General features: G+C 58.2%; 69 protein-coding genes (1 of these 69 running past the window's edge). 48 read left to right on the top strand and 21 right to left on the bottom strand.

What is annotated here, in order from left to right; translation table 11 throughout:
• The coding region (locus JKL48_RS01320; protein WP_201977569.1) for a carboxypeptidase-like regulatory domain-containing protein at positions 1-566 on the bottom strand (566 nt) is incomplete at its 3' end.
• A 250-nt stretch (positions 567-816) separates the two neighbouring features.
• Here JKL48_RS01320 and JKL48_RS01315 point away from each other — a divergent pair.
• Together JKL48_RS01315 and feoB are read left to right on the top strand one after the other, a co-directional pair.
• The gene (locus JKL48_RS01315) at positions 817-1,062 is read left to right on the top strand and encodes a FeoA family protein (RefSeq protein WP_201977568.1); all 246 of its coding nucleotides are present in this window, start codon (positions 817-819) and stop codon (positions 1,060-1,062) included.
• A 45-nt stretch (positions 1,063-1,107) separates the two neighbouring features.
• A complete protein-coding gene (gene feoB / locus JKL48_RS01310) occupies positions 1,108-3,240 on the top strand; it encodes a ferrous iron transport protein B (protein ID WP_201977613.1) in 2,133 nt (710 codons plus the stop codon).
• Between the two features lie 61 nt (positions 3,241-3,301).
• On the opposite strand, the gene JKL48_RS01305 is transcribed toward feoB, so the two are convergent.
• On the bottom strand, positions 3,302-3,700 hold the full coding sequence (locus tag JKL48_RS01305; protein ID WP_201977567.1) for a YybH family protein: 399 nt from the start codon (positions 3,698-3,700) through the stop codon (positions 3,302-3,304).
• Between the two features lie 432 nt (positions 3,701-4,132).
• Between JKL48_RS01305 and JKL48_RS01300 the strand changes: the two genes are divergently transcribed.
• From JKL48_RS01300 to JKL48_RS01260, 9 genes are all read left to right on the top strand, one after another.
• Positions 4,133-5,380, top strand: a complete 1,248-nt coding sequence (locus JKL48_RS01300) for an efflux RND transporter periplasmic adaptor subunit (protein WP_201977564.1) — start codon at positions 4,133-4,135, stop codon at positions 5,378-5,380.
• 84 nt (positions 5,381-5,464) lie between these two features.
• A complete protein-coding gene (locus JKL48_RS01295; RefSeq protein WP_201977561.1) occupies positions 5,465-7,015 on the top strand; it encodes a TolC family protein in 1,551 nt (516 codons plus the stop codon).
• Between the two features lie 153 nt (positions 7,016-7,168).
• Entirely contained in the window at positions 7,169-7,906 is a 738-nt protein-coding gene (locus JKL48_RS01290; protein ID WP_201977559.1) for an ABC transporter ATP-binding protein, read from the top strand.
• Positions 7,907-7,975: 69 nt separating this feature from the next.
• Positions 7,976-9,238, top strand: a complete 1,263-nt coding sequence (locus JKL48_RS01285; RefSeq protein ID WP_201977557.1) for an ABC transporter permease — start codon at positions 7,976-7,978, stop codon at positions 9,236-9,238.
• Positions 9,239-9,392: 154 nt separating this feature from the next.
• Positions 9,393-10,592: an ABC transporter permease gene (locus JKL48_RS01280; RefSeq protein ID WP_201977555.1), complete on the top strand. Its 1,200-nt coding sequence runs from the start codon at positions 9,393-9,395 to the stop codon at positions 10,590-10,592.
• Positions 10,593-10,739: 147 nt separating this feature from the next.
• Positions 10,740-11,447: a head GIN domain-containing protein gene (locus JKL48_RS01275; RefSeq protein WP_201977553.1), complete on the top strand. Its 708-nt coding sequence runs from the start codon at positions 10,740-10,742 to the stop codon at positions 11,445-11,447.
• Positions 11,448-11,602: 155 nt separating this feature from the next.
• Positions 11,603-12,991, top strand: a complete 1,389-nt coding sequence (locus tag JKL48_RS01270; protein ID WP_201977551.1) for a sigma-54-dependent transcriptional regulator — start codon at positions 11,603-11,605, stop codon at positions 12,989-12,991.
• Positions 12,992-13,146: 155 nt separating this feature from the next.
• Positions 13,147-14,466: a sensor histidine kinase gene (locus JKL48_RS01265; RefSeq protein WP_201977549.1), complete on the top strand. Its 1,320-nt coding sequence runs from the start codon at positions 13,147-13,149 to the stop codon at positions 14,464-14,466.
• A 112-nt stretch (positions 14,467-14,578) separates the two neighbouring features.
• Positions 14,579-15,946: an ammonium transporter gene (locus JKL48_RS01260; protein ID WP_201977545.1), complete on the top strand. Its 1,368-nt coding sequence runs from the start codon at positions 14,579-14,581 to the stop codon at positions 15,944-15,946.
• Positions 15,947-16,045: 99 nt separating this feature from the next.
• On the opposite strand, the gene JKL48_RS01255 is transcribed toward JKL48_RS01260, so the two are convergent.
• Positions 16,046-16,753: an SAM-dependent methyltransferase gene (locus tag JKL48_RS01255; RefSeq protein WP_201977544.1), complete on the bottom strand. Its 708-nt coding sequence runs from the start codon at positions 16,751-16,753 to the stop codon at positions 16,046-16,048.
• A 136-nt stretch (positions 16,754-16,889) separates the two neighbouring features.
• On the bottom strand, positions 16,890-17,669 hold the full coding sequence (locus tag JKL48_RS01250) for an alpha/beta fold hydrolase (protein WP_201977543.1): 780 nt from the start codon (positions 17,667-17,669) through the stop codon (positions 16,890-16,892).
• A gap of 59 nt (positions 17,670-17,728) precedes the next feature.
• Between JKL48_RS01250 and JKL48_RS01245 the strand changes: the two genes are divergently transcribed.
• From JKL48_RS01245 to arfB, 3 genes are all read left to right on the top strand, one after another.
• Positions 17,729-19,210: a carbohydrate porin gene (locus JKL48_RS01245; protein WP_201977541.1), complete on the top strand. Its 1,482-nt coding sequence runs from the start codon at positions 17,729-17,731 to the stop codon at positions 19,208-19,210.
• A gap of 171 nt (positions 19,211-19,381) precedes the next feature.
• A complete protein-coding gene (locus JKL48_RS01240) occupies positions 19,382-20,329 on the top strand; it encodes a 3-oxoacyl-ACP synthase III family protein (RefSeq protein ID WP_201977537.1) in 948 nt (315 codons plus the stop codon).
• Between the two features lie 227 nt (positions 20,330-20,556).
• Positions 20,557-20,961 (top strand): alternative ribosome rescue aminoacyl-tRNA hydrolase ArfB, encoded by a 405-nt coding sequence (arfB, locus tag JKL48_RS01235; protein ID WP_317191871.1) that lies wholly within the window; start codon positions 20,557-20,559, stop codon positions 20,959-20,961.
• Positions 20,962-21,062: 101 nt separating this feature from the next.
• Here the strand turns inward: arfB and mgtE are convergent, their stop codons facing one another.
• Complete coding sequence (mgtE, locus tag JKL48_RS01230) at positions 21,063-22,442, bottom strand: magnesium transporter (RefSeq protein WP_201977535.1); 1,380 nt, start codon at positions 22,440-22,442, stop codon at positions 21,063-21,065.
• Between the two features lie 151 nt (positions 22,443-22,593).
• On the opposite strand from mgtE, the gene JKL48_RS01225 reads away from it, so the two are divergent.
• On the top strand, positions 22,594-23,415 hold the full coding sequence (locus tag JKL48_RS01225) for a cyanophycinase (RefSeq protein ID WP_201977528.1): 822 nt from the start codon (positions 22,594-22,596) through the stop codon (positions 23,413-23,415).
• Between the two features lie 63 nt (positions 23,416-23,478).
• Positions 23,479-24,528 carry a toxin-antitoxin system YwqK family antitoxin gene (locus JKL48_RS01220; RefSeq protein ID WP_201977527.1) on the top strand — a complete coding sequence of 350 codons (1,050 nt, stop codon included), beginning with the start codon at positions 23,479-23,481 and terminating at the stop codon, positions 24,526-24,528.
• Positions 24,529-24,630: 102 nt separating this feature from the next.
• On the opposite strand, the gene JKL48_RS01215 is transcribed toward JKL48_RS01220, so the two are convergent.
• Positions 24,631-24,990 carry a YraN family protein gene (locus JKL48_RS01215; RefSeq protein ID WP_201977526.1) on the bottom strand — a complete coding sequence of 120 codons (360 nt, stop codon included), beginning with the start codon at positions 24,988-24,990 and terminating at the stop codon, positions 24,631-24,633.
• 122 nt (positions 24,991-25,112) lie between these two features.
• On the opposite strand from JKL48_RS01215, the gene lipB reads away from it, so the two are divergent.
• From lipB to porN, 10 genes are all read left to right on the top strand, one after another.
• Positions 25,113-25,937 (top strand): lipoyl(octanoyl) transferase LipB, encoded by an 825-nt coding sequence (gene lipB, locus JKL48_RS01210; RefSeq protein WP_201977525.1) that lies wholly within the window; start codon positions 25,113-25,115, stop codon positions 25,935-25,937.
• A gap of 7 nt (positions 25,938-25,944) precedes the next feature.
• Positions 25,945-26,358 carry a hypothetical protein gene (locus JKL48_RS01205; protein ID WP_201977523.1) on the top strand — a complete coding sequence of 138 codons (414 nt, stop codon included), beginning with the start codon at positions 25,945-25,947 and terminating at the stop codon, positions 26,356-26,358.
• Between the two features lie 60 nt (positions 26,359-26,418).
• The gene (locus JKL48_RS01200) at positions 26,419-27,501 is read left to right on the top strand and encodes an MraY family glycosyltransferase (protein ID WP_236668538.1); all 1,083 of its coding nucleotides are present in this window, start codon (positions 26,419-26,421) and stop codon (positions 27,499-27,501) included.
• Between the two features lie 5 nt (positions 27,502-27,506).
• Positions 27,507-28,688 carry a DUF4271 domain-containing protein gene (locus tag JKL48_RS01195; protein WP_201977522.1) on the top strand — a complete coding sequence of 394 codons (1,182 nt, stop codon included), beginning with the start codon at positions 27,507-27,509 and terminating at the stop codon, positions 28,686-28,688.
• A 75-nt stretch (positions 28,689-28,763) separates the two neighbouring features.
• The gene (locus JKL48_RS01190) at positions 28,764-29,582 is read left to right on the top strand and encodes a uroporphyrinogen-III synthase (RefSeq protein WP_201977610.1); all 819 of its coding nucleotides are present in this window, start codon (positions 28,764-28,766) and stop codon (positions 29,580-29,582) included.
• A 170-nt stretch (positions 29,583-29,752) separates the two neighbouring features.
• The gene (locus JKL48_RS01185; RefSeq protein WP_201977521.1) at positions 29,753-30,769 is read left to right on the top strand and encodes a PorP/SprF family type IX secretion system membrane protein; all 1,017 of its coding nucleotides are present in this window, start codon (positions 29,753-29,755) and stop codon (positions 30,767-30,769) included.
• A gap of 249 nt (positions 30,770-31,018) precedes the next feature.
• A complete protein-coding gene (gene porK, locus JKL48_RS01180; protein WP_201977518.1) occupies positions 31,019-32,038 on the top strand; it encodes a T9SS ring complex lipoprotein PorK/GldK in 1,020 nt (339 codons plus the stop codon).
• 61 nt (positions 32,039-32,099) lie between these two features.
• Positions 32,100-32,909, top strand: coding sequence for a type IX secretion system motor protein PorL/GldL (gene porL / locus JKL48_RS01175; protein ID WP_236668536.1), 810 nt, complete (start codon positions 32,100-32,102; stop codon positions 32,907-32,909).
• A 56-nt stretch (positions 32,910-32,965) separates the two neighbouring features.
• Positions 32,966-34,576 (top strand): type IX secretion system motor protein PorM/GldM, encoded by a 1,611-nt coding sequence (porM, locus tag JKL48_RS01170; protein WP_201977513.1) that lies wholly within the window; start codon positions 32,966-32,968, stop codon positions 34,574-34,576.
• 66 nt (positions 34,577-34,642) lie between these two features.
• On the top strand, positions 34,643-35,614 hold the full coding sequence (porN, locus tag JKL48_RS01165) for a type IX secretion system ring subunit PorN/GldN (protein ID WP_236668535.1): 972 nt from the start codon (positions 34,643-34,645) through the stop codon (positions 35,612-35,614).
• A gap of 68 nt (positions 35,615-35,682) precedes the next feature.
• On the opposite strand, the gene uvrC is transcribed toward porN, so the two are convergent.
• A complete protein-coding gene (uvrC, locus tag JKL48_RS01160; RefSeq protein ID WP_201977511.1) occupies positions 35,683-37,518 on the bottom strand; it encodes an excinuclease ABC subunit UvrC in 1,836 nt (611 codons plus the stop codon).
• Between the two features lie 282 nt (positions 37,519-37,800).
• Positions 37,801-40,143 carry a penicillin-binding protein 1A gene (locus tag JKL48_RS01155; protein ID WP_236668534.1) on the bottom strand — a complete coding sequence of 781 codons (2,343 nt, stop codon included), beginning with the start codon at positions 40,141-40,143 and terminating at the stop codon, positions 37,801-37,803.
• Positions 40,144-40,433: 290 nt separating this feature from the next.
• On the opposite strand from JKL48_RS01155, the gene JKL48_RS01150 reads away from it, so the two are divergent.
• Genes JKL48_RS01150 through JKL48_RS01130 form a run of 5 tightly spaced genes read left to right on the top strand, consistent with a single transcriptional unit; the run spans position 40,434 to position 45,801 of the window.
• A complete protein-coding gene (locus JKL48_RS01150) occupies positions 40,434-40,970 on the top strand; it encodes a DUF6252 family protein (protein WP_201977509.1) in 537 nt (178 codons plus the stop codon).
• Positions 40,971-40,977: 7 nt separating this feature from the next.
• Positions 40,978-41,529: a DUF6252 family protein gene (locus JKL48_RS01145; RefSeq protein WP_201977508.1), complete on the top strand. Its 552-nt coding sequence runs from the start codon at positions 40,978-40,980 to the stop codon at positions 41,527-41,529.
• 11 nt (positions 41,530-41,540) lie between these two features.
• On the top strand, positions 41,541-42,083 hold the full coding sequence (locus JKL48_RS01140; RefSeq protein ID WP_201977507.1) for a hypothetical protein: 543 nt from the start codon (positions 41,541-41,543) through the stop codon (positions 42,081-42,083).
• Positions 42,084-42,094: 11 nt separating this feature from the next.
• Positions 42,095-42,622: a DUF6252 family protein gene (locus JKL48_RS01135; RefSeq protein WP_201977506.1), complete on the top strand. Its 528-nt coding sequence runs from the start codon at positions 42,095-42,097 to the stop codon at positions 42,620-42,622.
• Between the two features lie 20 nt (positions 42,623-42,642).
• The gene (locus JKL48_RS01130; RefSeq protein ID WP_201977505.1) at positions 42,643-45,801 is read left to right on the top strand and encodes a T9SS type A sorting domain-containing protein; all 3,159 of its coding nucleotides are present in this window, start codon (positions 42,643-42,645) and stop codon (positions 45,799-45,801) included.
• Between the two features lie 201 nt (positions 45,802-46,002).
• Here JKL48_RS01130 and porW read toward each other — a convergent pair whose 3' ends face one another.
• Positions 46,003-49,074, bottom strand: a complete 3,072-nt coding sequence (gene porW, locus JKL48_RS01125; protein ID WP_201977503.1) for a type IX secretion system periplasmic lipoprotein PorW/SprE — start codon at positions 49,072-49,074, stop codon at positions 46,003-46,005.
• Positions 49,075-49,248: 174 nt separating this feature from the next.
• Here porW and JKL48_RS01120 point away from each other — a divergent pair, with 174 nt between their 5' ends.
• The 10 genes from JKL48_RS01120 (at position 49,249) to JKL48_RS01075 (ending at position 60,358) form a co-directional block, all read left to right on the top strand.
• Positions 49,249-49,482 (top strand): AtpZ/AtpI family protein, encoded by a 234-nt coding sequence (locus tag JKL48_RS01120; RefSeq protein WP_201977502.1) that lies wholly within the window; start codon positions 49,249-49,251, stop codon positions 49,480-49,482.
• A 189-nt stretch (positions 49,483-49,671) separates the two neighbouring features.
• Complete coding sequence (locus tag JKL48_RS01115; RefSeq protein WP_201977501.1) at positions 49,672-50,076, top strand: hypothetical protein; 405 nt, start codon at positions 49,672-49,674, stop codon at positions 50,074-50,076.
• Positions 50,077-50,115: 39 nt separating this feature from the next.
• Positions 50,116-51,180: a F0F1 ATP synthase subunit A gene (gene atpB / locus JKL48_RS01110; protein ID WP_201977500.1), complete on the top strand. Its 1,065-nt coding sequence runs from the start codon at positions 50,116-50,118 to the stop codon at positions 51,178-51,180.
• Positions 51,181-51,305: 125 nt separating this feature from the next.
• Entirely contained in the window at positions 51,306-51,581 is a 276-nt protein-coding gene (atpE, locus tag JKL48_RS01105) for an ATP synthase F0 subunit C (RefSeq protein WP_201977499.1), read from the top strand.
• 135 nt (positions 51,582-51,716) lie between these two features.
• Positions 51,717-52,217, top strand: a complete 501-nt coding sequence (gene atpF / locus JKL48_RS01100) for a F0F1 ATP synthase subunit B (protein ID WP_201977498.1) — start codon at positions 51,717-51,719, stop codon at positions 52,215-52,217.
• Between the two features lie 90 nt (positions 52,218-52,307).
• Positions 52,308-52,868, top strand: coding sequence for an ATP synthase F1 subunit delta (atpH, locus tag JKL48_RS01095; RefSeq protein ID WP_201977497.1), 561 nt, complete (start codon positions 52,308-52,310; stop codon positions 52,866-52,868).
• 84 nt (positions 52,869-52,952) lie between these two features.
• Complete coding sequence (gene atpA / locus JKL48_RS01090; RefSeq protein ID WP_201977494.1) at positions 52,953-54,536, top strand: F0F1 ATP synthase subunit alpha; 1,584 nt, start codon at positions 52,953-52,955, stop codon at positions 54,534-54,536.
• Between the two features lie 135 nt (positions 54,537-54,671).
• A complete protein-coding gene (gene atpG / locus JKL48_RS01085; RefSeq protein WP_201977493.1) occupies positions 54,672-55,556 on the top strand; it encodes an ATP synthase F1 subunit gamma in 885 nt (294 codons plus the stop codon).
• A 566-nt stretch (positions 55,557-56,122) separates the two neighbouring features.
• Positions 56,123-58,798, top strand: a complete 2,676-nt coding sequence (locus JKL48_RS01080; RefSeq protein WP_201977492.1) for a beta strand repeat-containing protein — start codon at positions 56,123-56,125, stop codon at positions 58,796-58,798.
• A gap of 366 nt (positions 58,799-59,164) precedes the next feature.
• Positions 59,165-60,358 carry a metal-dependent hydrolase family protein gene (locus JKL48_RS01075; RefSeq protein WP_201977605.1) on the top strand — a complete coding sequence of 398 codons (1,194 nt, stop codon included), beginning with the start codon at positions 59,165-59,167 and terminating at the stop codon, positions 60,356-60,358.
• A 108-nt stretch (positions 60,359-60,466) separates the two neighbouring features.
• Here the strand turns inward: JKL48_RS01075 and JKL48_RS01070 are convergent, their stop codons facing one another.
• The 6 genes from JKL48_RS01070 to JKL48_RS01040 form a co-directional block, all read right to left on the bottom strand.
• A complete protein-coding gene (locus JKL48_RS01070; protein WP_201977491.1) occupies positions 60,467-60,853 on the bottom strand; it encodes a hypothetical protein in 387 nt (128 codons plus the stop codon).
• Positions 60,854-60,971: 118 nt separating this feature from the next.
• Positions 60,972-63,014, bottom strand: a complete 2,043-nt coding sequence (gene uvrB / locus JKL48_RS01065; RefSeq protein WP_201977489.1) for an excinuclease ABC subunit UvrB — start codon at positions 63,012-63,014, stop codon at positions 60,972-60,974.
• A gap of 151 nt (positions 63,015-63,165) precedes the next feature.
• Entirely contained in the window at positions 63,166-64,860 is a 1,695-nt protein-coding gene (locus tag JKL48_RS22950) for a hypothetical protein (RefSeq protein WP_236668533.1), read from the bottom strand.
• The gene (locus tag JKL48_RS01050; protein ID WP_201977479.1) at positions 64,850-65,500 is read right to left on the bottom strand and encodes an RNA polymerase sigma factor; all 651 of its coding nucleotides are present in this window, start codon (positions 65,498-65,500) and stop codon (positions 64,850-64,852) included. Before JKL48_RS01050 ends, JKL48_RS22950 begins: the two co-directional genes overlap by 11 nt.
• Positions 65,501-65,686: 186 nt before the next feature.
• Positions 65,687-66,430, bottom strand: a complete 744-nt coding sequence (locus JKL48_RS01045) for a shikimate dehydrogenase family protein (RefSeq protein WP_201977478.1) — start codon at positions 66,428-66,430, stop codon at positions 65,687-65,689.
• A gap of 94 nt (positions 66,431-66,524) precedes the next feature.
• Complete coding sequence (locus JKL48_RS01040; RefSeq protein ID WP_201977476.1) at positions 66,525-67,196, bottom strand: DedA family protein; 672 nt, start codon at positions 67,194-67,196, stop codon at positions 66,525-66,527.
• 758 nt (positions 67,197-67,954) lie between these two features.
• Here JKL48_RS01040 and JKL48_RS01035 point away from each other — a divergent pair.
• On the top strand, positions 67,955-70,312 hold the full coding sequence (locus JKL48_RS01035; RefSeq protein WP_201977474.1) for a T9SS type A sorting domain-containing protein: 2,358 nt from the start codon (positions 67,955-67,957) through the stop codon (positions 70,310-70,312).
• Positions 70,313-70,422: 110 nt separating this feature from the next.
• On the opposite strand, the gene JKL48_RS01030 is transcribed toward JKL48_RS01035, so the two are convergent.
• The 6 genes from JKL48_RS01030 to JKL48_RS01005 all read right to left on the bottom strand — a co-directional run bounded on the left by JKL48_RS01030 (position 70,423) and on the right by JKL48_RS01005 (position 78,303).
• Entirely contained in the window at positions 70,423-71,253 is an 831-nt protein-coding gene (locus tag JKL48_RS01030; RefSeq protein ID WP_201977472.1) for a phosphosulfolactate synthase, read from the bottom strand.
• A 122-nt stretch (positions 71,254-71,375) separates the two neighbouring features.
• A complete protein-coding gene (locus JKL48_RS01025) occupies positions 71,376-72,773 on the bottom strand; it encodes a tetratricopeptide repeat protein (protein WP_201977470.1) in 1,398 nt (465 codons plus the stop codon).
• 162 nt (positions 72,774-72,935) lie between these two features.
• Positions 72,936-73,958, bottom strand: a complete 1,023-nt coding sequence (locus JKL48_RS01020; RefSeq protein ID WP_201977462.1) for an NAD-dependent epimerase/dehydratase family protein — start codon at positions 73,956-73,958, stop codon at positions 72,936-72,938.
• Positions 73,959-74,075: 117 nt separating this feature from the next.
• On the bottom strand, positions 74,076-74,852 hold the full coding sequence (locus tag JKL48_RS01015) for a tyrosine-protein phosphatase (protein ID WP_236668532.1): 777 nt from the start codon (positions 74,850-74,852) through the stop codon (positions 74,076-74,078).
• A gap of 9 nt (positions 74,853-74,861) precedes the next feature.
• Positions 74,862-77,363, bottom strand: coding sequence for a polysaccharide biosynthesis tyrosine autokinase (locus JKL48_RS23485; protein WP_201977461.1), 2,502 nt, complete (start codon positions 77,361-77,363; stop codon positions 74,862-74,864).
• Between the two features lie 64 nt (positions 77,364-77,427).
• The gene (locus JKL48_RS01005; RefSeq protein ID WP_201977459.1) at positions 77,428-78,303 is read right to left on the bottom strand and encodes a polysaccharide biosynthesis/export family protein; all 876 of its coding nucleotides are present in this window, start codon (positions 78,301-78,303) and stop codon (positions 77,428-77,430) included.
• A gap of 252 nt (positions 78,304-78,555) precedes the next feature.
• On the opposite strand from JKL48_RS01005, the gene JKL48_RS01000 reads away from it, so the two are divergent.
• The 6 genes from JKL48_RS01000 to JKL48_RS00975 all read left to right on the top strand — a co-directional run.
• Positions 78,556-79,701, top strand: a complete 1,146-nt coding sequence (locus JKL48_RS01000; protein WP_201977457.1) for an acyl-CoA dehydrogenase family protein — start codon at positions 78,556-78,558, stop codon at positions 79,699-79,701.
• A gap of 190 nt (positions 79,702-79,891) precedes the next feature.
• The gene (gene rpsU / locus JKL48_RS00995) at positions 79,892-80,086 is read left to right on the top strand and encodes a 30S ribosomal protein S21 (protein WP_035564799.1); all 195 of its coding nucleotides are present in this window, start codon (positions 79,892-79,894) and stop codon (positions 80,084-80,086) included.
• A gap of 168 nt (positions 80,087-80,254) precedes the next feature.
• Positions 80,255-81,133 (top strand): tyrosine-type recombinase/integrase, encoded by an 879-nt coding sequence (locus JKL48_RS00990; RefSeq protein ID WP_201977451.1) that lies wholly within the window; start codon positions 80,255-80,257, stop codon positions 81,131-81,133.
• Between the two features lie 37 nt (positions 81,134-81,170).
• Positions 81,171-81,470: a ribosome hibernation-promoting factor, HPF/YfiA family gene (gene hpf / locus JKL48_RS00985; protein WP_201977449.1), complete on the top strand. Its 300-nt coding sequence runs from the start codon at positions 81,171-81,173 to the stop codon at positions 81,468-81,470.
• Between the two features lie 615 nt (positions 81,471-82,085).
• Positions 82,086-85,307, top strand: a complete 3,222-nt coding sequence (locus JKL48_RS00980) for a SusC/RagA family TonB-linked outer membrane protein (RefSeq protein WP_201977447.1) — start codon at positions 82,086-82,088, stop codon at positions 85,305-85,307.
• Positions 85,308-85,328: 21 nt separating this feature from the next.
• On the top strand, positions 85,329-85,971 hold the 5' portion of the coding sequence (locus tag JKL48_RS00975) for a RagB/SusD family nutrient uptake outer membrane protein (protein ID WP_201977446.1). Its footprint extends 1,163 nt past the window's final position; only the first 643 of its 1,806 coding nucleotides appear in the window; the start codon lies at positions 85,329-85,331; the stop codon falls past the right edge of the window.

The raw sequence follows: 85,971 nt of genomic DNA, 5'->3' as shown, positions 1-85,971 counted from the left end.
GGGGCGTTGTAGTTGCCGTCGGCTTTGTAGAGGCGCACGCGGAAGGGCTCGCGCGGAAAGCCGTTCTCGCCGATGTAAAACGAGACCGTGCGCACGTTGCCCAAGCGCTTTTGCTTGTCGTTTTTCACGAAAAAAGCATATTGCGAGCCCGGCAGCCCCTGAATCATGCCCTCGCCGGGGTCGTTGGTACGGGCACCCAAGCCCAGGTTCTTGATTTTGCCGCCTTTTACAACGATGTTGCTCAGTTGCACGGCCCGCTTGGGCACTTCAATGGTCAGTTCGGGCACTCCAGCTCCGCGTTTCACCAAAATGGCGCGCCGGGCATAGCCCAAGGCTACTACAATGAGGGAGTCGGTTTCTTCTTTGGTTGGAGCCGGCACGATGAACTGGCCGTGTTCGTTGCTAAGGGCCCCTATCTGCTCATTTTTCAGGCCGATAGAGGTGAAAGGCAGCGGCTCCTTCGTGTCTTTATCCACAATGACTCCTTTTATCTGCACCTGCTGCGCCCAACTGGCCGTTGCGGTGACAAATAAAAATAGTGTAATAAAAAGTAGGCTTGTGCGCATGTTGCCGGAGGTAGAACGAACAAAATTACAAATTGCGGCTCGGAAAGTTATTGGAAATTATTAGGAGATGCAATCTTGATAAATAACAATGTTCATCGAACGGCACTCATCGGGAGTCTCAGTAGGCGCTTCCCCGGTTTTTGGCAGAAAGGCGTCGGTCTAAAAGAATTTAGTGTCGTACCTTTGTTTGTATTCTTTCTAAATAAGACTTTCGCTTTTTCCTGTGTCAATTTTTCGCCGCTCGCCCCAAGTGTCTCCCGTTGCTGCCCGGCGCACAGCCAAGGACTTGCGCTTGGGCGAAAGCGGCACCATTTGCTGCCTGGAAGACCCCGAAATGGCGCTCAAGCTGCTGGAAATGGGCTGCGTACCCGGCGTGAAAGTGCGGTTGAGCGGCCGGGCTCCGCTCGGCGACCCGCTGATGCTGGTGCTCGGCGACCAGGAGTATACGCTGTCGGTGCGGGCCAGTGAGGCCGCCACTATTTTGCTGAAGGAGTAGGAAGAGCGGATGGCGGCAACGGCAAGCAAGTTGGCTCCGAAGGAGATGGGCGACGGCCAGCAGGTCGCCACAGCCGCGCTACGCCCCCTGCGCATTGCCCTGATTGGCAACCCCAATAGTGGCAAAACGTCGCTGTTTAACCAGCTCACCGGCCTCAACCAGAAGGTGGGCAACTTCCCCGGCGTGACGGTGGACCGCAAGACCGGTGTGGCCCAGCTCACGGCCACGCAGCGGGCCGAAATTATTGACCTGCCGGGCACGTACTCGCTCTACCCAAAGAGCCTGGACGAGAAGGTTATCACGGATTTGCTTTACGATAAAGCCGCCGATAACTACCCCGATTTTGTGGTGGTGACGGTGGACGCCAACAACCTGCGCCGCAGCCTGCTGCTGTTTACGCAGCTCGGCGACCTGGGCTTGCCGGCCGTGCTGGCACTCAACATGATGGACGTGGCCGAACGCCACGGCATCAACATTGATTTGCCGGCGCTGGAGCTGGAGTTGGGCGTGCCCATTATCCCAATGAATGCCCGGAAGGGCATTGGCGTGGCGGCCCTCAAAATTGTGATGGCGCAGCGGCTGGATGCGCCGCCCGTGCGCTTCTGGGAGCCCGATGACAAGATGCTGCCGCTGGTGCGCCAGATTCGCTACTACTTCAACCTGCACAACGACTACCTGGCGCTGCACTACGCCCAGCAGTACCGGCAGATTGGGTTTCTGAGCGCCGACGAGAAGGACCACATCCAAGAGCTGACGCAGAAAGCGGGCTTCGATGCCACGGCCGCGCAGGCGGCCGAAACCATTGCCCGCTACAGCCGCATCAACGAGATTCTGCTGGAAACCGTGACGGTGGTGCGCACCGAGAAGCGGGAACCGGTGAGCAACCGGATTGATAAGGTGTTGACGCACCGGGTGGGCGGCTACCTGATTTTCCTGGGGATTCTGTTTTTGTTGTTTCAGGCCATTTTTGCCTGGGCGCAGTACCCCATGGACTGGATTGACCAAGGGATTTCGGCGTTGAGCGCGACCATTCAGACCAACTTCCACGGGCCGCTGGTACGGCTGCTGACGGAGGGCGTGCTGGCCGGGTTGGGTGGCGTGCTGATATTTATTCCGCAGATTGCCTTGCTGTTCGGCTTCCTGGCGGTGCTGGAGGAAACGGGCTACATGGCCCGCGTTACCTTTCTGATGGACAAGCTGATGCGGCCCTTTGGGCTGAGCGGCAAGAGCGTGGTGCCACTTATTTCGGGACTGGCTTGCGCGGTGCCGGCCATTATGGGCGCCCGCACGATTGAGAGCTGGAAAGACCGGATGATTACGATTTTCGTGACGCCGCTCATGTCGTGTTCGGCCCGCATCCCGGTGTACACGGTGCTGGTGGCGCTGGTGGTGCCGGACCAAGCTGCGTGGGGCGTGTTCAACCTCCGCGGCGTGGCATTGATGTCGCTGTATTTGCTGGGGCTGTTCTCGGCGCTGGGCTCGGCCTGGGTGCTGAAAACAGTGCTGAAGGCCCGGGAGCGGAGCTACTTCATCATGGAATTTCCGGTGTACCAGTGGCCGCGCTGGAAGAACGTGGGCCTGACCATTTACCAGAAAGTCAGGGCTTTTGTGCTGCAGGCGGGCCAGGTGATTGTGGCTATTTCGGTGCTGCTGTGGGTGCTGGCCAGCTACGGCCCAGGCCAGCAGCAGGCAACGGCCGAAGCGCAGGTGCGGCAGCAGGCGACTGCACAGCAGTGGGACGCACCCGAGGTGAACCGCCGCGTGGCTTCGGTCCGCCTAGAAACGTCGTATGCCGGCAAGTTTGGCCACCTCATCGAGCCGGCCATCCGGCCGCTGGGCTACGACTGGAAAATCGGCATTGCGCTGCTCACTTCTTTTGCCGCGCGGGAGGTTTTTGTGGGCACTATCAGCACCATCTACAGCGTGGGGCAGGACGCCGATATGGGCACGCTGCAACAGAAGCTAAGTGCTGAGCGAGACGCGGCCGGGCAGCCGTTTTTCACGCCAGCGCGGGCCTTTTCGCTGCTGGTATTCTATGTGTTTGCCATGCAGTGCATGAGCACGCTGGCCGTGACTTACCGCGAAACCAAAAGCTGGCGCTGGCCGCTGGCGCAGTTGCTTTACATGACGGGGCTGGCGTATGCGGCGGCCTTTGTGGTGTACCAGGTGCTGGCATAGCACGAGCCGCCCGGCGACGAATACAAGTTTTTATCGCCGGGCGGCTCGGCTGTTGCGCTGCCTAGGCGGCGGGGGCGGCTACGCTGCTGTTCCAAATGTCCTGATGCAGGCGCCATTGGCCGTGCTGCTCCTTCCACACGACCAAGTATTTGCCGTGGTCAACGGTCTGCGAATCGGGGCCGTAAAGGGTGTAATGGCCCAGCTCAATGGCCGTGTCGGCCAGTTGTTCCACGTCCTGGGTTTGCAGCTTTACCTGCTTGATGCCCATTTCCATGGCCCCTTGCCAAAACGCCTGAATGCCGGCTGCCCCTTGGATGGCCGCCATGTCCGTGGGAAGCAGCACTCCGCCCGGCGTGTACAGGCTGGCCAGGGCGGCGGCATCTCCGCGCGCAAAACTGGCTTCAAATTGGTCGTTGACTCGCCGGATTTCGGCAGTGGCTTCGGTGGCAGTGGCTTGCATAACGAATGGGTTTTGTGGATTTATTCGGGAATATAAGGATATTTTATTGTGTTAAGCAATGTTTATTCGCTAGTGGCCAAAAATTGGCTCTCCTCGATTTGCAATGAAGCGGTTTAGGAAATCGGTTCCGCTCGGTCCGCCGGCGTAGGCGTCCGACCGGTGGCCGCCTGAACAAGGCGCCAACGGCCGTTGACCGACGACCGGTCGGACGCCTACGCCGGCGGACCAGCAAGCGAGACACTTCCTGAACAGCTTCAATGAGTGGGCCAGAACTAAGAGTTGTCCGGTTTGAAGCACAGTGTCCAAAAATGGACGCATAATTCCCTTTCTATAAATCCTTTATGCTTTATAATTAACTGACATAAAGGTATTTGTCGGAATGGCACGGGGCTTGGGCTAAGGTATGGAAACCTTCCTGATTTCTGCACGAAAATGGACAGAGCCATTGCCGATTCTATTCAAACCCAACGCAAGCGCCGCCGCTGGCTGCTGGTAGCCGGCGCGGTAGTGCTGGGACTGGGCGTAGTACTGGCCTTCCGCACGGTGCTGAAACCCAGCCTGCGACGTGGCGATTTGCTGACGGCTACAGTGGAAATCGGCGATGTGGAAGCGTCGATAACTGCCGCCGGTACCATCATTCCGGGGCGTGAAGCGGTGATTACCAGCCCGATTCAGAGCACCATCCGGCGGGTGCCAGTGGTGGTGGGCGCGCGGGTAGCGGCTGGCGAAACCATTCTGGAGCTGGATAAGGACCTGACCAACTCGGCCTTGGCCAAGCTCGGCGACGAGCAGCTGCGCAACCGGAATAAGAACTCCCAGCTCCAGCTCAACCTGGAGCGCAGCCTGAATGACCTGCGCGCCCAAGCCCAGGTGCAGGCCGTGAAAGTGCGCAGCCTGCAATCGACCCTGCGCGACGAGCAGCAGCTTCTGAAAATAGGCGGTGGCACCGCCGAAAACGTGCGCCAGGCCGAGCTGAACCTGACTGTGGCCCAGCTGGAAGCCAGCCGCTTGGCCCGCCAGATTCAGACCCAGCAAAGCGCAAACGCCGCCGATGTGCGCGAGCTAGGCTACACCGTTTCGATGCAGCAGCGCAGCATTTCGGAGTTGGCCACCAAGCTGCGGCAGGCCAATATCAGCAGCCAGCAGCCGGGCGTGCTAACCTGGGTGAATGACAACCTCGGCACCACCGTGCAGGCCGGCGACGCCTTGGCGCGGGTGGCTGACCTGAGCAGCTTCCGGGTGCGGGCTACCATTTCGGACTCCTACGCCGACCAGTTGCACCCCGGCGATTCGGTGGTGGTACGCATCAACGATACCGACCTGCGCGGCACTGTGGCCAGCATCAGCCCGGCTGTGGAAAAGGGCGTGGTGACATTTTACGCCCAGCTTAACAACCCCCATCATCCAGTGCTGCGCCCCAATCTACGGGCCGATGTGTTCGTGATTACCCGCGCCCACCACGGCGTGCTGCGCGTAAAAAACGGCCCGTACTACGCGGGCGGCAGGGAGCAGCCGGTGTTTGTGTTGGCCGATGGCCGGGCCGTGCGCCGCACGGTTCGCTTCGGCGACAGCAACTTCGATTACGTGCAGATAGTGAGCGGCCTGCGGGCAGGGGAGGAGATTGTAGTGTCGGACATGAAGGACCATCTGGACACGCCGGAGCTGACGCTGCGAGACTGACCTTGCGGCTCACCTCACCCCCCGGCCTTCTCTCCTGCGAAGAGGGGGAGCCTAACTAAAAGGATACTATTTATTTTCAATAACATGCTTTTCTCACCTTTCTACTGCAAAAAAGCTGAAGACGTGCAGACGTCAGGCTCCCCCTCTCCGCAGGAGAGGGGGGCGGGGGGGGAGGTGAGCCGGGCGCGCCGTTGGCTGCTATCCGCACTGCTGCTGTTGCTATGGCAATCCGCCGCCGCCCAAACGCCTGCCCTCACGCTGGATGAGGTCATTGCGCAGGCCGTCAATCATTCAGCTACCGGCCAGCAGGCCGTGACCACCCGCGAAACCAGCTACTGGGCCTGGCGCGGCTACCAGGCCAACTACCGGCCGCAGCTGGGTCTGGCGGGCACGGTGCCCAATTTCAACCGCGTGATTACGCCCGTGGTGCAGCCCGACGGCACTACCAGCTTCGAGTCGGTACGCATCAATAACTCCGATTTAGGGTTGACTTTGAGCCAGAACCTGGGCCTGACCGGCGGGCAAGTGTACATCGGCTCGGTGGTGCAGCGCTTCGATGATTTCAATGGCGGGCAGCGACGGTATAACAATCAGCCCTTTACGATTGGGATAACCCAGCCGTTGGGCCAGTTCAATGGCCTGCTGTGGGCCCGCCGCATCGAGCCACTGCGCTACCAGGAAAGCCAGCGGCAATTTGTGGAGGAGCGCGAAACCATTGCCCAGCGCGTCACGGAGCTGTATTTCGATGTGCTGCTGCAGCAGGTGAATGCCGACGTGGCCCGCCAGAATGCCCAGGCCACGGCCGAGCTGCTGCGCATCGGGCAGGAACGTTTCAAGTTGGGCCGCCTCTCACAGAGCGACTTACTGCAGCTGGAACTGAACGTGCTGGATGCCCGCCAGGCTCAGGCCCAGGCCCAACTCGACGCCCAGAACGCCGGTGTAGACCTACAGGCCTACACCGGCTTGCCCGGCACCGAAGCGCCGGCGCTGGCCGTGCCCGCGCCGGCCCCGCAGCCGGCCGTGCTGCCCGCGCAGGCCCTAGAGCAGGCCCGCCAAAACCGTAGCGCCACGCTGGCTTTCCGTCGCCGGCTGCTGGAGGCGGAGCGGACTGTGGCGCAAGCACATGGTACCACCGGCTTTCAGGCGGCCCTCACGGCGAATTTAGGTTACGTGAATCAGGCTGAAAATCTGGGTAATACTTATCTGAACCTGCAAAACCAGCAGCAAGTGCGGCTGGCCTTCAGCCTGCCGCTGGTGGACTGGGGCCGCCGCCAGTCCATCATCAAAACCGCCGAGCTGAACCGCGACCAGACCCAGCACAACGTGGCGCAGGAAGAGCGCAGCTTCGAGCAAATTGTGCTGGCGCAGGCCGGCCAGGTGGCGGCGCTGCGCACCAAGCTGGCCCTCGCCGGTCGTGCCGACTCATTGGCCCAGCTGCGCTATGATATTGCCCGCGCTACCTACCTGCTGGGCCGCATCAGCCTCACCGATTTGACCCTGGCTTCGGTGGCTAAGGACGGGGCCAAACGCGGTTACGTTTTCGCGTTGCGGGCCTGTTGGGTGGCTTTTTACCGCCTGCGGGCGCTGACGCTGTATGACTTTGAAAAACAGACGCCAATCGTTGCCTCTCGCTAAATAACAGACCGGTCTGAGCGCAGCCGAAGCATCTCTACCGCTTCATTGCAGCGATTGGATTAGTGTTGGGGTAGGGATGCTTCTACTGCGCTCAGCAGACCGGTCTTTTTTCCTGACAAACCAACCTCACGCGCTTTTCTCCCCTTTTTTCTCATGGAAAATCTGCTCGCCAACTCCCCCGAAACCCGTACGCAGCCGGCGGCACTGAACGGCGCCACGCCCGTCCTCCGGCTCACCAACATCGAAAAGGTGTACCAGACCAAAACCATTGAAACGGTGGCGCTGAACCAAGTGAACTTGGCCATCAACCGGGGCGAGTTCGTGTCCATTATGGGGCCGAGCGGCTGCGGCAAATCGACCTTGCTCAGTTTGATGGGCCTACTCGACGAGCCTACCAGCGGCGTGATTGAATTGGATGGCCGCGCCGTGACGTCCTTCTCCGACAAGGAGCTGGCTAACCTGCGCAACCTGAAAATCGGTTTCGTTTTCCAGAGCTACCACTTGATAAACGACCTCTCGGTGGTGGACAACGTGGAGGTGCCGTTGCTCTATCGCAAAGGGATGAGCAGCAAGGAGCGCCGCCAGCGCGCCCTCACCGCCCTCGATAAAGTAGGCTTGAGCGCCCGCACGGCGCACTTCCCGGGCCAGCTCTCGGGCGGGCAGCGGCAGCGGGTGGCCATTGCGCGGGCGCTGGCCGGCGGGCCGGAAATTATTCTGGCCGACGAACCAACGGGCAACCTCGACTCGGTGATGGGGGAAGAGATTATGGAGCTGCTGATGACCCTGAACCGCCGCGACGGCGTGACCGTGGTGATGGTGACGCACGACGAGCAGCAGGCCCTGAAAACGCAGCGCGTCATCCGCTTTTTTGATGGCAGCCAGGTTAGCTGATAGAACTTTGAATCGCTGAACGTCATGCAGCGCGCAGCGAAGCATGACGTTCTAATAATTGCCAAAACCATGCTCCGTTCTTATCTCAAAATTGCCTGGAAGGTGCTCATGCGCCGCAAGTTTTTCACCTTCATCAGCCTGTTTGGCGTGAGCTTTACGCTGATGATTTTGCTGGTGGTAGCAGCGATGTTCGACCACATGGTGGGGCCGGGCACGCCGGTCAAGCGCGTAGACCGGATGCTGTTCGTGAACGCCATCCGGCAACAGCGGGTGGACGACCACGGCTGGATGACCATGCCGGCCAGCATTCACTTCGTGGACGACTACGTGCGGAAGCTGAAAACCCCGGAGCTGGTGGGCATCAGCACGGGCGCTTCCAACGCCACGGCCTTCACCAAGAGCAAGCTGCTGCCGCTGGACGTAGCGTATACCGACGGCAACTTCTGGCAAATCATGGACTATGATTTCCTGGGCGGGCGGCCGTTCACCAAAGCCGAGGTGCAGCAGGCCCAGCAGGTGTGCGTCATTAACGAGGCCACCGCCCGCGACTACTTCGGCAGCACCGCCGTGGTGGGCCGCACCATTGAAATTGACCTGAAACGCTACCGCGTGGCGGGCGTGGTGCGCAACGTGTCGGCCGCGAACTTTTATGCTTATGCCGACGTGTGGCTGCCCTACACCCTGAGCAGCGAGTATTTCAAGGACAACCGCCTCAACGGCGTGTTTCTGCCGGTGCTGCTGGCGCCCTCGGCGGCGGCGATGCCGGCCATGCGCGAGGAGTACCGCCAGATGATGAAGCGGGTGGAAATTCCGAATCCGAAGGAAGTGAAGGCTGTGTTCTCCTACGCCGACCCCATTCTGGCGGGCATTACGCGGGGCATACTCAACCACCAGGACCAGACCATGGACGACGACAACCTCGACTCTTTCTACCTGATAATGGGCGGGCTGGCGCTGCTGTTTATGCTGCTGCCGGCCCTGAACCTGGTGAACCTGAACGTGACACGCATTCTGGAGCGCTCGGGCGAGATTGGGGTGCGCAAGGCCTTTGGGGCGACGGGCCGCAATCTGGTGAGCCAGTTTCTGGTCGAGAACGTGGTGCTGGCCCTGGTGGGCGGGCTGCTGGGGCTGGCGCTGGCCGCCGGGGCGCTGGCCCTGGTGAATGAGGCCCACCCCGTGGCCTACGCGCACTTCGCTCTGAGCTGGTCAGTGTTTGGCTGGGGGATGCTGCTCACCCTGATTTTCGGGCTGATGAGCGGCGTGTACCCGGCCTGGAAAATGTCGCGCCTGAACCCCGTGGCCGCCCTGCGCGGCAGCGGCGAGCAGAAGTAGGCGTGCCAGTGCTACGGCTGTCATCCTGAGCGCAGCGAAGGACCTTATCACGCCTGCGCTTCTTGATGCTAGTACCAAATGTTCCAGCGTGATAAGGTCCTTCGCTGCGCTCAGGATGACAGACGAATTTCCTTCCAAATCTCCTTCAAAACCCATGTTCCGCCATCTCTTCACCCTCATCTGGAACCGCAAGCGGGCCAACCTGCTGCTGATTTCCGAAATCTTTTTCTCCTTCGTGGTGCTGTTTGGGGTGGCCGCGGTGCTCATCACCTCGGCCAAGAACTACCTGGCCCCGCACGGCTTCAACTACGAGCAGGTATGGCGGCTGGAAGTGCGCGCCGGCCAGAACCTGAAAATGCCCCGCGCCGAGCTCGACGACGTGCTGCGCCAAGTGAAGGCCCTGCCCGGCGTGCGCACGGTGGCCCTCACCAGCGGCAACCTCCCCTTCATCTTCAACGTCAACAACTCGGTGTATGAATACCAGGGCAAGAAGTCGCCGGTAACCAACTATTACGACGCCGACGACCATTACAACGAAGCCCTGCAGCTGCACCTGCGCGAGGGCCGGTGGTTTGCGCCCGCCGACGATGGCAGCAACCACCGCCCCGTGGTCATCAGCCAGGACCTGCGCGAAAGTCTGTTTGGCAACGGCCCAGCCCTGGGCAAAATCTTCACCTGGGAAAACCCCGGCAAAGACGTCAAGCCCGAGGACCAATTCCAGGTGGTGGGCGTGGCCGAGCCCGTGCGCATGGAAAGCGACTTTTCGGCGGCCATTCCCACGGCGTGGCTGCGCCTGCTGCCCTACGACACCACCCACTGGGAAACGGCCAACGTGCTGGTGCGCGTGGCTCCCGGCTCGGGCGGCGAGCTGCAGGAGAAAATAGCCCGCACCGTGGCCGGCGTGACGCGCCAGTGGACCAGCCAAGTGCGCGTGATGGACGATGAGCGCCTGCACCGCCGCCGCTACACGCTGGTGCCCGTGGTGGGCCTGTGCATCATGGGCCTGTTTCTGATTATTAATGTGGCGCTGGGCCTGTTTGGGGTGCTGTGGTACAACATCAGCCAGCGCCGGGCCGAGATTGGGCTGCGCCGGGCCATGGGCGCCACGGGCGCGGGCATCGGCTGGCAATTCCTGGGCGAAATGATGGTGGTCACCACCTTTGGCGTGGTGCTGGGCGGGCTGCTGGCGGCGCAATTCCCACTGCTCAATGCCTTCGACCTGCCAGTGCAGCCGTATTTGCTGGCCATTGCGGCGGCCACTGGGGCGGTGTACTTCATTACGGCGTTGTGCGCGTGGCAGCCTAGCCGGCTGGCGGCGGCCATTCAGCCCGCCGTGGCGCTGCGGGAGGAGTAGTGGGCCAAAGCAGGTGCTGCGCGGTATTTTGCCCAAGGGCTGTAACGAATGAACCCGGCGGCTGGTAGCCGGGCAACCCGGCTTCGCCAGCGTGCATCTGCCAGGTCAGAAACCATCTCATCACTCACCTTTTCGCTCTTTTTTCGCATGAAAAACCTCACCGTTCTCGCCCTGCTTTGGTTGCTGGCCCTGGTGCCCGCGCTCGCCCAAACCGCCCCGGAAGTGCGCTCCGTAGCCACCTTCCGTACCCTGAAAGCCTCCGATGGCATCCTCGTAACCCTCACCTCAGGCACCGCCCAGCGCGTGGAGGCCAGCGCCGAAACGGCTGAGTTCCTGTCCCGCATCAAAACCGAAGTGAGCGAGGGTGTGCTCAAAGTGAGCTTCGACCACAAGCTGAACGAGGCCTGGAGCAAAGACAACCGCCCGCGCAACCTGCGCGTGACCATTGTGGCCGCCCCGCTCACGGGCATAGAAGCCAGCAGCGGAGCCCGGGTCGACGTGAAAAATGCCTACTCAGTGGGCGACTGCAAGCTGGAAGCCTCGTCGGGCGGCGTCATTTCCGCTCCTGACTTCACAGGTAAAAGCGTGGATGCCAGCGTGAGCAGCGGCGGCGTGGCCACCCTCGGCGGTAAGGTGCAAAGCCTGAGCGTGCACGCCTCCAGCGGCGGCGTCTTTAAGGGCCAGGACGTGCAGGCTGCTACCTGCGACGCTAATGCGTCGAGCGGCGGCACTATTGCCGTGGCCGTGGAGGACAAGCTCAATGCCAACGCCTCCAGCGGCGGTGATGTGCGCTACGCTGGCTCGCCGCAACTCACGAAGCATACCAGCAGCGGCGGCACAGTGAAGGGCCGGTAATAGACGCTCACTATTCCAAGCCGTCATGCCGAGCGCAGCCGAGGCATCTCGCTCGAATCGTTGCAACGGCTAGGCACTACCCCACGCGAGATGCCTCGGCTGCGCTCGGCATGACGGCCTTACTTCTGCAAAACACCTCCTTCCTTTCTGCAATCATGGTACTCATCATCGACGACGACCTCGCCATCCGCACGTCGCTCAGGCTGCTGCTGAAGCAGGCCGGCTACCCCGCGCAAGCCGTGGCCGGCCCGGCCGAGGCGCTGGCCGTGGTGCGCGACACGCTGCCCCGGCTCATGCTGATGGACATGAACTACTCGCTCGATACCACCGGGGCCGATGGCCTGGCCCTGCTCCGCCAGATGAAGGCACTGGCCCCGCAGGTGCCCGTCATCCTCATCACCGGCTGGGGCAGCATTAGCCTGGCGGTGGAAGGCATGAAGGCGGGAGCGGCCGAGTTTATCACCAAGCCCTGGCACAACGACGCCCTGCTCCAAACCATCCGCACGGTGCTGGCCGTGCAGGAAAACACCACCGATACCGACCTGACGGAAGCGCCCGCCCGCCAGCGCCGCCAGCTCGACCAGCAGTTTGCCTTCCGCGACATCATCGGGCAAGATGCCCAGTTGCTGCACGTATTGCGCCAGGTGGGCCAAGTGGCCGCTACTGATGCGGCCGTACTCATCGAAGGTGAAAGCGGTACCGGCAAGGAACTCATTGCCGAAGCCATTCACCGCAACAGCCAGCGCAAAAATCAGGCGTTTGTGAAGGTGAACCTGGGCGGCATTTCCAGCAGCTTATTTGAAAGCGAAATGTTCGGCCACCGGCGCGGCGCCTTCACCGATGCCAAAACCGACCGCGTGGGCCGCTTCGAACTGGCCAACGGCGGTACCATTTTTCTGGATGAAATCGGTGAGTTGGAACTGGCTTCACAAGTGAAGCTTCTGCGCGTGCTGCAAGACCGCACCTACGAGGTACTGGGCGACAGCAAGCCGCGCCGCTTGGATATCCGCGTCATCGCCGCCACCAACCGCAACCTGGCCGAGATGGTGCAGCAAGGCCGTTTCCGCGAAGACCTGTTCTACCGCATCAACCTGATTTCGGTGCGCCTGCCCGCCCTCCGCGAGCGCGCAGCCGACATTCCGCTCCTAACCCAGCACTTCGTCGATAAGCTCCGCGCCACCTACCAGCGCCCGGCCCTCAAAGTGAGCACCCGCGCCCTGCACTGGCTCCGCGAGCAAGCCCTGCCCGGCAACATCCGCGAGCTGAAAAACCTGGTGGAGCGCGCCGTCCTCGTCAGCGGCAAGGAGGAATTGGGGCCCGAAGATTTCCAAGCCAACGCCCAGCGCTTGCCCGCCCACCAGCCCCAGCCCGGCGAGCTGCCCACCCCCGGCACCATGACGCTGGACGAGCTGGAAGCTCAAATGATTCGGCAGTCGCTGGTGCATTATGAGGGCAACGTTAGCCGCGTGGCCAAGGCCCTGGGCCTGAGCCGGGGCGCGTTGTATAGAAGGTTTGAGAAGCACGGGATTCCCTACGACGAGTAGGGGCTATAATGAGTGAAACAGAACGTCATGCTGAGCGAAGTCGAAGGATCTCTACCGCGCAACTAATCCAATCAATAGGGATTCACTGCCACGGTAGAGATGCTTCGACTTCGCTCAGCATGACGTTCTTTTATCATTGTCGACTTCTCCACCCTATGTCCCTTCGCCTGCAATACCTCCTGTTCGTTGCCCTCATTCACGCCGTGCTCATTGGGCTGGCGTGGCAGTTGCGCACTACCAACCTGCCGCTGTTCTTCGGCAGCGAGGTACTGCTGATAGCCAGCGTTACGCTCGCTGTGCGGCTGTATCGGGGCTTTGTACGGCCGTTTGAGCTCATTGCAGCGGGCACGGCGGCCATTCAGGCCAAGGATTTCAGCATGAAATTCGTGCCCGTCGGTCAGCGCGAAATGGACCAGCTCATCACCGTCTATAACGACATGATTGATGCCCTGCGCCAAGAGCGCGTGAGCCAGCACGAGAAAAGCTTCCTGCTCGAACGCCTCATCCAGGCCTCGCCCGCCGGCATCCTCATCCTCGATTTCGACGGCCGCATCGAAAGCGCCAACGCCGCCGCCGAACGCATCCTGGCCCAGCCGGCCGACAGTTTCCTGGGCCAGCTGCCGGCCGAGCTGCCCGGCGCCTGGGGGCCGGCCCTGGCCAGCCTGGTCGAAGGCCAGCCGCAGGCGCTGCGCCTCTCCGGCCTGGCCACCTACCGCGCCCACGCCACACACTTTCTGGACCGGGGCTTTAGCCGCCGCTTCATCCTGCTCGAAGAATTGACCCAGGAACTGATGCAGCAGGAGAAGCAGGCCTACGGCCAGTTGATTCGGATGATGTCGCACGAAATCAACAATTCCATCGGCGCCATCAACTCTATTCTGCACAGCTTCGGGCATTACGCTCCCCAGCTGGCACCCGACGACCAGCCCGACTTTACCCAGGCGCTGGAAGTGAGTATTGCTCGCAACACTCAGTTGGCCAACTTCATTGCCAACTTCGCCCACCTCGTACGCCTGCCGCCCCCCGCGCCCCAGCCCACCGACCTCCACGCCCTGCTACGCGGCATCTGCCGCTTGCTGCAGCCCCAGAGCGAAGAGCGTGGTATAAAATGGCACTTGGAATTTTCTCAATCATCCCTTCTGCTTCCCCTAGATGCGCAACAGCTGGAGCAAACTTTACTAAACGTGGCTAAAAATGCCCTCGAAGCCATTGGGCGCGACGGTAACATCTGGGTGCGCACCACCGCGCAGCCGCCCACTCTCATTATCGAAAATGACGGGGCCGCCCTCACGCCCGAAGTCAGCCAACGCTTATTCACGCCTTTTTTCAGCACCAAGCGCGACGGGCAGGGCATCGGTCTCACGCTGGTGCGCGATGTGCTGCTGGCCCACGGCTTCCGGTTCCAATTAGCTACCAACCCAGCAGGCCTGACAGCTTTTGAAGTTACTTTTGATGATGGGGTATTTGTAAAATGAGGTGGTTTTTGAAGGTTTGGGTTATTATTTCGGGAAACACCCTTTGTTTTTAATAGGTGCTTGAGAAAATTGTTGACTAACTTAGCATAGTAGCCTTAATTTTACTACCGCTATGACTCGTAAACAATATTTAGCCACGGCCTGCCTAGGCCTCATCCTATTATTAGCCGGCCTCGCCGCCTTCCTGTCCCAAAACCACCCCGAGGCCAAGCCCGACGCCTTCAACCCCGCCGACCTGGCCTGGATGCTCTCCGCCTCCGGCCTCGTGCTGCTGATGACGCCGGGCTTGGCGTTTTTCTACGGCGGCATGGTAAGCAAGCGGAATGTGATATCGACTATGCTACAGAGTTTTATCGCGCTGGGCGTGATTTCGATACTGTGGTACGTGGTAGGCTTTTCGCTGGCGTTTGGCGATAGCATCGGCGGCGTCATCGGTAATCCGATGACGTTTTTCATGTTCAACAACGTGGGCACCGCGCCCCATGCCCGCTTGGCTACCAACCTGCCGCTGGTGCTTTTCGCGGCCTTCCAGCTGAAGTTTGCCATCATCACGCCGGCCCTCATCAGCGGCGCTTTCGCTGAGCGGATTCGGTTCTGGGGCTACCTGCTGTTTATGTGCCTGTTTAGCCTGCTCATCTACTGCCCGCTGGCCCACTGGACCTGGCACCCCGACGGCTTCCTATTCAAATGGGGTGTGCTCGATTTTGCGGGCGGCACGGTGGTGCACATCTCGGCCGGCTTTGCGGCGCTGGCCGGCGCGCTAGCCCTGGGCCGTCGCCACACTCACCTCGAAGGCCACACCCACGTGCCGCCCAATGTGCCGTTCATCCTCATCGGCACGGGCCTGCTGTGGTTTGGCTGGTTTGGCTTCAACGCCGGCTCGGCCCTGGCCGCCAATGCCACGGCGGTGCAGGCCTTCTTCACTACGCACATGGCTTCGGCTGCCGCCATGCTCACCTGGATGATGATTGAAGCCGTGCGTGGGCAGCGCCCCACGGCAGCCGGCGCAGCCATTGGCGCGGTGGTGGGCCTAGTGGCCATCACCCCGGCGGCAGGCTACGTGAGCTACGGCCCGGCCCTTTTCATCGGCGTGGTTTCGGCCGCCATCAGCGCCGGCGCGGTCGATTTGAAGAACAAAACCACCCTCGACGATACCCTCGACGTTTTCCCCTGCCACGGTGTGGGTGGCATTGTGGGCATGATTCTCACGGCGGTTTTTGCCAAGGAGGGCGGCCTGGCTACCACCGGTTCCTGGACGCTGCTGCTGCATCACCTCGGGGCGCTGGCCTTCATTTCGGTGTTCACCTTCGGCGGCTCGTACCTCATCTATAAGTTCACCAACCTGCTCATTCCTATTCGGGTAAATGCCATGCACGAAGCCGACGGCCTCGACCTGAGCCAGCACGGCGAAACCGTGCTGCCCTCGCCCCACGAGCACCTGCCGGTGGCTGAACCAAAGTTCGTGGTGCGGGCTTCGTAATTCCGTCTGTCATCCTGAGCGCAGCGAAGGACCTGGGCACGTCAGAAAATTCTAGCGTGATAAGGTCCTTCGCTGCGCTCAGGATGACAGATGACTTCGTTACATCCCGATTATAAATACCGTCGGAATCTTGTGCAGCTCCGGGGCCGGCAGCCGCTTCCAATCCGAAACGGTCAGCGTCTTGATAAACTCGCCTGCGCCCGTCACATCGGCGGCCACGCACAGCCGTGTGCCGGGCTGCAGGTGCGCCAGCAAATCAGCAAACAGCGCCCCATTCCGGTACGGCGTCTCAATGAACAGCTGCGACTGCTGCCGCTGCTGCGCCTCCTTCTCCAGGGCCTTGATAGCCGCCACGCGCGGCACCTTCTCGATGGGCAAATACCCGTGGAAAGCGAATTGCTGCCCATTCAGCCCCGAGGCCATGAGCGCCAGCAGCAGCGACGACGGCCCCACCAGTGGCACTACGCGCAGCCCCTGCCGGTGCGCCTCCCGCGCCAGCGCCGCGCCGGGGTCGGCAATGCCGGGGCAGCCGGCTTCGCTGAGAATGCCGCCATCAATTCCCTCTTTAAGCAGCGGCCCGAGAGCTGCTTTCACTTCCGCATCGGTGCTGTCTTTGTCGATGACGACGAAGCGGATATCCTCAATCACGCGGTGTGGGGCCACGCTTTTTACGAAGCGGCGGGCCGTGCGGGCATTTTCTACCAAAAAGTAGGGGAGGGACGCCACGGCCTCAACTACTTGCGGCGGCAGCACCTGCGGAGCCGTATCATCGGCCAGCGGCGTGGGAATGAGGAAGAGGGTTTTCAAGTAGCTTGGACTCTGCGAGTCCGAGCAGCGAGCGGAGCGAGCATCACGCGTCAGGACCCATGTTTAGTATCAACCAAGTGCCAGCGGCTCGCTCCGCTCGCTGCTCGGACTCGCAGAGTCCAAGCTACACGGCAAATCAGCTCAGCGTAAAGGCCTTCACCATCTCAAAAATCTCTTCTGGCTTCTCGGCATGCACCCAGTGGCCGGCATCGACCACGGTAGCTACCTGCGAGTGCGGAAACAGCATCGGGATTCCGGTCAGCTTGTCTTCGGGAGTGATGTAGTCAGACTTGCCGCCCCGGATGAACAGGGCTGGCTTCATAAAGGGTGTGGCGCTGGCCGTTTCCTCACCAATGGCGGCCAACTGCGCGGCAAGCACTTCCAGGTTGATGCGCCAGGCGAAAGTATTGTCTTCTTTGCGGTAGAGGTTTTTCAGCAGGAACTGCCGGGTGCCCACGTTGGGCACGTACCTGGCCAGGGCGGCATCGGCTTCCTGGCGGTTGGTGCAGGTGGTGAAATCGACGGCTTGCAGGCCGGCCACAATGTCGTCTTGATGCTCCATATCGGAGAAGCGCGGGGCGATATCGACCACGATGAGCTTGGCCAGCCGTACGGGGTGGTCGAGGGCGAGGCGCATGGCCACTTTGCCGCCCATGCTGTGGCCCATGAGGGTGGTGTCGGGGCCCAGCTGCAGGTGGTCGAATAGCTCCAGCACGTCCTGCGCCATGAGGGCGTAGGTGTGTTGCGGGCTATGAAAGGAGCGGCCGTGGTTGCGCAAATCGACGCTGATGACGCGCAGGCCGGCTTCGGTGGCCCAGCGGCGGGCCAGGCTCTGCCAGTTGTCGAGGGTGCCAAACAGGCCGTGGAGGATAACCAGGGGCCGGCCCTGGCCCTGGTCGAGGTAATGAAGAAGCATGACGCAAAAGTACGGTTGCGGCCCGGTGCATTGCCGTATTGCAAATAACCGGGTATTTCATGCAAGCGACACTCGGCAAGCCGGAGGTTTGCATCTTTGCCCTGATGTTCAACTGCTGTAATAGCTTTATTTCCCTTCTTCTGAAACAACGTCTTACCCTTGCCGGCCTCACGGTTGGAATGCTGCTGGCCGGCCAGGCCAGTGCCCAGGTCACGCCACCCGGCGCTACCACGCCTGCTGTACCACCCAATGCAGCTTCGGCCCAGGAGCCTGTGCACCTGCCCGCCGAGAAGGCCCGCAACTGGAGCCTGCACTTTCAGCAAACCCTCATCGACCAGTGGCACAATGATTTGACCACGCCGTATTCGGGTGACTACAGTCTGGCCGACCGCGAATCGGCGAAGCTGTCCTTCACGAGCACGCTCTTCATTGGACGGCGGCTATGGAAGAATGCATCCGTTTATTTCAACCCCGAAGTGGCCGGCGGCAGCGGCCTGAGCGGCGCACGCGGCGTGGCAGGCTTTACCAACGGCGAGACGTTCCGCATCGGCGACCCTTCGCCTAATTTGTACCTTGCCCGCCTCTACCTGCGGCAGGTTTTTGCCCTGGGCACGGCAACCGATGTCGACCTTGATGACCTCAACCAACTGGCCGGCACCAGCCCACAGCGCTATTTCGCCGTCACGCTGGGCAAGTTCAGCACCGCCGATTTCTTCGACCAGAACAGCTACTCGCACGACCCGCGCACCCAGTTCCTGAACTGGAGCCTGATGAGCGCCGGGGCCTGGGACTACGCTGCCAACACCCGCGGATACACCGTGGGCGGGGTTTTTGAGTACGTCACACCCGGCTTCACGGCCCGCTTCGCTTCCACGCTGATGCCCACGCTGGCCAACGGCCCGGTCCTGGATTTCCACTACGGGACGGCCCACGCCGAAACCGTGGAGCTGACCAAAGTGTACCACCTCAGTGGCCGCCAGGGTACTATTCGGGCGCTGGGCTTCCGCAACGTGGCCGCCATGGCCACCTACCGCACCGCCATTGCCCTGGCCCAGGCCACCGGCGACCAGCCCGATGTGACAGCCGTGCGCCACGACGGCCACACCAAAGTCGGCTTCAGTCTGAATGCCGAGCAGGAAATCACGAAGGAAATCGGCGCATTTGCCCGCGTGAGCTACAACGATGGCAAGAACGAAACCTGGGCCTTCACCGAAATCGACCACAGCGCCAGCCTGGGCATTGCCAGCACCGGCGCCCGGTGGCACCGGCCCGACGACCGCCTCGGTGCGGCCGTGGTTGTGAATGGCCTCAGCCCCGAGCACCGCGCCTATTTGGCAGCCGGTGGCTACGGCTTCATCGTGGGCGATGGCGCCCTGAACTACGGCCTGGAGCAAATTGGCGAACTGTACTACAGCTTCGCGCTGCCCACCTACCACGCCTCCATCAGCCCCGATTACCAGTTGGTTATCAACCCTGCGTATAACCGCGACCGGAGCGGCCCCGTGCATGTGGTGGCCGTGCGGTTGCACATCGAATTTTAAAAATTTGCTTGACCAGGAAAGCGCAGCAAAAAGCCAGGCGGTTGTGGTCGCAAAAAGGCTCAGTGTATAAAATTCGGGCATATCGGTAGCCCAGCCCGACCGCCGCGGGCTGGCTGCCGTACCTTTGCCGGGCCGCAAGGCGAGCCCAAGTTTTCCACGCATCACCTGTCTGTGTACCTTCATCATGTGGCGGCCTACCTCCCGGAGGCCGTCGTCACCAATGCTCACTTCACCCGCCTCAATGGCCTGGCTAGTGAGTGGATAATCGAGCGAACCGGCATTGAGGAGCGGCGCAAAGCTGCTCCCGGCGAAAATGCCAACACCATGGCCATTGCCGCGACTCGGGCTGTGCTGGCCGCTGCGCCAGCCTTTGCTCCCGATAGTGTCGACCTTATTGTGGCCGGCACCTACACGCCCCACGACACCATTTTTACCGCTGCCCACGCCGTGCAGCGCGACTTGGATATCAACGAAATCCCTACGGTGAGCATCTCTTCGGCCTGTTCATCGCTGCTGAATGCTGTTGAGATTGTAGAAGGCTACTTCGCCATGGGCAAGGCCACGCGCGCCGTGGTGGTGGTAAGTGAGCACAACACGGCTTATAACAACGAAGAAGACACCATGGCCGGCCACCTGTGGGGCGATGGCGCAGCGGCCCTGCTCATCAGCAAGGAGCGCCTCAGCCCTGATGACCTGTACATTGCCGAAGTCATTACGGGCGGCGCGGCCCCGGTGAGCAAAGCCGACGAAGCGGTGACGCTCAAGCCCGTCGAAAGAGGCATTGTGATGCCTTTTGGCCGCGACGTGTTTCAGCAGGCGTGCACCTACATGGCCCGCGTTACCCAAACGCTGCTTGACCGGCACCACATTGCCACCCCCGACCTCACCTACCTCATTCCGCACCAGGCCAACCTACGCATCTCGAAAAACGTGACCAAGGCACTGGGCATCGACCCGGCCCGCGCCGTGAGCAACATCGAGCGTCTCGGCAATACGGGCTGCGCCGGGGCTGCCATCGGCCTGGCCGAAGTGTGGGATACCCTGAAAGGGGGCGATAAGGTGATAATCACCGTTTTCGGCGGCGGTTATTCCTACGGCGCCATGCTGCTGACGAAATAAAAGGGGGCCCAGCACGTCCTGCTGAGCTGGTCGAAGCATCTCTACCGCGCAAGTAATTAGAGCGGTTTCGGAGTCGGTGTACCGTAGCGCGAACTGTGTAGTTCGCGCTACTTCCAGCGCCTATATACCGACTCCGAAACCGCTGTAGGTTTACTGTTGCGGTAGAGATGCTTCGACCAGCTCAGCATGACGTTCTTTTGTGCGTTCACTATTCTTGCCCCATTCCTGTGCTTCCTCCCGCCGCCGCTTTTCTACCCGAAATCACCTTCCAGACCAGCCGGGCCAGCGGACCCGGCGGGCAGAATGTGAACAAAGTAGAGTCGCGGGTGGAACTGCGCTGGCATTTGCTGAACTCGGAAATTCTTACTGACGAGCAGAAGCAATTGATTCTGGAGAAGCTGGCAGGCCAGCTCACGGCCGAAGGCTGGCTCCTGCTATCGGCCCAGGATGACCGCAGCCAGTTGCGCAACAAGGAAATCGTGCTAGGTCGCTTCCACGCGCTGCTGCTCAAAAGCCTGCGCCGGCCCAAACCCCGCAAAGCCACCAAACCTAGCAAAAACGCCGTGCGCAAGCGCCTGGAAGGCAAAAAGATTCAGGGCGAAAAGAAGGCCAGCCGCCGCAAGCTGGAATAAGGTGATATAGTAAGGTTTAAACAGATGAGTTTAAGGTTTTGACTGCGCGAAATGCGCCAGTGAAACATCAAACTCACCAGTTCACACCTCACCAACTTACCTCACAGCAGCGTGCCGCGCAGTATCAGCAGAGCTACCGAGAAGTAGATAATCAGGCCCGTCACGTCTACCAGCGTGGCCACAAAGGGCGCCGAAGATGTGGCCGGGTCTAGGCCCAGCTTTTTGAGCAGCAGCGGCAGCATGGAGCCCGCCAGCGAGCCCCACAGCACAATGCCCACCAGCGTGAGGGCTACCGTGATGCCCACCAGCGCCCAGTGCGGACCATAGTTGTAGAGCCCCGCGTGCTGCCACACCATGATGCGCAGAAAGCCCACCGTGCCCAGAATAGCACCCAGAGCCAAGCCCGAGAACAATTCGCGGCGCATCACTTCCCACCAGCGCCCCACCGTGACTTCGCCCAGCGTGAGGGCCCGGATAATGAGCGAGGTGGCCTGTGAGCCAGCATTGCCTCCCGAACTGATAATGAGTGGCACGAACAATGAAAGTACCACCGCCTTTTGCAGTTCGCCTTCGAAAAACTGCATTGCCGTGGCCGTAAACATCTCGCCCAGAAACAGCGCTACCAGCCAACCGGCCCGTTTCTGCACCATCCGCAGCAGCGGAATGGTGAGGTAAGGCTCGTCGAGGGCTTCGGAGCCGCCGAACTTCTGGATATCCTCGGTGTCTTCCTCCTCGCGAATGCTCAGAATGTCATCAATGGTCACAATGCCCAGCAGAATGCCCTGGTCCGACACCACGGGCAGGGCGTTGCGGTCGTTGCGCCGGAAAATATTGATGGCCTCCTCCTGGTCCTGGTTGGCCGTCAGGCTCACGTAGCGGCGGTCCATCAGCTCCCGCACCCGCGCCGAGGGCGCCGCCAGCAGGAATTCCCGGATGCGGATGTCGTCAATCAACACGCCGTGCGTGTCGGTCACGTAGAGCATGCTCAGCGTTTCGGACTGCCCGCCGTGCTGCCGGATGTAGTCGAGCACCTGCTGCACCGTCCAGTTTTCGCGAATGGCGATGTAGTCGGGCGTCATCAGGCGGCCCACCGAGTATTCGGGGTAGCCCAGCAGCTGCAAGGTCACCTTGCGCTCTTCCTCGCTCAGGCTTTGCACCAACTCGGCCACAAAATTGGCGGGCAGGAACTCCAGCAGGGCCGTGCGGTCGTCCGGCGACATCTCGTTGAGGATGTCGGCCATCTTGTCCTGGGCCAGGTTATCCAGAAAGTGCCGTTGCACTTCCAAATCGAGGTATTCGAACACCTCGGTAGCCAGTTTGAGGGGCAGCAGCCGGAAAATGATGAGCTGCTCCCTTTCTTCTTCCTCCTCAATAAGTGCCACCAGCTCCGACGGCTGAAAGTCGCGAAGCAGCTGTTTAAGCTTGAAGAATTCGCCCTCCTGAATCAGGGACGTGATGGTTTCCACGGTCTGCGGCTGCATGAAAAGAGGGGCGGGGAGATGCTTCGCTAGGCAAGCGGGGTTGATGAAAAGAATAAGCCCGACAAAAGTAGGGCGAAGCAAGCGGAATGCCGGACCTGTGCGCGCACTATTCGGCCCCGCTGCCCCATATTGCCACCTCAACCCCGCGCTCATGCCCGATGTTCCTGCTTCTGCCGCTCCGCCTCGCGGCACCCTCGTGGTGCTCGGCGGCGGCGACGACGACCCCCTGCTGACTTTGCTGGCGGGCCTGCTGCCCAGCCGCGACGCGCACATCGAGGTGCTCACCACGGCCACCCGCCGCCAGCCCGCCCGCACGGCCGCGGCCTACGCCCACTCCTGGCATCTGCTGGGCTGCCCCCATGTCCGGCACTTGCAAGTTGATGAAACCAACCCGGCCGACGACCCAGCTACGCTCACGCGTCTGCGCCGTGCCGCGCTGGTCTTCATGAGCGGCGGCGACCAGGAGCGCCTCACCGACTTCTTGCTGGGCACCGAATTCCTGGCCCTGCTTCAGCACAAGTACCAAACCGAGCCGGGCTTCGTCGTGGCCGGTACCAGCGCCGGCGCCGCTGCCATGGCCGAATTTATGCTGGTGAACGGCCACGGCTGGCGCAGCTTGCTGGGCGGCCAGATTGAGGTGAAGCCCGGCCTGGGATTGCTGCCTGGTGTGCTGCTCGACCAGCATTTTGCCGAGCGGGCCCGCTACCCGCGCCTGCTGCACGCCGTGCTGGCCCAGCCCCAGTTGCTCGGCATCGGCTTGAGCGAGGAAACCGGCCTGCTCATTCGGCCCGGCCAACCGGTCGAGGTGTTCGGTGAAGAAGCCGTTGTGGTGATAGATGCGGCCCACGCCACGCACAACAACCTGCCCGGCCTGCCCGACGACGAGGTCATCAGCGGGCATGGCCTACGGCTGCACGTGCTCACGGCCGGCCAGCAGCTGGATTTGGCCCAGCGTACGGTAAAAGCGAAGTAAGGGCACCAAACTCGGCTACCTTTGCGTTGATGCCGCGAAAATAAGTCCGTGCTATTCATGCTTATGTACCGTTTGTGGCCCCGGCCGCTGCGTTTTCTCACCGTTGTTCTAGCGTTGTTCACGCTGTTGCCGTGGGCCTGCACGCGCAAAACCGTTTCCTTCAACAGCACCCCCGAGCAGCCCGCCGTGGCCGTGGTAGTGCCCGATACCCTTATCCACACGGCGGATTCGCTCAAGGGCAAGCCCTCGCTCAGCACGGCTAGCAAGGCCGTGCTCACCAAAGAGCAGCAGAAAGCCGCCAAAGACGCGGAAAAGGACACCCAGCGGAAATCGAAAAAGAAGAAAAAGAACGTCTTTCTGGGCGAGAAGATGAAGCGGGCCTTCGCGAAGAGCGGGCCCAAAGGCCGCAACCAGATTATTGAGGTGTTTTACTACCTGAAATACCCCAAAACGCTATCTGATTTTGCCCCGGCGCATTATTACTTCGACACCAAGAAGCATAAAATCCTGAAGCTGGCAACAGTAGAAGAAAATTCGGCCACGCTCAAAATTATGCACGGCCCCTACAAAAAGCTGCAAAACAATAAGGTGCTCGAAACCGGCTACTACGCCCTGGGCACCCGCCACCTGCGGTGGGAGCGGTTCGATAAAAACGGGGTGCTGCTGAGCAAAACCCACTACGAAATGGGTTTCCCACGCGACGCCAATGTGAGCTACTACGGCGAAGACCGCAGCAAAATCAACGAAGTGGTGCCCTACGTAAACGGCAAGCTGGAAGGCGATTACGCTAAATTCCTTGTCGATGGCCAGCCCGAGTGGCGCGGCCAGTTTGAAAACGGCAAGCGCGTTGGCATCTGGACTAAGTACTGGGGCTTCCGCGGCCGTCGGCGCTACGAGTACCAGTACGGCGAATCCGGCTACGACCCCGAAGTGACGGAACCAGAGCTCATTCGGGAATACAACCGCAACGCCACGCTCATCTACGACAAGGAAAAGAACATCGACAAGCGCGGCCAGCCCGAAGCTGAGGACCGGCCCGGCGCGCGGCGCACTGCCGTGCCGGCCCGCACCGTGCCCAAAGCCCCGGTTAAAGTAGCGCCGAAGCGCAAGTAGCCGCGGGTCATAGCCGGAGTATCCCGAAATTTCATCTCGGCCTTTAGTCCGGTGCCCAAAACGTAATTTTAAAATACTCCGGCCACCCACGCAAACGGCGCCTCAATAAAATGCATCCTCAAAGTGCTCCAGCCGGAACCCTTGGTTAAGCAGCGTCAGTGCCACAATGTCGAAGCGAATGTCGCCCCGCCAATCCAACTCTTCCTGCAAGTGCGTGGCCGCGAGCCGAAAAAGCTCCTTCTTGCGCGCCGAGACAAACGTTTCAGGCGTGCCAAACTGCCCAGAAGACCGGGTCTTCACTTCCACAAACACCAGCAGTTCCGCCCGAAGGCGCAGCACCAGGTCTACCTCGGCCCGGCCGTGACGATAGCCACGGGCCAGCACCTCGTAGCCGAGGCTGAGGAAATGGTCGGCGGCGGCAGCTTCGCCGGCCTGGCCTAATTGGTGAGGTGCGTGGGCCATGCAACAGAAATAAGAGGGGAGGGCAGTTGCAAGCTACTAGCCAGCGAAGCATAGCAGCCTCGAACGTTACCAAAGCCTACCGCGCTTAGTACCTTTGCATGCTTTTTCACAACCCCAACCCAATGGCTTCCTCCGTAGAACAGTTTCCCGCGCAACTGCTCGACGCCATCCCGACCGACGCCGCCAGCCCTTCGCCCAACCGCACCGTGCAGGTACATCGCCTTGGCATGGTCGAGTACGTGCCCACCTGGCAACTCCAGGAAGAACTCATGGCGGCCACCATTGCCATCAAAACCGGCAACCGCCAGGCCGAAACCACCGGCGCCCCGCCCCAGCCCACGCCCAACCACCTGCTCCTGTGCGAGCACCCGCATACCTACACGCTGGGCAAAAGCGGCAAGCCCGAGCACCTGCTGCTCGACGAAGCCGCGCTGGCCGCGCACGAGGCCAGCTTCCACCGCATCAACCGGGGCGGCGACATTACCTACCACGGCCCCGGCCAGTTGGTGGGCTACCCCATCCTCGACCTCGATAACTTCCGGCCCGATATCCACTGGTACTTGCGCACCCTGGAAGAAGTCGTTATCCGCACCCTGGCCGAGTACGGTTTGAATGCCGGCCGCATTGCCGGCCTCACCGGCGTATGGCTCGACTGGGAGGCGGGCGCGCCCAATCCCCGCAAAATCTGCGCCTTCGGCGTGAAGTGCAGCCGCTGGGTCACCCTGCACGGCATGGCCCTGAACGTGAACCCGGACCTCTCGTATTTCGGCCACATCGTGCCCTGCGGCATCCCCGATAAAGCCGTTACCTCGCTGGCACAGGAGTTGGGCAGCACCGCTACCATCACGGTCGCAGAAGTGCAGGAGCGCCTGCTGCCGCACCTGCTGGCTCTACTGGGCGCTACCCCTGCACCCGCTTCTACGCCAAGTTCAATTCCATCTGTTTAAAGCCGAAATGAAGCAAGACATTCCGTTCGACCCGGTAGAAGGCGTTTCGGTCGCCATCGTCCCCGATGAGGGCCTTACCCCCGAAGGCCAGCCCATCTGGCAGGTGTACCTGCTCAACGACAACGCTTTCCCGCTGCAAAACGTCATCATAAATGCCAACGGCTATGGCCAACAGCTCGACGGCGAGAAAGTGCGCACTTCCACGCTCCGCTACGTTTTTGAAGAAATTCCACCGCGTACCGCCGTGCCCGTCGAACCCATCGATTCCGGCCTATTTCACCTCAATAACCAGTACTGGGTGAGCTACTACCACGGCAAGCAAGTTTTCGACAAAAAATTCATCTTCGTTCCCGATTCTATCGTTCCCGATAATTTCACGCACATTGACTTGCTTAACCAAGTGGGGGTTTTGCATAGCTAGTCTCCCGTTTCTACCGCTGGCTGCTTCGGCCTTCGTTATTTCACTCTCGACCTATTATCTATGAACCATCTCGATATTCCCTTGGGCTTGTCCTGGATGTGGGCGATGCTGGTATCGCTGTTTGCTGTGCCGTCCATTATCTACATTGCCCACCTCAAAAACATGCTCGATATGCCCAATGGGCGCACCGTGCACATGTCGCTCACGCCGCGACTGGGCGGGGTGGCCGTGTTCGCGGGCTTCATGTCGGCTCTCACCATCTTCGCCCCTTTGCAAAACGGTGTAAAGGAACTGCTTGCTGGCTGCATCATCCTGTTTTTTGTAGGGCTGAAAGACGACCTGGTTGGCATGTCGGTGTCAAAGAAGTTTGTGGGGCAGTTGCTGGCCACGGGGATTGTGATGATAATGGCCGATGTCCGCATCACCAGCTTTCAGGGCATTTTAGGCGTCGACACGTTGCCCATTGGCATCAGCTATGCATTCACCCTTGGCGTCATTGTGGGCATCACCAATGCCATCAACCTCATCGATGGCCTCGACGGGTTGGCGGGTACCGTTGTGCTGATTATCAGCGGCACATTCGGCTATTACTTTTATGAGTATGGCGGAACCAGCTTCGGCAACTATGCCTACGTAGCGGTGTGCCTCATTGGCGGGCTGCTGGGCTTTCTGCGCTATAACTTCCACCGGGCGCCCATCTTCATGGGCGACACCGGCTCGCTGGTGTGCGGCTTCATCGTGTCGGTGCTGGCCATTCAGTTCATCGAAATGGGCCTGCGGGTGGGGCAGCCGTTTGCATCGTCGTCGCCCTCCGTGGCCGTAGGCATTTTGTTCGTGCCGCTTTTCGATACCATCCGCGTGTTCTCCTTGCGCATGCTGGCCGGTCGCTCGCCCTTTTCACCCGACAAAAACCACATCCACCACCGCATCCTCGCCATGGGCTTCCAGCAAATCAGCACGGTGCTGCTTTTGGGCTTGCTCAATGTGCTGGTCATTCTCTTTGTTATCCGCTTCGCTTACCTAGGCAATACCATTCTTATTGCCGCTCTGGCAGTCTTCTCGGCGCTGTTGAGCATCTTTTTCGGGGTTTACCAAAGCCGCATATCGCGTCGTCAGTTAATGGCGGCCGAAAGCAATAGCTAAAGGCCATGGCATCGGGGCGTAGTGTATGGTGGTTCGCTTGGGGCCTGCTGGTGCTCCTAGGCCTTTGCCAGCGGCCTGCCAGCGCCAGCGAGTATCGCCAGCTGCCGCCAGCTTCGCCCACGGCCCTGTCCAATGATTGGCTTATTCACGATGCGGCCCGCAACCGCCTGCTGTTCTATGTGCCCGGCTACCACCAGCCGGCCCACGCTTACTACCAGTGGGTGCGGCTAAGCCGTAACCAGTCCTTCCCGTTATCTTTTGCGGCACAGCCGGGGCTGAGCTTGTTTATCGACAATCAACTGATTTTCACAGCTCATACCGCTGCCACCTATTCCCTCAACCTTGCTCGGTTGTTGCCCGCACATCTGCCCATGGGCCGTCACTTGCTGGCAGTTTGGCAGCCCGATGGCACTCCGGCATTGGCATCCTTCTCAGGCACCAGTCCCAGCAGTGCGGCCGCTGGTCCGGCCGCTGCTCGGGTAGCGCAGGCGCAGCCACGGTTGCCGGGGCCGCAGGGGCAAAACGTGTATTTGGGTTTCTTGCTCGTGCTGGGCTTGTCCTATGGCGCGGTTCGCACCACCTATCAGCCCGGCTTAGCCCGCATTTTTCAGCTGGAAGAGTTGTTTGGCAACGGCGGCGACCAACAAGCTTTTTTGGCTAAACCCGCTTTGTCGCTGCTCAACCTGCTGCTTGTGCTGCTCTTTGCGCTCTCGTTCGCCTTGCTGCTCACCGCCATCCACACCGACTTGCAGAACCTGCCCTTGTTGCGCCGCTTCGTCAACGTTGCCGAAACCGCCATCGTAGCCCGCGTTCTGCTCTATACGGCCATCATCACCACCTTCGTCTTTGGCAAGTACCTTTACGTTGCCATACTGGGCTACATTTTCGGCCTTCAGCCGCTGGTTGATATTCAGTATCGCGAGTTTCTGCGCACCACCTTGCTGGCCGGTTTGGTTTTGCCTTTGGTACTGCTGCTCTACCTGAGCCTCAACGCTGGCTTCCCGCGTACGGTGGCGTGGGCCGCCAGTGCAGCCGTCGCAATCGTTTTGGTTGGCACGGTCCTACGGGTAGCCAATACCTTGCACAAGGAAGCATCGCTGCTAAATCTGCATTTATTTGCCTACCTTTGCGCCACTGAAGTACTGCCTCTACTGGTTTTACTTAAACTTATTGTCTTTACGTACTGATTGGCGCTTGCCATCCTGTCCGCTTTAGTTCATTCGCCTCCTCTTATTGTCCTAGCATTACCCTTTCCTTCCTGTATGGCCGAGAGTGCAGATAAGCCGGGCACAGGCCGGCATGCCAAGCGCATCAGTAGCATCCTGGTTACCCAACCCAAACCCGCCAACGATATTTCCCCCTACTTCTCCATCGCCGAAAAATACGGCATCAAAGTGGATTTTAGGGAGTTTATCGAAGTGCAGCCGGTATCCTACAAGGACTTCCGGCGCGAGAAAATCAATATATTGGAGTATACGGCGGTTATTTTTACCAGTCGCAACGCCGTTGACCATTTCTTTCGTATTTGCCAGGAAGCCAAGCTGGAAATGCCGGCGGAGATGAAATACTTCTGTATCTCCGAGCAAACCGCTAATTACCTTCAGAAGTACATCGTTCTTCGCAAGCGCAAGCTCTTCGTCGGCGAGCGCACGGCAGCTGACCTGTTCGATGTCATCAAAAAGCACAAAGGGGAGAAATTTTTGTATCCCTGCTCCGATATTCGCAAGGATGACCTGCCCGTATTTATGCAGGCCAACAACCTCAAGTTTTCCGAAGCTGTTATCTACCGCACCGTAGCCAGCGACCTTTCCGATTTGGCCGAGGTCAAGTACGATTGCATTGCCTTCTTCAGTCCTTCAGGTATCAGTTCGCTGTTTATCAACTTCCCTGATTTCGTGCAGGATGGCACGCGCATTGCGGCTTTTGGGCCAACCACGGCCAAAGCCGTGACCGATGCAGGCCTCATCCTCGACATCGAAGCCCCGCATCCCAATGCCCCCTCAATGACGGGGGCCATCGAGGCCTATATCCGCCGACATTCTCAGCCGGACACAGAAAAAAGCACCCCCAAAAATCGCTAAACCCTATGTCTGGTTCGTTTTAGGCCCTAAAACCGGCGCAGTACCTGCGCCGGTTTTTTTTGTCCGAATTTTTTGGAGAAAGTTTTTGCCTTACATTTGGAAGCTATTCATCTAGTAGCGACTATCCCCCACCCTCCTCTTCTTTCACCACCAATCACCACCACGCCTCTATGAAAGGAACGTTACTTGCGACCCTGCTGCTCACGGCCGCGGCTGGCTCGGCGCTTGCTCAGCAGCAGCCCCAGTTTACCCATTACGGTCTTAATGGAATGTCGCTGAATCCGGCATATGCCGGCATCAAAGGGCAGGGAGAAGTAAACCTTGTTGGTCGTTACCAGTATTTTAACTACGGTACATTCGGCGACGCCAACGGTTCGCCCCGCACGGGAATGATTACTGTTTCCATGCCCGTTCTCGCCCTCAATGGCGGCGTGGGCTTGGTTGTGTACTACGACCAAGTGGGGCAGTCGAAAATGACGAATACCGCGCTTTCGTATTCCCAGCACGTTAAATTGGGCTCAGGTAAGCTGGGCTTTGGTATCCAAGGTATTTATACTTACCTGAGCAAAGGCACCTACATTGCCATTGATGAGTATGACGTAAACGTGCCAAGCGGCGCTTCGGACAGCAAGTTTGACGCGGGCGCGGGCATCTGGTACGAAGCACCCAAATTCTACGCAGGCATCAGTATAAACAACTTGCTACGCTCGGAATACACGTTCCAGAGCTCTGGCACTGTGAACCCCAACACCGGCAAGAAAGACGGCAACCCGACAAATTACATTGCCGAAAACCATGCGTACTTTACCGCTGGATACAATATTGACGCCTCTTCGTCCGTTGTCGTCACACCAATGGTTTTAGTGAAATCTGTATTACCGGGCAACTTTTCCAGTTCAAGTAAATTTGATAACAGCAAGAACTACTCATTTGAAGGCGGTGTTCGCGCTACTATCGATGACAAGTACTGGATTGGCGCAAATTACCGTAACGAAGAATCTATATCAGGCTTAGTTGGCTTAAGCTTTGCAAAGGACAATGCCGTGCGTTTAAGTTACGCATTTGATTTCATTGCCTTTAACCAGGATGCCCGGGCCTTCAGCTCGCACGAAATCATGCTCTCTTACCGCATGCCCAAAGTAACTAACTTCCGTCCGGCTATTCGGACGCCGCGCTACAGCTTCTAATTTTCCTATTTAACTATCCCGCCCTCGAGACTGGCATTGTCCTATTCTATTAGGATAAATTTTAGTCAGTCGTATTGGCAAAAAAGCGGATTAACCGAGTTTTTTGCCCTATTCAGCTTGTTTGCCCCGTATTTAGGCTTGTGCTGAAATAGTAGGGTATTGCACAGCGTCCTAAAAAAGTGTAGATTTGCCAGACCATCCAAATGTACTTTAGCGGTATTGGCAATTAAATCAGAATTTTTAACTCTCATGAACAAGCTTCTAGCATTATCACTTTTCGCTATTTCCGGGGCATTATTAGGCGGGTGCGGAATGGGCAAAGGCCCCACGGGGGACTTGGTTGGCGCTGATGACCGTCCCTTCTTCAATCCGCAGGAAGTACCTTTTGGTATGGTGCCGTGCCCCGGTGGCACCTTTCATATGGGCCAGACTGACCAGGACATTTCCGCGTCCATGGTCAACATGAACAAGCAGGTAACTATTGCCGGCTTCTACATGGACGAAACCGAGATTACCAACAACGAATACCGCCAGTTTGTGGATGCTATCAAGCAAGACTCGCTGGATGTGCTGGGCGAAGAGTACGTGATGACGGAACTTTACCCCGATACCACGGTTTGGGTGCGCGACTTCACCTATCACATGGGTGACCCGCTGTTGGAATATTACTACACTCACCCGGCGTTCGATGATTATCCGGTAGTAGGGGTTGACTGGTTTGCTGCCAAATACTTCTGCAACTGGCGCACCAAGTTCCGCAACGCTGCCCGCGAAGAAACCGGTGCCGCTGCCGACCCCAACTTCCGCTTGCCTTCGGAGGCTGAATGGGAATACGCCGCCCGCGGTGGCCGCGACCTGGCTACGTACCCTTGGGGTGGTCCTTACCTCCGCAATAGCAAAGGCTGCATGCTGGCTAACTTTAAGCCCGGCCGTGGCGACTATGCATCAGACGGTTTCGCTTATACTTCCGAAGTTGGCTCCTTCTTCCCCAACGATTTTGGCCTGTACGATATGGCCGGCAACGTGTCGGAATGGTGCGATGACGCTTATATGGAGGCTTCCGTGCCGGTGGTGTGGGACCTGAACCCCACCAACCCTGACGACAACGAGCCCCGCAAAGTGGTACGTGGCGGTTCCTGGAAGGACATTGCCTACTTCCTCGAAACCGGTACCCGCAATTTCGAATACCAGGACTCGGCTCGCTCTTATATCGGTTTCCGCTGCTCAATGATTCAAATCGGCATGGGCACGAACAGCTCTCTTAATTAATTTTCCTTCAAACACCCTCTCTCAACACCTTCTTTCAACCCCTTTCAACAGATAAAATATCATGGCAGCTAAAGGAAGTTTTCTATATGATACGCTGATGCCCAAAATTTATGGCATCGGCGCAGCCGTTGTAATCATTGGTGCATTGTTTAAGATTGAACACTGGTCAGGTGCTGACCAAATGCTGATTGTGGGTCTTGGGACGGAAGCAGTTATCTTCTTCCTGAGCGCGTTCCAGCCTGCTGCTCATGAGCCCGATTGGGGTTTGGTGTACCCGGAACTGAACGACGGCTATGACCCTTCGACGGGTGGTACCAAAGCTGTTGAAGCCAACAATGCAAAAGGCTTGACGATGAAGCTGGACGATATGCTGAAGAATGCCAACGTAACGCCGGAAGCTCTCACCAGCCTCGGCCAAGGCCTGAACCGTCTCAGCACCACTACTTCGCAGATGTCGCAGTTGGGTGAAGCCGCTAACGTGACTGATGAATACACCAAAAAAGTGCGTTCGGCTGCCGATTCGCTCGACAAAATCAACGTTGCTTACGGCAACACGGTGGAAGCTATTTCGGCCATGTCGAATGCAACCTCGGATGCTAAAGAATACCACATGCAGGTACAGAACGTGACCAAGAACCTGGGCGCACTAAATGCCGTGTACGAAATGGAACTCCAAGATGCCAACACGCACCTCAAGTCCATGAACCAGTTCTACGGTACGCTGAGCAAGGCCATGGAGAACATGACCCAGGCTGGCAAAGACACGGAGAGCTTCCAGAAGCAAGTATCTGACCTGACCAGCAACCTGACCTCCTTGAATCGGGTGTACGGCAACATGCTGAACGCCATGCGCGCTCCCGCTCAAGCCTAATTGGCAGGCTTAGTGCACTCAGTTAGTTCTTCATCCAATTTTAGAGGAAACAGATAATGGCAGGCGGAAAAGAAACCCCGCGGCAGAAGATGATTGGCATGATGTACCTCGTGCTAACGGCTCTTCTGGCGCTTCAAGTGAACTCAGCGATTCTGCTGAAGTTCAAATTCATCGACGACAGCTTGATTGATGTCAATGGTAAAACAAATCTTGCTGCTGAAAATAGTGTAAAAGGCATTCAGGCGGCTGTAGAAAAAAACCACAACCTGGCAAAGGATGTGACCGTGTTGAAGCAAAGCGAAGAGATTCGTGCGAAAACAAAGGCCATGATTGCCTATTTGCAGGACGTTCGGAGCAAGCTTATTGCAGGCACAGGCAACACTACAGTCACCCAAGGCTTCCAAGATTTCAAAGACCCGGATGCTAATAACAAGGTGATGCCGATAATGCTCGGTGGTAAGAAAAATGGTCTGGCTTATCCCCTAAAGGCGGAACTGAACAACTACTCGACCTTCATTAAAACCTATGTGCCGGATGCGACTCCGCTGGCACTCGACGGCAAAGAAGATGAGCGTATTTTCAAGTCCAAGGAGCATACAACCGTAGAGCAGCGCAACAAGGATTTCGCTGAACTGAACTTCGAGAATACGCCGCTGGTAGCTGCACTGGCAGTGCTGTCGCAAAAAGAAACGGCCGTTCTGAAACTGGAAGCCGATGCTCTTTCGGCCCAAGCTAAGAAAGTAGGTGCTGAAGTCATCTCCTTCGACAAAATCGGTGCTTTTGCGAGCGCTGAGTCGAATACGGTAGCAGCTGGCACTAAATACAAAGCAGAGCTGTTTCTAACAGCTTCGGCTACTGGTCTTCAGCAGAAGATGTCACTAAACGGGAGCCCACTTTCTGTTGGTCCTGATGGCCATGGCAAAGTAGAATTTACTGCTCGTCCGGGTAACTTTGATGCATCTGGCAATGCAAAAGCATCCTGGACTGGCACCATTCGCATCAACAACAGTGGTCGCGATACCACGTTCAAAGTAACGGTGCCTTACACTGTTACGAAGCCGGTAATGCAAATTCAGTCGGCTTCGGTGCAAGCCTTGTATTTCAAGTGTGGCAACAAGCTCACGGTAAACGTGCCGGCTCTTGGCGCTCAGTACAAGCCGGGCTTCTCGGCTTCGGGTGCTTCGGTTATCCAAGGCGGTAAGTTGGGTGAAGTGACCTTGGTTCCGAACTCTAAAGAAGTAACGTTGAATGTGAGCAGCGGCGGTAATGCTATCGGCTCACAGACCTTTCAGGTGCGGCCTATCCCCAAGCCCACCATTGAATGCTGGGTGGGCGGTAGACAAGCCAACGAAAAGCAAGGCACTCCTGGTACTGCTGTGCGTTCGCTAAATCTGCGCGCTGTTCCAGATGCTGGTTTTGCTACCTTCCTCCCTGATGATGCCAAATTCCGGGTGTCGCGTTATGAGGTAACGCTGGTGCGTGGCCGTCGCCCCGCCATTCCTACCAAACCAATTAGCGGCCCAACGGCTGACCTGAGCGACGTCGTGAATGCTTACCGCGAAGGTGACCGTCTATACATTGAAGTCAAAGAAGTGCAACGCCAAAATTTCAAAGGCGATGTAGAGCCGGTCAACGTATCCAAACAGTTTAATATTCCGCTGCTGTAATAATATTACAGATGTTACGTTAGCGAACTATCATACATTAAATCTGCTTTTGCCATTATGAAATCTATGCACACCTTAGCCGCGCTTGCGGCGGGCTTGACCCTAGGGCTGACGGCTTCAGCTCAAGAGCAGGCAACAACGGCGAGTAGCACTGGCTCGCATCGTCCTATTCCGCCGTCTGACCAAATGTTTCGCAAGAGCATCTGGCGTCAGGTAGACTTGCGCGAGAAGCAGAACAAGCCGATGTTCTCAGAAGGCAAAGAAATCAGCCGAGTAATTTTTGAAGCCGTAAAGCGGGGAGAATTGCAAGCTTATAAGAATGATTCGCTGACTTCTACTTTCACTCCCGCTGAGGTTACTGGCAACATGTCGATTGCTGACGAGACCGAGAAGCTGAGCGACGAGGAAAAAGCAGCAGGCTTTAGCGAGAATAACGCTGGCGGTGGTGATGATTGGGGGGCTAGGCCTGCAGCTGGAGGTGGCAGAGCTGCAGCCGCTAACACTGTTCGCAAACCCAAACTGGGAGCAAATGGCAAACCGTTGAAAAACAGAAGGGGCCAAATTATTTACGAAACCGTAACTGTTGCCCCGCCGCCCCCGCCGCCTGCACCGTTGAACTTGTATCGCTACAAAGACCTGTATGCGATGGAGCTAAAGGAGGATATGATTTTCGACAAAAAGCGGTCGAGAATGTACCACGACATTAAATCCATTTCCTTCTTTGTGCCGTCGACGTTGTCTTCGAATACATCAGGCATTGAAAAACAAATTGGTACGTTTAAGTACAGTGATTTGGTGAAGGTGTTCCGCAACAATCCGCAAAATGCCATCTGGTTTAATGCAGAGAATGATGCGCAGCACAAGAACCTGGCTGATGCATTTGAGTTGTGGCTATTCAACTCCTACATCACCAAAGTATCGAATGCCAGCGACTCTCGCCTAGATGATATCTATGGTGATGGCCGTCAGGGCATCTTAGCTGCGCAGCAAACTGCCGCTGATTTGGTAGAGTACGAATACAACCTGTGGAGCTTCTAGCATCAGTAATGTGACACAAGAAAGGCCCTTGCAGCAATGCAAGGGCCTTTCTTATTTATCAGCATTGGCTAGTTGGGAAGTTGACGGGCCGGCATGGGGTGGGAGGGCGCATCGTTTTCGGCGAAGTAGTTCTGAAGGACTTTGGCTTTGGCCTTGCCAACTTCTGCAATTAGCTCAGCTTCGCTGAGCTCCCGGATTTTCTTGACGGACTTGAACTTGTTGAGAAGCTTATCGGCGGTGACGGGGCCGAGGCCTTTGACGTCGGTGAGTTCGGTTTTGAGGGTAGCGGCGTCGCGGCGGGAGCGGTGGAAGGTGATGCCGAACCGGTGGACTTCGTCGCGCATGCGTTGGAAAAGGCGTAAGGATTCGCTCTTTTTGTCGATGTAGAGGGGGAGGGGGTCGTTGGGAACGTAGATTTCTTCAAGGCGCTTGGCGATGCCGATGACGGGAATCTGGCCCCAGAGGTTGAGGTCTTTTAAGGCTTTGACGGCCATACTGAGTTGGCCTTTGCCACCGTCGACGATGACGAGCTGGGGGAGGCTGGCACCTTCATCGACTAAGCGGCGGTAACGGCGGGTGACGACTTCGTACATGCTGTCGAAGTCGTTGGGGCCGATAACGGTTTTGATGTGGTAGTGGCGGTAATCCTTCTTGCTGGGCTTGGCGTTGCGGAAGCAGACCATGGCGGCCACCGGGTTATCGCCCTGGAAGTTGGAGTTGTCGAAGCACTCGATGTGCTTGGGAAGCTCGGTGAGGCGGAGGTCCTTTTTGATGGTTTCCATGATGCGCACCTCGTTGAGGTCCTTACTGCGCTCGTTCATGCTTTCCTTCTCCTTGCGGGCATAGAGCACGTTTTTGATGGCCAGCTCGAGGAGTTTGCGCTTGTCGCCGATTTGAGGGACGGCTAGGTTGACGCCAGGTAATGGTAGCTCCAGAGCAACGTTGGTGAGAATTTCCTTGGATTCGCTTTCAAACTCCTGGCGCATCTGCATGATGAGCGGAGCCAGTATTTCGGCGTCTTCTTCGTCCAGCTTCTTGGTGACTTCGAGGGATTGGGTGAGAATAATGGAGCCATTCATTACCTTCAGGTAGGTGATGAAACCAGACTTCTCGTTGCTGGCGATGGCGAAGACATCGATGTTAGTGAGGGAGGCGTTGACAATGGTGGACTTGGCCTGAAAGTCTTCCAGCTTGTCGAGCTTGACCTTGAACTGGTGGGCCAGCTCGTATTGCATTTCCTGGGCGGCGGCCGTCATGCGCTCCTTGAAATACTGCTTGGGAATGCGCAGGTCGCCGTTGAGGATTTGGCGAATTTGCTGGATATAGCCGTTGTAGGTGGGCTCATCTTCGCGGGCAATGCAGGGGGCGTTGCAATTGCCGATTTGCAATTCCAGGCACGGCTTGAATTTGCCGGCTTCGACATTAGCCGGGCTGAGGTTGTAGTTGCAGGTGCGGAGGGGGTAGAGGGCTCGGATAAGCTCCAGCAGCACGTTTAGGGCTGTGCCATTGGCGTAGGGGCCGTAGTAGCGCGAGCCGTCGTTAATCTTATTGCGGGTGGGAATGAGGCGAGGGAAACGCTCGTTGGTGAGGCAGAGGTAGGGATAGGTTTTGCCGTCCTTCAGTAGGATGTTGTACTTGGGCTGGTGCTGCTTGATGAGGTTATTCTCCAGCAGGAAGGCGTCGGATTCGCTGTCGACTATGGTAAACTCCAGGCGCTTGATGTTGCGGACGAGCTGCTGGGTTTTCTTGTTGTGGTCGTTTTTGGTGAAGTAGCTGCTGACGCGCTTGCGCAAGTCGATGGCCTTGCCCACGTAGATGATGCCTTCGTCGTCGAAGTACTTGTACACGCCGGGCTTGTGCGGCAGGGCCGAGATTTGGGCTTGCAGTTCGGGGTTGGCTGCCATAAGTCGCAGATTGTCGCTGGTTAGCCGCAAATACGCGGCGGCCAACGGCTAGTTGAAAGGAAGGGGCGTTGTGGCTAACAAAAAATGACCAGCAAAAGTCGCTGGTCATTCTTAAATAATGAAGCTGTTAGGGAGTCAAATTCTTTGCGTGTTTGTCATCCTGAGCGCAGCGAAGGACCTTCTCACGTTTGTGCTAAAAGGAATTACTGCCAACTGTTCATCGGTGATAAGGTCCTTCGCTGCGCTCAGGATGACAGGATGGTTGGCTTTCTGAATCAGCGGCTAGATGTCTTCGTCGTTGAGGTCGGCGGGGTCGCGGCGGTCGAGTTTCTGGTCGTAGGGAATGGTGTCGCGCTGGCCGCCGTAGTATTTTGAGCAGTCGATTTCGATGCTGAGCGGGGCGGTGGGCTTGGGGAAGGGGCCGGTATTGATGCCCAAGCTCTTGTCCTTGTACACTTTCTGCATAAAGAGGCCGTATAGCGGCAGGGCCAGGCGGGCACCCTGGCCGTAGGCGCCGGTGCGGAAGTGAATGCTGCGGTCCTCGCCGCCTATCCACATGCCGCACACCAGGTCGGGGGTGATGCCCATGAACCAGGCGTCGGAGTAGTTGGAGGTGGTGCCGGTTTTGGCCCCGATTTCATAGGGAAACTTGAAGCCGGTGTGCAGGATGGTGCTGGTGCCACCTTGCTCGGTGGTGCTGGCCTGGAGCATGTTGGTCATGATGTAGGCCGTTTCCTCGTTCAATACTTCTTTGGTGCGGGGTACGAATTCGCGGAGCACGTTGCGGTTTTTGTCTTCGATGCGGGTGACCATGATGGGGGAGGTCCAGACGCCCTTGTTCACAAACGTAGAGTAGGCGCCGCATAGCTCAAAAATGCTGCAATCGGAGGAGCCAAAGCCGACGGACGGCACCGCGTCGATGGGCGAGGTGATGCCCAGCAGCTTGGCGTAGTACACCACCCGCTCCGGCGTGAGCTTCATCACCAGCCAGGCGGTGATGGAGTTCATGGAACGGGCCAGGGCTTGGCGCAGTGTGAAGGTGCGGCCCGAAAACCCGCCCTCGAAGTTTTGGGGCGTGTAGGGGGCGCGGCCGGCCACGGCGGGGAAAGTGGTGGCCACATCGGGGCGGGTGTAGCAGGGCGAGAAGCCGCCTTCGGCAATAGCGGCGGTGTACACGATGGGCTTGAAGGTGGAGCCCGGCTGGCGCTTGCCCTGGCGCACGTGGTCGAACTTGAAGAACTTGTAGTTGGCGCCGCCCACCCAGGCCTTAATCTGGCCATTGAGGGGGTTCATGGCCATGAAGCCCGCTTGCAGGTAGCGCTTGTAGTAGGCCAGCGAATCGAGCGGCGACATGAGCATCTCCTTCTCGCCCTGCCAGGTAAACACCGGCATCTTGTACTTCTTGTGCAGGTAGTAGTTAACCGAGTCGCGGTTGCCGTCGTACTGGCTCATGAGCGACTTGTAGCGCTGGGTGCGGCGCATGGCAATGTTAAGGAAATCGGGGATGACCTTGCCGGTTTCGTCGCGCCAGGGCAGCTGACCCTTCCAGTGGGCCGTAAACCACTTCTGCTGCAAGGCCAGGTGCTCGGCGACCGATTTTTCGGCATAAGCCTGCATGCGGGAGTCGATGGTGGTATAGATTTTCAGGCCGTCGGCGTAGAGGTCGTGGTCGGTTTCTTTGGCCCAGGCCAGCAGGGATTTCACCACTTCGGCCCGGAAATAGGGCGCCAGACCTTTGGTGGGGCTCTCCACGGAGTAGTGCAGCACAATGGCCTTGGCGGTGTCCTGAGCCAGCTCGGCGTCGGTGATGTAGTGGGACTTGGCCATCTGGCGCAGCACCCAGTTACGGCGCAGCTTGGAGCGCTGTGGGTGCACCACGGGGCTGAAGCGGCCCGGCGCGTTCACAATGCCCACCAGCGTGGCGGCCTCGGGCGTGGTCAGGTCTTTGGGCGACTTGTTGAAGAACGTCTTGGCCGCCGTGTTGATGCCGAACGAGTTGGAGCCGTATTCCACCGTGTTCAGGTACATGCGCATGATTTCGCGCTTGGTGTAGTTGCGCTCCAGGCGCACGGCCAAAATCCACTCCTTGGCTTTGGTAATGAGCAGGCCCAGCTTGCCGGTCCCGTTCAGGGTGCCGTCGTTCAGGTCCTGGCGGGTGCGGAACAGCACCTTGGCCACCTGCTGGGTGAGGGTGGAGCCGCCGCCGTTGTGCGAGAAGGTAAGCACGCCCGTCACGGCCCGCAGCACGCTCTTGGCATCGATGCCGGAGTGCTGCTCGAAGCGCACGTCCTCGGTGGCAATGAGGGCATCAATCAGGTTTTGGGGCAGGTCCTTGTACTCGACGGGCGTGCGGTTTTCGCGGAAGTACTTGCCCAGCAGCACGCCGTCGGCCGAGTAGATTTCGGAGGCCAGCTCGGAGCGCGGGTTTTCCAGGGTCTTGAGGTTGGGCATGCGCCCGAACAGGTTCAGGAAATTGCCGCTCACGGCCAGCACAAACAGCCCCAGGCCCAGCACGCCAGCGCCAAACAGCACCCACATGGTGCGCACAAACGCCGTGAACCGCCCCGGCCGTGCTGGTTTGAGCGGCTTCGGCTGGGGACGGCGAGTAGGAGGGGAAGTCGGCATAGGAAGCAAAGACGGGAATACGGTAGCAAAAATAACGCGGGCAGCGTTGGCGGGCCGGCTGCGTACGCAAATAGCCGGTGCCTAATGGCCTAATGTCCTTTGCTGCCGCCCGCTGATTGGGCATTGCGCGGCCCGGCGGTGGCTTTCTGCTGGCTGCCGGGCGCTTGGGCTTCGATTTCAAAAGTCGGATTTGCCCAACTTTCGTGTTGAGATGGGAGCGGATAGCGCCGACATTTAGGGCAACGCCAGCTGCCAGCGTATCAAGGCAACTTTTGCTCCCCTTCCCGGCCATGAACAAACTCGTACTCCATGCGCTGTTGCTGGCCGCCCTGCTGGACCTGAGCCAGTGCAAGAATAACGGCGCCGACCCGGCCGACCAGCTTCCGCCCGCCACCCAGAGCGGGGAGAATACGTTTGGCTGCCTTGTCAACGGGCAGGCCTGGACACCGCGAGGAAATGACGGATTTTCTAATTATTCTGTGTCATACGACCCGGTCTACCACTTTGGCACACTCAATGTGGCCGCCTATCGGTTGTCCGGAAACGGAGCAGACCAACAAACGATAGGCTTCGGGTCCGATAGTATCCAAACAACCGGTAGTTACTTCCTCAAAAAAGGAGGACGCCATCAGGCAGGCTTTGTTAACAGAGCCAACGGCTGTCAGTATTATACAGTAGATGTTGGAACCTACGGCAAAGGTGGATTTACTATCACGCGGCTAGACCGGCGGGCCGGCATCGTGTCAGGCACGTTCTGGTTCACGCTCTACAAACCCGGCTGCGACAGCATCCGTGTGACCAACGGCCGCTTCGACCGAAAACTGTAGCCTTTCCATGCCTTCTGCCTTCCCGTTCCGCAAGCTTCCCGTGTATCTGGGGCTGCTGCTGCTCACGCAGTGTAGCAAGTGCAAGAAAGACGACCCGGCGCCCATCGACCAGCTCCCGCCCGCCACCCAGACCGGAGCCAACACCGTCGGCTGCTTGCTCAACGGCCAGCCCTGGGCACCCGTGGGCAACGGCACGTCCCAAAGCTTTCAAGTTAATTATGACCCGACTCTTAGCAACGGAGTATTTGACCTACGCGCTTATAAATATAATGGTGGCTCAAACGGAGACCAGTACATAGTGCTGTTTCTTAATCCTTTTCAAAGTGCTGGGACATATGATTTAAGTAATTCTTCTGTCACAAATGTCACCTTTAATAATCCGCAAACAGGCTGTTATTACAATAGCAGAGATTCTGGCGTGTATTGCAGAGGGCAGTTAATTATTACCCTCTTGGATACAAAAGCACACATCATCGCGGGCACGTTTGAGTTCACGCTGGCCAAGCCCGGCTGCGACACGCTCAAGTTCACGCAAGGCCGCTTCGACAAAAAACTCTAACCCTCTTCATCATGCACAACCTACCCCTTACCACCCTACTGCTGGCCGCCCTGCTGGGCCTGAGCCAGTGCACGAAGAAAGACCCGGACCCTGTGGACCAACTGCCGCCCGCTACCCAGACCGGGGCCAACACCGTCGGCTGCCTGCTTAACGGGCAGCTGTGGGCGCCGGTGGGGAATGGCACGTCCAAAAATTTCTTCATCGACTACGACACGGGTTATACCGGTGGACTGTTCAACCTGAGCGTGGAAAAAGATTTAGGTAATAACACGTTGCCAAGTCCTCAGACTCTTTCCATATACGTCAATCCACTTCCGCAAACGGGGGTGTACTTATTAACGGACTTAAACCGCACGAGAGTGTTATTCAATGACCCGACGAGAAGATGCGTGTATGAAAGCCGAGAAGTCGGTACGTACTGCCGGGGCACGTTGACGATTACCCGGCTGGACATGCAAGCCCGCATCATCGCGGGCACGTTTGAGTTCACGCTGGCCAAGCCCGGTTGCGACACGCTCAAGTTCACGCAAGGCCGCTTCGACAAAAAACTCTAACCCTCTTCATCATGCACAACCTACCCCTTGCTACCCTGCTGCTGGCCGCCCTGCTGGGCCTGAGCCAATGCAAAAAGAAAGACCCGGACCCTGTGGACCAACTGCCGCCCGCTACCCAGACCGGGGCCAACACCGTCGGTTGCCTGCTCAATGGTCAGGCGTGGGTTCCTTTCGGTAAGGACCATTTTAGTGTGTACTACGACCCCGGTTATCGATATGGAACAATCAACATTAGTTTAACAAAACCGAGTAAAACCAGCTCCGTTATTGAGACAGTTGCCATATTTTCAGATAGTCTGAGAAAAGTTGGTAAATATGCCTTGACCTTTCCTAAACACCAAGAGGCTACATATTCCATTGGGTACGGCAACCCCTGCTCGTTTTTTGCCGGGGACCCTCATTACCGAGCAGGTGAACTTATAATAACCCAATTGGACCTAAAGGCAGGCATTATCGCGGGCACGTTTGAGTTCACGCTGGCCAAGCCCGGTTGCGACACGCTCAAGTTCACGCAAGGCCGCTTCGACAAAAAACTCTAACCCTTTCCTTAGCCAACTCCATGAAACATTTTCTACGCTTTTTTCTCGCAGTGCTACTCTCCATTGCCGGCCTTAGCCGCGTTTGGGCCCAGACCGCTCCCCCGGACGCGGCCCGCCAGCAGCTGGACCAGATTTTCGCCCCGCTCGACAAGACGCAGGTGCCCAGCGGCTACCTCGATGAGTACGGCGAGCGCCTGCTCGGCCTGCGTGCCTACAACGGCGTATTGGCCGATTCCAACAGCCTCGACCTGTCGGCTTTTTGCTTTCTGCGGGCCACCATCTATTCGGCTCGTGTGACGGGGACCGACACGCTGCCTTCGCTGCCCGAACTCAACCGCCGCTTTGGGGCCTGGCGGCAGGGCGCCTCGGGCGCCCCCAATCCCATTGCAGTGCAGTACATGAACTACCACCGCATCCGACCCGACGCTTTGGATAACAACCTGCTGCAAGTGCAGAACGACCAAGTGTACGACGTGCCCGGCCGCAGCCAAAGTCCCTACGAGGCAGCCACGCTTTTTGCCGCCGCGCCCTACTACCCGGTATCGTACACGGGCAGTGTGTCGTTTGTGTTTCCGCGCAACCTGTACCTGACCAACAACCCCGGCACAACGGTGGCGGCGCTTTACCTTGACTTCGACGACGGCCGGGGCTATGTGCGGGCCTATTGGAACCAACCCGTGGCCACTACCTACGGCACTCCCGGCCACAAGCATGTGCGGGTGAAGCTGGTATACCAGGTGCCGCGCCCGCTCAATTCCACCAGCACCCGCGCCGGGACTACCGCAGCAGCCGCCCAACCCAGCAGCTTCAGTCTGGAAAGCCACTTCGACCTGGAGGTGCTCCAGACGTCCGTGGCGCGCTACGGAACCAGCAACGATATGACCCACCCGATTACGCCCACGGCCGCGCACGACGGGGCCACTGTGTCGGTTCGCTACGGCCAGGGGCACACCCGCCTGACGAAGCCATTTATCATCGTGGAGCAGTATAACCTGGCTTCTATTCTGGAACGTTTAGCCCCAAAACTGCTGCCTTGCGACAATCGAAACAATACGATTGAAACCTTTTTGGATAAGATTGCCCAGCAGCCCAGTCCTTATAATTTCAACGACGCCCTCCATGACTTGGGCCAATACGACCTCGTCTACATCGACTTCGCGAAGAATACTGACGACATCCGGCGCAACGCGCTAATATTTGAAGAGGTAGTCAGGTGGGTAAACGAGCAAAAGGTCGGTGCGCCGGGCGCGGAGCGCAACGTGGTGATGGGCCAGAGCATGGGCGGGCTGATTAGCCGTTACGGCCTGGCCGAAATGACCAAGCTGCCCGCCGACCCGGACCCCGTCACGGGCCGCAACCGCAACGACCCCGACACGCGCCTGCTGGTGCTGCACGACAGCCCCCAGCGCGGGGCCTACAGTCCGGTGGGCACCCAGCAACTGACGCGGGCACTCGACATTCCGGCCATTTTCGGCTGGAAGCTGCGCGAGTTCAGCAACGAAGCCGATGCGGCCGTGACCATCCTCGATGAGCCCGCTTCGCAGCAGCTTTCCATCCTAAACGCGACTACGCCGCGCACGGGTGGTGTGCAAGCCAATACGTTTTTGGAGGGGGCCAACAGCCCCTACCGCTCGATGATAGACAACGTGCCGGGCGCTACGTACGAAATTATAGCGACGAGCGACGGCTCGCAGTGCGGCCGGCCCCAAAACACGCCGACCGGAATTCAAATCAGCGGTATTCAGAACGATTATTTCCTGCGGCCCTTTCTGCCACTCAGTCCACTCAATCCACTGAGAGACTTCAATGTCAAAGCAGAAGGGGCAGCCTATGGACTGCCGGCGTATGGGCAAACAGCGCTGACGAGCCGGCTGCGGGTGTATATGCAGTACAATTTGTGCATCGGCCTGGGTCCATTCGGTAGAATATGCCTGCCGACCATTAGCGTCAACTTCCTCAATGAAACAGCCGACTCGCCCCCTAACACGCTGCCATATGAAACCCTGCCAGGGGGCAACACCAACCCGGCCGACAACTTGCCATGCGTGGACCAAAGCAATACCTACCTGCCATTCGTGCTGCGCTTTTACTCCCAAACCAGTCTCTACAACGGCGACCTGTGCTTTGTGCCCACATACAGCGCACTCGACGTGCCGGTTGCTTCCACAGGGTCGGCATATGCCAAGTATAACAACAGTGTATCAGACAGCCCAAGCCCGCCCGGAGGCAATAGCCAGCCTAAGGTGTTGCGCTATATTGCTCAGGAAAATGTGAATGGAGCAGGTTCGCTATTTAATCAGCCACACCTGCGCTTCACAGCTCGCAATGGCGAGTGGATTTTCAACGAAATGCAACGGCCGGTGAATAGCAATACAAACAGCATAGGCTGCACCAGCGAGTGCCTTACCCCTGCTGACCTCACATTTGCTGGCCCACCCACTGTGTGTGGCTCTACCACCTACACCACTTCTGACCGCGGCTCTGGCTACACCTACACTTGGTCGGCAACGCCCACTAACATCTTCACTAATCCCACTGGTACGGGCTTAGCCTTCACCACCAGTAATGTAAGTACTAGCGACGGCACTATTACGCTGCAAATTGGCGGCGACTGCCCCCGCACCATTAGCAGAAGTATTAGAGTCGGAGCCCCCTCCAGCCCCGCTACTCAAGGACCGAATTGGGGGAACGATTGTGGGTCCGTACCCGTGGAATGCCAAATAGACAACTATGACCCGTTGGCCTCATACGCTATCAGCGTAACTGGCTCCTTGAGACTGATTGGCGGGGTCCAGCCTGACGGCACGTATACCGTGCGCAGCACGGCGGCGGGTGGTACGGGTAGCATTAATATTACAGCTACTAATAGCTGCGGCTCGACCAGCGCCAGCCGCTACGTAGTTGGCCCATGTGGTAACCGCCCGGCTCCGGCCATGACCACCCTCTACCCCAATCCTGCCACCGAGTCAGTCGACGTGCATATAGAAAATGCCGATGCCGCCCAGCCCGTCACCGTGCGCCTGTTCAACAGCTACGGCCAGCCCCGCGCCGAGCAAACCAGCACCGGCGCGGCCACGGTGCGCCTGGCCACCGATAACTTGCCGGCCGGGCTCTACTTCGTGCACATCCTGCGCGGCAAGGAGGTGCTGAGCCGCGAGCAGCTGCGCATCGAAAAGTAGGCCCGCATCGGCAGGGCGTCCCACGGGTGGTTTCGGTCGGCAGCGGCTGGGGCCATCCGTTTTCGTGGCTATGCCGGAAGCGCACAGGGAAGTAGATGCAAGCATTTGTCGGACGTCGGCTGTTACACATTAAAGAGCCGCCGTGCATCGTAGCACGTGGGCTTTTATGGTTGGGGGGAGGTCGCGGCGCTGCCTCAAAGCCTACTTATACACCCGCTGATAAAACGTCTGGTATCCCGCCAAATCCCCGCTGGCTTGCAGCAAGGCCAGGTTTTCGAGGCTGATGACCAGGGTTTGATAGCCGGCCCCGCGCAGGCGCGCCAGCGGCGACTGCGGCCCGCGCAGCTTGGTGGCGTAGCTCTGGGCCACCTTGGCGCCCGGCAACGCCCGCACCACAAATAGGTCCTGGTCGGCCCCCAAGGCCGGGGTTTCCACTTGCAGGTTATTGGCTTTGAAGAAGCGGCTGTTATAGGTGCCCAGCTGCGGCGCCAAATCCGTGGCCGCCGGCGAGCCCTTCGGAAACACCAGCACCACGGCGTGGGCCCCGCTCATCTGCGTGACATACGCTGTGGCCGGAGCCGACGACACCGTACTGGCCCCGGTGGCCGGCGCCGGGCTACCGGCGGGCGCGGGCGGGGTGGCCGCCGTGGGAGTGGGGGCAGGCGCGCCGGGGGGGGTGGTTGCGGGCGCAGGAGGGGCGAGGGCTGGTGCCGCTGAAGTGGGCTTGCTTAGGGGAGCCGGGCCGGCCGAACCAGCCGGGGCGGCTATCCTATCGGCGGCCTCATCCTTCTGAATTTTCCCGGCTTTGGGGGCTTCCACGGATGTGGCCTGCGGGGCGGGCGCCGGTGCCACGGGCACCAACGGTTTCGCCGGGCTGTCGTTTTCGCCATACACGATGCGCATGCGGTTGTCTACCTCGCCCGGCCTAAACACCGACACAACCGGCTTTTCGGTCGAAGCCAGGGCCCCGGTTATCTGGCCCACACTCTGCTTTTTGTACGTTTCGGCCAGCGCCTGGGCTATGGGTACCAGGGGGCTATCAGGGTAGTCTTTGTAGAACTTTTCCACCGAGGAGCGGGCCGTGAGCGGCGGCTGGGTGCGGATAACCAGCAGCGTTTTCAGGTAAGCTACCCGGTCGTTGAGGTCGCTTTTGGGGTACTGTTGCTCGGTGCGGGCCAGCACGGCCGTCGCTTTGCGGAACTCCTGGTTTTTGTAGTAGGTGAAAGCCGAATCGACCCGGCTGGCCACGGCGTTGTGCAGCGCCAGCTCGTGTTCGCGGTACAGCGGGTCGGCAATCAGCTTGGCATAAATTGAGGTTGGAAACTCCCGCTGCAGGGCCGCCGCGTATTGGGCCATTTTGGTGGCATCGGGCTTGTCCTTGTAGTACAGATACAGCAGGTAGTAGGCGTCGGGCGCGTGCTCGCCGCGCACATAGCGGCCCACTTGCTTCTCGTATGTTTCGAAGCCCTTTTCCCGCTCCTTCAGCTGCTCCTTGTAAATGCCGCCCAACTCGTACAGGGCGGCTTCTACCTGCTTGTCGGAGGCGGCCAGCTGCTCCGGCGTGAGCGGTATGGCTTTGCGGTACTGCGCGACCAAAGCGCCTTTGGCAGCATCGGGACTAGCCGCGGCAGCCTTGGCGGCTGAATCGGGCTGGCTGCCATTCACGCGGGTGTCGCCATTACCGGTGAGGGAAAGCGGAGAGCCCCCGTTTGCGGCTGCATTGGGCGAGCTGCTCGACTGGCGGGTCGTCCGCCAGTTGTCCTGGAGTTGGCGGTCCTGCCACTTGCGCAGGAAGTCGGCGCGGGCCGTGCCCAGGGTAGCCGGGTTGTCGAAATACCACTGGCCGCCACTGGCCGTAGCCGTGGGGTCGAAGGCCAACGGGTCGGGTGTAGTACCACCGGGTAGCGTCGTGGAGGCACTGCTGGTGGTACGGGAGTTGAACTCGGCCGCGTCGGCTTTGGCTTTTTGCTGCGCGGCCTGCTGGGCTTCGGCCTTCTTTTTGGCCGCCAGCTCAGCATCGGCGTAGGCGCTGAGTTGTTGGCTCAGGGCATCGGGGCTGAGCTTGGCCAGCGCTTGCAAGCTGTCCTGCGTTTCGATAATGGTGTACTGCTTGGCAAAATCGCGCAGAATGTTGCTGCGCTCCTTGATGGCGAGGTAGGTCTTGGCATCCGGCGCCAAGCTCTGCACCGTGCTATCGTAGTAGGCGGCGGCCAGCCGGTACTTCTGCAGGTTCTCGTAATAGATACGGCCCGCCAGCAAATAGGTGTAGCTTTTCTGCGTCCGGTTGGTGGTGGTGGCTTTAATGGACTGCCGCAGCAGCGTCAGGGCCTCGGGGTATTTCTGCTCGCGGTAGTTCAGCCGCGCCATCTCGTAGTAAATCTTGTCGCGGTAGTCCTTGTTCTTGGGGTCTTTCAATAGGCCCGCGAAGTTCTTATCCAGCCGGGCCCGGTCCGTCGCGCTCAGGTCCGACACCTGTGCCAGCATCAGCTTGGCCTGAAAGTCCAGCTCATACGGCGGGTTGCGGGCCAGAATCTGGTCGAGCTGCTCGTAGGCCTTCTTGTTCTCGCCCGCATCCTGGTACAGCTGCGCCAGAATGTAGCGCGTCCGCGACCGTTCGTTCTTGAATTCAATCAGCGGAATGGCCTTTTCCAACTGTGGAATGGCTTTAGCCGGTTCCTCCGTGCGGATGTAGTAATCGGCCCGAGTCAGAAACAGCTGGCGCGCATCGGCTGGCAAGCCCGATTCCTTATCCAGCAGGTCCGATACCGCCTTGGCGTTTTCGTACTCCTGCTTGGCCACAAACGTCCGCATCAAGCCAATCAAGGCTTCGTGCTTAGCGTTGGCATCCTTACTAGTCGAGTTCACATACTTAAACGTCAGCGCCGCGTCATCGAACTGCATCTGGTAAAAGCGCGACCAGCCCACCAAGATGTAGGCGTCATCGGTCCAGTCCGAACCCGGCCGGTTCTGAATCGGCATCGAGGCTTTCTTAATGATATCATTCAAGTCGGCCCTATTGGCCTTCACGCTGGCACTGTCCAAGGTCGGGAACAGCGGGAGGGTCTGGTTGTAGTCGTTTGCTCGCGCTGCATACAGCTTGTCTTCGGTGAGCTGCAATTTCTGGCGGGCCAGGAAATAGGCATTGTCGCGGGCCGCCACGTTGTTGAATGCGTGGGCCACCAGGTTTTTATCCGACGCGCAGCCCGCCACGCCCACCCCAATCAGGAAGACCAGCAGCGCCGCCCAGCGGTATGTCAGCGAAGAATGTGTCAAAATCAAAGCAATAGGAGAGGACGGGTCCGGGCTGGCGAAACGCGCAAAGCTCCCGGAAATGTTCGATAACTCGGCACGTTAACGAAGCCGAACGGGTAAAATTACGTTTTCCTTGGGCAAACACAGGCTGGCCCGTGCCGTAACTTTGGGCAGCCGTCTTTCCATTCTCACCCCATGCCCACTCCCCCCGACCCCCAGCCCACCGGCAACAGCCGCCTCCAAGCCGTGATGAAATACTCCGGCCTGGCCTTCCAGATGCTGGCCATCATCGGCGGCAGCGCCTGGCTGGGCTATTGGCTCGATGGCCGTTTCCACACCCAGCCCTGGCTAACGATTGTGTTGTTGCTGCTCGGCGTCTTCGTGGCCGTGTTTCAGGTCATCCGCAGTTTGACTAAGGAGTCGTTGTAGATTTAATGTTACCGTCATGCCGAGCGCAGCCGAGGCATCTCGCGTGCTTCGTAAAGCCCCCCTCTCCACGGGCTTCGCGCTTCAAGCGAACCGGGGCCGGGGGTGAGGTGCCTGCGTCAGACGTCGCGTTCGAGCGAGATGCCTCGGCTGCGCTCGGCATGACGTTTCTACATTGTCCATATTCCACCCATGCCCAAGTTTCTGCGCCAATTTCTGCTCTTCACCGCTGCGCTGGGCCTGCCCCTCTACGTTCTGCACCGCCTCTACGGGCCGGCCGTGGTGCACCCGCGCACCGGGCTACTCTTTGCCGTCATGGCGGCGCTCACCTACTTCGCCTACAGCCTCACTGCGCGCCTTGTGGCCCGCGACCCGCACAGCTTGGCCATGGGCTACTTGATAGGCATGACGGTCCGCTTACTCACCTCGCTGGGCCTCGTGACGTGGCTGCTGGCGGGCGGAATTGCGCGCGAGCCGCGGGGCATCTGGACCTTCCTCGGGTCCTTCTTCCTCCTGTACTTTTCGTGGGCCGGGTTTGAAATCTGGGCTACTTTGAGTAACTTGCGGCCGATTTCAGGAAAGCAAGTCACGCAATGATAATGCGTTAGCCTGAAATTAGTCACTAATTAACTTTGGATGAAGCGTTTACTCTCGATTCTTCTTTGTTTCGTTTCCCTCTCCGTTTTCGCTAACGAGCCCGCCGGCGAGGGCGCAAAGGCCGAAGGCTTCAATCCCGGCGAAATGATTTTGCACCACATCGGCGATTCGCACGAGTGGCATTGGCTGGCCACCGACAACGGCAACTTCACCACCTACCTGCCCATCATCGCCTACCGTCCCGGCAAGGGTGTTTCGGTGTTTTCCTCGAAGCACATCTCCAACGGCGAATCGGAAGGCCCCGCCAAAGAATACGATGGGCTGAAGCTCGACCACGAGCACCTCGTGAGCACCGACGGCAGCAAGCTCTACGACTTCTCCATCACCAAAAACGTGGCCGGCCTCATCGGCAGCGCCATTTTAATGCTCGTGGTGTTCACCGCTGTAGCCAGCGGCTACAAGAAGAACCACGGCCGCGCCCCGAAAGGCATCCAGTCGTTCTTCGAGCCCATCATCGTTTTCATCCGCGACGAAGTAGCCAAGAAAAACATTGGTCCCAAGTACGAGCGTTACATGCCGTACCTGCTCACGGTGTTCTTCTTCATCTGGTTCAACAACCTGCTCGGCCTCACGCCCGGCGCGGCCAACCTGAGCGGCAACATCGCCGTGACCATGGTGCTGGCCGTGCTCACGCTCATCATCACGCTGGCGTCGAGCAACAAGTACTACTGGGCCCACATTTTCGCCACGCCCGGCGTGCCCAAGCCCCTGCTGCCCATCATGATTATCGTAGAAGTAATCGGCATTTTTACCAAGCCCTTCTCGCTCATGATTCGTCTGTTCGCCAACATCACAGCGGGCCACATCGTGGTGCTGAGCTTTATCAGCCTGGTGTTCATCTTCAAATCGTGGGCCGTAGCGCCGGTGACGCTGGCTTTCGGCCTGTTCATCAACGTGCTCGAATTGCTGGTGGCCGTGCTCCAGGCCTTCATTTTCACGCTGCTCACTTCCATGTACATCGGCGGCGCAGTGGAAGACCACCACGATGCCGACCTACAAATGGGCTACGACGACGGCTCGGCCTCAACCCACGTTTCCCACTAATCTGACTTAATCGGCCGGATGCCTGCCATCCGACCAACTGGCTGTTTCGGCCAGACCGTGGCAATCCCCCCCCCCCCCCGCTGCGGGACTGACGAACTTTTTCTTTTCCCCTTTTTCCAATTTTTATGTTGCTCTCTTTGTTGTTGCAAGCTGTCGCTATGGCGGCTAACTACGGTCCTGGTCTGGCTGTAATGGGTGCCGGTATCGGTGCTGGTCTGGTAGCTCTGGGCGTTGGCCTGGGCATTGGCCGCATCGGCGGCAGCGCCATGGATGCTATCGGCCGTCAGCCGGAAGCTTCGGGCAAAATCCAGACGGCTATGATTATCGCCGCCGCTCTGATTGAAGGTCTGGGCCTGTTCGCAGTCGTAGTCTGCGTGCTTATCTGGACGAAACTCGTTTAGTGAAGGGCCGGGCTTCGGGCCCGGAAGTAGTTGGAAGCCCGCCGCCCGCTGCTGCAATACGCAGTTGGCGCGGCGGGCTTACCTGCTCCTAATCTGTTATTCGATTAGTTGACATTTTCTAAAAAACTATAAGCAATGCTGCCAGCTTTTTTATCCCCTGAACTCGGCCTGATTTTCTGGCAACTGGTTATCTTCCTGCTGGTTCTGTTCCTGCTGGCGAAATTTGCCTGGAAGCCGATTCTGCTCGCCCTCAAAGAGCGTGAAGACAGCATCGAAGGCGCCCTGCGCATGGCCGACCAGGCCAAGATTGAGATGCAGCAGCTGAAGGCCGGCAACGAGAAGTTGCTGACCGACGCCCGCCTCGAGCGCGACCGCATGATGCAGGAAGCCACCCAAATGGCCAACCAGTTCCGCGAAACCGAAAAGGCCCGCGCCACCGCCGAAGCCAACATCATCATCCAGCAAGCCCGCGAAGCCATCCAGCAGGAGAAAAACGCGGCCCTGGCCGAAGTGAAAAACACCGCCGCCAAGCTGTCGCTCGACATCGCCGAGCGCATCCTGCGCCGCGAGTTGACCGACCCCGCCGCCCAAACGCAGCTGGTCGATTCCTACCTGAAAGACGTAAAGCTTAACTAGTTGCTTGTTGTTCGTTGTCAGTTGTTAGTTCGTGCTAATGGCTGATACCGGCCTGACAACTAACAACCAACAACTGACAACCAAACTACTATGGCTGACCAACGAGTAGCGGCCCGCTACGCCAAGTCGCTCCTCGACTTAGGCCAAGAGATGGGTACCCTGGATGCCGTGAAGCAGGACATGGACCTGCTGAGCAAGACCATGGCCGAAAGCCGCGAGCTGCGCCTGCTGCTGCGCAACCCGATTGTGAAGCACGACAAGAAGCTGGCCATCCTGAAGGCCATCTTCGAAGGCAAGGTGTCGGACATGACGCTGCGCTTCTTCACCATCCTCACCGAGAAAAACCGCGAGTCGGCCATTGAAGGCATCGGACCCGAGTTTCTGGCGCAGTACAACGCCATGCAGGGCATCCAGTCGGCCGAGGTGACGTCGGCCGCGCCGCTCACGGCCGTTGCCCGCCTCGAACTCCGCAAGCTGGTGACCCAGCAAACCGGCCTCACCGACGTGCAGCTTACCGAGAAAGTGGACCCCGAACTCATCGGCGGCTTCGTGCTGCGGGTGGGCGACAAGCAAATCGACGATTCCGTGCGCACCAGCCTTCGCAAACTGCGCACGTCGCTGCAAGAAAATTCTTACCAACAAAAACTGTAGGGTATAGCGAAGTAGGGATAGGGGGCACGCTCCCACCGTCCCCGCCCCATATCCCTTGTCCCCTATACCTTATTCCCTCCAAAAATGGCAGAAGTACGTCCGGATGAAGTCTCCGCAATCCTGCGGCAGCAACTGTCCAATTTCAAGTCCGAAGCCGAGCTCGAAGAAGTCGGCACCGTGTTGCAAGTGGGCGACGGCGTGGCCCGCATCTACGGTCTGAGCAAAGCCCAGGCCGGCGAGCTGATTGAATTTGAGAACGGCCTGCAGGGCCTCGTGCTCAACCTGGAAGAAGACAACGTGGGTGCCGTAATGCTCGGCGACTACTCGGAAATCCGGGAAGGCGCCACGGTGAAGCGCACCAACAAAATCGCCTCCATCAAAGTGGGCGAGGGCATCGTGGGCCGCGTGGTGAACACGCTTGGCCAGCCCATCGACGGCCGCGGCCCCATCGCCGGTGAGCTGTACGACATGCCGCTGGAGCGCAAAGCCCCCGGCGTAATCTTCCGTCAGCCCGTGACGGAACCCATGCAGACCGGCATCAAGTCGATTGACGCGATGATTCCGATTGGCCGGGGCCAGCGCGAGCTGATTATCGGTGACCGCCAGACCGGTAAGTCGGCCGTGGCCATCGATACCATCATCAACCAGCGCGAGTTTTTCGAAGCCGGCAAGCCGGTATTCTGCATCTACGTAGCCGTGGGCCAGAAAGCCTCGACCGTGGCTCAGGTAGTAAACGCCCTCACCAAGGGCGGTGCCATGGACTACACGGTGGTGGTGTCGGCTTCGGCCTCGGACCCCGCTCCGCTGCAGTTCTACGCCCCCTTCACCGGTGCTGCCATCGGCGAGTACTTCCGCGATACGGGTCGTCCGGCCCTCGTGGTGTACGATGACTTGTCGAAGCAGGCCGTGGCTTACCGCGAGGTGTCGCTGCTGCTCCGTCGTCCTCCGGGCCGCGAGGCTTACCCCGGCGACGTGTTCTACCTGCACAGCCGCTTGTTGGAGCGGGCTGCTAAAATCAACGCCTCGGACGAAATCGCCCGCGACATGAACGACCTGCCCGAAAGCATCAAGCACCTGGTGAAAGGTGGCGGCTCGCTGACGGCTTTGCCCCTGATTGAGACGCAGGCCGGTGACGTATCGGCTTACATCCCGACCAACGTGATTTCGATTACGGACGGCCAGATTTTCCTCGAGACCAACCTGTTCAACTCGGGCGTGCGCCCGGCCATCAACGTGGGTATCTCGGTGTCGCGCGTGGGTGGTAACGCCCAGATTAAGTCGATGAAGAAAGTGGCCGGCACGCTGAAGCTCGACCAGGCCCAGTTCCGCGAGCTGGAAGCCTTCGCCAAGTTCGGCTCCGACCTCGATGCCTCGACCAAGCTCACCATCGAGCGCGGCCGTCGCAACCTCGAAATCCTGAAGCAGCCCCAGTACTCGCCCGTGAAGGTGGAGGACCAGGTGGCCATTATCTACGCTGCCACCAACGGCCTGCTTGACACCGTGCCCGTGAACCGCGTGCGCGAGTTCGAGAAGGAGTTCGGCCAAGTGATGAACTCGCGCTACCCCGACGTGCTGAAGGCCCTGAAAGCCGGCAAGCTGGAGGACGCTGGCACCAAGGCCATCCGCGAGGTAGCCAAGGACGTTTCGGCGAACTACGCTGTGAAGTAATCAAGCATTATAGAAGAACGTCATGCTGAGCTTGTCGAAGCATCTCTACCGCGAGAGTAATTAATTACTAAAGCAGTAGAGATGCTTCGACTGCGCTCCGCTTCGCTCAGCATGACGTTCTATTAATACCTATCAATGGCAAGCTTAAAAGAAGTCCGCAACCGCATTCAGTCGGTGAGCAGCACGCAGCAGATTACCAAAGCCATGAAAATGGTGGCGGCGGCCAAGCTGCGTCGGGCACAGGACAACATCGTGCGAATGCGGCCCTACGCCCAGCGCCTGAATGCCATCCTGACCAACCTGACCCGCAACGCCGACGATGACATCGTGAGCGACTACGGCGTGGCCCGCGAGGTGCGCAAGGTGCTGGTAATTGCCATCACGTCGGACCGCGGCCTGGCCGGGGCTTTCAACACCAACGTGTTCAAGGGCGTGAACGCGGCCATTGCTTCGCGCTACAGCAGCCTGCCGGCGGCCAACATCTCGGTGATGGCCATTGGCAAGAAGGCGCACGACTACTACGGCCGCCGCGGCCAGACCGTGGGCGACTACACCCACGTCTTCGCCAAACTGTCGTTTGAGACGGTGCGCGCTGCTGCTGAAGTGGCCATGGAAGGTTTCCGCAACGGCACTTATGACGAGGTGGTGATGGTGTACAACGAGTTCCGCAACGTGGCTACGCAGATTATCCGGACCCAGCAACTGCTGCCGCTGGTGCAGGAAGAAGCACCGGCCACGGCTACGCCGGAGTCGAACGTGGATTACCTGTTCGAGCCTTCGAAAGAAGAAATCGTGCAGACGCTGATTCCGCAGTCCATCAAGATTCAGCTCTACAAGGCGGTGCTGGAAAGCAACGCCTCGGAGCACGGCGCCCGTATGACGGCTATGGACAAAGCCACCGACAACGCCGGTGAGTTGCTCAAGGCTCTCAAGCTGACCTACAACCGGACGCGCCAAGCAGCCATCACGACCGAGATTCTCGAAATCGTGGGCGGTGCTGAGGCGCTGGCGGCGGGGTAAGCAGTAAGTGAATGATTGATTAAATGAGCAAACGCCCGTTTCTGAGAGGAAGCGGGCGTTTTGCGTATACTTAGAGCAGTTTCGGGGTCGCTGTATAGTAGCGCGAACTGTGTCGTTCGCGTCGCCACGCCGGTTGACCTTCTTTAACGGAGCAGGTAAGCGAACGACACAGTTCGCGCTACTATTGCTGCTGCTTCGGACTGTACACTGATACCGAAACCGCTCTAGGATGCGGATGAGTGGCAAAAGATAACCGGGCCGTTGGTATTGATATACTGAAACATGGAACCTTACATTTAGGTCCTAGACACACATCACCAACGGTCCTTATTTAAGTGTGTATGACTAAAACGCTCCTTCACCTGCCCTACGGCTTTTCTCCGAGCACAATGGTTTGCCGGTTTCTGCTATTCTGTTTGGGCCTGTGGACAGTGGGGCCAGTCATGGCAGGTGCGGGTGAGCCACCTGCAACCAGCAAGAAGCAAGCCCCACTAACGAACGCGCTTAACCCCGACGGTACGTTGCGCAAGGGGGTGAATGGGGCTTTTGACGCGCATCGGTTCATTATGTACACCGCTCCGGACGGCCAGCCAGTGTTCCGCCCTGCGGGGATTGCGCGGGTGGCTGGGGCCGGCGACAACAACTGGCAGGACGGGTTCCACGTCCCCGGTGCCAACCATATTGTGAACACCGTGATGCGCGTCGGAACGGATACCTATATCGGCGGACAGTTCACGACGGTGGGCAGCGTCAACGCCAACTCCGTGGCACGGTGGGATGGTACCGCTTGGAATTCGGTGGGAACAGGCACCGCGAACGGGGTAAACGGCCCGGTGAATGCCCTGGCGATGCTGGGCACTACATTATACGTGGGGGGCTACTTCAATGCGGCTGGCGGAATCGCAGTTAGCAACGTAGCCAAGTGGGACGGCACCGGCTGGTCGAGCCTGGGGCCGGCCCCGGCCCGGGGCGTAGGCGGCGAGGTAGATGCCTTGGCCGTCATCGGGACTACCTTGTATGCTGGCGGAATTTTTTTGACAGCGGGTGGCATACCGGCCAACTACATCGCCCAATGGGATGGTACGACGTGGAGCCCGCTGGGCAACGGCACGAACTATCCCGTTAGAGCCTTGGCCGCGATGGGCACCACGTTGGTTGCGGGCGGGTATTTCACCAGGGCTGGCACGGCAGCGGCCAATTACGTAGCCCAGTGGGATGGCACGGCGTGGACCAGTTTGGGCGTGGGCACCAACGGCTCCGTGTTTGCGCTGGCCGTGCGCGGCTCAGAACTGTACGTGGGTGGGCAGTTTTCCACGGCCGGGGGCAGCAGCGCCAACCGGCTGGCCCGGTGGGACGGTACGGGTTGGGCCCCGTTGGGAAGTGGCCTGAACAGCACAGTGTATGCCTTGGCGATATCCGGCAACGACGTGTACGCGGGCGGAGCCTTCTCGCAAGCCGGTGGCCTGCCGGCTGCCTACGTGGCCCGCTGGAATGGCAGTACCTGGAGCGCCTTGGCGAGTGGTGCGGCGGCCAGCGTTAACGCCGTGGTCAAGGGCTTGGCCGCGGCGGGGAGCACCCTCTGCGTAGGTGGAGAATTCACCGCGGCGGGCGCAGTGGGTGCCCCCTACGTGGCTGAGTGGAGTGGCACGCAGTGGAACACGATGGGCTCGGGTAACGGAACCAGTATTTCTGGTGCCGTCTTGGCCGTGGCCGTGTCGGGCACAACTGTGTACGTTGGTGGAGGCTTTAACACGGCGGGACAGGTGCTGGCCAATAACGTAGCAAAGTGGGACGGGACAACCTGGAGTGCCTTGGGCACGGGGGCTGCCAACGGCGTCAATGCAACCGTCCTCGCCCTGGCTATCTCCGGAACCACCCTGTATGCGGGCGGTGAGTTCACCGCTGCCGGCGGGGCCGCTGCGAGCCGGGTGGCGCGGTGGGACGGGGCCGCGTGGAGCCCGCTGGGAGCCGGCCTGAATAACAGCGTGTACGCGTTGGCCTTGTCGGGCACAACGCTTTATGCCGGCGGGGCCTTTACGGCCAGTGGGGGAACGGGGCTCAACCACGTAGCGGCGTGGACGGGCACCGCCTGGGCCCCGATGGGCACCGCCAACCCCAACGGCAACGGGGTAGTCGGAGACGTGTATGCCCTGGCCACCCTCGGCCCAACCCTGTATGCCGGCGGAAGCTTTTATTTCTATACGAGCACGGCGGCCATAGTGCGGGGCCTGGCCCAATGGAATGGCACTGCCTGGAGCGCCTTGGGAGCCCCGGCCGCCACGGCGCTGAATGGCGAAGTTGATGCCTTGGTGGTGAATGGCAATGTGCTGTACGCTGGGGGCAGCTTTACGCAGGCCGGGGGAGTAGCCGTCAATATGGTAGCCAAGTGGGACGGCAGTAGCTGGGCCGGCCTGGGGGCAAGCCCTGCCAATACCCTCCCTACTACCAGCGCCGTAAGGGCCTTGGCGGTGTCGGGGTCGACGGTCTACGCAGGCGGAGATTTTTATTCTCCTACAGGCTTGCCTGCCAGCACCAATTTTTTGATGAAGTGGAACGGGACGGCCTGGACTGGCTTGGGCACGGGGCTGAACCAGGGAGTGCGGGCATTGGCCATGGGTCCGGGTAGCCAAGTGACGGCAGGAGGGCACTTCAGCGCGGTAGGCGACGGCAGCAAAATAATGTCTCACCTGGGCATCTATCACGACCCATTGCTGGCCACGCTCACCAGCTTGGTGCCCGGCACGGCCGGCCCCGGTGCAGTCCTCAGCCTGACAGGGACCAACCTTACGGGTACCACGGCCATCGCCTTTTCCGGCACGGCCAACAACGTGGTCACCTCCGGGTTTGTGGTGAACGCGGCCGGTACCCAGATTACCGGCATTGTGGTGCCCGGCGGGGCCACCAGCGGTACTGTCACCGCCGTCGCCCCCGATGGCGTCACCAACGCCTTGCCGTTTGCGGCGCTGCCCCTGGCCGCTGCCACCGCGCAAGAAGCGAGCGAAGTGTGCCTGCTGCCCAACCCGGCCCACGGCACCGTGCTGGTACTGGGCCTGCCAGCCACCGGTGCGGCTCTGCTCACGTTGCTCGACGCCTTGGGCCGTGCCGTGCGCATTCAGCAAATACGGCCATCCGCCATTGGCGCCGCGGCCGAAATGTCCCTCGCAGGCTTGTCCCCCGGTCTCTACCACCTGCAGGTGTGGGCGGGCGGGCGGCAGACCGGCCAAGCGTTGGTAGTGGAGTAAAAAGCCGCGCATGGTGATGGGCCAACAACCTCGCCCAGGCCACCACCCAGCCGGTGTTCCTCCGAAGCGGGACTCCCGAAGTAGGAGTGCTTTGCCGCCAGCACCCACCGGTGCTAGCGGACTGCCCGCACCGGTGCAGCACGCCGCTACTTGCGCATAAATGTCAGCCGCGATGTAGCTTCGTCCCGCCCCGCCGTTGCCGGCCTCTCCGTCACACCAATGCCAAAATTTATTTACACCCTGCGCAAGCCAGGACACGGCCTACGCCGCAGTGGCCGCCTTTTACTAGGGGGGTGGGCGGGGCTGCTGAGTGCCCTGAGCGGCACGAGCGGGCTGCATGCCCAACCGGCCACACCCACCGGGTCAATGCTGCTTGCACCTGCTGCCGTGTTTGATGGTCAAAGCCTGCACGCTGGCTGGGCGGTGTTAATCGAGAACGATAAAATCGTGAGTGCGGGCCCCGCCGCCCAAGTGGTATTGCCGCCCAATACCCGCCGGCTCGACCTGCCCGGCCTCACCCTATTGCCTGGGCTGATAGAAGGGCACTCGCACTTGCTGCTACACCCTTATGATGAAGCCCCTTGGAACGACCAGGTGCTGCTTGAGTCGCAGGCGCTGCGGGTGGCCCGTGCCACAGTGCACGCCCAACGCACGCTGCTGGCGGGCTTCACCACTGCCCGCGACCTGGGCACCGAAGGCGCTGGCTATGCGGATGTGGGCTTGAAGCAGGCCATCAACCAAGACATCGTTCCTGGTCCGCGCTTGCTGGTTGCTACACGCGCCTTGGTGGCTACGGGCAGCTACGGCCCCAAATTATCGGTAGACGAAGACGTGCCGCAGGGCGCACAGGAGGCCGACGGAGTAGATGGCCTAATTCGGGCGGTGCGTGAGCAAATGGGCAAGGGCGCCGACGTTGTAAAAGTGTATGCCGACTACCGGTGGGGCAGTAACGGCGAAGCACAGCCCACTTTTTCCCAGGAAGAACTGACCTTGATTGTGCAAACGGCCCGCTCAGCCGGGCGCGGGGTAGTGGCCCACGCCAGCACGCCCGAGGGCATGCGCCGCGCCGTTCTGGCCGGCGTCGAAACCATTGAGCACGGCGATGGCGGCACGCTGGAGGTTTTTCAGTTGATGAAAAAACACGGCGTGGCCCTGTGCCCCACCGTGGCTGCCTCCGATGCCGTTGCTCAATACAAAGGCTGGCACAAAGGCGCCGACCCTGTGCCCGCCCGAATTCAGCAGAAGCACCTCAGCATGGCCGCGGCTCAAAAGGCCGGCGTGACGCTGGCGCTGGGCGGCGACGTGGGCGTATTCGCACACGGCGATAACGCGCGTGAAATGGAGTTGCTGGTGCACGACTACGGCTTTACGCCCCTGCAGGTACTGCGCCTGGCCACCAGCGGCAACGCCCAGATTTTTCATCTGGCTGACCGTGGGCGCATCGGTCCTGGCTTGCTGGCTGACTTGGTGGCCGTGGCCGGCGACCCTACCCAGGACGTGGCCGCCGTGCGTCAAATCCGGCTGGTGATGAAGGGCGGGGTGCTATATAAGCAGCCCTAACCTGTGAAATGGCCAATGTGTGCCATTGAAAGCGCAAAGAGGAAAATCCATCAAAAACGCCCATGTCGTACAGATATGGGCGTTTTTGTTCGGTTAGCAATAACGGGGCTACTTGGCTTTTCGGAAAATATAACGCGTCATAAAAATGCCGCTGCCCTGAATAGAAGAGGTGAGGGGGAGCGCCTGCACCAGTTCGTACCCATCGCCGGCCATTTGCTGGGTGAAGGCCACAATGGTATCCTCGTTTCTCTGCAGGTTGGCCAGATTGAGGCCGGTGAGGCTGAACAGGTTTTCCATGGGCGCGTCTTTAATCCCCTTGTAGGCCGGGGTGAACGATACCTTGGAACGCCCAAGTCCGCCGGGCACTACCGACTCGATGGTGGTAATCAACTGATAGGTGTAGTTGCCAGGAGCCTGTGCCTTGGCGGAAGTAAAGGCAGAGCCTGCCGCTAACAAACCAGTCACGAGCAGGGCACGAGTGAAATGAGGTACCATAGGAACGTAGAAAAAGTGGAAAATGCAGAGCGAATATAAAGAAGTGCAGTACGCTGCCCAACCCCGGCAGGCGGCGCTCGCACCTTTTTTAGTTGCATGCATTCCGGCCGGCTTGCTGCTAGTCCCGCTTTCCTTTCAGCATGGTGCGCAGCGCTGCCAACTCGTCCCGCAGCTTGGCGGCGGTGAGGAAGTCCAGGTCTTTGGCGGCGGCCTCCATCTGCTTCTCGGTGGTTTTGATGAGCTTTTCCAGTTCGGGCTTGGTCATCATGGCCACCACGGGCTCGGCGGCGAGGGCAAGGGCGGCGCCGCCGTCATCGGGGCTCGCATAGCCTTGCGTTTCAATAACGCGGTAGTCGGATAGCGCCGTCTGGCCCATGATTTCGGCGTGGCTCTTGCGCACCGTGCGCGGCGTAATGCCGTGCTCTTGGTTGTAGGCCAGCTGCGTGGCGCGGCGCCGGTTCGTCTCGTCGATGGCCCGCTGCATGGAGCCCGTGATGCGGTCGGCGTACATAATAACCTTGCCTTTGTCGTTACGAGCGGCCCGGCCCATGGTCTGAATCAGGCTACGCTGGTCGCGCAGGAAGCCTTCCTTGTCGGCATCCAGAATGGCCACCAGGCTTACTTCCGGCAAGTCGAGGCCTTCGCGCAGCAGGTTCACGCCGATGAGCACGTCGATTTCGCCCAGCCGCAGCTTGCGCAGAATCTCCACGCGGTCCAGCGTTTTCACATCGGAGTGCACGTATTCTACCTTGATGCCGAGACGGTCCATGTACTTGCTCAGTTCCTCGGCCATGCGTTTGGTAAGGGTCGTCACCAGCACCCGGTCGCCCTGTTTCACCCGCTCGTCTACTTCATCCAGCAGGTCGTCAATCTGGTTCACGCTGGGCCGAATGTCGATTTCGGGGTCGAGCAAGCCCGTGGGCCGGATAATCTGCTCCACCACCACCCCGCCGGCTTGGGTCAGCTCATAATCCGAGGGAGTGGCCGACACATACACGGCCTGCCGGAACATGCTCTCGAACTCATTGAAGGTCAACGGCCGGTTGTCGAGCGCCGAAGGCAGGCGGAAGCCATACTCAATCAGCGCGGTTTTGCGGCTGCGGTCGCCGCCCCACATGGCCCGGATTTGGGGCATGGTGGCGTGGCTTTCGTCCACCACCAGCAGGTAGTCGTCGGGAAAATAGTCAAGCAAACAAAACGGCCGCGAGCCCGGCGTGCGCCGGTCAAAATACCGCGAGTAGTTCTCGATGCCTGAGCAGTAGCCCAGCTCCCGAATCATCTCCAAATCGAACTCCGTGCGCTCCATGATGCGCTTGGCCTCGGCATCGCGGCCTTCCTTTTCGAAGTAGGCGTGCTGGTGCACCATGTCGTCCTGAATTTCCTTGATGGCTGTGTTCAGCGTCTCCTTGCCGGTCACGAACAGGTTGGCCGGGTACAGGGCAATGCCGTTGGCCTCGTCGCTCAGCTTCTTGCCGCTCACCGGGTCAATCTTGTGCACCGACTCGATTTCATCGCCAAAAAAGTAGATGCGCACCGCGTAGTCGGCGTAGGCCGGGAACACGTCCACCGTGTCGCCCTTCACCCGAAACGAGCCCCGCGTAAACTCCACCTCGGTGCGCGAGTACAGAATCTGCACGAATTGATAAAGCAGGTTATTGCGCGTGTAGCGCATGCCCGGCTTCAGGAAAATGACGTTTTTGGCGAATTCCTCGGGGTTGCCGATGCCGTATATGCACGACACCGAGGCAATCACAATAACGTCGCGCCGTCCGCTGAGCAGGGTGGACGTGGTGTGCAGCCGCAGCTTCTCGATTTCCTGGTTGATGGCCAGGTCCTTCTCGATGAAAACGTCGGTGCTGGCGATGTAGGCTTCCGGCTGGTAATAGTCGTAGTAGCTGATGTAGTACTCGACCGCATTATTTGGGAAAAAGGCCTTGAATTCGCCGTAGAGCTGCGCCGCGAGGGTCTTATTGTGGCAAAGCACCAGGGCCGGCTTGCCGGTTTCGGCAATGACGTTGGCCATGGTGAATGTCTTGCCCGTGCCGGTGGCGCCCAGCAGCACTTGGGCATGCTCGCCGTTATTCACGCCCTCCACGAGCTTGGCAATGGCGGTGGGTTGGTCGCCGGTTGGCTTAAATTCAGAGGTCAGTTGGTACTCCATGCAATGGGAAAGGTAGGCCGAAATGGTCAGCCTACCTTAACCCCAAACGGTAAATTTGGGTTTCGCCCAAAATGCGAAAAGCACGGCTGAAAGACCCCCGACAAAACCCGGCGCAGCTTGCCAAAGCACGAGGTTCAATGCCAGCGCCGGCCTACCGGCCAAATTCTACCCCGGCTTCCATGCCGAAGCTATAAGGACGGCTTTGGGCCAGGTAGTGCTGCGCCGGATGGGCATTGAGGGGCATTAGGCCGAGCTCTGCGACCGGGCCCAGCGTGAACGCCCAATTGCCGGTGGCTGGCCGGAACTGCGTGCCCGCCGCACCCCGTACGCTGCCCAATACCCGGCGGTAGGGAGTGCCGGCCGACAAAACGGAATAGGTTCGGGTCGCCTCGGGGTCGCCGGCTACTTCGCTGCGCACCCCCAGCAAGGCGCTTACCACGCCGCCCAGCCGGCCGTACAGGCTCCAGCCGCGTTTTACGGGGTTCGAATAGCTCAGCACCAACGGAATATTGGCGTTGCGGTAGCGAAATGCAGTAGGCGTGAGCGGCCCGCCTTCGGCCTGGCCCAAACCAATGTCAACCAACTGCTCCCCAACAAACGGGTAGCGCACGGAAGCCGCCGACTGGGCGGTGCTCTGCGACAACTCAACGCCCGTGCTCAGCGACCAGTGCCCGCGCAGGTGCCGGGTAGCCAACAAAGCCAGCCGTTGGGTCAGGCCCGGCCGCAGGTGCTCCCGGTACTGAGCCGCGGCCGTTTCCGTAAGCGCCGGCGATTCGGGGCCGAAAGCCGGCGCATTACTGTAGTTATACGCGGACTCAATACCGGCCCGCGAGAAGTTGATGTTGGGATTAAACAACCCGGCCGTGTAGCTGGCACCATAACGCCAGCGGTGAGTTTCCGCGGCCGGAGCAGGCAGGTCGGTGGGCAGCGGAGTCAGCCCGTTGGGGAGGGCACCGAGGCTGGCCAGGCTCAGGCCGGTCACCCGAGTCGCCAGCAAAGACATCTGCTCGGCCGTTGTTCCGCCAGCGGTGGCTAGGGCAGCATTTGCTCCATTGGTTGCTTCAAGTGTTGCCATTCCGCTCATTGCGGGCTGTTGGTGCAAAGCACCATTCGTTGCGACTGCTGCACCAGAGGGATTCGTGGCGGCCAATACGGCCTGTTCATCAGCTGGTGCAGCACTGCCGCTGCCATCAGTTGCCGCGGCTGTAGCCGTTGCGGCCGAAGCCAGCGCACCAGCAGGAGCGGCCGGTGCCAAATGTCCAGGCAAGCCCGCCGCCCCGTGCGCATGCCGCTGGGGCACCGTCCGGTCCTGAGCCGGCAAGGTGCTCGCATTAGCCAGTTCTTTGCGGGCGAAGCCTGCAGGCACCGCTGCCCGATGGTTTACGTGGTATCGCGGGCCGGCCGAAACGCTGGCCAATGCAGCAGCAGGGGTATTAGCCGAAGTTGTTAGTTGAGTATTAGCATTGCCTGCAGCAGGTACGGAGGCAGTAGCTAAGGCTGCGCGTTTGGCTGCCGATTTCGTGCCGTTTGCACTGGTAGCTGTGGATGTTGCTGGCCGGCTGACAGTGGCCACTTCGGGGGCCCCCACCAGCCCCGCGCGCCCGGCCCACCAGCCTGTGCCGGCAAGCGTGGCCAGCAGCAGGCTCGCTGCCGCCACCCACCGCGTGGCCACCAGGCGCTTGCGGTATACTTCGTTCTGTCTAATCAGCAGCGAATTATCAATCTGGTCCCAGAGCATGGGGTGCGGGGGCACCGCGGCCTCTTCGCCCAAGTGATGGCGGAATAATTCCTCCAGGCTGCCGGTGGGTTTAGGCGTAGAATTATCGTCGATAGGATTAACTGACATGGCGTGTCGGAGCACTGAGGCGCTCCAGTTTAGTTTGTAGGATGACGCGGGCCCGGGAATATTGCGACTTGCTGGTGCCCTCGGTTATATTCAATAGTTCGCCGATTTCTTTGTGCGTGTAGCCTTCAATGGCGTACAGGTTGAACACCATGCGGTAGCGGGGTGCCAGTTCCTGCACCATGGCCAGAAGCTCCTGAAAGTTATAGTTGCTGAGGGTAAATTCTTCGCTGGAAAGGGTTTCGGGGTATTCGCCGTCGCTCACCGCCACCAGCGAGGCATTGCGGCGGTGCTGGCGCAGGGCCGCATTAATCATGATACGACGAATCCAGAACTCCAGCGGGCACTCCCGGCGGAAGCTGGCCAACGTGCGAAACACCGTCAGGAAGCCTTCCTGCAACACGTCTTCGGCCTCGAAGGTGGTTTGAGCGTAGCGCAGGCACACGGCCATCATCTTGCCGGCGTACTTGTCGTATAGCAGCTTTTGGGCGAGCTGGCGGCCGCGCAGGCACCCGTCAATTAGTTCGGCCTCGGTGGGCGGCCCCACGGCCACGCTGCGGCTGGCCGTCAGGCGCGGGGCTGCGGCTGGCTGGTCGGGCAGCACGTCGTCGGTGCCAAATGCAAACCACGTGGCGGCGCTCATGCTACTGACGGCCGATAACCCGCGTCGGCTAGGGAAAACAAGGTAGAGAAGGTCATTTTTTGCAGCATAGAGGGGCGCATCATCCGGTGGCAAAGCGGGCGTGGAGCTAGCCGGCTAATGGGTGGAGGCCAACCTCGCGCAAAAGGTTGCAAGCAGCAAGAAATAACCGCGGCCGCTTTATGCGCTCTATAAATGCTTCTGCCAGATATCCCAGGCGGCTTCGGCTTGCAGGCACAGCATTTCGAAGCCGTTTTTTGTCTGTGCGCCAGCCTCTTCACCCTTGCGCATGAACAAAGTTTCGGCCGGATTGTACACCAAGTCGTAGAGGTAGTGGTGGTCCGTAAGCGCGGCATACGGCAGCCGCGGACATTCATCGTTGTGAGGGTAAGTCCCCACGGGCGTAGCATTAATAATCAGGTGGTGTGCCGCCAATAGTTGCGGCGTTATCTCGTCGTAGGTAAGGCCGGCAGCCAGCGAGTCGCGCGTTACCTGCCAGTAAGGAATATCCAGGTCTTGGAGCGCCACGCCCACCGCCTTGGCAGCGCCACCTGCGCCCAACACCAGTGCCCGTGCCCCCTCCCGCCGCGGAAAAAAAGTGCGCAGCGACTCCCGAAACCCCACTACATCGGTGTTGTGGCCCCGCAAAATGCCTTCGGGGCGGCACTCAATCACGTTCACAGCGCCCACCCGGCTGGCCGATGGTGCCAGTTCGTCGAGGTAAGGCACCACGCTTTCTTTGTAGGGCACCGTCACGTTCAAGCCTACCAAGGCCGGGTGAGCCGCTAGTAAAGCAGGAAGCTCGCCAATGCTGGCCAACTCAAACAGCTGGTACTCGTGCTCGACCAAGCCGAGCGAGTAGAACTTCTGCGTGAAGTACATCTGCGAGAATGAGTGGCTAAGGCTCCGGCCAACAAGTCCAAAATGACGCATAATAGCGGGAAATTGAGCAATTAGCAATGAGCAACTAGCGTGCAGGGTGTGCAGTGGTCAAGGTAAGCAATCCGCGTGGCCTACTCACCGCTTGCTATTGGCCAGCCTTGGGAGAACCAAGCTTGCCTTTCAGGAACGACCACATCGGCGGCACCACCGACACCAGAATGATGGCGTAGATGACCAGTGTAAAATTCTTCTGAACCCACTCGATGTTGCCGAAGAAGTAGCCGGCCAACGTCAGCGAAATCACCCACAGCGCAGCGCCCGCAATGCTAAACGAGGCAAAATAGCGATAGGTCATGGTGCCCACCCCCGCCACAAATGGCGCAAACGTGCGCACTATCGGGACGAAGCGCGCCATGATAATGGTTTTGCCACCGTGCTTGGCGTAAAAATCCTGCGTCTGGTCCAGGTACTTGCGATTCAGAAATTTGTAGTTTTCCCGGAACACGCGTGGCCCCAAATAGTCACCTACCAAATAGTTCAGGTTGTCGCCGAGGAAGGCCGCGCCCATCAAGAGCGGAATCAGCAGCACAATGTTGAGCAGCGGGTGGCCAGTGTCGGGGTTGGGCTGCGCCGCTAGGGTGCCAGCCACAAACAGAAGCGAATCGCCCGGCAGAAAAGGAAATACGATGACGCCTGTTTCGGTAAAAATGATAAGAAACAGGATGAGATACGTAAGATTACCGTAGTTATGTACTACTTCTACCAAGGTCTTATCGAGGTGAAGCAGCAGGTCAAAAAAATGCTTGAGGAGTTCCATACAAGGAGTGAGTGAGCTACAAAGAAAACCGACGGCCACTGAAAATGACCAAATATGCCCGCGCTCCCTAACGCCTTCCCTTTCAGAAGTGCCTATTGCTACACTGAGTGTACTCTCTTACCTTTGCATCTGACTAAAAGGATTTATTTGGCATCCTCTACTTTCAATTAAGTATTCAATACGTTGGTAATGGCATGGCTTGGTGCTTTTTGAGCACTTTCGCCTATTTAACCCTATTGAATTCTTTTCCTTCGGCCAAAAAGTGGCATGACCTATGATAAGCCTCGCCGTCAGGCGACACTTGGCTTATAGGTGCTGCTTTTTTCTCTGCCGTTCAGTTGCTTGCTGGTGCAGTAGCCCAGCCCTCAATTTGCTGTCCCTTCACGGGTTTGGCTTGGCCTAGGTTGGACGCAGTCTGTCCTCAATGCAAGGGCTACATAGAGATTGCATCATAAGATTCGATTGCTTGTATGAATGATTTGGTTGACATTAGAAGAGACAAAATTTCTTCCTGAAATGGAACCAGCAACCTTAAAAATGAATTTGGCGTCCGTCTAGTTAGGGGCAATGTATCATTCGATAAAAGATGTCGCTTCATGGTTTCCTGACAGCTGAGCTTACCCTTTTTGTGCCAATTCAGCACCCATTCTAATTTTTTTCAACACATAGACTTTTTTTTGAGACCTGCGTATATGCGCCTCATCACGCTATACGCGCCCTGCGCGCTTCCTCCTTTTTACATTTAATTCCCTTAATCCATGCAAACTTTAACCTTTACACAAAAGCTATTGCGACAGCGAAGCTTCCTGAGTTCGCTTATTCCGCTATTTGCCATATTCCTTGGTCTGGGTGCTTCGCAACGGGCGATGGGCCAAGCTTATTACAATTTTGATAATGTTACGATAAGCGCTTCGACGACGAGTGCAGCTGGCACATCCACTACTTACGATGGTATATATGACCCTGCTGCTCTTCCGCCATACAACCCATTTTTAGAAGGTGCGGATTTTGGTAGCGGAATGCCTAATTCAGGTATGTTCGACCAAGCTACCGGAGCTAGCACCTTGATTTTGACTGCTGCCGAAGCAAATGTTGGCACTGCCAACACTTCTACCAATATTACCGGGTCAACGGTATATTATCGGGTTTATCTGTCTGGAACTGCAGCTACTAGCCTCCCCAGTTTCTCACCCATAGTGTTGAGCCGGAATCCATCGGGTGGCAGTACTACCGGTTCTTCTCTGGATTATACCAATAGTGCTGCCGGTGTCGATTTGCTGCACCAGCCTGCTGTTCTGGGCGGTGGCACTTACGTAGTAGAGGTCAAGTTCGTAACTACTTATACCACCACAGGTCGTACTGGCACCACTCCTGGCACCGTTCAAGACTTAGGCACTACTAATCCAGGAGGCTATCAGGCCACCTTTACGGTGAAAGCCCCTTTGGTAACGCCATCAGGCGGAACGACTACTTGGATTAGTACAACCAATACAGCTTCCGGTACAGATTGGAATAATGCTACAAACTGGAGTAATGGTGTTCCAACGGCTACTTCCAACGCCGTTATCAATGCACCTACTTCAACCGTACGCTACGCTTATCCAGTGTTGGATAGCCCGATAGGAGGTCCGATTAATACCTATTCAGTTAACAATCTCACCCTAAACGGTAGCTCAAATAGCGTTAAGGGTCAACTATTTGTTCAATTGGCAACGCTGGCGGTATACGGAAATATACGTCAGCCGGCCGGCGGTTTGGTTGGTACCACAACAGGTGCCGTAGGTGTAGCCGACCCTGCTCAAAACTCTACCTTGATTTTGGCGGGTGCAGACCAACTCATCAGTGGTCAATTAAACATGCCAGATGTGATTGTAGCAGGTTCAGGTACGAAGTCTGTTATCAACGTGCTTGCTCCGCTCAATACATTGTCATTCCGGCCTACGTCCGTTGCGAATGGAGTTATTATACAGTCAGCTTCCGAAGACAACGTGAACAATGCAATTGTTACTGTTTTCAATACGACAGGTAACACATATATCGACCTTGGTAGCAGTGGCCTAATTAATCAGGCAGCGGGCTATGCGGAAACGAATAGCTCATATGTGAAAGGTGTTCTCCGGTCTAGTCGTCGGATGAGCAGCGGCGTAACTCAGACATTTGGTAATATTGGTCTTGAACTAACCCCAAATCACACGCCAGTGGGTATAATCGGTATCCTTCGGGTTGTTGGCGAACCTCAGTTGGCGCCCATTGGAAATGGCGTAGGCATCAAGCGTGTCTTCACTATTCGGGGTGATGATGATAGCGAGACCTCCACTTACGCCGGGACAGGTTCATTCGTACGGTTTCGTTATTTAGACTCTGCTGATGAGTTGAACACCATTCAGGAAGCTAACCTGTTAATGTTTCTCTCCTTTAACTTATCGGGTCCTTATGCCCCACGTGACGGTACAGTGAATACCACACTTAACTACTTCGACCGGGCTTTCCTCGATAGCTATCCGGCTTACAACCTTACCTTGGGCGACCGTACGCGTCCGTTGCCTATCACCCTGACCAAGTTTGATGCGAAGCGCATGGGCGCTGATGCGTTGGTTACCTGGCAGACGGCTTCGGAGCAAAACAGCAAAGGCTTCGAAGTGCAGGTTTCAACCGATGGCAAAGAGTTCCGTACCTTGGGTATGGTGCAAAGCAAAACGCCGAACAGCGCAACGGCTCAATCGTACAGCTACCTCGATACGGAAAGCGGTAAAACCGGCATTCGCTACTACCGCCTGCACCAGATTGACTTGGATGGCAAAGAGAGCTTCTTCGCTCCGGTCGCTGTTAGCTTCGAAGGTAAAGCTTCTGCTTCCACCAGCATGGTCGCTTTCCCGAACCCCTTCAGCACCACCGACGAAGTGCACCTGTCCTTGCAGTCTACCACTTCCGGCACGGGCAAGCTGCTGGTTACCGACATGATGGGCCGCACAATTATCCAACGCAACGTTGAGTTGGCTTCGGGCCTGGTTGATGTGCCCGTAAGCGGCTTGAACAGCCTGAAAACAGGTCTGTATGTGATTAAGCTCACGCTGCCTTCAGGCGAAGTGAAAACCTTGAAAGCTACGAAGCAGTAGTCCTGCTTCGTGCAGCAAAAAATGCCGGCTTCCGCAAGGAGGCCGGCATTTTTTATTGGAACACGGCGGAGGTGAAGTCAGTTTGATTTAGCTTATCCGACCGTTTCAGGCTAGCCGCGGGGCATGGACGTGCCGGGCTTGCCCGTTTTGGCCGCAGGGTAGAACATGGGGTCTACAGCATCCATGTCAAGAAAGTGGGAGAACGTATCGCCGCGTAAGCCGAGGCGAATGGTTTCAAGGCTTACCACTTCATTAGGCGCAATGTTGCCAAGGTTCACGTTGCTGCCCAAGAGCTTGATAAACCAGACCTGCTGAGCTTTTTGGGGCGCTTCCCAAATGATTCTCTCGGATGGAATCTTGGTCAGGATTTCTTCTACCAAGCCCGAGCGTACTTCGCCGGTGCTGCGGAAGAGGCCCACGTTGCCACCCTCCCGGGCTTCGCCAATGACCTTGACGGCGCCGGCTTCGAGTTCGGTTTCCATCTGCGAAATCCATTTGTAGGGCGGAATAATTTTTTCGGCGTCTTTAGAGCCTACCTCGCTTAGCACGCGTACCGTTTTGCTCAGTTCGCGGATGTACTCGCATTTGCGCTCGTGGTCGAGGTCGATGCTGCCGTCGGACACTTCGGCGTACTCCATGCCATAGGTGTCCAGCAAACGGCGGTAGTCGTCGAATTGATTGCGGATGATAAAGGCTTCGAAAAGGGTGCCGCCAAAATAGACCGGGATATTGGCCGCGCGGTAGATTTCGAGCTTACGCTTTAGGTTGGGTACTACGTAAGAGGTAGCCCAGCCCAGTTTCACCACATCGGTGTAGGCGCCGCCCACTTCCAGAAAGTCCTCCACTTCGCGCAGGCTCATGCCCTTGTCCATGACCATGGTGTAGCCTTGCTCGCGGGGTTTGGCGGTGCGTTCGGGGAGTTGTGAAAGGTCGTAATTCATCAGGTACAGCTAAAAGAGTAAGGTGGAGGGGAAAAGCGCCGGCCAGAAATGGAGTGGTGCCGACAAAGAAAAACCGCCCATCATAGGACGGGCGGTTGCAAAAGTAACTTCAAGATGAAATGTTATTTCCGAAACTGGTCGATAAGCTTCTTCAATCCCGGCTGCTCACGTAGTTCGGGGAAGTAATCGAATAGCAGTACATGTTGCTCGTAGTTGAGCGTGAGGGCCGTTTCCAAGGTGGCGTAGGCTTCCCGCAGGCGGCCATCGGCCAGCAGGTAGGCGCACAGCATGTAGTGGAAGTGGGCCTCGTGCGGATGCAGGTTGACGGCATGACGGACCAGTTCTGCGGCCTCGGCGAAGTGGCCTTGCTCGTAAAGAATCGCGCTCCAGCTCACCCAGCCCTGTGCATCGTCGGGGGCCACTTCCGTGGCTTTTTCATACGATTCCAGGGCGCTTACCACGTTTCCCACGTTGTTCTCGGCCGCGCCAAGGGCCGACCAATACTCGCCGCTGTCAGCGTATAGCTCCGTGGCCTTCCGGAAAAAGTGAATGGCTTCGAACCAGCGGCCCTGCTCCTGCAGCAGTACGCCCTGGCCAAACCAGGCCTCGTCCATGTTCGGGTTCAACTCCAGCGCCTGGCGGTAATACTTGCGGGCAGGCTCCCATTCGCGTAGCTTCTCGTAGCACTCGCCAATGTTGCAAAGGGCCTCGTCCGTGGGCTCGCCGGGGGGATAAGCCAACTCAAACTCGACAATAGCCTTTTGGTACTCCTGTTGGCAGACGTAGGAATCTGCCAGCCAGTGGTGCGCATCGTGAAAATCGGGTCGGATGGTTACGGCAAAATCAAACGCCTCAACGGCCCTGGGAAAATCCTCGCGGCGGTACCAATACTGTCCCAGGTTATACCAAGCCGTAGCCGAATACGGGTCGTCATCAGTAAAGCGCTTAAAAAAATCCTCGTGCTCTTCGAGCCGGGCCGTAATGTCGAGGCAGTGCAGCAGCTCCTGCACGCCCGTCTCGTTATCAGGATTGAGGCGCAGGCTCTGCTTGTAGTGCTTGGCAGCACTCTTAAACTTCTGCCAGCTCTGGAATGCCAGCCCTAAGTTGAAGTGAATGTCCTCACGCTCGGGCTCCTGCTCCAAGCCGGCCCGGAAAAACGCGACTGCCTCCGCAAACTCGCCCCGCTGGGTGCTGATGATGCCACGCGTAACCGCTACGTCTGCGTTGGTGGGGTCCAACGCCGCCACGGCATCAATTTGGCGCTCTGCTTCTGAATAGTCCCCGCGCATGGCCGTTACCTGAGCACGGTCAATTAGCAGTTCGGTCGAGAAAGGGTATTGGCCCAATGCGGCCTCACACGCCTGTAGTGCCTTGTCAAACTCCGCATTGGTGACGTAGTGGTCAATGATGTTCTCAAAGTCCTCCAGGTCAAAAAAAACAGGCTCCTGCTGGGCCAGCATACGCTCGAAGCGGCGCACGGTATCCAACACGGCCCGGGGGTCTTCAAAATGTTCGTTCATGCGCATAAAATCGCAGTTAAGTGGATTAATCAGTTTTTGTGGATAGGCTGCTTCGGCACCACGGCTTCGTGAATGCCTCGGCTAGGTTGCCGTTCCACTCCACTTTCTAGTTCGCTATCAATAATAACAAATATTGGGCAAAACCGTGCAATCCGGTTGTTGCTAAGATACGAAAACAGCTTCCTGCTTGGTCGGATTTCTAGTTAATTCGGCCGCACACCAAGCCAGCGTCTCGGTTAAGGGGCGGAATCTTAGGCCAGTAGCTCTTTGCACTTTGGCGTGAGCGTATACAACGGGCTTGCGGCCGGCCCGGGCTGTATCTTTGGTGATAAGCGGCCGGGCCCCCGTCAGCACTGCCCGCGCGTGCTCCACGCGCCAGATAATTTCGGCGGCCCAGTCGGGCACTGCCACGGAGGGCGGCCGGCGCTTGAGCGCCGTAGCCGCTTGCCGAAAGAAGTCAGCCAGGGGCAGGGCTTCTGCACTCAAAATGTACCGCTCCCCAGCCAACTCAGGGTGGTCGAAGGCAAGGGCCAACAGTTGAGCAACTACGTCGCGCACATCAACAAAATTGATAAGCCCACGGGTATAGAACCGGTGTTGTTGGTGGGCATAGCGCAGCAGTCGGGTGCTGCTGCGGTTCCAGTTGCCCGGTCCCAGCACTACCGACGGATTCACGATAACCGCCGCCAAACCCTCGGCCACTCCGCGCCACACCTCCAATTCACCCAGGTACTTAGACGTCGCGTAAGCCGGATGGGCGGCGCCCAAGTCCCAGCTAGCGGTTTCGGTTACCAACGTGGGCCCTTGGACGGCCGTGCCTGCGTTCGGAGTGGGGCCGCCCAAGGCCGCTACTGACGATACGTGCACCAGCCGAATACCGGGACGTTCCAAGCAGGCATCGACTACGGCAGCAGTGCCCTGTACGTTTACGGCCAGCAACAGGTCTTCGTCCTGGGGGGCATACGATACCAGTCCAGCGCAATGGAATACGTGCGTGACCTCAGGGGTAAGGGCGGAGCGCAACAACTCCGTATCCAGTATGTCTCCAGCCAGCCATTCCACTCCAGGGGCGACATTGTCAGGCACTGAGTCCCGATACAACGCCCGCACTGCTTGCCCCCGGGCTCGTAGTGCCTGCAGCAGGAAAGAGCCAATAAGGCCAGTACCACCGGTTACGAAAATCATGGAGCAGGGGAGGAGGGTGAAAAACGATAGTCGCCAGGACCGACTAGCACAGCACTGAGCAACAACAAGGGTCGGACGAAAGTTAGGCGTTTGTGGCCTAGCTAGTTGCACTAGCTGCTATAGGGTGCTGTTCAGCAAGGGTAGTTGCAGTAGCTTTTCCATATACGGTTGCGGCAAGGTGCGGCTTAGCAGCGTGTCAGTATGGCGCAGGTGGTGAGTATCGGTGCCCACAAAGTCAACCAGACTGCCGTCAATCAGTTGCTCGGCCACTTTTTTGGCCGCGGGGGAATAATAGCCGGCCAGCGAGTTGAGGTTTACCTGCAAAAGCACGCCGTACTCGCGGCGCAGCTTTTCGACTTCCGCAAAGCGACCGTATAGGTAAGTGTAGCGTTCAGGATGCGCCAGTACAGGGGTGTAGCCCTGAGCCTGCATCTCAAAGATGATTTCGAAGAGATTGAGCGGCTCGTTCATGTACGATGTTTCGAACAGCAGGTACCGCTTGTCTGCGCCGAAAGTGAGCATTTCGGTACCATCGGCCAGCTTGCGGCCCAAAAATTCGTCCAAGTAATATTCCGCCGCGCAGTCGAGTTCCACATCGCCCAAGCCAGCTGCCGTTGCAGCGTCGCGCAACAGCTGCAGCGCTGCCCGAATGCCTTCGGGCGTATTCTTATAAAAGTCGCCCATGATATGGGGCGTCATTATTAGTTTTCGAAAGCCCATGTCCCGCAACGCCCGCAGCAACCCCAACGAATGCTCCACCGTCTCAGCACCGTCGTCGAGGCCTGGCAACAGGTGCGAGTGCATATCTGCCACCAGTGCCGACAGCGAAACGGGTGGGCTAGCTGCAGGCGCGGGCGCAGCCCCGCCAAAAAGCCGTTGCCAGAGCGATGCCATCTCAAAGGACTAGGAAAGAAACTTTTTTACCTTCTGTCCAAAAGTGAGCGGCTTGGTTGCTTGCTCTTCATAGTAGCCTTGGCCGTAGCCACCATAGCCATACCCGTAGCCATACCCGTAGCCATACCCGTAGCCGTACCCATAGCTGCCTCCAGCGTGCGCGTCGTTGAGAATGGTGCACATGCGCGTGAAGTTGTTGCTGCGCATGAGGCGGTTCATATTCTTGATAAACGCTTTCTTAGAGTAGTCGGCCCGCACAATATAAAGCGGGATATCGGCCTTACGCATAATTAGAATGCCGTCCGTTACCAAGCCAACCGGGGGGGTATCTATCAGGATGACGTCGTATTCTTTGTATAGTTCCTGCACCATTAAGTCAAACCGGTCGCTCAAAATCAATTCAGAGGGGTTAGGTGGGGTAGGTCCAGCGGAAATAAATTGCAATGAATCAATGCTAGTGGACTGGATGCATTCTTGTACGCTGTGCCGGTCGATGAGAATGGTGCTTACTCCTTTTGTGTTCTCTGCATTGAAGGCCAGGTTCACTTTAGGCTTTCGCATATCAAGGTCGAGAATGATAACGCGTTGGCCAGACAGCGCAATGATACCTGCCAAATTCACTGTCACAAAGGTCTTGCCTTCGCCCGAAATGGTAGACGTAACAGAAATCATTCGCTTCTTCTTCGCCGAACTAATGAAATCCAAGTTGGTGCGAATAGAGCGAATAGATTCAGATATAGCTGACTTAGGATTTTTGTCTACAACCAGACGGGAAATGTCCATTTTCTCTTTGTCGTAGGTTGGGATAATGCCCAGTACGGAAGCCTTGGTGTTACGTTCCAATTCACGCACGTTCGTAACCGTGTTGTGCATGAAATAGCGAACCCCTATCAGCCCAAGTCCCAACATGAGCCCGCCTATCAAACCGATGGCGTACACCATCAGCCTGTTTGGTGAAATAGGTGCCCCGGGCGGCGAAGCCGGCGACAAAACTTGGAAATCGGCGGTGACCCCAGCATTTTCCATATTAAACTGCACTTGGCGGTTCATTAGCTGAAGGTAAAAGCTTTCGTAAAGACCCAGCGGGCGTTGCAGGCGCGCCTGTGCAGTAGCTCTGGCCGGAATCTGTTGCATATCACTCAAAATCTTGTCGCGTTGCTTCTTTGTTGCTTCCAAAGAATTCCGCAATAGCTTTTGGTTCTGCAGCATAAGCTGATTAATGCTGTTGAGGATAAAGTTGATTTTGGCCTGTTCCGATTTTACCGTTTCCGTCTCATTGGTATAGGAACGCAGCAGCCGGCGCATGTTCCGTTGGAGTGTATTAAGTTGCGTCAGTTGAGCCGTTAGCAGGGGGTCCTGAAGGGTTGAGAGTGTTGGAATATTTTGTTCAACAGTCTGGGTTTCATCACGGGTAAGATTCCCTTGACTAGCCATTTGAGTGACCTGGGCCAACAGATTGAGCTGCTCTGTAGTTTTGATTCGCTCCTGCTCTAGCTTCTCAAGCTGCTCTACCAAGCCGTTGTATTCGCCCTTGACATCGTACGACCCGCTCTCTTTAACAAATTCTTGCAGCCGGTCTTCGGCCTGCTCCAGACTTTTGCCATTTTGAGCCAAAACCCTTTCCAGAAACCGAAGCTGCTTGCGAGTGGCCTCCGATTTGCGGTTTACCTTTTCTTCAAGATAGACCTTGTTAATAACATTAACAATGTCTGCCGCCTTTTTCGGATTGAAATCACTGAATGCAATCTGAATGGTGTTTGCATCTGGATTGACCACGTCGACGGTAAGGTTCCGGTCGAGGTAGCCATTGATGGTGTTGTCGTCCTGAATGGTGAAGTGGTAACTAGCGTCGAGCGCTTCATTCCCAATTTTTGCATCCAACAGCACCTGCAAATCAATGCCGGGTAGCGTAAGGGGCTTCCCAACAGCATATTCTCCTGACTGTGGACCGCCCTGGCCGATAAAATCCAGCTTGAAGCGTTGAGGGCTAATGAATTTCAGGTCGAACTTCCGGTTGTATAAGGCAGGGTCAACGATTTTGTAAACAATACGAAACGGGGACGAGCCATACAGTTCCGACTCTAATACAGTGCCTTGGACGTAATAATTTACGTCCAGTACCAGCGAGTCTTTGAGGCGCCGATAGATAATATTAGATTTAATTAACTCTATTTCACCAGCCAACTTAGCTCCTCTTAACGTAACAGCCGCCGGAGCTACGCCTGGTAGACCAACGGCGGTGCCTTGATTGGTTTCATCAATCTTGATTACCGATGCTGCTCTGTAAACAGGTTTGGTGTAGCGCAGGTATAGCCATGAAGCAGTAGTACCTAACGTGACCAGCAGAAGCAACCAAAGCAAACTGCGCCGTGCTACAAGTACAAGGGTGGCAATATCAAAACCGCCCCCCTCATCATCGGAGTCCGGGCTGCTGGGAAAGCTTATTGGCTGGGCCTCAGCTCCGCCGGTAGCATTACGGATAAGTTCTTCAAGTTCCGAGTTTTCGCTCACAGCAATGTAATAATATTACCAGCGTTTGCTGGATATGAGAATTAAACACATTAAAAGCATTGGGCTACCGATTTACAATGCTGATAACCAATAGGGTGGTTGTAATTATGAACGATGAAAAAGAGATGAAAGGCTGCGCTTCCGTAAACCCTTCTATTATAGGGCGTCGAACAGGGTCTACGTAAATAATATCATTTGGCTCTATTTGAAGGTTGGCCCGTCGCATGCCTTCGATTGTAGTCAAATCGATTCGCTGGACTCGGGGGTTCTTTAGGTCGCCTCTGATAATTCGAATGTCATTGGCCCTGCCACCGTAGCGATACAAGTCGCTGCCACCACCGTCGAGGCCGCCTGCTAGCGCCAAAACCTCTAGTAGGTTCATGTTATCGTTAGCCAAGGGAATAACTCTGCCACCAGGTGCACCTAATATAATTACGCGATTATTTGTCACTCTTGTCGATACAAAAGGCTCCTTATAATATTTGTTATAGCGGACCGCCAGCACACTGTCAGCTTGCAGCAAACTCAACCCTTGTACTCTAACCCGGTTAACCAAAGGAAGAACGACTGAGCCATCGGCCTGCACTAGGAAGGAGGACGCTCCTGTCCCGCCGCTAGCTCCTCCAGAACCACCGGTCATAACAGTGCTACTAGTTCCACCAAACTGCAATTCGCCGTTGGGGTCCAGAATACGTTCGCCCTTATTGGTATTCACCTGAACTGTTAAAATGTCGTTGGGCTGAATGAGGTAGTTCCGCTCGGTTCGGTTTACAGCAATGCGTAGCTTAGTGCTATCCAGCAAATTGCCCTTGCTGTCGGTAAGGCGAAACAGGGTGCGTTGCTTGTAGTACTTAGACGAAAGGCAAGAAGAGAAAAGCACCATGGCAGGCAGTGCCAGTAGCAGAAGGCGCCCGAGGCGACGAAGCAGGAATGTCGGCATGAAGGCCAGTTAAATGAGAATCAACAAAAATATTTGGGTTCTTTTTGAAAGTCGGCCGTCAGACTTTCCCCAAAAAGCCTCAAAAGTAACGCTTTTACGGCGCCCATTCAACAACGTCACCTTACCGGAAGCATTGGGAGGCCGGTTGCCAACTCCTTGAATCGTACTTTCGTGGCCCCAGCATGGTTCCACGGTTGTGGTAATTGCTGTTCCGTACTCACCTTCACTCCCACCCACCTAGTACCCTCCGATATGGAAATTGTAGCCACCGAAAACCAAGCCATGATTGCGCAGATGGTGCGCGATTTTGGCGCCCAGCACATCAAGCCCAACATGATGAAATGGGATGAAAGCCAAGAATTCCCCATTGAGGTGTTTCGCAAGCTCGGTGATTTGGGCTTGATGGGCGTATTGGTACCGCAGCAATACGGCGGCTCGGGTTTCGGCTACGTAGAGTATGTGACGGCCATTGCCGAACTGGCCAAAATCGATGGAAGCATTGGCCTGAGCATGGCAGCGCATAATTCGCTGTGTACCGGGCACATTCTGCAGCATGCCTCGGAGGAACAAAAACAGAAATACCTGCCCAAACTGGCTTCGGGCGAATGGATTGGGGCCTGGGGGCTGACAGAACCTAACACCGGCTCCGATGCCGGCAACATGCGCACCACCGCCGTGCTTGACGAAAGCGGTGATTATTATAGTATTAACGGCGCAAAAAATTTCATTACGCACGGCAAGTCCGGTAATGTCGCCGTGGTGATTGTGCGCACAGGCCAGGTCGGCGACTCTCATGGTATGACGGCCTTCATTGTAGAGCGGGACACGCCAGGGTTCGCGGCCGGCCGCAAAGAAGACAAGCTGGGCATGCGCGCATCCGAAACCACGGAGCTGATTTTTACCGATTGCAAAGTCCCCAAGGAAAACGTCATCGGCAAAGTGGGGGATGGCTTTGTGCAGTCGTTGAAGGTGCTCGACGGTGGTCGTATCAGCATTGCGGCGCTCAGTTTGGGCATTGCGCAGGGGGCGCTGGAGGCGGCTACCCAATACAGCAAGGAGCGGCACCAATTCAACCAACCCATCAGCAATTTCCAGGGCATCTCGTTTAAGCTGGCAGACATGGCGACCGAAATAGAAGCCGCCAGCCTGCTTACCTACCGGGCGGCCGACATGAAAGACCGGGGCCTGAACGTGAACTTAGAGTCGGCCATGGCCAAGCTCTACGCCTCGGAAGTGGCCGTGCGCACGGCCAACGAAGGCGTCCAGATTTTTGGGGGCTACGGTTATACCAAAGATTACCCGGCCGAAAAATATTACCGCGACGCCAAACTCTGCACCATCGGCGAAGGAACCAGCGAAATCCAGAAGCTGGTTATTGCGCGGGCGCTGCTGAAATAAAAGCCCCGGATTGGCCGGATTAAAACGGTTGGGCCGGCTTGGGTGAATGGCTTGGAACGGAGCTTGCTGCGTTTCTGAGAGAATTCAGTGGCAAAATCCGGCGAATCCGTTTTTAATCCGACAAATCTGTGATTATCTTTGCGGCCCGGTTTACACCGCCCTCCTCTGAAAATCTCCCTCATTCCCTGATATGATTATCATTCAAATCAAAGACAACGAATCGGTTGACCGTGCGCTGAAGCGTTTTAAAAAGAAGTTTGAGCGCACGGGTGTGCTCAAAGAGCTGCGTCGTCGCACCTTCTTCCAAAAGCCCAGCATCACGGAGCGCAAGATGAAGCAGAAGGCTGTGTACAAACTGGCCACCTACGGCCAGCCGAACGAATAGCCGGAAGTTTTAACGCACCGTTTAGCGTCGCTAAAAACCGGTTGGTTTGCCACTTACGGCAGGCCAGCCGGTTTTTTCGCGTCCATACCGCGCCGGTTTGGTTGGTAGAAAATAAAAAAACGCTACATTGGATGCCCGGCCCAACCGCCGGGCTTTCTTGCTGTTGATATGGACGCTTTTCTCGATTTCCTGCGCTTTGAGCGGCGCTACAGTCCTCACACGCTGGTATCGTACAAGACCGATTTGGGCCAGTTTGCAGCCTATCTGAAATCGGCGTATGAACTGGCTGACCCTGCGCAGGCCACGCACCCGCTCATCCGGGGCTGGGTGGTAGAACTGATGCAGGAAGACTTGGACCCGCGCACAGTGAACCGCAAAGTGGCGTGCCTGCGCTCCTATTATAAGTTTCTGCTGCGCACCGGCGCAATTGGGGCCAATCCCATGCTGCGCATCAAGGCTCCCAAGATGGCCAAGAAACTGCCCGAATTTGTGCCTGAGGAGGCGCTGAATGGGTTGCTGAATTCCTTTGAGTTTGGGGAAGACTTTTCCGGGCAGCGCGACCAACTTGTTTTGGAAATACTCTACGGCACGGGCATCCGCCTCTCTGAACTCATTGGCATCCACGCCGCCGACGTGGGCCTGGCGGCGGGCACAGTACGCGTAACCGGCAAGGGCAACAAGCAGCGCATTGTGCCCCTGAACCCCACCCTGAAGCTGGTTATTGAACGCTACCAAGCCAAACGGGCGCATGAGTTTGGCGCAGTGGGTGGCCCGTTGCTGCTCACCGACAAAGGGGAGGCCATGTACGAGAAGTTTGTGTACCGCACGGTGAAACGCTACCTGAGCCAGATTACGACTTCGGGGGCGCAGCAGCACCCCCACGCGTTGCGGCACGCCTTTGCAACCCACTTGCTGGGCAAAGGGGCCGACCTGAATTCCATCAAAGAACTGCTGGGGCATGCCAGCCTGGCCGCCACGCAGGTGTACACCCACTTGTCCGTCGACCGCCTGAAATCCGTATTCGAACAGGCCCATCCGCGGGCCTGAGTTTTGTTTTCCTTTTTACCTCTTAATCACCCGCTTTATGAAAGTACAGATGCATTCGGTGCATTTCGACGCCGATAAGAAACTGCTTGATTTTGTTCAGCAACGTTTGAATAAGCTGGAAACTTTTTATGATAAAGTCACCGAGGGTGAGGTGATTCTCCGCCTAAACAACAAGGACGGCATCGAGAATAAAACCGTTGAAATAAAGCTGCTGGTGCCCGGCAACATCTTGTTTAGCCAGGAAGATGCCGCTTCTTTTGAGGCGGCGGCTGATGCCGCTGCCGAAAACCTGCGGCGCCAAATCACGAAGCACAAAGAAAAGGCCATGGCGCACTAGCCTGTGGTCCAGGCTTTAACTTGGCCCAGAACAGCAGAAAAGCCCCGCTCGTCGCAAGAAGAGCGGGGCTTTTCTATGCCCAGCCGGCATGTTAATGGTCTTGTCTAATAGCAAGGACGCAGGACAGTGTTTTGCTGCAAAGATTGATGTAATATGAGATGTGCTTTGTTAAAGGTATGGTCATAAGTATATTGGCTTTGTTTACAAAGCGAAGAAGCATACGGGCAGGCAGTTGATACTGCTGAGGTTAGTGACGCTAAGCAGGCCGCATGATTTAATGAGATTTTCTAACCCGGCAACGTTCCCGGCAACGATTGCACAAAGAAATACTATAGGGGGCTTGGTTATGTCGGCCTATGACTGTCACCTTTAAACGACCGGAATACTTATGAGTAAGTACTTACCTACAATTTGTGGCTTTTTGTCAGCTCTTTGAAATCAGTCAGCTCTTTGTGAAGTATATTCACTGAGACATGGTGGCGCTTGGTTGGTAAAACCGGGTGTGCGCCTGCGATAGGCCGGCGAGATGAGGGCATGACGCCTGCCATCTGGTTGGTACAAGGCTGCTTTTGTTGTTTTTTCTGTCTTTTAAACCCACCTACTTCCCTTTTTTGTATGCAAAAACGTTTACTTTTTCTCTTGTTCCTGTTTTTCGGGAGCGTGGGACTGGCGCTGGCCCAGAGCCGGCAAGTGCAGGGAATTGTCAAATCGAAAGAAGGAGAAGCCTTGCCCGGCGTAACGGTGCTGGTGGAGGGCACCACCAACGGCGCCTCGACCGGCCCCAACGGCGACTACAGCATCACGCTGCCGGCCGGCAGCGACAACGCCACGTTGCGCTTCAGCTACGTGGGCTACGTGTCGCAGGCCGTGAAAGTGGGCGGCCAGTCTACCATCAACGTGTCGTTGGCTTCCGACAGCAAGCAGCTGGAGGACGTAGTGGTGATTGGCTACCAAACCGTGCAGCGCCGCGACGTAACGGGTTCGGTTTCGTCGGTGAGCGCCCAGCAAATCAAGGACGTTCCCGTCAACTCTGCGGCCGAAGCCCTTTCGGGCCGTCTGGCGGGCGTGCAGGTGACCAGCGCCGAGGGCGCACCTGGCAACTCGAACGTGCAGATTCGCATCCGGGGCGGCGGGTCGGTGACGCAGGATAACTCGCCGCTGTACGTGGTGGATGGGGTGCAGATTGAGAATGCGTTGACCGTGATTGCACCGCAGGACATTGCTTCGGTCGATGTGCTGAAGGATGCCGCGGCTACGGCCATTTACGGCGCGCGCGGCGCCAACGGCGTGGTGATTATCACTACTAAAACCGGCCGCGAAGGCAAAACGGTGATTACCTATAGCGGCTATGCCGGGGTGCGGCAGCTCAGCAAAAAGCTCGACCTGATGAAGCCGGCCGACTTTGTGGATTACCAGTACGAGCGGGCCGTGAACACGAACACGCTGCCGGCCTTTAAGGCGTTTTTTGGCAGCCGCAACTTCACCAGCGATACGCTGAACCAGGCCCGTAACCAGCCATTTCTGGATTGGCAGGAGCAGGTGTTTGGCCGCGATGCCTACCAGCAGACGCACAACCTGTCGCTGGCCGGCGGCAGCAAAAACTCCACGTACTCGCTGAGTCTTACCCGCAACGACGAAAAAGGCATTCAGCTGGGGTCTGACTATTCCCGTAACCTGCTGAACTTCCGCTTCGATAACACGGTATCGGACAAGTTTCGCTTCGGGGGCAATGTGCGCTACAACGACCAGACTTCGCTGGGCCAGGGCGTGACGACCAACAACACCAACTCGGCGGTGCGCCTGCGCAATGTGGACCAGTTTCTGCCGCTGGCCGTGGCCCTGCCCGGCGCCCTCGACCCCGGCGTGTTCGACCCCACGTTCTTCAGCCAGTCGAACCTGGTGAACCCGGTCATTGCCATCGAAAACGACTACCGCCGCGACAAGCTGCGCAACCTGAACCTGGGCGCCAACGCCTCCTTCAACTTCACCAAAGACCTGGCATTTCGCTCGACGGTGGGTTTTGACATCTCGGACATTCGCCAGGAAAGCTTCTCGGGGCGCTATTCGCCGGCCATTCTGGCACCGTCGGGGCCGTACCAGAATCTACCGTTCGTCAGCATTGGCACCAGCCAGCAGGTCATTATTAATAACTCCAACGTGCTGACCTACGCTTTTAAAAGCGGGCGGCACGCAGTCGATGCGTTGGTGGGCGAAGAAATTTACCAGCAGCGGGCAAGTGCCCTCAACGCGCAAACCTATTTCCTGCCGCAGAGCATCACGGCCGAGCGGGCCCTGGCCAACATCAACCAAGGCGTGCTGCCCAACTCCACGGCCCGGCAGCCCAACCCCACTTCCAGCAACGCGGAAGCGCACCTGTTGTCGGGTTTCGGCCGCGTCACTTATTCGTTTGACGAGAAGTACCTCTTCACGGGCACGGTGCGGGCCGATGGCTCGTCGAAATTCGCCCAAAGCCGCAACGTGGCGTATTTCCCGGCGGCCTCGGTAGCGTGGCGCTTGTCGAAGGAAGCCTTCATGCTGCCCCTGGCCGCCGTGTCGGACCTGAAGCTGCGCCTGAGCTACGGCCTGGCCGGCAACAACCGCATCAACGACTTCCTGTTCGACCAGTATTTCCAGGCCGGTGGCGGGCAGTACGGCTTGCTCAAGGCCATCACGCTGGGCACGGTGGCTACCACGCTGGCCAATCCCTACCTGAAGTGGGAAACCACGGTGTCGCGCAACGCGGGCATCGACTTGAGCCTGTTCAACAACCGCGTGCAGTTCACGGCCGATGTGTACAAGAACTCGACCCGCGACCTGCTCGTGGACGTGCCGATTACGCCCACCTCGGGCTATACCTCGCAGCTGCAAAACGTGGGCGAAACCTCGAACCAGGGCTTTGAGCTGCAGCTGAGCGGTGCCGTGGTCCGGACGCCCGACTTTACCTGGACGGCCAGCGCCAACTCATCGGTCAACCGGGGCCGCATCGAAAGCCTCGGGCCCATTGCCAGCATTGCCGGTCTCAGTTCGGGCTGGGCCAGCACCACCATCACGCAGGATTACCTGGCCCGCGTGGGCGACCCGGTGGGCCTGATGTACGGCTACATAACTGACGGCTTTTACACCGCGGATGACTTTTCGGGTTACGACGCCGCGAAAAAAGCCTGGGTGCTGAAATCGGACCGTCCGTCGGACGCCACCGTGCAGGGCCAGCCCGTGGCACCCGGCATCATCAAGCTGAAAGACGTGGACGGCAACGGCGTGGTGGACTCCAACGACCGCACCGTTATTGGCAATGCCAACCCCAAGCTCACGGGCGGCCTCAACCAGCAATTTTCTTACAAAGGGTTCGACGCCAGTATCTTCCTCAATTTCGTGCTGGGCAACGACATCTACAACGCCAACAAGATAGAGTACACCTCGGCGGTGAACCCTTACTCCAACCTGCTGGCCACGATGAACAACCGCTACCGCACCATCGACGCCAACGGCAACGCCATCACCGACTTGGAGACATCGCGGCAAGTGAACCAGAACGCCACCATCTGGCAGCCCACGCGCACGTTCTTCCTGCATTCGTGGGCCGTGGAAAACGGCTCGTTTCTGCGCGTCAACAACGTGACCATCGGTTACTCGCTGCCCAAAGCGCTGATTGCGAAGGTAAAACTCACGCAGGCCCGGTTCTACGTGACGGCCAACAACCTCTACACCTTCACCAAATACACGGGCTACGACCCGGAGACGAACACCCGCCGCTCGTCGCCGCTCACGCCGGGCGTCGACTACGGCGGCTACCCGCGCAGCCGCCTCTTGCTGTTTGGGGTTAATCTTTCTTTGTAAGGCTTTAATTTTCTGCGATATATGAAACCGATTTTTCGCCATTCGACCGCTGTGGCCGTTTTGTTGGCGGGCATAGCTGCTCTCTCCGCCTGCAAAGACTACCTGAGCGTGAAGCCCGAAGCGCTGTATTCGGCCGAGGACGTATTTATAGATGTGGCCGGTGCCACCGGTGCCGTGATTGGGGCCTACGACCTGCTGTCGGGCGATACCTCGTACGGCACCCGCCTCAACCTGTACTATCCCTACGACACCGACGAGATGCAGGCCAGCCCGCTGAACGTGGCCGACGGTGCCCGCCTCAGCATTGCCCGCTACACGGCCCTGCCCGTGAATGCGGAGGTGCGCAACCCCTTCAACACGCTCTACCAGGGCGTGGAGCGCTCCAACATCTGCATCAAGTACATTCCGCTGATGAGCCAATACAGCAAGGGCACATCGGCCGATACGGCAGCGCTGCACCGCCTCTACGGCGAGGCCCTGACGCTGCGGGCCCAGTACTACTTCGAACTGATTCGGAACTGGGGCGATGTGCCGGTCCCGATGATTCCGTCGGTGGATAATGCGAGCCTGAACATGCCCAACGCCGACCGCAACGCCACCTACGACAAACTGCTGGCCGACCTGCTGGTGGCCGAAAAACTGGTGCCCTGGCGCACCGGCGCGG

Origin of the sequence: Hymenobacter rubidus (assembly GCF_016734815.1) — a bacterium.
Taxonomy (GTDB): Bacteria; Bacteroidota; Bacteroidia; order Cytophagales; family Hymenobacteraceae; genus Hymenobacter; species Hymenobacter rubidus.
This window is presented reverse-complemented; position numbering and strand designations above follow the sequence as displayed.

What these genes read in the sequence shown, in the direction of transcription:
- feoB (WP_201977613.1), top strand. Translation starts at nt 1,108, where the DNA reads ATGGGCGACGGCCAGCAGGTCGCCACAGCCGCGCTACGCCCCCTGCGC.
- JKL48_RS01305 (WP_201977567.1), bottom strand. Translation starts at nt 3,700, where the DNA reads ATGCAAGCCACTGCCACCGAAGCCACTGCCGAAATCCGGCGAGTCAAC.
- JKL48_RS01300 (WP_201977564.1), top strand. Translation starts at nt 4,133, where the DNA reads ATGGACAGAGCCATTGCCGATTCTATTCAAACCCAACGCAAGCGCCGC.
- JKL48_RS01295 (WP_201977561.1), top strand. Translation starts at nt 5,465, where the DNA reads ATGCTTTTCTCACCTTTCTACTGCAAAAAAGCTGAAGACGTGCAGACG.
- JKL48_RS01290 (WP_201977559.1), top strand. Translation starts at nt 7,169, where the DNA reads ATGGAAAATCTGCTCGCCAACTCCCCCGAAACCCGTACGCAGCCGGCG.
- JKL48_RS01285 (WP_201977557.1), top strand. Translation starts at nt 7,976, where the DNA reads ATGCTCCGTTCTTATCTCAAAATTGCCTGGAAGGTGCTCATGCGCCGC.
- JKL48_RS01280 (WP_201977555.1), top strand. Translation starts at nt 9,393, where the DNA reads ATGTTCCGCCATCTCTTCACCCTCATCTGGAACCGCAAGCGGGCCAAC.
- JKL48_RS01275 (WP_201977553.1), top strand. Translation starts at nt 10,740, where the DNA reads ATGAAAAACCTCACCGTTCTCGCCCTGCTTTGGTTGCTGGCCCTGGTG.
- JKL48_RS01270 (WP_201977551.1), top strand. Translation starts at nt 11,603, where the DNA reads ATGGTACTCATCATCGACGACGACCTCGCCATCCGCACGTCGCTCAGG.
- JKL48_RS01265 (WP_201977549.1), top strand. Translation starts at nt 13,147, where the DNA reads ATGTCCCTTCGCCTGCAATACCTCCTGTTCGTTGCCCTCATTCACGCC.
- JKL48_RS01260 (WP_201977545.1), top strand. Translation starts at nt 14,579, where the DNA reads ATGACTCGTAAACAATATTTAGCCACGGCCTGCCTAGGCCTCATCCTA.
- JKL48_RS01250 (WP_201977543.1), bottom strand. Translation starts at nt 17,669, where the DNA reads ATGCTTCTTCATTACCTCGACCAGGGCCAGGGCCGGCCCCTGGTTATC.
- JKL48_RS01245 (WP_201977541.1), top strand. Translation starts at nt 17,729, where the DNA reads ATGCAAGCGACACTCGGCAAGCCGGAGGTTTGCATCTTTGCCCTGATG.
- mgtE (WP_201977535.1), bottom strand. Translation starts at nt 22,442, where the DNA reads ATGCAGCCGCAGACCGTGGAAACCATCACGTCCCTGATTCAGGAGGGC.
- JKL48_RS01225 (WP_201977528.1), top strand. Translation starts at nt 22,594, where the DNA reads ATGCCCGATGTTCCTGCTTCTGCCGCTCCGCCTCGCGGCACCCTCGTG.
- JKL48_RS01220 (WP_201977527.1), top strand. Translation starts at nt 23,479, where the DNA reads ATGTACCGTTTGTGGCCCCGGCCGCTGCGTTTTCTCACCGTTGTTCTA.
- JKL48_RS01215 (WP_201977526.1), bottom strand. Translation starts at nt 24,990, where the DNA reads ATGGCCCACGCACCTCACCAATTAGGCCAGGCCGGCGAAGCTGCCGCC.
- lipB (WP_201977525.1), top strand. Translation starts at nt 25,113, where the DNA reads ATGGCTTCCTCCGTAGAACAGTTTCCCGCGCAACTGCTCGACGCCATC.
- JKL48_RS01205 (WP_201977523.1), top strand. Translation starts at nt 25,945, where the DNA reads ATGAAGCAAGACATTCCGTTCGACCCGGTAGAAGGCGTTTCGGTCGCC.
- JKL48_RS01200 (WP_236668538.1), top strand. Translation starts at nt 26,419, where the DNA reads ATGAACCATCTCGATATTCCCTTGGGCTTGTCCTGGATGTGGGCGATG.
- JKL48_RS01195 (WP_201977522.1), top strand. Translation starts at nt 27,507, where the DNA reads ATGGCATCGGGGCGTAGTGTATGGTGGTTCGCTTGGGGCCTGCTGGTG.
- JKL48_RS01190 (WP_201977610.1), top strand. Translation starts at nt 28,764, where the DNA reads ATGGCCGAGAGTGCAGATAAGCCGGGCACAGGCCGGCATGCCAAGCGC.
- JKL48_RS01185 (WP_201977521.1), top strand. Translation starts at nt 29,753, where the DNA reads ATGAAAGGAACGTTACTTGCGACCCTGCTGCTCACGGCCGCGGCTGGC.
- porK (WP_201977518.1), top strand. Translation starts at nt 31,019, where the DNA reads ATGAACAAGCTTCTAGCATTATCACTTTTCGCTATTTCCGGGGCATTA.
- porL (WP_236668536.1), top strand. Translation starts at nt 32,100, where the DNA reads ATGGCAGCTAAAGGAAGTTTTCTATATGATACGCTGATGCCCAAAATT.
- porM (WP_201977513.1), top strand. Translation starts at nt 32,966, where the DNA reads ATGGCAGGCGGAAAAGAAACCCCGCGGCAGAAGATGATTGGCATGATG.
- porN (WP_236668535.1), top strand. Translation starts at nt 34,643, where the DNA reads ATGCACACCTTAGCCGCGCTTGCGGCGGGCTTGACCCTAGGGCTGACG.
- uvrC (WP_201977511.1), bottom strand. Translation starts at nt 37,518, where the DNA reads ATGGCAGCCAACCCCGAACTGCAAGCCCAAATCTCGGCCCTGCCGCAC.
- JKL48_RS01155 (WP_236668534.1), bottom strand. Translation starts at nt 40,143, where the DNA reads ATGCCGACTTCCCCTCCTACTCGCCGTCCCCAGCCGAAGCCGCTCAAA.
- JKL48_RS01150 (WP_201977509.1), top strand. Translation starts at nt 40,434, where the DNA reads ATGAACAAACTCGTACTCCATGCGCTGTTGCTGGCCGCCCTGCTGGAC.
- JKL48_RS01145 (WP_201977508.1), top strand. Translation starts at nt 40,978, where the DNA reads ATGCCTTCTGCCTTCCCGTTCCGCAAGCTTCCCGTGTATCTGGGGCTG.
- JKL48_RS01140 (WP_201977507.1), top strand. Translation starts at nt 41,541, where the DNA reads ATGCACAACCTACCCCTTACCACCCTACTGCTGGCCGCCCTGCTGGGC.
- JKL48_RS01135 (WP_201977506.1), top strand. Translation starts at nt 42,095, where the DNA reads ATGCACAACCTACCCCTTGCTACCCTGCTGCTGGCCGCCCTGCTGGGC.
- JKL48_RS01130 (WP_201977505.1), top strand. Translation starts at nt 42,643, where the DNA reads ATGAAACATTTTCTACGCTTTTTTCTCGCAGTGCTACTCTCCATTGCC.
- JKL48_RS01120 (WP_201977502.1), top strand. Translation starts at nt 49,249, where the DNA reads ATGCCCACTCCCCCCGACCCCCAGCCCACCGGCAACAGCCGCCTCCAA.
- JKL48_RS01115 (WP_201977501.1), top strand. Translation starts at nt 49,672, where the DNA reads ATGCCCAAGTTTCTGCGCCAATTTCTGCTCTTCACCGCTGCGCTGGGC.
- atpB (WP_201977500.1), top strand. Translation starts at nt 50,116, where the DNA reads ATGAAGCGTTTACTCTCGATTCTTCTTTGTTTCGTTTCCCTCTCCGTT.
- atpE (WP_201977499.1), top strand. Translation starts at nt 51,306, where the DNA reads ATGTTGCTCTCTTTGTTGTTGCAAGCTGTCGCTATGGCGGCTAACTAC.
- atpF (WP_201977498.1), top strand. Translation starts at nt 51,717, where the DNA reads ATGCTGCCAGCTTTTTTATCCCCTGAACTCGGCCTGATTTTCTGGCAA.
- atpH (WP_201977497.1), top strand. Translation starts at nt 52,308, where the DNA reads ATGGCTGACCAACGAGTAGCGGCCCGCTACGCCAAGTCGCTCCTCGAC.
- atpA (WP_201977494.1), top strand. Translation starts at nt 52,953, where the DNA reads ATGGCAGAAGTACGTCCGGATGAAGTCTCCGCAATCCTGCGGCAGCAA.
- atpG (WP_201977493.1), top strand. Translation starts at nt 54,672, where the DNA reads ATGGCAAGCTTAAAAGAAGTCCGCAACCGCATTCAGTCGGTGAGCAGC.
- JKL48_RS01080 (WP_201977492.1), top strand. Translation starts at nt 56,123, where the DNA reads ATGTACACCGCTCCGGACGGCCAGCCAGTGTTCCGCCCTGCGGGGATT.
- JKL48_RS01075 (WP_201977605.1), top strand. Translation starts at nt 59,165, where the DNA reads ATGCTGCTTGCACCTGCTGCCGTGTTTGATGGTCAAAGCCTGCACGCT.
- JKL48_RS01070 (WP_201977491.1), bottom strand. Translation starts at nt 60,853, where the DNA reads ATGGTACCTCATTTCACTCGTGCCCTGCTCGTGACTGGTTTGTTAGCG.
- uvrB (WP_201977489.1), bottom strand. Translation starts at nt 63,014, where the DNA reads ATGGAGTACCAACTGACCTCTGAATTTAAGCCAACCGGCGACCAACCC.
- JKL48_RS22950 (WP_236668533.1), bottom strand. Translation starts at nt 64,860, where the DNA reads ATGTCAGTTAATCCTATCGACGATAATTCTACGCCTAAACCCACCGGC.
- JKL48_RS01050 (WP_201977479.1), bottom strand. Translation starts at nt 65,500, where the DNA reads ATGAGCGCCGCCACGTGGTTTGCATTTGGCACCGACGACGTGCTGCCC.
- JKL48_RS01045 (WP_201977478.1), bottom strand. Translation starts at nt 66,430, where the DNA reads ATGCGTCATTTTGGACTTGTTGGCCGGAGCCTTAGCCACTCATTCTCG.
- JKL48_RS01040 (WP_201977476.1), bottom strand. Translation starts at nt 67,196, where the DNA reads ATGGAACTCCTCAAGCATTTTTTTGACCTGCTGCTTCACCTCGATAAG.
- JKL48_RS01035 (WP_201977474.1), top strand. Translation starts at nt 67,955, where the DNA reads ATGCAAACTTTAACCTTTACACAAAAGCTATTGCGACAGCGAAGCTTC.
- JKL48_RS01030 (WP_201977472.1), bottom strand. Translation starts at nt 71,253, where the DNA reads ATGAATTACGACCTTTCACAACTCCCCGAACGCACCGCCAAACCCCGC.
- JKL48_RS01025 (WP_201977470.1), bottom strand. Translation starts at nt 72,773, where the DNA reads ATGAACGAACATTTTGAAGACCCCCGGGCCGTGTTGGATACCGTGCGC.
- JKL48_RS01020 (WP_201977462.1), bottom strand. Translation starts at nt 73,958, where the DNA reads ATGATTTTCGTAACCGGTGGTACTGGCCTTATTGGCTCTTTCCTGCTG.
- JKL48_RS01015 (WP_236668532.1), bottom strand. Translation starts at nt 74,852, where the DNA reads ATGGCATCGCTCTGGCAACGGCTTTTTGGCGGGGCTGCGCCCGCGCCT.
- JKL48_RS01005 (WP_201977459.1), bottom strand. Translation starts at nt 78,303, where the DNA reads ATGCCGACATTCCTGCTTCGTCGCCTCGGGCGCCTTCTGCTACTGGCA.
- JKL48_RS01000 (WP_201977457.1), top strand. Translation starts at nt 78,556, where the DNA reads ATGGAAATTGTAGCCACCGAAAACCAAGCCATGATTGCGCAGATGGTG.
- rpsU (WP_035564799.1), top strand. Translation starts at nt 79,892, where the DNA reads ATGATTATCATTCAAATCAAAGACAACGAATCGGTTGACCGTGCGCTG.
- JKL48_RS00990 (WP_201977451.1), top strand. Translation starts at nt 80,255, where the DNA reads ATGGACGCTTTTCTCGATTTCCTGCGCTTTGAGCGGCGCTACAGTCCT.
- hpf (WP_201977449.1), top strand. Translation starts at nt 81,171, where the DNA reads ATGAAAGTACAGATGCATTCGGTGCATTTCGACGCCGATAAGAAACTG.
- JKL48_RS00980 (WP_201977447.1), top strand. Translation starts at nt 82,086, where the DNA reads ATGCAAAAACGTTTACTTTTTCTCTTGTTCCTGTTTTTCGGGAGCGTG.